Here is a 113,761-nt window from a genome sequence, read left to right as displayed (position 1 = left end):
CAACCGCGATGTGCTGATCAGCTACATCAAGAAGATCGGCAGCGTGCAGCGTGCAACCAATGGCTCGCAACGCAGCTGGCGCTTCACGAAACTAGCGACGTCGTCCGCAACGGTGGTGTTCTCGTCGGCAGCCGGCAAGCTGACGTCTGCCGCCGCCGCAAACATCAACGGCATCACGCTGTATCAGGCAGATGACGGCACCAACAAGGGTCTGTCGCTGTACCAGATCGATCTGACGCAATAAGCAGGAGCCAACCATGCCTTCTCTTCGTTCCGCATGGGCTGGTGCACCGGCCATCGAAACCCCGCGCCAGTCGGTGCCGATGCTCACGGTGGCCGCCGCGTTGGCGATCATCGTGGCCTTGGGCGGTTGGCTGTCGCACGCGCGACAGGCACCCACCGTTGACGCCACGCAACTGGAATCGTGGCGCGCGATGGTCGTGCAGGCGATGGAGCCCGAAGCACTGCGTCAGTTGCGGCAGTTGGCGCGCAGTGGTTCGGTGCCGGCGCAGTCGGCGCTGGGTGAAGCGTTGCTCAGCGCGCACGACGGCTCGTTGCGTAACGAAGGGATGCGCTGGCTAGAGACAGCGGCGCAACCGGCCAATGGTGTCCCCGGTGATGTGTATGCGCAGCTCTCGCTTGGCAAGGCGCTGCTGCTGGGCACGGGGGGCGTGGCGCGTGACTATCCACGCGCGCTCCGCCTTCTGCGCCAGGCTGCAGACAAGGGCGATGCTGCTGCCGCGTACTACCTCGGCGTGATGTATCGCAGTGGTTACGGCACGGGCATCGACACAGTGCAGGCGGCGCATTGGTTTGACCGCGCCGCGCAGCACGGCATTCCGGGCGCGATGTTCATGCTGGCCAATGCCTACCGGGACGGCGATGGCGTGCCGCACGATGAAGCCCGTGCCCTGGCGTTGTATCAGGACGCTGCCGAGCACGAATTGCCCGAAGCCGTGCAAGCCCTGGCGATGGCGTATCAGAACGGTGAGCTCGGCCTCAAGCGCGATGACGCCGCGTATCACCAGCAGTGGATCGAAACGGCGCACGCGCTCAAGCACCCGGCGTTGGCGCCGTAACAACGCCGTATCGTTGTCTCAGTAAAGCCCGCGGGTCTGGGCGTGCAAGCGCACCAGACCCAGCAGGGCATCGATCTGCGGTGTCGGCACACCCACATGCTGGCCGATCTCCCGCACCGATGCCACCAGTGCATCGATCTCCAGCGGGCCACGTCCAGCCTCCGCATCCTGCAGCATCGACGTCTTGAACGCACCTAGTTGGCGCGTCACTGCGCTGCGCTCTTCACCACTTTGTGCGATGGGACAGCCGATGCGCGCACCAATCGCCTTCGCTTCTTCCATCACGGCCAGACAGAACGCTGAGACCAGCGGATCGTCGAGCATGCGATCGCACGTGGCACCGGTCAGCACCGACACCGGGTTCATCGTCATGTTGCCCCACAGCTTGAACCAGATGTCGCGCTGGATGGCGTCGCTACGCTCGATCTGCAGGCCGGCGCGTTCGAACAGCGTGCCGATCGTTTCCAGCCGCAATGACGATCCACCCGCCGGCTCACCCAGAATCAATCGCTTGCCGAACCCATGACGTACATGGCCCGGTGCAGACGTTGAACACGTCAGATGCACGACGCAGCCGAGCACGTTCCTTGTCGGAATCGCTTCGGCAATCCGGCCGTGCGGATCAACCGACTGCAAGCGCAGCCCTTCCAGCGGACCGGGTCGATCGAAGAACCACCACGGCACGCCGTTCATGGCCACCACCACGCAGGTATCCGGGCCGATGAGGGGTCCGATGGTTTGCGCGACGCTTTCCATGGCAGGCGCCTTGACGGCAACGATCACGACGTCCTGCACACCGAGCGCCGTCGCCTCGTTGTTCGCCTGAACGGGGGCGGTGCGTGTGATGCCGTCCTCCGTCAATCGCAGGCCTTCGGTCTGCAACGCCTGCAGCGTCGCGCCGCGTGCCAGCACGCTGATGGATTCGCCCGCCAGCGCGAGCTTCGCGCCCAGATACCCGCCGACAGCGCCGGCGCCCACGATGCAGATGCGTGTCATGTGCTTGGAAGAGGGGAAAAGAATCAGGAACGGTAGGACGGGTCGATGCGATCAATGGTGCGGGTGAGTGCCGCAAACACGTCTTCGCCCGCGCCGAAGTTCGGGTTGAACTGCAAGGAGTCGCGCGTGCAATTGCGCGCAATCGCCTCGGGAATCTCCAGAACAGGGCCCATCGATGTGGAAGCCAGTTGGATCTCGCAAGCGCGGTTGAGCAGCCACAGCACGGCAAACGCCCGCGCAATCGAATCGCCCCACGCAAGCAGGCCGTGGTTGCGCAGGATCACCGCAGGCTTGTCGCCGATGTTCTGCACCAGGCGCGGGCCTTCATCGGCATGCACAGTGATGCCCTCGAAGTCGTGGTACGCCACCTTGCCGTGTAATTGCGCAGCGTAGAAGTTGCTGATCGACAGGCCGTCACGTGCGCAGGCCACGGCCATGCCAGCGGTGGTGTGCGTGTGCATGACGCAATGCGCGCCCGGAATACCGGCATGGATGGCCGCATGCACCGTAAAGCCAGCCGGATTGACCGGCCAGTCGGGCTGACCCGCTGCGCGCTGCGCGTTGCCTTGCAGATCGATCTTCACGAGATTCGATGCGCAAACCTCGGCATACGTCAGGCCGAACGGGTTGATGAGGAAATGCGGGCCGCCATCCTCGCTGGTGCCGTCTTCAAGCGGCAGGCGCAGGGTGATGTGGTTGTAGATCAGCTCGGTCCAGCCGAGGTGAGCAAAGATGCGGTAGCACGCTGCCAGCTTCACGCGTGCGACCCATTCACGCGGGCCGCACCAGGCGGGGCGATGGGCCTGGATGTCCGATCCGGCATCGGGATTCAGCGAAAGCACCGTCATGACCTGTCTCCTGGTCGTGGCGCTGGTCGGATTGCCGGCGCCTGGTTGCTTCACATGTTAATTAATTTGTGGCAAACGTCAAATCCCCTACCGCTCACTGCTAAGGCAGTTGATTGCGCAGGACCACCATCCACTGCATGACCGAGTTTGTGTAAGGGTCCACCTGATTGGCGTCGTTCAACTCGGTGATGCTCATGGAGGCGGATTGCTGCACATTGCCGCCAATCGACTTGACCTCGTGGCGAACCGGATCCAGCTCGACGACCAGATCGCAGTGCATGGGGGTCATACCCGAGCGAATCTCTGCCGGATCCGTCATGAAGCGGTCAGCGCCACGTGCGGTGCAGATCAGGTCGCCAGGGCGCGGTACGGCGGGTGTGCGTTCGAGTACGAAGGCGGGATGCCGGAGCAGGTGGTCGCGCGCGTCGGTCACGTATTCGGCGTGAGTAGCACCTGTGAGGAACTGGTTGTTCTGCAGACCCGCCTTGCGCATGATCCACGAGATGAACACCGCAGACCACGCCCACCCGCCGGTGGTCAGTTGCTGGCAGGTCGGTGTCTTGCCGACGATGGCCCAATAGCGCTTGGCCAGCACGCAGCCACGCGCAGTTGCCTCACCACCGGTGCCATCGGGATAGCGCAGGCACGGTATGGGTGACGGGGCGACAGCGGCGGTAGCTTGCGGCTTCGATAGCGGCGGCCTACCGGTGCCGGCCTCTTCATCGGACGGTACAGGCGTTGGATCGTCCTGCGTCAGCCAGTGACCTTGCGGTTGATCAGGAAAACCGCCTCCCGTCACGCAATACGTATCGTCACGCCCCACACGCACCACCTGACGGCCCCAGCGATCCCATTCGGTCAGCGCAATCTCAATCATCTTCTGGCGCGATGTGGCACCGGGCGTCGTCTGCACGACTTCGTTGTCGGGTAGCGGTTCGGCTTGCGGACGCGCAGGCGGTGTCGTACAGCCGGCAATCCAGACGACGGGGGCAGCGAGAAGAATCGGAAGCGCGATGCGCAGAACGCGCTGGAAGGGGCGGAGCATGTGTGGGAGGGGCAGATCAGGCCTGACGGGGAGACAGGCCCTCCGACGTGGTACGCCAGCGCTGCGGGCTGGTCACGCATGCATTGGCATGCCACGTCGTTGGCGGGAAACCAGACAGGCTGGTTCACACGCCAAGGTCGTCATCGCATTAGGCGCGATTACGCATTTACGGCGTCCTTGAACTTCTGGCCGGCCTTGAACTTGACGGTCTTGGCAGCTTCCACCTTGATTTCTTCGCCGGTGCGCGGGTTGCGAGCCATACGCTCGGCACGCTCGCCCTGGCTGAAGGTACCAAAGCCGATCAGGCTGACCGCATCGCCCTTGCCAACGGATTCCATGATGGCCGCGAGCGTCACGTTCAGTGCCTGCTCTGCCTTGGCCTTGGTCAGACCGTCTACGCCGCTGGCGATGGCGTCGATCAGTTCGGTTTTCGTCATTGCTTGACTCCCTTCAAGAGTAGATAAAACACACATCGGAGCCTCCGGGGGGCGGCTCCAAGGGCGACATGATACCGGCATGCGCTTGCCGCCGGCATGTGAGCTTTGTAACGGCACATGCCACGCAGGTTCCGTAAACCCGCATGGTGCCTGCCTTGCGAGGCGGGGCCATCACACTAGGATCGACACATTGCGTTTTGCTTTGGGACTGGTTTGCTCGTCGTTGATAGGAGCGACGTACGTCGATCGATGGGTTTACCTTTTTCTTTATGTATACAGATAGTAGTAGTAGATAACGGTGGATATCTCCTGTGGATAACTGGAAAAAGCGCTTTGTGCTCAATGACTTGCCGAAAGCAAAACCACTTGCACAGTGTGTGCCCTGAGGTGGATGACTTGCGGGTTTCGCCAGACCCCCTGTCGGCAACCCCGTCACTTGTGCCCACACCATCGACAGGGCAGCCACAGACAGCCCACATCCTTTGCCGGTAGTTATCCACAGCGGCAGGCCGGGTTATCCACACGCGTTGTCCACATCGGTTATCCACATGGGGGGTGCATGGGTTGCGGCACGTGTCGAGTTGCCATGCTTTTGGTGTAGGCTCACGGCTTCGCTGATCGACGTTTTCTGTTCTTGCCTCAACGCCTTATGACACGCACGTCCCCTGATGCCACGCCGGCCCTGGCTGAGTCCTCGCCCGCGCCGGAAGCCCCGGCCAAACTGCGCCGCCGTGATCGCATCGAGGTGCGTGAATCGAGCGTGCACGGGCGCGGTGTCTATGCCACCGCATCGATCGCCAAGAACAAGAAGATCATCGAATACAAGGGCGAGCACATTTCGTGGAAGGAGGCGCTGCGCCGCCATCCGCACGACCCGACCGACCCGAATCACACGTTCTACTTCAGCCTGGAAGACGGCAGCGTGATCGACGCCAAGTTTGGCGGCAACCGCGCGCGCTGGATCAACCATTCTTGCAAGCCGAACTGCGAGGCACGTGAGAAGGACGGCCGCGTCTTCATTCACGCGCTGCGCGATATCGAACCTGGCGAAGAGCTGTTCTACGACTACGGCCTTGTCATCGAAGGCCGCCAGACCAAGGCGCTGCGGGAACAATTTGCGTGCCGTTGCGGCGCCAAGAAGTGCCGCGGCACGATGCTGGCCCGGCCTGAGAAAACCAAGAAGAAGTAAGCCGAAGGTCCGTCGCTCAAACGGATTCGTCCGCTAACGGTAAGCGCAAGACGAAGCGCATCACGCGGCAGCCGTCGCGTGCGATGGCGTCATCAATGGCGACCGTGCCGCCGTGCAGGCGCACGATGTCGTGCACGATGGCCAGGCCCAGCCCGCTGCCTTGGGGCTGACCCGGCAGGTGGTCCGCATCGCCGCGGAAGAAGCGCTGGAACACCTCGCCACGGCGCTCGTGCGGAATGCCCGGGCCGTTGTCTTCCACGCTCACCACACCCCACCAGCGCGAAGCGGCGTCGGCTTCCATGCCAGCGCGCAAAGTGATGCGCCCCCCAGTCGGCACGTACTTGATGGCGTTGTCGAGCAGGTTGTTGATCGCTTCGCGCAGCAGCACAGCATTGGCCAATACCGGCGCCTGCAATGAACCCGGCGAAGCGGCTTCCTGTGGCCAGGCCTCGAAGCCAAGATCCAACCCGCGGGCCAGCGCACGCGGTACCCACTGCGCGCCGGTATCAAACGCGAGAGATACCAAGTCCACCCGCATTGGTGGCCCCAGTTGATCGAGCGTCCTGCCAGGCTCGGCGCGCGCCAGGGTCAACAACTGGTTGGATAGACGGACTGCACGGTTGGCCCCCGACTGCAGTTCGAGCAACGCGGGCCGAGCCTCTTCCAATGTCTTGGCATCGACGGCGCGATCGGCATGCAGCTTCAATGCCGTGAGCGGTGTACGCAACTGGTGCGCAGCATCGGCGATGAAGGTGCGCTGCGCTTCCAGGGCATCGCGCAGGCGAGCGAGCAGTGCGTTCATCGCGTTGATGAGCGGCTGCAATTCAGCCGGCACGCGTTGCGCGGAGTCCGGCGGCAGTGGCGTCACCGATTGCGCGCTCTGCTTGTTGAGCGTGTCGGCCAGCGTTTGCAGCGGCTGCAGCTCTTCCTTGAGCACCAGCGAGAGGATCAGGCCGCCAACCGCGAGCAGCACGATCAGCGGAATCGACACCGATAGCAGCACTTCCTTGGCCGCGGTGTCGCGGTGGTCGAGCAGTTCAGCGACTTCCACGACGATGCCGTCTTCGGGTTGTCCGGCATCGGGGGATGTGGCCGGGTTCAGCGCGGGGGCTGTCTGCGCCTGCGTGGGGGCGAGGGCGGGGCGCGTGACGTCGTCTTCCGGGTCTGGCGGCGCGGGTTGGCGCGGCGAGTGAGCCTTGGGGGTTTCAGCGCTGACACCTGGCACCAGCAGGTGGACGGCGCGCACCTGTTTGCCGTCGACCCAGCTATAGAATACCCGTGCATCGCCAATGCGGACCTGGCCTGAGCCATAGCCGAGTACCGTGTCGCGTCCGGCCAGCGTGCCGTTGGGTCCGGCGATACGCCAGAAGACACGGTCTTCGCCACCGTTCTGTACGAGCGTCTGGGCGGTCAACTCGATGTCGTACAGCTTGGCCGCCGGCACATGCGGACCGGCAATGCGGATCTGTTCCGCCAACGCATTGGCCTCGCTCACGAGCGCGCGGTCGAACACCTGCGTGGTGTAGTGCGCCGCCAGCCAATACGACAGTGCACCGGTGCCGACCACCAGACCGAACAGCGGGGTCGCCAGCGCGCGCAGCAGGTGCAGGCGCAGGCTGACGGCGATGTTGGCGGACGCCCCCGTTGCTGGAGCAGCCGAATCGCGAGCGGCAGCGGGACGGTGGCGCTTGAACATGAGAGGAGGACTAGGCCGCCGCGCCGCGTGCCTGCAGCAGATAACCGAAGCCGCGCACGGTGACGATCTCGGCGTCGGAATGTTCAATCTTGCGGCGCACGCGGTGCACGTAGACCTCGATGGCCGTATCGCCCACCACGTCGTGGCTGGCTTCACCAATGGCATGGCCGAAGCTGGCCAGGTGGTCCTGCAACTGCACCTTGCTGACCACGCGACCCTGCCGCAGCATCAGCAGCTCCAGCACGGCAAACTCGCGCGGCGACAGTTCCAGCGGTGCCGCTTCGACAAAGATGCGCCGCTCGACGCCACTCATGCGCAGCCGGCCGACCAGGATGTCCGGGCGTGCGATCGGTTCGGCTGGGTCCCCACGCCGGCGCAACAGGGCCTGCACGCGGGCCACCAGTTCGAGCATTTCGAAGGGCTTGAGCAGGTAATCGTCCGCACCGGCATTCAGACCGTTCACCTTGTCGAGCAGGCCGTCGCGCGCTGTGAGAATCAGCACCGGCGTGGCACGGTCACGTGTTCGAAATTGCGACAGCAGCGTCATGCCGTCGATGCCCGGCAAGCCAAGATCGAGAATCACCAGATCGTGCGTCTGTTTGGCGAGCTGCTCGGCGGCAAACACACCGTCATGCACCGTGTACACGCGATGTCCGGCCTGGGTGAGGCCGGCGTGGATAGCGCTGGCAATGGCGCGGTCGTCTTCAATCAGCAGGATGCGCATGGAATGGGCCTGGATGCGGCGGTCCCTAAATCGGAATGGAGTGGGGCGATGGAGCGCACAGAAAAGGGCAATCTGCACGGATGGCGCAGCGCTACAATGCGCGGATGACCGATGCCCTGCTCACCATCACCGACCTGGAGGCCGCCATCAACTTTTGGCGCGCCCGTTCGCCCGCCGAAGGCGAGGAATTGCGGCTGTGTGCCGAGGCGTCGGCACTGGCCAAGCCGTATGCGCTGATGATTGTACAAGGCGCCACCCGCATCGCCCCTGAGCAACTGGGCGACAAGGCGCGGGCGGCGTTTGAGGCGTGGCGCGCCGCAGTGGGCGCGTAGCTCGGGACTCGGCTGGCGTTATTTCGCGCCGGTGCTCTTCGCGGCCAGCTCGATGAAGCGCGCGAGATCGGCGTCACGGTGCGTGAGCCCGTTCGCATCATGCGTAGACAAGGTGATGTCCACGCGATTCCACACGTTGAACCACTCCGGGTGATGGTTCATCTGCTCGGCTTTGATCGCCACGCGCGTCATGAAGCCGAACGCGGCGTTGAAATCGGCAAAGGTGAAGGTCTTCTGGATCGCGTCGCGGTCGCTCTGCAGTGTCCAGCCGGGCACTTCGGCGAATAGCGCTTTGCGTTGGTCGTCGTTCAGGGTCGGCATCATGGTCTTCAGCGAAGTTCAGGTGTGAATGCGCGCAGTATAGTCAGCGCTCAAATATCCGCTGTGTCTGCCCAACCTTCGCGGTTGCCGACGTTCAGCACCAGATCCCCCTCCACGACATCGCCCGCACCGATGGTCGGCAGCGCGGCGAGTTCTTCATACAGCGGCGTGAAGTCCGGGCGCGTGGCGTCGAACAATTGCTCGAAGCTGTCGATGGTGAAGTAGGTCTTCTGGAACGTGTCGATGCGGTAGCGCGTGCGCATGATGCGGCGCACATCAAAGCCGATGCGGTTCGGGCTCGCCGAATCCAGCGCATATACCGATTCGCTCTTGCTCGACACAATGCCTGCGCCGTAGATGCGCAGGCCGGCCGGCGTGCGGATCAGGCCAAACTCCACCGTGTACCAGTACAGGCGCGCCAGCATGTCGAGCTGGCCCAGTCGGGCCGCCTTCAGACCGCCCTTGCCGTAGGCTTCCATGTAGTCGGCAAAGATCGGGTTAATCAGCAGCGGCACGTGGCCGAAGATGTCGTGAAAGCAGTCAGGCTCTTGCAGGTAATCGAGCTGATCCGGGCGGCGCATCCACCAGCTGGCGGGGAAGCGGCGATTGGCCAGGTGATCGAAGAACACTTCGTCCGGCACCAGACCCGGCACGGCAACGATCTGCCAGCCGGTGGCGCGCATCAGCGTTTCGTTGAGCTGGTCGAACGACGGCACGGCGTCGCGGCTCATGCCCAGCGTCGACAGGCCTTGCAGGAACTCATCGCACACGCGGCCAGGCAGCAGCGCTTCCTGACGGTCATACAGGGTGCGCCAAGTGGCATGATCGGCAGTGGTGTAGCGGTGCACCGGCTGCTGCATGGTGAAATCAGCACGCAGCGTCTGGCCGTCGAGGCCTTCAGCAAATTGTTCGCGCAGCTTGTCGGTCAGGGTGCCGTTGAAGCCGGCCGGGGCCGCGTTTTGGGCAGCGTCGGGGGCGGTGGTTGCGATGTCCATTTGTGATGTCGATCTTGTCCAATCAGAGTCCGGCCAGTGTATTGGGGAGGCCACGCGGATTGGCCGCAAAACCGGCTTCCGTTGCACGTGGTTTGCAGATTTCATGCAAAATATCGGGTATCAACGCAGGAGATTTGCATGATTTCCCTGGATAACTTCGATCTGGCCCTGCTGGCAGCCCTTCAGCGCGATGGCCGTGCGACCCACCAGCAGCTTTCGGAGCAGGTGCACTTGTCGGCCAGCCAAGTTGGGCGGCGCCTGGCGCGCCTCGAATCCGAAGGGGTGATCGAGGGCTATCGGGTGGTGCTGTCGCCGACCGGGCTGGGGCTGGGCGTGACGGTATTCGCCAGCGTCAAGCTCGCCCACCACGGCGATGCCATCGTCGAGCGCTTTCACGAAGAGATCAGCCTGCTCGATGCCGTGCAGGAGTGCTACTCGGTGGCTGGGGATGCCGATTACATGCTGCGCGTGGTGGTGCCGGATCTGCCTGCGCTGTCGGAGTTTGTGATGCGCAAGCTGATGCGCGTGCCGGGTGTGGATAACGTCCGTTCCAATATTGTGCTGACGGCGCTTAAGCGCGATGGTGCGCTGCCACTATCCCACCTTGGTGGGTAGATTCGCGCCTTGCGCCTGGGTGCGCGGCGTGTCACGCTGCAACCCGACAATCACTTTGCTGCAGTTGAATTGCCTGTCTTGGGCGGGAGACCACGATGGTTGAGGGAAACACCACGCATCCAGCGCACGCGCTGGCGCATCTTGCGGGCGGCTACGGCATGCCGGCACGGGTTCGTGCGTGGTGGGTGGCTGCAGCCATCGCGGGTGTTACCTACGGCGGCATGCTGACCATGGTGGCCGTGGACGTGCCGCCCGGCACGCCGCTGGCCGGTCGGATCGCCCTGCAGCCGCTGTGGAAGATGCTGATGGCGCTGCTGCTGGCGCGTGCCGCCGCGCTGCACGAGGTGCCGCGCGAGCGCCGCTGGTTGATCGGCGCCATGATGTTCTCTGCGCTGGGTGATCTGTGGCTGGCGTTGCCGGGCTTTGCGTTCTCGTTCATTGCGGGCTTGAGCAGCTTCCTGGTGGCGCACCTGTGCTACCTGCGTGTGCTGGTCGGGCTGCGCGGGGCATCGTCGCCGCTTCGCTTGCTCGGGGTCGGGGCCATGATTGGCGTGGCCATCGGCATGCTGGTCTGGTACTGGCCCGGCCTGGGCGAGATGAAGGGCCCGGTCATTGTCTATATGGTGGTGTTGTCGTCGATGGTGTGCGCGGCCTTGCTGGCGCGCCTGCCGGGGCCGCTCACGGCTTGGGGCGCACTCGCTTTTGCGGCCTCCGACGCGATGATCGGCATCAGCGTGTTCGTCTTTCCGTTCACCGACCACGAGCTGGCGATCTGGTGGAGCTACGCCGGCGCCCAGCTTCTCATCAGCGCTGGGCTGCTGACGCGCCGCACGCCACCGCCACCGCGCCAGGTTGTTCCAGCGTAAGTCGGGGCAATCAACGCAGTCTGCCCATCCCCGTTCCCATCCGCTGCAGGAGCCCCCGATGCTGCAGACTCTCGACGCCGCCACCACGGCGGTCCGCCTGCCTTACGCTGCGCTGGCCGATGCCATTGCCCAGGTGCTGCGCGATGCGCGTGCCGGCAAGGCCCAGGCACCTGCGCGGCTGGTGATGCCGGTGCCCGGCCCGGGCAGCCTGTTGCTGATGCCCGCGTCCAATGCCGACATCGCCATCACCAAGATGATCACCGTGCACCCGCACAACCCGGCGCGCAGCCTGCCGGCCATCCACGGCGAGGTGGTGGTGATGGATGCCCAGACCGGCGTGCGCCGCCTGCTGCTGGATGGCCCGACCGTGACGGCGCACCGCACGGCAGCTGTGTCATTGCTGGCTGCACGCCTGCTGGCGCCGGAGCCGGCGGGGGATCTGCTGTTGATTGGTGCTGGCGCCCAGGCGCGGGCGCACCTGGAGGCCTTCCGCTTCGGGCTGGGCACGCGGCGCGTGACCATCATGGCGCGCACGGCAGACAGTGCCGAGGCGCTCGCCGTTTATGCGCGCCAGCTCGGCATGGACGCGACGGCCGTGGCCGGTGGTGATGCGACGGGTGTGGCGCAAGCCGCCCGCGCGGTGCTGCCGCAAACGCCGCTGGTCATTACCGCGACGCCCTCGGCACAGCCGGTCTTGCCCGATCTGGCTGAGCCGGGCCACCTCGACGGCTATGCCTGGGGCCCGCATCACTTCATCGCGGCGGTTGGCGCGTTCCGGCCCGACATGGCGGAACTGCCGCCGCGCCTGTGTGTGCAGGCCGCGGCGTCCAATCGTCTCTATGCAGACACGCTGGTCGATCTGGAAGTTGAAGCCGGTGATCTGCTGCAGGCGGGGGTGCCGTGGTCGCGTGTGCGGCCGTTACAACAGTGCGTCGATGCGCCGCAAGACACGCTCACGCAGGCGGCGCCGGTGCTGCCCGTTGTCTTCAAGAGTGTCGGCAGCGCGCTGTGGGATCTGGCCGCGTGCGTGCTGGCGCTGTCCAAGTCCAAACCTGTTTAAAAAATGAGCATGTGCTGAAGACGCCCGCTGCAGGCCGGTTTGGTGTGGTGCTTATAACAGGAAACCTCTAGAAAAAGGGTTCTGGCCAGGGCAATCACACGGGATAATGGCCGTCCCTTCCGCCTGGGAGGAGACTTAGAACGCACCAGCAAACGTTCCAATCGCGTTTGCCCTGGATGCGTCTCAACAGGAGCACATACAGAGATGGCCTATAAAAAAGCACTGGCGGCCGCCGCCGGGATGATCCTCGCCACCGCCGCGCACGCACAAGCCGCCGGCAGCAACATCGTCAGCATGGGCTGGTTCCGCGTCATGCCGAACAGCTCGAGCGACCCGCTGTTCATCAAGAGCGTGGGCGGTGCGCCGTTCAACCAATCGGTGCCCAACACCGGCGCCAAGATTCAAGAAGCCGATACCGTCGGCCTCGCCTTCACGCACTTCTTCACCGACAACTTCGCGGTGGAACTTGTGGGTGGCATTCCCCCGCGCCACAAGATCGAAGGCACGGGCTCGTTCTCGGGCTACGGTGAAATCGGCTCGGCCAAGCAGTGGAGCCCGGCCGTGCTGGCCAAGTGGTACTTCTTCAACGCCGACACCAAGCTGCGCCCGTACGTTGGCGTGGGTCTGAACTACACGTGGTTCTCTGACGAGAAGATCACCAACAGCGCGTTCCAGAACCAAGTACTGGGCCGTGGTATTCCGGGCAGCACGAGCACGGTGTCGACCGACAGCTCGCTCAACCCGGTGCTGAACGTGGGCGCAACCTACGCGATCACCAAGGACTGGTTCGTTGGCCTGTCGGTGTCGTACTTGCCGCTCAAGACCACCGCCACGATCGACACCAAGCTCGGCCCTGCAGCTGGCGGTGCCCACGTTGTGAGCGAAGCGAAGATCAAGATCAACCCGGTCGTGACCTATTTGAACGTCGGCTATCGTTTCTAAGCCACGTTTGCGCTAACAAAAAGGCGTGCCACTGGGGCACGCCTTTTTGCTTTGGGCGTTCGGTGTCTTATGCCACGGCCTTGACCGGGTAGCCGGCCTGTTCGATGGCCGCCTTCACGGCATCGGTGGCGGCGCCGCTGGTGACGGCCACGGTCTGCTTGGACAGATCGACTTGCACGCTGGCGGCGGCATCCACCTGTTGCACCGCACGGGTGACGGCAGACACACAATGGCCGCAGCTCATACCTTCCACAGAAAACGTCGTCATGGTTCGGGCTCCTGAATCGAAAGAAAGGAGGGGAGAGGAAATCACGCTGCAGTATGAACCTTCCTACCATGGGAAGCGCAAGCGTAAGATGAGGGCTTGACCTTACCAAGATGGGAAGGTCTAGGCTGATGTTATCTCCCCTGAAACGGACGCTTCCATGACTGCCGCCAGCCCCGTCGCTGAACTTGACGACGCTTCAACTGACCTCGACATCAGCGGGATGACCTGTGCCGCCTGCGCGGGCCGGGTAGAACGTGCCCTGCGCGCCGTGCCTGGCGTGACCGAAGCCAGCGTGAACCTCGCGACCGAACGTGCCCGCGTGCACGGCGGGGCGACCCGTGATGCGCTGGTTGCTGCCGTGACCGCTGCCGGTTACGAGGCACGTGTTGCGGCGGACGAAACCGCCGCGCCCGTCGCCACCGAAACGGATTTCTGGGACGGTGCCGGCCCCGTGTGGATTGCCGCCGCGCTGTCCGTGCCGCTGGTGCTGCCGATGATCGCCGGCTGGTTTGGTGCCGAGTGGATGCTGCCCGCCTGGGTCCAGTGGCTGCTGGCGACGCCGGTGCAGTTCGTGATCGGCGCGCGTTTCTACAAGTCGGGCTGGAAGGCCGCGCGTGCGGGGGCCGGCAATATGGATTTGCTGGTCGCGCTCGGCACGTCGGCGGCGTACGGCCTGTCGTTGTGGTTGTGGTGGCGCGCCGGTGCGGATGCGATGCCGCATCTCTACTTCGAGAGCGCCGCAGTGGTCATCACGCTGGTGCGCCTGGGCAAGTGGCTGGAAGTGCGCGCCAAGCGCCAGACCGCACAAGCCATCCGCGCCCTGCAGGCGCTGCGCCCGGACACCGCCCGCGTGCGCGGCGTTGATGGCACGCTACGTGACACGCCCGTCGCGAAGGTGCGTGTGGGCGACGTGGTGTCGGTGCGCGCAGGGGAGCGCATCCCCGTGGATGCGGTGGTGCTCGAAGGTGCCAGCCATGTCGATGAATCCATGCTGACCGGCGAGAGCCTGCCCGTGCCCAAGCGCGAAGGCGACCGCGTGACGGCCGGCGCCATCGCCACCGACGGCGTGCTGCTGGTGCGCACCATCGCCATCGGCGCGGACACCATGCTCTCGCGCATCATCCGCCTCGTTGAAGACGCGCAGGCTGCCAAGCCGCCGATCCAGCAACTGGTGGATCGTGTGAGCGCGATCTTCGTACCGGCGGTGCTGGTGGCGGCAGTGCTTACGCTGGCCGGTTGGGCGATCACCGGGGCAGAGTGGGAGACGGCCATCGTCAATGCGGTGGCGGTGCTGGTGATCGCCTGCCCGTGTGCATTGGGCTTGGCGACGCCATCGGCCATCATGGCGGGCACCGGCGCGGGCGCACGGCGCGGCATCCTGATTGCCGATGCGCAGGCACTGGAGCGCGCGCAGCAAGTGGACTTCGTTGTGTTCGACAAGACCGGCACGCTTACCGTTGGCCAGCCGCGTGTGACGGCGGTGGAGGCCGCGCCTAGTGTGGATGCCGATGCGCTGCTCGATCAACTCGCCGCGCTGCAAGCCGAGAACACCCACCCACTTGCACATGCCACGCGTGCGTACGCGGTTGAGCAGGGGCGCTCGATCACGCCCGCACAATCGCCCGAAGTGCTGGCCGGACGCGGCACGCGCGGCATCGTGAATGGTGCGTCGCTGCAACTCGGTAACGCGCGCTGGATGGACGAACTGGGGCTCGACCGCAGCGCACTGCAGGCCCGTGCCGACGCCCTGGAGGCGCAAGGCAACACCGTCTCGTGGCTCGCACAGAGCGGCGAAGGTGGCGTGCAACTGCGTGGCCTGATTGCGTTTGGCGATGCGCTCAAGCCCGGTGCCAAGGCGGCGGTGGCTGCGCTGCAGGCCCGCGGTGTGCGCACCGCGCTGGTGACTGGAGACAACGCAGGCGCCGCACGCACGGTGGCGGCTGCACTCGGCATCGACGAAGTGGCCGCGCAAGTGCTGCCGCAAGACAAGGCGGCACGCGTGACGGCCTGGCAGCAGAGCGGCCACGTAGTCGCGATGGTGGGCGATGGCATCAACGATGCGCCCGCGCTGGCTGCGGCCGACGTCGGCATCGCCATGGCCACCGGCACGGACGTCGCCATGCAGGCCGCCGGCATCACCCTCATGCGGGGCGAGCCGCGCCTGGTGAGCGATGCGCTGGACCTCTCGCGCCGCACCGTCGCCAAGATCCGCCAGAACCTGTTCTGGGCCTTCATCTACAACGTGGTGGGCATTCCGCTGGCGGCATTCGGCTTGCTGAGCCCCACCTTTGCTGGTGCGGCGATGGCGTTCTCCAGCGTGAGCGTCGTGACCAACGCGCTGATGCTGCGCCGCTGGCAAGTCTCCGGAGACCGCGCATGACGCAAACCGATCTCAACGCAACCCAAGCCCCCATTCCCAGCGCAATGAGCATCGGCGAGGCCGCCAAGGCCAGCGGTGTGTCGGCCAAGATGATCCGCTACTACGAGAGCATCGGCCTGCTGCCGCCCAGCCCGCGCACCGAGGGCAACTACCGTATGTACGACGCGCGGGCGCTGCATGTACTGCGCTTTATCCACAGGTCGCGCTCGCTCGGGTTCGCGCTGGAGGAGATTCGCACGCTGCTGTCGCTCTGGCATGACCACGAGCGTGCCAGCGCCGATGTGAAGGCCCTCACGATGCGCCATGTGGCCGACCTGGACGCACGCATCCGGGAGTTGCAAGGCATGCGCGACACGCTCATGGCGCTGGCCAACGCCTGCCATGGTGACGACCGGCCCGACTGCCCGATCCTCGAGGGCGTGGCCGGCGACGAAGGGGCCTGCTGCCACTGAGGGATGCCTCCACGGCCCTCCCTTGTGGCGAGAGGCGTCTATGCCACAATCTGGCAACCCAATGAGGAGACGCCCATGACGCAAGCCCCTGCCGAGGTCAACGCGGTTGAAAGCCGCCAGCGCATGAAGGACCACACCGAACTGTTGGTCCGGACCTGGTTACCCGCGCCCGACAGCGGCGAACCTCGCGGTACCGTCATCCTCGTTCACGGCATGGCTGAGCACAGCGGGCGTTATCCACATGTGGCCAAGGTGCTCACCGATCTCGGCCTGCGCGTGCGGGCCTTTGACCTGCGCGGCCACGGCAAGAGCGGCGGCCCGCGCATGGCGCTGGATGCGCAGGACAACTACCTCACCGATCTCGCAGAGATCATCGACGCGGCCGTCGCCGAATGGCATGAGATGCCGTTTGTGCTCGGGCACAGCATGGGTGGGCTGATCGTCGCGCGTTTTACGACGGCGCGTATCCGGCCGGTGCGTGGCGTGCTGCTGTCATCGCCCGCGCTGCGCGTGAAGCTGCCGCCAGGGGCGGGCATTGTGCGCGGCATTCTCTCTGCACTGGCGCCGCGGTTGGCGGTGCCCAATCCGGTGGATCCGGCCAAGCTCTCGCATGATCCGAGCGTCGGTCCTGCCTACCGTGCCGACCCGCTGGTGCAGAGCACGATCAGCGCTTCGTTGCTTGAGTTCATGCTCAATGCGATTACGCAGGCGCAGCAGGATGCGCCTCGCTTGGAAGCGCCGATGCTGCTGATGGCGGGGGGGTCTGATTCGATTGTTGATCCGTCCGGCAGTCGGGATTTTTATGCGAATGCGCCGGAGGAGTTGCGCACGCTGGCGTGGTTTGATTCGGGGTACCACGAGATCTTCAACGAGGCTGAACCGTTGCGTGGTGAGGTGTTTGGGAAGATGACGGAGTGGTTGGCTGGGCGGATTTGATGTCGTTCAGGCGGGCGTGATTAGCCCGCGTCCTGAATGCACGCGTCATCTCCGGTATAAGAGTCGACGATCTGGCCTGCGAGGTTGTCTTGCGCTCGCGCATACGCCTTGTATCGCACACCAGTGTTGAGATGCATAGCGAGAATGTCTTTGGTCAGGTCCAACCATTCCTTTCCGAATTGCCGACGCGCACAGGCAAAGGATTGCCATAGCATTTGCGCAGCTGCCTTCGCCTTTTCTGGCGTGGTTGCGGTCAAGAGGTAATTCTGCTGGGCCCTCGCGTACTGCATCATCGCGGCGCGTTGCGCGGGGGCTGGATAGGTCTTCGCGATATAACGCTCGATGTCGTCACGCACACCGTTCTCATTGGCATCGATGCCGCTGACCGTGGATTCAAAGTCCGTCGATTTCACGCCGGGGCGGCCCGCCTGATTTTCTACGACGTCAATGTCTGTGCGGCTGGGGGAGGACATCCACCAGACGACGGCAACCAGGCCCGCTGCGGCGATGGCCAAGATCTTTGTCTTCACGTCTCCCCCTTTTGCGGAATGCGCAACGCATGACCCGCTGGACGTTTATCTAGCTGTATTTCCCAAGCTAGGAGGGTGAGCAGGTATGCGCAAGTCGAGTGCATGAACGCTTGCTTTCATTCGGCTGAATTCATGCACGGCGCTGGCGCTGTCCAGTATGCCAACCAGCAGTCCGTCACAAAATCTGCCAATCCCGTGCACAATGCCCCTTCACCAGAGGTGCGCAGGTGATTACAAACCGTCGGGACAGGCAGACCAACGGTGTGGCTGTTCCTGCCCTAGATGGCGCCTTGAATTTTTGTTGCAGGGAGGAAAAAGGAAGGGAAACTGTTTGAGCGAAGCGAGTTTTTCCCTTCCCCTCCCTGCGACAGAAATTCAAGGAATGTTTCGCTATCTCGGGCGCGCCTTTCTTTGCTTACTTTCTTTGGCAAGACAAAGAAAGTGAGTCAGCCCCGGCAGGGGATGAAACAAGGGATGCACCACAAGAACAAGAACAAGAAAACAAAACCCAGCAACACCAAGGAAAAGAAGCACGGAGACATGGAAACCTACGACTACATCATCATCGGCGCAGGCTCCGCGGGCTGCGTCCTCGCCAACCGTCTGACGCAGGACCCCGACGTCTCTGTGCTGCTGCTCGAAGCCGGCGGCAAGGACGATTACCACTGGATCCACATCCCCGTCGGCTATCTGTATTGCATTGGCAACCCGCGCACCGACTGGCTCTACCGCACACGTGAAGAACCCGGCCTGAATGGCCGCTCACTCGGCTACCCGCGCGGCCGCGTACTGGGCGGCTGCTCGTCGATCAACGGCATGATCTACATGCGCGGCCAGTGCGAGGACTACGACGGCTGGGCTGCCACCACCGGCGATGCGTCGTGGAAGTGGGATGCCGTGCTGCCGCTCTTCAAGACCAGCGAGAACTACCACGGCGGTGCCAACGAATGGCACGGCGCCAGCGGCGAATGGCGCGTCGAACCGCAGCGCCTGCAGTGGCAAGTGCTGGAGACCTTCATCGAAGCCGCCGTGCAGGCCGGCATCCCGCGCACGAGCGACTTCAACCGTGGGGACAACTTCGGTGTCGGCTACTTCGAGGTCAACCAGAAACACGGCATCCGTTGGAACACGGCCAAGGGTTTTCTGCGTCCGGCATCGCAACGGCCCAATCTGACCATCGTGACCGGTGCGCAGGTGCGCGCGCTCACGTTTGACGGCAAGCGCTGTACGGGCGTGACGTATCGCGGGGCAGGGCAGGACTACACGGTGGCCGCGCGTGAAGAGGTGATCCTCTCGGCTGGGGCGATCAACTCGCCGCAGCTGCTGGAGCTGGCGGGCATCGGTCAGCCGGAGCGACTGCAGGCGCTGGGCATCCACGTGCGTCAGGCGCTGCCCGGTGTGGGCGAGAACCTGCAGGACCATCTGCAACTGCGCAGCGTGGTGAAGGTACATGGCGTGCCGACGCTCAACACGCGCGCCGCCAACTGGTGGGGCAAGGCGCTGATCGGCATGGAGTACGCGTTCAACCGCAGCGGGCCGATGAGCATGGCGCCATCGCAGTTGGGGGTGTTCGCGCGTTCGAACCCGCGCGTGGCGCGGCCGGATGTGGAGTACCACGTGCAGCCGCTCTCGCTCGACAAGTTTGGTGATCCGCTGCATGCGTTCAACGCCTTCACCGCCAGCGTGTGCAACCTGCGGCCGACCTCGCGTGGCTCGGTGCATGTCACCTCGGCCGATCCGTTTGCTGCGCCGACGATCGCGCCGAACTACTTGTCCACAGAGGAAGACCGCAAGGTCGCGGCCGATTCACTGCGCCTGACGCGCCGCATCGTCGCGCAACCTGCGTTGGCCAAGTACAAGCCGGAGGAATATCTGCCTGGCGTGACCTTCCAGACCGACGAAGACCTTGCCCGTGCTGCAGGCGAAATCGGCACGACCATCTTCCACCCGGTCGGCACGTGCCGCATGGGGCGCGCGGATGATGCAAACGCGGTGGTCGACGCGCAGTTGCGTGTGCGCGGCATCGAGGGCCTGCGTGTGGTCGATGCGTCTGTCATGCCGACCATCACGTCGGGCAATACCAACTCGCCGACGATCATGATTGCGGAGAAGGCGAGCGAGATGATTCGTGCGGCGCGCAAGGCGCGTGCGCGCGGCGAGCCAGTGGCGGCCTGACGCCGGTTTGCGGGCCGATGACACGGGCGTGACACGCGCCGGTGTCATATCGATAGGCAATCGGTATTGCTCCGATACGTAACTCTACGTAACCCTCGCCGGTCAGCCGCAAAGCCAGTACCGGCGCGGGTTTCGGGGCGGTAAGCGACGCGTAATCGTCTTGGTACAAACCCCGATGTTTTGCGACGCAACAGCCGTTGACAATCGTCCGCACCAAAAAAGAGGCGGGAGACCAGAGGGAATCATGGCGCAGGACATCATTCTCGAAACGCGCGGACTGACCAAGGCCTTCAAGGGCTTTACCGCCGTGTCCGACGTCAACCTGCGCGTGCAGCGTGGGTCGATCCATGCGCTCATCGGCCCGAACGGTGCTGGCAAGACGACTTGCTTCAACCTGCTGACCAAATTCCTGGTGCCCACGCGCGGCACCATCCTGTTCAACGGCCTCGATATCACCGCGGAAAAGCCGGCGCAGATTGCGCGGCGCGGCGTGATTCGCTCGTTCCAGATCTCCGCCGTGTTTCCGCATCTGACGGTGATGGAAAACGTTCGCGTTGGGCTGCAGCGTCAACTCGGTACGGCATACGCGTTCTGGCAAAGCGAGCAATCGCTCAATGTCTTGAATGAGCGTGCGATGGAGTTGCTCGAACAGGTGGGGCTGACGCAGTTTGCGCACACCGTGACGGTGGAGCTGCCGTACGGCCGCAAGCGCGCGCTGGAGATTGCCACCACGCTGGCGATGGAGCCCGAGCTGATGCTGCTCGACGAGCCCACGCAAGGCATGGGCCACGAAGATGTGGACCGCGTGACTGAGCTGATCAAGCGCGTGTCCGAAGGCCGCACGATCCTGATGGTGGAGCACAACATGAACGTGGTGTCCTCCATCGCCGACAAGATCACGGTGCTGCAGCGTGGCCAGATTCTGGCGGAAGGCCCGTACGAAGACGTCTCGAAGAACCCGCAGGTGATGGAAGCCTATATGGGCACCGCCGATGCGGCGCTGGAGGGCCATTGAGGCCTCGATCGACGTTGATCGATCATGCGACGCGGCTGTAAGACGATCAGCCGTGTCACCAAACGCTAGACCCGAACACACGAGAACACTGCATGAGCACGCCCGCGCTCCAGATCAAGGACCTGCACGCCTGGTACGGCGAATCGCACATCCTGCATGGTGTCGACCTGACCGTGAACCGCGGCGAGGTCGTCACGTTGCTCGGCCGCAATGGTGCGGGCCGTACCACCACGCTGCGCGCCATCATGGGCCTGGTGGGCTCGCGCAAGGGCTCGATCGTCGTGCACGACGCCAGCGGCCAGGGCATCGAGACCATCGACCTGCCGACGCACAAGATTGCCCACTGCGGCATCGGCTATTGCCCGGAAGAGCGCGGCATTTTCTCCAGCCTGTCGTGCGAAGAGAACCTGATGCTGCCGCCGGTGCTGAAAGACCAAGTTGCCAAGAGCGGCAACCCCGGCATGAGCATCGACGAGATCTACGCGATGTTCCCCAACCTGAGGGAGCGTCGCCAGAGCCAGGGCACGCGCCTGTCGGGCGGTGAGCAGCAGATGCTGGCGGTTGGTCGCATCCTGCGCACGGGTGCGAACCTGCTGCTGCTCGATGAAATTTCCGAGGGGCTGGCCCCGGTGATCGTGCAGGCGCTGGCCCGCATGATCCTGATGCTCAAGAAGCGCGGCTACACGGTGGTGATGGTGGAGCAGAACTTCCGCTTTGCCGCGCCGCTGGCCGATCGCTTCTATGTGATGGAACACGGCCGCATCGTCGAGCGTTTCGAGGCGGCGCAGTTGCAGGACAAGATGCCGGTGCTGCACGAGCTGCTCGGCGTTTAACGCGTTGTCGATATCGATTTGCTTCACCACCGCGCGACGCGTCACAAGCGATGCGCGCACTACAGGAGACAAGACCATGACACTCAAGAAGCTGGCTGGTGCACTGATGGCGGTAGGACTGGGGGCGGCGGCTGGTTTGGCGTCGTCGGGCGCGCACGCCCAGGTGAGCGGCGACAAGGTGAAGATCGGCTACATCACCGATCTGTCGGGTCTGTATGCCGACATCGACGGGCAGGGCGGTGTCGAGGCCGTGAAGATGGCGATCGAAGACGCGGGCGGCAAGGTGCTCGGCAAGCCGATCGAACTGGTCACGGCCGACCACCAGAACAAGGCGGATATCGCGGCCTCCAAGGCGCGCGAGTGGATGGATCAGCAGGGCATCGACATGCTGCTGGGCGGCACCAACTCCGCCACGTCGCTGGCGATGAGCAAGGTGGCGGCCGAGAAGAAGAAGGTGTTCATCGGCATCGGCGCCGGCACAGCCCGCCTGACCAACGAGGAGTGCACGCCGTACACGATCCACTACGCGTATGACACGGTGGCGCTGGCCAAGGGCACCGGCAGCGCGGTGGTCAAGCAGGGCGGCAAGTCGTGGTTCTTCCTGACCGCCGACTACGCGTTTGGCCACTCGCTGGAGAACGACACCGCAGCCGTGGTCAAGGCCAACGGCGGTACGGTGGTGGGCTCGGTCAAGCACCCGCTGTCGGCGTCGGACTTCTCGTCGTACCTGCTGCAGGCGCAGTCGTCCAAGGCGCAGATCCTGGGCCTGGCCAACGCGGGCGGCGACACGATCAACTCGATCAAGGCGGCCAAGGAATTCGGCATCACCAAGTCGATGAAGATCGCGGGCCTGCTGATGTTCATCAACGACGTGCATAGCCTGGGCCTGCAAACAGCCGAAGGCCTGTTAATGACCGACAGCTGGTACTGGGACATGAACGACGCCACGCGCAAGTTCGCCAACCGCTACTTCATGAAGATGAAGAAGATGCCGAGCAGCTTGCAGGCCGCCGACTACTCGGCCGTGTCGAACTACATCAAGGCGGTGGCTGCCGCCGGCACGGATGATCCGGACAAGGTGATCGCGCAGCTCAAGAAGACGAAGATCGACGACTTCTACACCAAGGGCTACATCCGCCAGGACGGCCGTGGCATCCACGACATGTACCTGCTGCAGGTGAAGACGCCGGCCGAGTCGAAGAAGCCGTGGGATTACCTGAAGGTCGTGGCAACGATTCCGGGCGAGCAAGCCTTCGCCACGCAGGCGGAATCGAAGTGCGCGCTGTGGAAGAAGTAAGCGTGTAAGAACCGGCGCCGCTGTCCAATGGAGGGCGGCGCCGTCAATCGTGTTGGTGTGGTGTTCTCTTCTTGACCGCGATGGAAATCTTCGGCGTTCCGCTACCGGCCATGCTCAGCCAGCTGCTGCTGGGCCTGGTCAACGGTTCCTTTTATGCGATGTTGAGCCTGGGCCTTGCGGTCATCTTCGGGCTGCTCAACGTCATCAACTTTGCGCACGGTGCGCTGTTCATGCTGGGCGCGGTGCTCACGTGGATGGGCTTCTCGTACCTGGGCCTGCCGTACTGGCTGATGCTGGTGCTCTCGCCGCTGGCGATCGGCGTGCTGGGCGTGGTGATCGAGCGAACGCTGCTGCGCTTCATCTACAAGCTCGACCATCTGTATGGCCTGCTGCTCACGCTGGGCGTGACGTTGGTCATTGAGGGCGTCTTCCGCGCCATCTACGGCGTGTCGGGCCTGCCGTATGACACGCCCGAGCTGCTGCAGGGTGCCACGGACCTCGGCTTCATGATGCTGCCCAACTACCGCGCGTGGGTGGTGGTGGCTTCGCTGGCGGTGTGCTTCGCCACGTGGTTCATGATCGAGAAGACCAAGCTGGGCGCGTATCTGCGCGCCGGCACCGAGAACCCGAAGCTGGTCGAAGCCTTTGGTGTGAACGTGCCGTTGATGGTCACGCTCACCTACGGCTTTGGTGTGGCGCTGGCGGCGTTTGCCGGTGTGCTGGCGGCACCCGTCATCCAGATCTCGCCGCTGATGGGGCAGAGCATGATCATCACCGTGTTTGCGGTGGTGGTGATCGGCGGTATGGGGTCGATCCTCGGTTCGATCGTCACCGGGCTGGGCCTGGGTGTCATTGAAGGGCTGACCAAGGTGTTTTATCCACAGGCGTCATCCACAGTGGTGTTCGTGATCATGGTGCTGGTGCTGCTGGTGCGTCCGGCGGGCCTGTTCGGTAAAGAGAAATAAGCGAAGCGGCACTATGCAAAACACCTCTTCCTCTTCCCTCAAATACGCTCTGTACGGCCTATTGCTGGTGGCGCTCGTTGCTGCGCCGCTGGTGGGCGCGTATCCGGTGTTCGTCGCCAAGCTGCTGTGCTTTGCGCTGTTTGCTTCGGCCTTCAATCTGCTGCTGGGCTATACCGGGCTGCTGTCGTTCGGGCACGCGGCGTTCTTTGGCGGCGCGGGCTACGTGGCCGGTTACATGATGCGCGACCTGCACGTCACGCCGGAACTCGGCCTGCTGGCCGGCACGGCGGCAGGCGCCTTCATCGGCCTGGTCGTGGGCCTGCTGGCCATCCGCCGCCAGGGCATCTACTTCGCGATGATCACGCTGGCGCTGGCGCAGATGCTGTACTTCTTCTGCCTGCAGGTGCCGTTCACCGGCGGTGAAGATGGCCTGCAAGGCGTGCCGCGCGGCAAGCTGTTCGGCGTGCTCGATCTGTCGTCGGACATGACGCTGTACTACGTCGTGCTCGCCATCGTGGCGCTGGCCTTCCTGCTGATCGTGCGCACGATCCACTCGCCGTTCGGGCAGATCCTCAAGGCCATCAAGGAGAACGAGCCGCGCGCCATCTCCCTTGGCTACGACACCGACCGCTTCAAGCTGCTGGCCTTCGTGTTGTCGGCCGCGCTGACCGGCCTGGCCGGTTCGCTCAAGACGCTGGTGCTCGGCTTCGAGACGCTGACGGACGTGCATTGGTCGATGTCCGGCTCGGTGATCCTGATGACGCTGGTGGGCGGCCTGGGCATCCTGTCGGGCCCGATCCTCGGTGCGGCACTGGTGATTGCGCTGGAAAACAAGCTGGGCGACATCGGCACCTTCCTGGCGGGCGCCACCGGCATCGACGGGTTCAATGTGCTGGGCGAATCGGTGACGACGGTCACGGGCGCGATCTTCGTGATCTGCGTGCTGACCTTCCGCCGCGGCATCATGGGCGAAATTGCTGCACGGCTACCTTGGTTGCGGCGCTAGGGTCACAATGACCGCAAATGGCGTCGCATCCCCCCCGAAAGGATGATCTTGGCGCCGATTTGGTGCTTAGTGCACCGTAAGGGTTTGCTCTAGTTGTTGCGTTGCGGTGCATTCTTTACAGTCTCGTTACGGTTTTCGCACGAGATAAATGAGGCGGGAGCGAGGAGACGACAGCACACACCGCACGAAACGGTGGAGATGCTAAATAAAATAGAGGCCCTGCCAGGTGATCCCCGGCAGGGCCTTTTAGTTTGTGCCTTCAGTGCGCGGCGCTCGCCGCCAACAGGGCCCGGCCCCGGGCGCTGACCGTCACAAGATGCTGCTCTGGTGACGACCCGGGCGCACAGTCCACCAGCCCGTCGATGCACGCATCTTCCCAGATCGACAATCGCGGACACGACGTCCGCCAAGCCTCCAACACCTCGGTATAGGGCCTCGGCCGTTCGGCCAGCGATTGCAGCAATTGCAGCGTGAGCGCGCGGGTCGGGTCGGTCATGGCGGTCTCCTTGGGGTGTTCTCCCCATTCTGGTTGGCGCCGATTCACAAGAGAAATGCATTCGGAGTCGACGCCTATGCGGGCGCTGCATGACAATGGCGCCTTCGCTTCGAGCCGCCCATGACCCTGTCCACCCGTCTCGCCACGCCGGATGACCGGCCCCGCCTGTTGGCTGCCATCGCATCGGGCGCTTCGCCGCTGCAATTGGCGCATGCCGTCGATACGCTGCTGGCCCAGCCGAGCGCGCATCCGTGCTTTCTCGTAGAGGCGGACGGGGCATTGGTCGGTGTCGCGCCGATCACGCTCGTACCGCACCTGGCGCTGGGCGGGTTGGTGGCGTGGCTGCCAGTCGGCGTGATGGCGTTTTCCGATGACGTGGTCACGCGTGATGCTGCCTTGGCTGCCGTCAATGAGTACGCCCGCGCACATGGCATACTCCACGTTCTGCTGCCGCCTGCGGCGCTTGCAGCGTATGACGCCACCGCGCTTGGCTTTGCGCCGGATGCGTCCGGCTGCTGGCGGCGCAGTGCGCGTCCGTCGCCCAAATCGCTGGGCTAAGTCCTGATCACCCGCCTGTCTCTACTCCCCTGATGGAATTCGCTTTGCTCGCCTTGGCCGGCTTTCTGGCTGGCCTGATCGATGCCGTGGCCGGTGGTGGCGGCCTGGTGCAGATTCCCGCGCTGTTCTCGGCGTACCCGAACATTGCGCCGGCCACGCTGATTGGCACCAACAAGGTCGCGTCGATGTCGGGCACGGCTACGGCGGCAGTGCGCTATGGGCGGACGGTACGCATCTACTGGGGCGCGACGGCGCCGGCAGTGGTCACAGCGTTTGGGTTTTCGCTGCTGGGCGCATGGGCGCTCACGCACATTCCCGCCGAGCCGCTGCGCCGCGCGCTGCCGTTCGTGCTGGCGGCGCTACTGATCTACACGGTGGCCAAGAAGAACCTGGGCGCAGAACACGCCCCCAGCCTCGCAGGTTGGCGCGAGCGTGCTGCGGCACTGCTGGCCGGCGCCGTGATTGGTTTCTACGACGGTGTGTTTGGCCCGGGCACCGGCAGCTTCCTGATGATCGTGTTCGTGCGCGTGTTCGGCTACGACTTCCTGCACGCATCCGCATCCACCAAGATCGTCAATCTGGCGACCAACGTGGCGGCCTTGCTGCTGCTGGCATCCAAGGGCCACGTGTGGTGGCAGCTTGGCCTGGTGATGGCGGTGGCCAACGTGGCCGGCAATCAGGTCGGCAGCCACCTTGCGCTGCGGCACGGCAGCCGCTTCGTGCGCAAGGTGTTCATCGTGGTGGTGCTGGCGCTGATCCTGAAGACCGCTTACGACGCGTTTATCCGTTGAGCTGGGTGTCGAGCGCCACGGTGCGCTCGGTGATCACATCGCCCGTGTGCTGCGTGGTCACGGTTTCGATCAGCATGATCCCGCACTCCTCGTCGGCAACGGGGCAGTGGCGCACGCCGCGCGGCACTACGCAGAATTCGCCGGGGCCGAGGTGGACGTCGTCGCGGTCTTCGAAGGCGATCTTCAGGCGGCCGTAGACCACGAAGAACAGCTCATCCTCATTCGGGTGGTCGTGCCAGACGAATTCGCCCTTCAACTTGGCGACCTTGATGTACTGGTCATTGACCTGGCCGACGATGCGCGGCGACCAATAGTCCGTCACCTGTTCCAGCGCGTGGGTGACCTGCACCGTGTGTCCTGCGAGCATGATGGGCTCCGATGTGTGGGGCGTGGGGAGGCCCTGAAGATAAGGGCGCGACCTGCGCATTCCCAACCAATCTTTCTAATCGCACGGATCACGCGGGCTAATGCCGGGGTGCGCGGCGATGGCGCTGTCACCGGTTTGACGCACACGCGCACTAGGCTGCAAGGTTCCGCCTTCTTTTGCGCCGCAGCGCCATGGCCCTGAGCCTCGACGACATCCAAACGTTATTCGACCGCCACGGCGACATCGCCTACAGCGGCGAGCCCGTCACCCAGCTTGAACACGCGCTGCAGACCGCCGCGCTGGCGGAAGAGGCGGGTGCGTCGGATGCGCTCATCACTGCCGCACTGCTGCATGACCTCGGGCATCTGCTGAACCTGCAGGGTCTGAGTGTGGATACGCCCACCGCCCACGGCATCGACGATCAGCACCAGTACTTTGCGCTGCCGTTCCTGCGCGCGACGTTTCCTGATGCGGTGCTGGAGCCGATCCGCCTGCACGTGGATGCCAAGCGCTGCCTGTGCGCGATGGATGCGCATTACTACGCGCGCCTGTCGGCGGATTCCGTGCGCAGCCTGGCGCTGCAGGGTGGCGTGTTCTCCGCGGAAGAGGCCGAGGCCTTCATGCAGCGTCCTTACGCGGTAGACGCGCTGCAGCTGCGCCGCTGGGACGACCTCGCCAAGGTGGCGGGCCAGTCGACGCCCAATCTCGCGCACTTTCTGGCGACAGCGGCGCGCGTCTCAAACGCAGCGTAGGCTGCGCAGCGTCGTGCCCACGGCCTCATCCCACGGGGTGTGCGGCTCGGCGCCCAGCGCCTGCACGAGCTTGGCGTTGTCCATGCGCACGGGCTGCTGCCACAGATAACGCATCTCGCGCATCTCGCGCATCGTCTCTGAAAATGGCGACAGGATCGGCAGAATCCACCATGGGAAGAGGCGCGTCTTCACCGAGCGGCCAACGCTGTGGCCGATCGAGCGGGGCATCTGCGTGCCGTCGGCGTCCCAGTGACCACGCATGTGATAGACCGCGAAAGCGGGCAGGCGATCGCCTTGCTCGACCAGGCGCAGCATCGTTTCGGCCACATCCGGCAGATACGCCCACTGGTGCCCGACGCCGCGTGCGTTAGGAACGGTGACGGTGCCGACAGCCTTGCCCGGCCGCACCAGCGCGGCGGCAAACCAGTTGTTGCCGGTCTGCGGCCCGAAGAAATCCCCCGCGCGCACGATGAGACTGCGCACGCCATCGGCACTGGCGGCCTGCATGCGGCGCTCCAGTTCCACGCGGATCTTGCCCTTGCGCGTAAGCGGCTGTTGCGCGGTGTTCTCGCGCAGCACGGGAAAGGTGTCGGGCGCAAAGTTGTACACCGTGCCGGGCAGCACAATGCGTGCGCCAGATGCGCGGGCCGCGGCGATGGTGTTGTCGATCATCGGCAGCACCTGGCCAGCCCAGTTCTGGTAGCCCGGCGGGTTGACGGCGTGGACGATCAGCTCGGCGCCCTGTGCCGCACCCACCACGTCCTCGCGCACCATTGCATCACCGCGCACCCATTCGAAGGCGGTGTTGCGATCCGTCAGCGCATCCGGATTGCGCTGCAATGCACGCACGTGCCAGCCGCGTGCCACCAGACGCCGTGCGACTTCGCCGCCGATGCCACCGGTGGCGCCCAGTACCAATGCGATGCGCTTTGCTTGTGTTGCCTGTTCCATGAGCGTGCTCCCGAGTGAGCGTTGCGATGGAGGCATTCTGGTCGCGCTTGTGCTTCAATGGAATTGTTGATGATGAGCGTGCAGCTATACGAATTTGTATGACTGAATCAGGAGCATTCACTGAGCCGGGCTGGGAGCTGTATCGGACCTTCCTCGCCGTCGTGCGGGAGGGCTCGCTATCGGGTGCGGCACGCGCGCTGGGGCTGACGCAGCCCACCGCCGGGCGCCATGTTGATGCGCTGGAACAGGCGCTGGGCCTGTCGCTGTTCATCCGTACCCAGCAGGGGCTGAGCCCGACCGAGGCGGCGTTGTCGCTGCGGCCGTTTGCGGAATCACTGGAGTCGACCAGCGCCGCCTTGCTGCGCGCCGCATCGAGCCAGGGCGAGGGCGTGCGCGGCACCGTGCGCATCACCGCCAGCGAGGTGGTGGCGGTGGAGGTGCTGCCGCCGATCCTCGCGGATCTGCATGCTGCGTATCCGGAACTGACGATCGAGCTGGTGCCGTCCAACCGCCTGGAAGACCTGCTGCGCCGTGAAGCCGACATCGCCGTGCGCATGCAGCCACCGACGCAGGGCGTGCTGGTGGCGCGGCAACTCGGTGGCATTGAACTGGGGGCGTTTGCGCACCGGCGTTATCTGGAGCGGCGCGGTGTGCCCGCCACGCTGGGTGATCTCGCCGGTCACACGTTGATCGGCTACGACAAGGAGAACGCCTTCCTGCGCAGCGTGCGCGCGCAGTTGCCGTGGATTCAACGCCACCGCTTCGCGCTACGCACCGACAGCGATCTCGCAGCGATTGCCGCGTTGCGTGCGGGTTTTGGTATCGGCTTCTGCCAAGTGGGATTGGCGCAGCGCAATCCGGATCTCGTGCGCCTGTTTGTTGACGAGGTTTCGATCACGCTCGACACGTGGCTCGCCATGCATGAGGACCTGCGCGATAGCCCGCGTTGCCGCGCTGTATTTGATGCGTTGGCGGAGGGGCTGCGGCGCTACATCAACGGCAATTGAGCGGCCGTTATCTGCCTTGGCGCAACGGATCGAGCAGGCCTTTCAGGCCGTTGTGATCCAACTCCTGCATCAGTGCCAGCAACCGTCCGATCTGCCCCGGTGGAAAGCCCTCGCGCGCGAACCAGTTCAGGTAATGGCCCGGCAGATCGGCAATCAGCCGGCCCTTGTATTTGCCGAACGGCATTTGCGTGGTGACGAGGCGTTGGAGGTCTTCGGGGTTCATGGCAACGTCAGGGTATCGAGCTGCAGATGAAGGGATTCACCAACGCGAAGTTCACGGCAAGTCAGATCATTGCGCCCGTCGGCGCCTGAACTGCAGAGCGACAGTCGCGTGTGTTGGGGCTGCCAGTGATCCCACATCATGGAGCAGTGCAGCGAGTCCTCCTGCGGCGATGTGTATCCGGTGAAAGCGGTGCCGCCCGGTACGATGAGTGTGAATCCGTATCCGCTGCGCAGTTTCGGACGTGCTTTCAAGGCGGTAACCAGTTCGTCTCGCCGGAGAAGGCATTCTTCGCCGAACGCCGCCTTGTCTATGTTGGGGAACATCTCCTCAAATGTTTTGCCGCGATGGCTGGTTTCCCCTTTTTCCAGCATTGAAACCGTGACGACTTGACCAGGGCAGAGTTGGAGCGACGGAATCCACGTGTGATGAATGCTTTCCTTGTCATCGGGAAAGCGAGAGCCGCTGAAATTCAATATGGCAAATTCGTCGTGGATTCTGGAGCCATTGACGAGGATGTTGAGCATGTCGTAACCGTCGTCTGTGGAGGCGGTTGCAAGCATCTGTCCATCCACTGAGACCGAGATAGCTGGCATAGCGACGAGGCAAGAAGAGTCGAGCCGACAAGCTTAATCGACCCGCCCGCTAGTGAGCTACTTTGCAGAAGTCGTAATCAACACCGCCAACACCACACACAACGGCGAAAACACCCACGTATCCCGCCGCGCAAACACACTGCCGCGCACGCGCTTGAAGAAGCCGACATAGTGGAAGTCCCCCACCGCACGCAGCACAAAGATGGCAGCGAGCACGAAGGCGCCAACGCGCAGCACGCCGTGCGGAATCGGTGCGGCCAGGATGCCAGCCGCAGCAGCCACCCAGGCTGCCATGGCGAGCAAGATCACCGCGATCAATGCTGTGCCAATCGCGCTCGGCTTGAACACCGGTGCGCCACCCACCGACGGCAGTGCCGCTTGCTTGCCAGCGGAGCCTCCTGCTGCCCAGTACAGATGCGTCAAACCGAGGAAGGCGAGCACTGCGCAAGCGATACGACCAGCAACGAGGGCGAGGAACATGATGGTGGCTCAGAGGAGGATGGCCCGAGTGTAGTCAGCCATGTTGCTTGCTGCGACGGCTACGGTGTCGCACCCTGGGCCGGCACACGCGCTGCCACCTGCTCCAGCAGATGCGCCACAAAGCTGGAGAGCTTCGGCAGCGGCCGTCGATCCTGCCGGTACACGATGTGGATGGGCCGAGGCGCCGGCGCATAGGCCTGCAGCACACGCACCAGCCGGCCGTTCGCCAGGTCTTCGGCCACCAGCACTTCCGGTTGCAGCAGTAGGCCGGCACCCGCAATCGCCGCCATGCGCAGGCCGTGGCCGTCGTTGCACGTGAAAGCCGGATCGTCGCGCCAGGGCGTGTCGCCATCCTGCCCGCGCAACTGCCACGCATTCCGGTTGTTCCACACCATGTGCGCGAGGCAGCGATGCTGTGGCAGGTCCGCTGGCGTCTCAGGCTGCCCATGCCGCGCCAGGTAATCCGGCGATGCGCAGATGACCATCCGATACACGCACAGCGGTTTGGCCACCAGATCGGCATCGCCTAGCGCGCCGATACGGATGGCGAGGTCGAACCCTTCGTCGACGAGGTCGACCATGCTGTTGCTCAGGTTCAGTTCCACACGCACCTGCGGATGCGCCTGCTGGAACGTCGCAGCCAACGGAGCGATGACGCATGCGCCGAAGGTGGTCGGTGCGCTCACGCGCAGCGTGCCTGAGGGCGATGCGCGCAGCCGCTCGACGGAGGTCTCCGCCCAGCGCACCTGCTCCAGCACGCGCTTGGCATCTTCATAGAACACGCGGCCGGCATCGGTCAGGCTCTGGCGGCGCGTGCTGCGCTGAAGCAGGCGGGCGCCGAGTCGCGTCTCCAGCTCCTGCACGTACTTGCCGACCATCACCGCCGACATCTCCAACCGCGCCGCCGCCTCGGTGAAGTTGCCGCCTTCCACCACGGCGACGAAGGTTTCCATGCTGCGCAGCTTGTCCATATTCCGAACTGGTGATTAGGAATGGCCGAAGTTACCACGGCTTTATCACGTGCGGGGTTCGGCCAAGAATAGGCGTCATTCCAACCGAATCAGCAAAGGAGCACAGCATGAAGATCATCGTCATTGGCGCCAGCGGTACCTTGGGCCGCGCGGTAGTGGCCGAACTAGAGCAGGGTGGGTCGCACGAAATCATCCGCGTGGGCCGTACGCAGGGCGACCACCAGGTCGACATCACCAACGCCGACAGCGTGGCCGCGCTGTTCGACAAAGTCGGCCGTGTGGATGCCATCGTCTCCACCGCCGGCAATCTGTTCTTCGGGCCGCTGACTGAGATGTCGGCGGCGGATTTCAACATCGGCCTGCAGGACAAGCTGCTCGGCCAGGTGCGCCTGGCGCTGGTCGGTCAGCACTATCTGAACGATGGCGGTTCGATCACGCTCACCACCGGCATCGTCGGCCAGGAGCCGATTGCGCAGGGTGCCAATGCGACGGCGGTGAACTCGGCAGTGGAGGGTTTCGTGCGCGCTGCCGCCTGCGAGCTGCCGCGCGGCATCCGCATCAACGCAGTGAGCCCGACGGTGCTGACCGAATCGATGGGCGCCTACGGGCCGTTCTTCCCCGGTTTCGAACCGGTGCCGGCTGCGCGTGCAGCACTGGCATATCGGCGCAGCATTGAGGGCGTACAGAGCGGGCGGGTGTATCGGGTCGGCTGAGCCGGCGCAGGTCGTGAACACGTTAAGGACAAGGGAATCTCCCCCTTGCCCGCGCGGCGTGACTCCTTCTAGACTCCTTCATCCCCGACCCATCGGTCGGTGAATTCCCAGATTTCCAGATCAAGGGCGGGCACAGAACCCGCCCGCACACTTCAGGAGACGGCATGAAGGTTTCGCGCGCCACCCGCATTGCACTCGCTGCCACGGCACTGTTGGCGGGTACAGCATTCGCCCAGGTCAAGATCGGCATCACGGTGTCGGCCACGGGGCCGGCGGCTTCGCTGGGGATTCCCGAAAAGAACACCGTAGCGCTGCTGCCCAAGGAAATCGCGGGCAAGAAGATCGAGTACATCGTGCTCGACGATGCGTCCGACACGACCACCGCCGTCAAGAACACGCGCAAGCTCATCACCGAAGACAAGGTTGACTTGGTGATCGGCTCGACCGTCACGCCCAACTCGCTGGCGATGGTGGACGTGGTGGGCGAGAGCGAAACGCCGATGATCACGCTGGCCGCCTCCGCACGCATCATCGAGCCGATGGACGCCAAGCGCGCGTGGGTCTTCAAGACGCCGCAGAACGACTCGCACATGGCCACCGCCATTGCCGAGCACATGGCCAACCACGGCGTGAAGACGGTTGCGCTGATCGGCTTTGCCGATGCTTATGGCGATTCGTGGGCGCAGGAGTTCGACAAGGTGGCGGGGCTGCGCAAGCTGAAGGTCGTAGCCAATGAGCGGTTTGCACGTACCGATACGTCGGTGACGGGGCAGGTGCTGAAGATCATGGCGGCCAATCCGGATGCGGTGCTGATCGCAGGCTCGGGTACGCCGGCCGCGCTGCCGGAGCGCGCACTGAAGGAGCGCGGCTACAAGGGCAAGCTGTATCAGACGCACGGGGTGGCGAATGCTGACTTCTTGCGCGTCTGCGGCAAGGATTGCGAAGGGACGTTCCTGCCGGCGGGCCCGATCCTCGTGGCCGAGCAACTGCCGGATAGCAACCCGGTGAAGAAGCCGGCGCTGGCGTACAAGACGGCGTACGAGAAAGCGTACGGTGGCCAGGTCTCGACCTTCGGCGGCCATATGTGGGATGCGGGGCTGCTGCTGGCGAACGCGATGCCCGAGGCGCTGAAGAAGGGGCAGCCGGGTACGCCGGCGTTCCGCAAAGGGCTGCGCGATGCGATGGAAGCGACGACCAATCTGGCGATCTCACACGGCGTGATGAACATGAACGCCAAGGATCACCTGGGCCTGGACCAGCGCTCGCGGGTGATGGTCGAGATCAAGGACGGCAAGTGGAAGCTGCAGAACTGACGGCGTAGCCGCCTCATCGTCCCACGCAAAACGCACGGTTCGCGCCGTGCGTTTTGCTTTTTGGGCTCAGGCGTTGAGCAGGCTCTGCGGCACCGGTGATGCCGTGGTCTCCGGCAGCGCGGCCTGGATTTCGGCGAGATCCGCGTCAGTCAGCTTCAGGTCCGCCGCGCCGAGCAGGCCATCGAGCTGATCTGGCCGCCGCACGCCGACGATAGCGCCCGTCACCACCGGATTGCGCAGCGTCCACGCGATGGCGACTTCGGCAGGCGTTCTCCCATGCCGTGCGCCCACACCACGCAGCACCTCCACCAGCGCCAGGTTGTGCGTCAAGTTCGGCTCCTGAAACTCCGGGCTGCGCTGCGCACGCCAGTCGTTGGCCGGCAGGCTGGCAATACGCTCGCGCGTCATGCGCCCTGACAGCAGCCCCGATTGCAGCGGCGAATAGACGATGTTGCCGATGCCGTGCGCCGCTGTGTAGGGCAGGATGGATGCCTCGATGCCGCGCATCAGCAGCGAGTAGGGCGGCTGCAGCGCGGCAATCGGCGCGACAGACTGCGCACGCGCCATCTGCGCCGCATCGAAGTTCGACACCCCGATCTGGCGGATCTTGCCCGCGCGGCGCGCCTGTTCCAAGGCGGCGATGGCCGCTTCGATCGATTGCTCCGGCGCACCCGGCGGAAAGGCCGGCCAGTGGATCTGGTACAGGTCGATCGTTTCCACGTTCAACCGACGCAGGCTGTCATCGATCTCGCGCGCGAGCGACGCCGGATCAAGCGAATGCGAAATCCGCCCTTGCGCGTCCCAGAGCAGCGAACCCTTGGTGAACACATACGGCCGCTGGCTGGCCGGCAGTTCGCTGAGCGCTTGGCCGACCACGGTTTCGGCGTGACCGAGTCCGTAGGCGGCGGCCGTGTCGATCCAGTTGATGCCGGCGTCCACCGCAGCGGCGATGGCAGTGATGGAGTCGCGGTCGTCTTGCGTGCCCCAGCCGTATTCCCAATTGCTGCCGCCCGAGGCCCAAGTGCCGAAGCCGAGTGGGGAGATGTGCAGGTCGGATTGACCGAGTTGTCGTGTCTGCATGGCGATGTCCTTGTCAGGTCAGGGAGAGGAGTCGCCAGTCTAGGCAGCGTGATCGCGCCGATTAAGTGGATAGAATCGGATGCACTATGAAGACAGAATTCACAATCGATCCGGACCTGCTGCCTGCACTCGATGCATTGCGGCGTGTGGCCGAGGCAGGGAGTTTCACGCACGCAGCGGCGGCGTTGGAGGTCTCGACCTCTGCGCTGTCGCAGACGATCCGGCGGCTGGAGTCTGCACTTGGCGCGCAACTGCTGGCGCGTACGACGCGGCAGGTGAGCGCGACCGAAGCAGGGGAGGCCTTGCTCGCCGTCGCGCGGCCGAGTCTCGACGCACTGTACGGCGCGATGGCGGAAGCGGGCGAGCGGGCGACGGAGCCGCGCGGCACGTTGCGCGTGACGGCTTCGCGCGTGGCGTATCAGGCGGTGCTACAGCCGGTACTCAGCGATTTCCTCTCGCGTTATCCGCGCATTGAGCTGGAGGTGTCGGTGGACGATGGCCTATCCGCCATCGTCGCGGACCGCTTCGACGTCGGCATCCGCTTTGGTGAGCGGGTCGAGCGCGACATGGTGGGCGTGCCGATTGGGCCGGCGCGGCGCATCGCGGTGGTGGGCAGCCCGGCGTATCTGCAAGCGTATGGCACACCCGAAACACCGGACGCGCTGCGCGGGCATCGCTGCATCCGCTACCGTTTCCCAAGCAGCGGTGCTTTGTATGACTGGGAGTTTGTCGAGCCCGAGCAGGGTGGCGCCATTCAGTCGGTCGATGTGACGGGTGGCTTCATCGCGAACGATGTGTTGGCGATGGTCGAGGCAGCGAAGCAGGGCGTTGGACTGGCGCACGTGCTGGAAGATCTCGTCGCCGAGGATGTGGCGGCCGGGCGCTTGGTCCGGGTGCTTGAGGCGTGGTGCCCACCCATGTATCGCTTTCATCTCTACTTTCCGCGCACGCCACAGATGCCGGGCAAGCTGCGGGTCTTCATCGATTTCCTGCGCGCTCGGTCGGGCAGCGAGGGCGGTGAGTGAACCGAGTGATGTGTTTCACGTGAAACACAAACGGTGCGGAACAAGCGCCGCATGTTTCACGTGAAACACGAAACGCGAGTGAATTTCGCCCCGATTGCCGCATCGTCGAACTGCGGGGTAGCTGCGCGACTTATAATTCCGCTTCTCCAAATTTCCGATGCCTCCATGCGAGGAGGAAGCCATGCTGTATCCAATTGAATTCGATGTGATCGTGGTGGGCGGCGGACACGCCGGCACCGAGGCCGCTCTGGCGGCGGCGCGCATGGGTTGTCAGACCCTGCTGCTGACGCACAACATCGAGACGCTGGGGCAGATGAGCTGCAACCCGTCCATCGGGGGCATTGGCAAGGGCCATCTGGTCAAGGAAGTGGATGCGCTGGGCGGGGTCATGGCCATTGCCACGGACGAGGGCGGGATCCAGTTCCGCATCCTCAACTCCAGCAAGGGGCCGGCCGTCCGCGCCACCCGTGCCCAAGCGGACCGCGTGCTGTACAAGGCGGCGATCCGCCATCGCCTGGAAAACCAGCCGAACCTGATGCTGTTCCAGCAGGCCGTCGAAGACCTGTTGGTGGAGGGCGACCGCGTGGTCGGCGCGGTGACGCAGGTGGGCGTGCAGTTTCGCGCACGTGCAGTCGTGCTGACGGCGGGGACGTTCCTCGACGGCAAGATCCACGTGGGCCTGAACAACTACACCGGTGGCCGCGCGGGTGACCCGGCGGCGGTGTCGCTGTCGGCGCGCCTGAAGGAATTGAAGCTGCCACAAGGGCGCTTGAAGACCGGTACGCCGCCCCGGATTGATGGCCGATCGATCAATTTTTCGGTGCTGGAAGAGCAACCGGGCGACCTGGATCCGGTGCCGGTGTTCTCGTTCATGGGCCGTGCGGACATGCACCCGCGCCAGGTGCCGTGCTGGGTCACGCACACCAACGAGCGCACGCACGACATCATCCGCGCCGGGCTGGACCGATCGCCGATGTACACCGGCGTGATCGAAGGGGTAGGGCCGCGCTACTGCCCGAGCATCGAAGACAAGATCCACCGCTTTGCCAGCAAGGATAGCCACCAGATTTTCCTGGAGCCGGAAGGCTTGGCAACCAACGAGTTCTACCCGAATGGCGTGTCGACCAGCCTGCCGTTTGACGTGCAGTTGGACCTGATCCACTCGATGCGCGGCCTGGAAAACGCCCACATCCTGCGCCCCGGTTACGCCATCGAATATGACTACTTCGACCCGCGCGGGCTGAAGGCTTCGCTGGAATCGAAGGCGATTTCCGGGCTGTTCTTCGCTGGCCAGATCAACGGGACGACCGGCTACGAAGAAGCTGCCGCCCAAGGTCTGCTCGCCGGTATCAACGCCGGTCTGCAAGTGCAGGGCAAGGATGCCTGGACGCCGCGCCGCGACCAGGCTTACCTGGGCGTGCTCGTCGACGACCTCATCACCCGAGGCGTGACCGAGCCATACCGCATGTTCACCAGCCGCGCCGAATTCCGCCTGAGCCTGCGCGAAGACAACGCCGACATGCGCCTGACCGAAGTCGGCCGTACGCTGGGCGTGGTTGACGACGCGCGCTGGGATGCGTTCAACCGCAAGCGCGACGCTGTTTCACGTGAAACAGAGCGCCTGAAATCGACGTGGGTGAACCCGGCCACGCTTCCGTTGGAAGACGCCGAGCCGGTGCTGGGGAAGGGTATCGAGCGCGAGTATTCGCTGTCCGACCTGCTGCGTCGCCCGAACGTGACGTATGAATCGCTGATGGGCATGCAGGGCGGCAAGTACGCGCCAGAAGGCCCGTTTGCGGAGGACCCGCTGCTGGCCGAGCAAATCCGCGAGCAAGTTGAGATTGGCATCAAATACCACGGCTACATCGCCCGCCAGGCCGATGAAGTGGAGCGCCTGGGCGCCAACGAGAACACCCGCTTGCCCGCCGATTTCGACTACTCGCAGGTGCGCGGCTTGTCGATCGAAGTGCAGCAGAAGCTGGCCAAGCACAAGCCCGAGACCATCGGGCAGGCGTCGCGTATCTCCGGCATCACGCCGGCAGCGGTGTCGCTGCTGCTGGTGCATCTGAAGAAGGGCGTGCTGCGCGGCCAAGTTGGCCCCCGCGCCGGCGCAGAAGGCGAGGCCGCTTGATGGCAAATGCATTGACCGACGCTCGATCGGAATTGGAGGCGGGTGCCCGTGCGCTCGGCCTGTCGCTGGACGAAGCCCAAGTGGATCGCCTGCTGGCGTACCAGGGGCTGCTTGCCAAATGGAACCGCGTCTATAACCTGACCGCCATCCGCGATGCGGGCGACATGCTCACGCATCACCTGCTGGATTCGCTGTCGGCCGTGTCGCGCATTGCCGAGTTGGCGCGCCGCGCGCAGCCTGATGCGCCGCGCGTACTGGATGTCGGCTCAGGCGGCGGCTTGCCGGGTATCCCGCTCGCCATCGCTTTCCCAGATGTGAGCGTCACGATGGTCGACATCGTGCAGAAGAAGACCGCCTTCCTGACGCAGTGCCGTGCCGAGCTTGGCCTGACCAACGCCCAGTCGCACTGGGGCCACGTGGAAAAACTGGCCGATACCACCGGCTACGGCGTCATCACTTCGCGCGCGTTTGCTGAACTGGTCGATTTCGTGAATCTCGCCGGTCACTTGCTGGCCCCGGGTGGCCGCATGGTTGCCATGAAAGGCGTGCGCCCGGACACCGAAATCGAGCGTCTGCCCGCCGGCTGGACTGTCGAAGCCATCGAACGCCTGACCGTGCCGGGGCTGCCGGCCGAGCGTCACTTGGTCATCCTTGCGCCGTCGGCGTGAGTCATTCACCGCAGAGGAGTCATGTCGAATATTTTCGTGATCGCCAACCAGAAGGGTGGGGTCGGCAAGACCACCACCACGGTGAATCTCGCGGCGGGGCTGGCCGCGCAGGGGCAGCGCGTGCTGCTGGTCGATTTGGACCCGCAGGGCAACGCCTCGATGGGCTCGGGTATCGACAAGCACACGCTCGAATTCAGCGTGTACCAGGTGCTCGTGGGTCTGGCGACGATTCCGCAGGCGCGTCAGCGCTCGGAAGCCGGCCGCTATGACGTGCTGCCCGCCAACCGCGACCTGGCCGGCGCCGAAGTCGAACTGGTCGACCTGGAGCATCGCGAAAATCGCCTCAAGCTCGCATTGGCTGAGGTCGATGCCGACTACGACTTCGTCCTGATCGATTGCCCGCCGTCGCTGTCGCTGCTCACGCTCAACGGCCTGTGCGCAGCGCACGGCGTGGTCGTGCCGATGCAGTGCGAGTACTTCGCACTCGAAGGGTTGTCGGATCTGGTTAACACCATCAAGCAGGTGCACGCCAACCTGAACCGCGACCTTAAGGTGATCGGTCTGCTGCGCGTGATGTTCGACCCGCGTGTGACGCTGCAGCAGCAGGTATCGGCGCAACTCGAGTCGCACTTTGGCGACAAGGTCTTCAAGACGCTGATCCCGCGCAACGTGCGCCTGGCCGAGGCGCCGTCGTATGGCATGCCGGGCGTGGCGTTCGACCCTGCGTCGAAGGGCGCCAAGGCCTACCTGGATTTCGGCGCCGAGATGATCGCGCGCGTGCGGCAGATGGCCGACATGCCGGCCTGAGCGCAACGAGGAACACCATGAGCACGATGAAGAAAAAGGGACTGGGCCGCGGCCTCGAAGCGCTGCTGGGCAGTCCCGCCGAGATTGTCGAGACCGCCAAGCAGGAGGGCGCGCCGACAGTGCTGAAGCTCGAGCAGATGCAGCCCGGCAAGTACCAGCCACGCACGCGCATGGACGAAGGTGCGCTGCAGGAGCTGGCCGCGAGCATTCGCGCGCAAGGCCTGATGCAGCCGATCCTGGTGCGCAAGATCGCGTCCGACGGCCCGCAGCCCAAGTACGAAATCATCGCGGGTGAGCGCCGCTTCCGCGCTTCGCGCTTGGCCGGTCTGACCGAAGTGCCGGTGCTCGTGAAGGACGTGCCGGACGAATCGGCCGCCGCCATGGCGCTCATCGAGAACATCCAGCGTGAAGACCTCAACCCGCTGGAAGAAGCGCAGGGCATCGCGCGTCTGGTGCGTGAATTCCAGTTCACGCACGAGCAGGCGGCAGAATCGGTGGGCCGCTCGCGCAGCGCGGTGTCGAACCTATTGCGCCTGTTGAATCTCGCCCAGCCTGTGCAGACGATGTTGATGGCCGGCGACATCGACATGGGCCACGCCCGTGCGCTGCTGGCAGTCGACAGTGCGACACAAATCCTGTTGGCCAACCAGATCGTCAACAAGCGCCTGTCAGTGCGCGAGACGGAAAAGCTGGTGGCCTTGACGCTCAAGCCGTTCGAGTTGAAGTCGCTCAAGCAGAAGGGCGCACATCAAGGGGGGCGCGACGTCGCTCGCCTGGAAGAAGAACTGGCGGACCAGCTGGGCCTGGGTGTGCAGATCAAGCTGGCGGCCAAGGGCCGTGGCCAATTGACCGTCCAGTTCAGCAGCCTCGATGAGTTTGACGGTTTGCTGGCGCGCCTGCGTCCAGACGGTGACGAAGAGGCTGCCTGAGTTGTATGGCTGCGACAGTTTGACGCAGTTGGCGTAACCCACGCCGCTGCGTCATTTGCGGGCATTCGCCGGCACCGAATCAGTGCGATTACCTCGCACGTCATCGACGCTGTGCGCGGGCAATACCATCATGGAATCACCCAGGCACCGCTTCATTAGGCGGATTCGGTGCCCTGGCAGCAGCACTTCATTGCGTATGGAGCGTGGAACGCAGCCGCTCCGAGTGCTGTCGAAGGCGCCCGCACGACCGTTCGCTTGCGCGTTGACTGGTGAACGCCATGTCCCGTAGAATCGTGCGGTTTTAAATCCGCCTGACCCAAAGCGGTGCGGCATGATGAAAGACCATTCTTCCATGCAGCCAGCCACGCGGCAACGGCCCGATTCTTACGCTTCGTTCGAAGCCGCCCGACCCACGTCGGCGCAGGCTCCGGAGCACGACGATTGGGATGATGACGCAGGGAAGGCGGAACCGCCGGTGCATGTGCTCTCACATGACGAAGCGGTTGCCATGTTCGGCGAGCAGGCCCTGCGGGCTTCGCGTATCACGCCTTTCTCCATCGTGCTCGGCCAGGTGGCCATCACACTGTTGTGTGCGCTCGGATGGTATGTCGGCAGCTGGTTCGCGGGCACAGGCGCTGCGTCGGCAGGCCAAGCTGCGTTGTCGGCCCTCTTGGGGGGCGGTGTGTGCGTGGTGCCTTCGGCATGGTTCGCGATGCGACTGTCGACGGCCATGGGGTTCGAGTCCATCGCCCGTCTGGTGGTGGGCGAAGCGATCAAGGTGCTCGGCACGGTCGCACTGCTGGTGATTGTGGTGGTGATGTTCAAGGGGCTGCACTGGCCGCCTTTGCTGATCACCTTGATCCTGGCGCTCAAGATGTACTGGGTTGGTCTCGCGCTGCGTTGATGCGGTGATGGACGAACCCCAGCCTGCAGCGTTGCGGCAGGCACGGAAGGTGTCGGAAGACGGCAGGAACCTGAGGCAGGAGAGGCCCGGTTCATTGCACTGACACTCCGCAAGAATAAGGTGGCGCGTTCCGGCTGCGTGCAGTCCGCGATCTCCAGGGAAACCTGTTGAGCATCGGGCGCGAGCAAGAACGGGTCACGAAGAATGTTTCGCAATATTGGACTGAATCATCATGGCAACTGAAGTCGCAGAAGCCGCCGGCCACGCCGCCGAGCACGCTCTCACGCCTTCCGCGTATATCGCGGAGCATTTGCAGAATTTCAATAGCGTCGGCGGCAAGCAGATGTCGGTCGTCGACTTCTCCGTCATCAACTGGGACACGATGTTCTGGTCCGTGTTGATGGGCGCCATCGGCATCATCTTCCTCGGCATGGCTGCGCGCCGTGTCACCTCCGGCGTTCCTGGCCGTTTCCAAGCGTTTGTTGAACTGGTTGTCGAGATGGTCGACGACCAGGCCAAGGGCATCATCCACGGCGATCGCTCCTGGATCGCTCCGCTGGCCCTGATGGTCTTCGTGTGGGTCACGCTGATGAACGCGGTCGACTTGATCCCGGTGGATTGGGTGACCGGCGTCAACCATCTGCTGGGCTCCTTCGGTCTGCACGTGCCGCACCATCGCGCCGTGGCCACGGCTGACCTGAACGGCACCTTCGGCATGTCGTTCGCTGTGCTGATCCTGATGATCTACTACAGCTTCAAGATCAAGGGTGCGGGCGGCTTCGCACACGAGCTGCTCTCCGCCCCGTTCGGCGCCAAGTGGTACCTCGCGCCGTTCAACCTGATCCTCAACATCATTGAATTCCTCGCCAAGGCTGTGTCGCTGGGCATGCGGTTGTTCGGCAACATGTACGCGGGCGAACTGGTGTTCCTGCTGATCGCGCTGCTTGGCTCGATCTGGACGTTCGGTGCTGATTTCTCGGCGCTGGGTTTCGTAGGTCACGTGGTGGCCGGTGCAGTCTGGGCGATCTTCCACATCCTGATCGTTCTGCTGCAGGCGTTCATTTTCATGATGCTGACGCTGGTGTACATCGGCCAGGCACATGATCACCACTAAGTAGCGGTTCAGGTTCTCCGGTTCCGTTTGGTTTTTTCAAGTTCCTAAGTTCTTAGTCTTTCACGTAAAAGGGAGTCATCATGCAAGCATTTCTCGCCAACATCCAAGGTCTGACCGCCATCGGTATCGGCATCATCATCGGCCTGGGTGCTATCGGCGCCTGCCTCGGCATCGCACTGATGGGCGGCAAGTACATCGAAGCCTGCGCACGTCAGCCTGAGCTGATGAACCCGCTGCAAACCAAGATGTTCCTGCTGGCTGGCCTGATCGACGCGGCATTCCTGATCGGCGTTGGTGTGGCCATGCTGTTCGCGTTCGCCAACCCGCTGCTGTCGGTCATCAAGTAATTCTTTTCGGTCTGCATGATGCCGGAGGCGGCCTGGGTGAACGCAACGCGTGACCCTCGCCGCTTCGTGCATTGATCCGTAGTCTCAATACCGAAAGGAACACACCATGAACCTGAACGCCACACTCGTTGCGCAGATGGTCGTGTTCTTCATCCTGTGGTGGGTTGTTGCCAAGTTCATTTGGCCGCCCCTGGTGAAGGCGCTCGACGAACGCGCAAAGAAAATTGCCGATGGCCTGGCCGCTGCCGATAAGGGCAAGGCTGAGCTGGAGCTGGCCAACAAGCGGGTCGAGCAGGCACTGACCGAAGCGCGCAATGAAGGCGCGCAGCGCATCGCGGACGCTGAAAAGCGTGCCCAGATGAGCGCCGACGAGATCAAGCAAAACGCCCAAGCCGAAGCCGCGCGCATCATCGCGCAAGCCAAGGCAGAAGCCGAGCAGCAAACCGTGCGCGCGCGTGAGTCGCTGCGTGACCAGGTTGCCACGCTGGCCGTCAAGGGTGCCGAGCAGATCCTCAAGCGTGAAGTCAATGCGCAGGTCCACGCTGATCTGCTCAATCAACTCAAGGCTGAGCTGTAATCATGGCAGAACTCGCAACCGTTGCCCGTCCGTACGCAGAGGCGCTGTTTCGCGTAGCGAAGGCCGGCAATCTGGGTGCATGGTCTGAGCTCGTGTCGGAAATGGGGCAAGTCGCCGCCGTGCCCGACATGAAGGCAGTCGCCGATGATCCGAAGCTCTCCAAAGCCGATGTGGCGGGGATCTTCCTGTCGGCGTTGAAATCTCCGGTGTCGCATGAGGCAAAGGAACTGGTTGGCCTGCTGGTGGCCAACAAGCGCCTGTCGCTGCTGCCGGAAATTGCCGCGCAATTCCATGTGCTGCGGAATGCCAGCGAAGGCGCCGCCGACGTCGAGATCACCAGTGCGTTCCCGCTTGAGGGCGCGCCCCTGACCGAACTGGTCGCCACGCTCGAACGCAAGTTCGGCAAGAAGCTGCAGGCTCACGTGAGCGTCGATCCTTCGTTGATCGGCGGCGTGCGTGTGCAGATTGGCGACGAAGTGCTCGACACCTCGGTGCGCGCGCGCCTGACGCAGATGCAGTCTGCGCTGACCGCCGCTTAATGACAGCACCTCGGCTGCTCCGCGAGGCCAAGGTAAACCGCCCGCGGACAGATTGAAGAATTAGGAGCATTCGATGCAACTGAACCCCTCCGAGATCAGCGACCTGATCAAGACCCGTATCGAGGGCTTGAAGGCTGGCGCTGACGCAAAGAACACCGGCACGGTTATCTCCGTGACGGACGGCATCTGCCGCATTCATGGCCTGTCGGGCGTGATGCAAGGCGAAATGCTGGAATTCCCGGGCAACACGTTCGGCCTCGCGCTGAACCTCGAGCGCGACTCCGTCGGCGCCGTGATTCTGGGTGAGTACGAGCACATTTCCGAAGGCCAGGAAGTCAAGTGCACCGGCCGCATTCTGGAAGTGCCGGTTGGTCCGGAACTGCTGGGCCGCGTGGTGAACGCGCTGGGCCAGCCGATCGACGGCAAGGGCCCGATCAACGCCAAGAAGACGGACGTGATCGAGAAGGTCGCTCCGGGCGTGATCGCACGTCAGTCGGTGAGCCAGCCGGTGCAGACCGGCCTGAAGTCGATCGACGCCATGGTGCCGATCGGCCGTGGCCAGCGTGAGCTGATCATTGGCGACCGCCAGACCGGCAAGACCGCCGTGGCCGTCGACGCCATCATCAACCAGAAGGGCAAGGGCATCTTCTGCGTGTACGTGGCAATCGGCCAGAAGGCTTCGACGATCGCCAACGTGGTGCGCAAGCTGGAAGAGCACGGCGCGCTGGAATACACGATCGTGGTGGCTGCTGCCGCTTCGGATTCCGCTGCCATGCAGTACCTGTCGGCCTACGCCGGCTGCACGATGGGCGAATATTTCCGCGACCGCGGTGAAGACGCCCTGATCGTGTATGACGATCTGACCAAGCAAGCTTGGGCCTACCGTCAGGTTTCGCTGCTGCTGCGCCGCCCGCCGGGCCGTGAAGCCTACCCGGGCGACGTGTTCTACCTGCACTCGCGTCTGCTGGAGCGTGCTGCTCGTGTGAACGCTGACCACATCGAAAAGATCACCAACGGTGAAGTCAAGGGCAAGACCGGTTCGCTGACCGCACTGCCCGTGATCGAAACGCAGGCCGGCGACGTGTCCGCGTTCGTGCCGACCAACGTGATCTCGATTACCGACGGCCAGATCTTCCTGGAAACCGACCTGTTCAACGCAGGTGTGCGCCCCGCTATCAACGCCGGTATCTCGGTGTCGCGTGTGGGTGGTGCTGCGCAGACCAAGGTCATCAAGAAGCTGTCCGGCGGTATCCGTACCGACCTGGCCCAGTACCGTGAACTGGCTGCGTTCGCGCAGTTCGCGTCGGATCTGGACGAAGCGACCCGCAAGCAGCTCGAGCGCGGCCGCCGCGTGACCGAACTGCTCAAGCAGCCGCAATACCAGCCGCTGCAGGTGTGGCAGCTGGCCGCGTCGCTGTACGCAGCCAACAACGGCTTCCTCGACAACGTGGACGTGAAGGACATCCTGGCTTTCGAAAAGGGCCTGCACGACACGTTGAAGACGAAGTACGCCGATCTCATCAACCGCATCGAAGATACGAAGGATCTGTCGAAGGACGATGAGGCCGCTCTGCGTGCCGCGATCGAGGATTTCAAGAAGTCCGCCGCGTTCTAATCGTGTCATTTCTGGAACTGGCCACCGAGGTTGAGAAATTCGACCTGTGTGGTCAGGTCTGAACGGAGAGAAAGAAATGGCCGGAACAAAAGAAATCCGCACCAAGATCAAGAGCGTGCAAAACACGCGCAAGATCACCAAGGCGATGGAAATGGTCGCCGCATCCAAGATGCGCAAGGCGCAGGAGCGGATGCGTGCTGCCCGCCCGTATGCCGAGAAGATCCGCAACGTGGCTGCGCACATGGCGCAGGCCAATCCGGAGTACAAGCACCCGTTCATGGTGGCGCGCGACATCAAGCGTGCCGGCCTGATCGTGGTGACGACGGACAAGGGCCTGTGCGGTGGCTTGAACACCAACGTGCTGCGCGCCGTCACCAACCAGCTGCGCGAGCAGCAGGGCAAGGGCATCGAGACGCAGGCCACGGCCATCGGTACCAAGGGCATGCAGTTCCTGGGCCGTATCGGCGCGAAGGTCGTCTCGAACGTCGTGCACCTGGGCGACACGCCGCATCTGGAAAAGCTGATCGGCGCGATCAAGGTTCAGCTCGACGCGTTCAACGCTGGCGAGATCGATGCCGTGTACCTCGCGTACACCCGCTTCATCAACACGATGAAGCAGGAGCCGGTGGTTGAGCAGCTGCTGCCGCTCACGGCCGACAAGCTGACGCAGAGCGACGCCGAGAAGCAAGCCTACTCGTGGGACTACATCTACGAGCCGGACGCACAGACGGTGGTCGACGAGCTGCTGATCCGCTATGTCGAGGCGCTGGTGTACCAGGCGGTGGCCGAGAACATGGCTTCCGAGCAATCGGCCCGGATGGTGGCAATGAAGGCGGCTTCGGACAACGCGAAGAACGTGATCGGCGAACTGCAACTGGTCTACAACAAGACCCGTCAGGCAGCGATCACGAAGGAACTGTCCGAAATCGTCAGCGGCGCGGCAGCGGTCTGACGCCCACGGCAAAGCATTAAGTTATTGGAGATACACATGAGTATCGCAAACGGAAATATCGTGCAGTGCATCGGCGCCGTGGTGGACATTCAGTTCCCGCGCGACGCGATGCCGAAGGTTTACGACGCGCTGGTGCTGGATGACAGCAACGAAGCCTCGTTCGCCGAGAAGGGCCTGACCTTCGAAGTGCAACAACAGCTGGGCGACGGCGTGGTGCGTACCATTGCACTGGGTTCGTCCGACGGTCTGCGTCGCGGTATGCGCGTGGCCACCACCGGCGCGCCGATCTCGGTGCCGGTCGGTCACGGCACGCTGGGCCGCATCATGGACGTGCTGGGTCGTCCGATCGACGAAGCCGGCCCGATCGCCTGCGACGAAAAGCGCGCGATTCACCAAAAGGCCCCGAAGTTCGACGAACTGTCGCCGTCGGTGGACCTGCTGGAAACCGGCATCAAGGTGATCGACCTGGTCTGCCCGTTCGCCAAGGGCGGTAAGGTGGGTCTGTTCGGCGGCGCCGGCGTCGGCAAGACCGTGAACATGATGGAGCTGATCAACAACATCGCCAAGCAGCACTCGGGCTTGTCGGTGTTTGCTGGCGTGGGCGAGCGTACCCGTGAGGGCAACGACTTCTACCACGAAATGAAGGACTCCAACGTGCTCGACAAGGTGGCCATGGTGTTCGGCCAGATGAACGAGCCGCCGGGCAACCGTCTGCGCGTGGCGCTGACCGGCCTGACGATGGCCGAGCGCTTCCGCGACGAAGGCCGTGACATCCTGTTCTTCGTCGACAACATCTACCGCTACACGCTGGCCGGTACCGAAGTGTCGGCACTGCTGGGCCGTATGCCTTCCGCCGTGGGCTATCAGCCGACGCTGGCTGAAGAAATGGGCAAGCTGCAGGAACGTATTACGTCGACCAAGACCGGCTCGATCACGTCGATCCAGGCCGTGTACGTGCCTGCCGATGACTTGACCGACCCGTCGCCGGCAACGACCTTCCTGCACCTGGACTCGACCGTCGTGCTGTCGCGTGACATCGCTGCACTGGGTATCTACCCCGCAGTGGATCCGCTCGACTCGACCTCGCGTCAGCTCGACCCGCAAGTCGTGGGCCAAGAGCACTACGAAGTCGCCGACCGCGTGAAGAAGACGCTGCAGCGCTACAAGGAACTGCGCGACATCATCGCGATTCTGGGCATGGACGAACTGTCGCCGGAAGACAAGCTGGCTGTGGGCCGCGCCCGTAAGATCCAGCGTTTCCTGTCGCAGCCGTTCCACGTTGCAGAAGTGTTCACGGGTTCGCCGGGCAAGTACGTGCCGCTGAAGGAAACCATCCGCGGCTTCAAGATGCTGGTGGACGGCGAGTGCGATCACCTGCCGGAACAAGCGTTCTACATGGTCGGCTCGATCGACGAAGCCTTCGAGAAGGCCAAGAAGCTCCAGTAAGAGCGACGTCTGGCCTTGTGCGTAAGCCAAAGCCAGTACTGGCTTCCTGAAGTCCATTCAGGAAGCCGCTTTTCTGAGCAAAGGAATCGAGATGGCAACCATTCATGTAGACGTCGTCAGCGCTGAGCACGAGATCTTCTCCGGCAATGCCAAGTTCGTGGCACTGCCTGGCGAGGCTGGTGAGCTGGGCATTCTGCCCGGCCACACGCCGCTGATCACGCGCATCAAGCCGGGCGCCGTGCGCATCGAGAAGGAAGACGGCGGCGAAGAGTTCGTGTTCGTTGCCGGTGGCATTCTCGAAGTGCAGCCGAAGAAGGTGACCGTGCTGGCCGATACCGCGATCCGCGGTCACGACCTGGACGAAGCCAAGGCGAACGAAGCCAAGCGTGCGGCCGAAGAGGCGCTGCAGAACCAAAGCAGCGACATCGATCTGGCTCGTGCCCAAGGTGAACTGGCCGTGGCTGCTGCGCAGTTGGCAGCAATCGCTCGCCTGCGTCGCAAGCGCTAAGGCAGTGTGTACCGGTTGGTGTCATCGGCCGGTCCAGACGAAAAAGCAGCCCCGAAAGGGCTGCTTTTTTTTCGCCCGCTCACTGGGTACGGACGGATGGCGGGCGCGTGGGTCAGTGGTGCTCTTCGTGCTTCTCTTCACCCCGGTTGCCGCCTTGCGGATGCGGCTGACCCTCATGATGTTCCTGATGCGGTGGCTGCGCCTGGGGTTGCGGTTGGGGCGGCCGGGCTTCTGGCGGACGCTGTTGAGGCTGCGGTTGCGGCGGGTGGAATTCCGGTGCGCGCGGCTGGGGTTGGGGTTGCGGTGGGCGCATCTCCACAACGTGTGGCTGGGGCGCCGGACGCGGGGCTTCCATGTGTTGCACAGGCGGACGCTGCTCGGGCTCGGGGCGTGCGCGCATCTGCGGCGGCTCGTTATGCGGGCGCTCTTGCATCGCCGGCGCCGGATTGCCGGTGAAGCGATTCGGCTCCTGGCCACCGCGCTGCGGTTGAGGTTGCGGTGCCTGCGTGGCGGTCTGCGGCAGTTGCGGGCGCGGCTCGAAGGCGCGACGTTCGTCACGCGGTGTACCGGGTGCGCCGTCGTGCTGTGGTGGACGCGTCGTCATCCCGGCCGGGCCTTGCGGTGCCTGTCCGGCTTGCGGTTGCCCCGGGCGCTCCTGCGGTGCGGCTGCGCCGGGCAGCGGGCGTGGGCGATTGATCGTGCCGGGCGCCATCAGCGCTTGCGGACCAGCGCCAGGCTGAGCGCCGTGCGGTGCCTGTGCACCTTGCGGGTTCGGCGACCCCATCAGCCCCTGCGGACCATTCGGACTATTTACACCGCTCGGACCGTGCTGCTCCGGCGGACGACCTGGTTCGTTGCCTGCGCGTGTGGGCTCATTGGATGCGGCACGCGTCAAACGTAGACCCGCTGCCTGCGCAGCTGCTGGCGCGGGCAGCGTTGCTTCGTTGGGCTGCCCGCGCACCGGTGCAACGCGCGCACCTGCGTTACCGCCGGTCCACGCTGGGCCGGCACCCGGTAGCGCTCCGCCTTGCGAGTGGAAACGCTCGGCCAACGCGTCATGACCGCCAGCGGGCGCCTGCGGTGCGCGCACGGCAATGGCTTGACGCGAGAACACCTGTGCCGGCGGCAACGGATGCGCGCCATTGGCGGCGGCCGCGCCCACTAGGCTTGCCTTCACCGGTGCCAGCGCGGGCGTTGACACAATCCGCGCATGCGCCAGCTGTGCGCGCATCTGTTCCGGGCGCAGCGTCGTCATGGCAGGGCCGACTGGCTGGCCGCTCACGAACGTCTTGGCGGGTACGGCCGTCAGCGCGGCGGGGTTGTTGGCGTTGACGTACGTGACCCGGTTCACATTGGTGATGTTGGTCACGTTGTTGTTGATGATGGTCTTGTTGACCGTGACGTTGTTCACCACCACCGTCTTGTTGATGTTGGTGACGTAGGTGGGGCTGGCGGCATACACGGGGCGATACGCCTCGCCCGGAGCCAGTGGGAACCACGCGACGCCCGGTGAGCCAATCGAGATGTTGATCCCCCAGCTGACACCGCCGCCACCGCCTCCGCCCACAAAACCGACCAGCGCCGGCGCATACACCGGGCGCGGTACCACCGGCCCCGGCACCCAGCACCACGTCGCGCCCACATAGGCCCAGCGGCCATAGTGGAACGGCGCGAAGCCCCACGGCTGATCGTCAACCCAGGTCCAGCCCCAAGGTGCGACCCATGCCCAGTGGCCCGTGCGATAGGGCGCCCAGCCGGCTGGTATCGCGCTCGGCACCCATACGGCGCCGTAGCCGTCTTCTTCACGCCATGAGCCGTAGCCGTCCAGGGCTTCATAGCCGGTCATTTCGCGGCCGACGTAGCGGGCCGAGATGGACGCATCTTCGCGCGCGTCGCGCGATTCGGCCCAGCGATCGAAGCCGTCGCGGCCCGGGTTGTCCATGCCACCGGCCTCGGCCAGGTCGGTGCCGCCAAAGCGGATCTGCTGGCCAGCGCCCAGCGGTGTCGAGCGATCGTCGCCGTAGGCCGTGCCCTGACCGTGCCAGACAGTCACGGTGGTGCTGGAGCCATCGGGGGCCACGTCGAGGCGGTACTCACCCGGCGCCTGCGGTCTGAACGCGAGGTTGGGCGTATCGATTTCGATGGTCTGATCGGGCGGCAACGCCCGCACGCGTACCGACAAGGCGCCTTGTGTCAGCTTGACTTGCGTATTGCGGTCATCCAGGTCGACCAGCGTGGCGCCGGTGTTTTGCCCCAGGCGCAGCGCCGTGGAACCAACGTGCAGTTCGCTGCGGCTGCCCTGGTCGGACCACAGGCGGTCGCCGGTTGTGAACGGGCGGTTGAGCGTGGCCCCGGCCCAGTCGTCGGAGCCGGCAGGCGCAAAGCTCACCGCACCCGAAAAGTCAGACAGCCGCGCGACGCGCGAAGCCGGATCGGCGGCCAGCGCAGCGCGCGACCCACAGACCAGCAGCACGGCGGCAATCCCCACGGCGCGCAACACGTGCGGCAGCCGCACACCGGGGAGACGGAGAGAACGACGGGATGGAGTGGACATGATGAGCCCTCGTTTTTGTGGCGGCGCGCGCCGCGTGGATGTCTCCATTAAACGCAGCAGGCGGCGAAGGGTCGACCTGGCTTTGTAAGGGCGTGTATCGGGGTGACCATGCGGCGGCACGGACTGTGCTCACGCGTGAGGGGTGCTGCGCAAATTGCGCAGGCAAAAAAAAGCGCGCGGGCCGGGGAGCACCGCGCGGACGGGAAATCCCTTCGAGGGGTCAATTCGAAAGGGAGGGGTAACCTTGCAACGCAACCGTGTCTGGCGCGCGCCGCATTGCTGGGAAGAAAACCCGGCTGGCGCACAACAATTGGACACAAAGGCGTCGCGTGCCGAGGCATTGTGGGCGACGAGGGGACCCCAAGGCGTAACAAAGTGTGTCGGATTGCAATCGAATGCAAGTGCTGTAAGAACCCATCTGGCGTGATGCAAAAAGCGCTTGAAAACACGCTCTGGGGAACGTCTGCTGCACCTGCACAGTCCCACGACTTTGCCGCGCAGGGGCGCGGGGCTTGAGGATAGGCGGGCCTGCCACGCGCGGACCAGTCTGGGTGTTGGGTCATAGGAGGGAAGCATGCACAGGCAGACGGTGCCTTGTCTGGCGCATTCGGCGGCACGGAAATCGGCCGGAGGCGGCGTTTTTGTTACCTTGATGGCGGCAGTCTGCGCGGTCGGTTCGGCACATGCCGCGGGCGAAGCGGCCTCTGCGCCGTCTACCGCGCCCGCAAGTGCGCCTGCAGCCTCTGCACCTGTTGCTTCCACGCCAAGCCCCCCCCTTGCAAAACCGCAGGAGCCACGTGAGCGCCACGCTGGCGCCTTCTGGCAAGGCACTGTGGGCAAGGGTGCCGATAGCCCCGGCTGGAACATCTGGCTGAGCGTGTACGACCCGCCCCCCAAGGCACGTGACCAGGACAAGGACCCCGTCGCAGACACGCTCACCGGCGACGCCTACGATGACCGCCCCCAAGGCCGCGCCATGTGGACCATCGAAGGCCGCAACGCGCCCGAACGCCGCTTCGTGTGGCGTGAGCGTGCCGATGCACTCGACCCCAGCGGCCAGCCCATGGTGCGCGAGGGCGGCACGCTCTCCGGCGCGCTGTCGGCTGACGGCACCGCCGCCACCGGCACCTGGAGCGACGGCGGCCGCAGCCAGCCTTTCACGCTCAAGCGCGCGGCACGCTATCGCGAAGTGACCGGCGCCGCCGGCCAGGCCACCATCACCGAGCGCTACCCTGTGACCGGCGATGCGGCCGTCGATGCGCTGGTGCAATCGCTGCGCATCAACCGCTGCGACCAGTACGACACCGAATGCGTCATCCGCATCAGCGCCGTCGGCCTGGGCGACACGGTGAGCCTGCTGCGCATGGTCTGGGCGTACAGCGGTGGCGCGCACGGCAACTACGGCTTCACGGCGGGCAACTGGCGACGCGGCGGGCAGGGCTTCCAGCCGATCACCCTGGCCGATGTGCTCAACCCCACGCCCGCCTGCCTGCAGAGTTTCAACACGCAGATCGTCGACGCGCTCAAGCGCGAAGGCGCGCCCGAAGCCACGCGTGGCGTGCTCAAAGAGAAGGATCTGCGTAACCCGGCGTTTCCGTTTACGCTCCAAGGAGACCGCATCGTCGTGCACTACGGGCCGTATGAAGTGGGCCCGTATTCGTCGGGCGCTTTCCGTGCCGCCGTGCGGGTCGATGATCTGGGAGCCGCGTGCAGGCGGCCCACCACCTGAACACGCGCTTTCCATTTGCCATGTCCGCCAATCCTTCCTACGTCGACGAACAAGCCACCATGCGCCGGCTGCTGTCCGGCAAGACCATCGCCGTGGTGGGCCTCTCGCCGCGCCCCACGCGGCCGAGCTATGACGTGGCGCGCTATCTGCAGCAGGCCGGCTATCGCATCGTGCCGGTCAACCCGCAGCACGCCGGCGAAGATGTGCTCGGCGAACCGTGTTACGCCACGCTGGCCGAAGCGGCAACCACACTGGCGGCCGCTGGCCAGCGCATCGATCTGGTCGACATCTTCCGTCGCGCAGAGCAAGTGCTGCCTGTTGTGCAGGAAGCCATTGCCGTGGGCGTGGGCGGCATCTGGGTGCAGCTTGGCATCGTCAACGATGAGGCAATGGCCGTTGCGCGCGCGGCCGGCATTCCAGCTGTGCAGGACCGCTGTACCAAGATCGAGCACTGGCGACTCGGCATCGGCGAGCGCTCCTGAACGCGTCATGGTTTGTCACAGCAGGCCGAACGCGTTTGACTAGGCTTGGAGCTCCCACCTTTCAAGGAGCCCACCATGCGTTTTCGACACGGGATCATGGCCGCCGCGCTGGCCACCGCATCGTCTCTCGCGTCTTTGGCCAATGCTGCTGAAGGCCAACTGAGCGTGCACGTGCTTGACCAGCAAACCGGCATCCCCGCTGCGGCGGTGCGCGTCACGCTCGACGTGCGCGAGCAAGGCGCGTGGCACACCGTTGCGCACGGTACGACCGATGCCGATGGCCGCATCAAGGAACTGCTGCCGGCAGGACAACTGCTCGCCGTTGGCGACTACCGCGTGACCTTCCACACCGCAGACTACTTCAGCGCCCACCGCACGCCCACGTTCTTCCCTGAGGTGCCGGTCGTCTTCCAGGTCGAGGACGCGACGCAGCACTATCACATCCCGCTGCTGCTCAGCCCATTCGGGTTCTCGACGTATCGCGGAAGTTAAGGCGGCCGCTGAAGCCCACGCGCTACACTTCGACGGTCATCGAAACTTGCACGAAGCACCCGCACCATGGCCGTCGATCCGCAGATCCTGCAGTTCTATCAACGCATTGCCGAGCGCTTTGGCGCTCTGCCTGCGCCCGAAGATGCCCCCGCCCAACGCGAGCGTTTCGAGGCGATTGCCGCGCTCTCCAATCGACCCGATCCGGACAGCGTTGAAGCGTCCGACCTGAGCCTGCCGCTGCCGGGCCGCACGCTGGATGCGATCGTCTTTCGTCCGAAGCACGTGGCCAAGCCGCGCATGCTGGTGTGGTTTCACGGCGGCGGCTGGGTGGTGGGCGCGCCGCGCACGACGCATCGCCTGCTGGCAACGTTACTCGCGCAGGACACCGGCTGTGCGGTCGTCAGCGTCGACTATCGCCTCGCCCCTGAACATCCGTTTCCAGCGCCGGCCGATGACGCGCGGGATGCGCTTGCGTACCTGGCTGAGCAGCGTGCGAGCCTCGGGTTCGATACCGAATTCCTGGCTGTTGGCGGCGACAGCGCGGGCGGCCACCTCGCGGTGCAGGCCACACAGGCCGTGCACGCGACCGTGCGTCCGGGACTCGTCAACGCGCAGCTGCTGGTCTACCCGGTGAGCACACCCGCCTTCGGCAGCGAGAGCTACAACGCCTTCGCGCAAGGCCCCGGCCTCACGCGCGACGAGATGCGCTGGTACTGGGAGAAGTTCATCGGCGCCGAAGCGCTCGCCAAATCGTTGGCCGAGCAGGACGGGCGCATCTATTTGATGGCACAGCCGCCGAAGTACACGCCGCCCGACACGGTGGTCATCGTGGCTGCGCATGATGTGCTGCGCGACGACGGCCTGCACTACGCCGACTACCTCGTGCAGCACGGCGCGCAGGTCATCACCATTGAAGCGTCAGGCATGACGCATGGCTTTGCGCGCATCCAACCCGACGCCGAGCGTGCACGCGAATGGATGCGCCGTGCGGCGCACGCATTCGTCGGGATGATCAGCGAGGAATAAGCAGGGACTAGCGTTGCGGTGCGCGGCGCTGGCGGAACGCCGCCAGCACGCGCCGTGTGACGAACAACGAGAGGTAGTCATGCACGCTGGCATCCGCCGACAATGCGCGCATGGTTTCCTGGTACTGAGCGCGGACGAGATCAGCAGGTGCACCGGTGTCGTGTGCGATCTTGTCGATCTGTTCGTCCTGGTCTGCGATGGCGGTGCCCATTGCTGTTCCCCGTCGTTGCTGTGGCAGTGACATGCGCGGCTGGTTCGCGCGACGAGTGACCACTATAGGTAACGTGCAGGAACAATCCAGCCCTGTTGCAAAGCTTTCAGCGTGCTGTCTGCGCAGCATCAAAATGGTGCTACTGCGATGCCGTTGCCAGTGCAAAGACTGCACCGGCAAGACGCATTTACCGCTTATTTGCCCCAGTTTGCGGGCATGCTCTGCAGGCCGATGGCGGCACCCGACGCATCGGTAATGCGTGCCAACTCACGATACGCAATCGCCTGAACGCGCTCGGGCAGCGGCACGAATTTGGCCTTGGCGGCCAGCTCATCGCCGTGGAAGTAGCCCCATGTCAGAAACTTCAACGCCGCCAGCGTGCGGGGGCCGGACTGGCTCACGGCCGGCACCACGATGAAGGTGCCCATGGTGATCGGCCAGGTCTCTGCGCCCGGCAGGTTGACCAGCGGCGCGGTGAATTCACCCTTGCGGTTCCAGGCGCTCTGCACCACGGCCTCGCGGAAGCCGCTCACCTGCGGGCTGACAAAGTGGCCGGAGGCGTTGCGCAACTGCACGGCGTTCAGGTCGTTGTCGAGGATGTAGTTGTAGTCGACATAGCCGATGGCGCCGGGGGTGGCCTGCACGGCCTTGACCACATCACCGCTGCCCTTGGCGCCGATGGTGTCCGCTGGCCAGGCAATGGTCGACTTGGTGCCGTAGGTGCTCTTCCAGTCTGCGCTGACTGCGCTCAGGTAATCGGTGAAGTGGTATGTGGTGCCCGAACCATCGGCGCGCACCACGAGGCGAACCTTCAGCTTGGGCAGCGCCACACCCGGGTTCAGCGCACGCAACTCCGGCGCGTCCCAGCTATCGATCTTGCCCAGGAAGATGTGGGCCAGCGCTTCGCCCGTCAGCTTGAGCTGGCCGCGCGCCACGCCCGGCACGTTGATGAACGGCACCGCGCCCGTCACCACCGACGGCACGCACACCAGGCCCGCCTTGGCCGCGTCTGCTGAAGACAGTGGCACGTCCGACGCACCGAAATCCACCGAGCCCGCGCGGATGCGCTTGATGCCTTCACCCGAGCCCACAGCGTCGTAGTTGAGCGTGATGCCCGACGACGCGGCATACCCCGCCGACCAGACGCGATAGACCGGCGCAGCAGCGGTCGACCCCGCTCCACGAACCTCAGCGCGAGCGAGGGCGGGTAAGCCTGCGGCGACAACGGCCAGGGCCAGGGCCAGAACAGCGTGCTTGAACATGGGAAGACCTGCGGACAGCAAAGGGCGAAACCTGAAATTGTAGCGACGCGCGTGTGACAACGCGGCATGCTGCGTTGATAGAGCCCATCTACAACAAGGGGATGTGTTGTAAGGCGTTCCGCAAACGTTGGGCGGAGTAGGGGGTGGATTAGGCGGTTTTGATTAGGTCGACGTGCCCTCGCGAGCTCAGCAAATGAGGTCGCCCATTTCTACGAGATCCGTGGCTTTCAATGCGAATGAAACGTCCTGCTTGATGCAGAGTTCTTCGCCGCCACGAATTACATGGATATCGACGAGTTGGCTGACGCCACTGGCATTGTCGGTATGTAGGAAATACTTCTCGCCGAATTTTTCAATGGCGTCCTTTGCATCCACGTGCGGGACGATCGTCACGCCGAAGTGGGCCTCGTATTCGCGCAGCGCGGCGTTGAGCGTTTCAGCATCGGAATGAAAAGCCAGATCGCTATGCGGGCACGGACTCCCCGTATAGGTGTATCTGGAATTTTTGGGGCCAAAGACCAAGGGCATGGGGGGCGCGATAGAGGACCACGAAATAAGCAGATGGTGCCACCGCCATCGGACATCGCCTAGTTTTGTTCGATGGTTAGCGTGACCAAATAGCCGCCCTCTATAATCGCCGTGCTGCCGCACCAACGGCAGCCTGGTTTAGCGACCCGAAACACCAAGGCGGACGATTGCTACATGCAATCGCACTGCTGCTTCCGTTCGCGCCTACTTTGGCGGGCCGGGTGGTGAGACCTTCGGGTCTACCGGTTTCCTTGGGGGCCGGGTCGCTAACACCATCGTCGGGCCCGCCACCCTCGTTTAGCGCCGAGAAGGCGGGCCTCCTTCAACCCCAAGGAGGCATCATGCCAAATCAGCAAAGCGGGCCACAGCCCGCGTCTTACCCCTCCCCACCCACGCAATACCAAGCCGGTGCACTCGCGCTGCGACGCTTCCTCCAACGCACACAGAAAACCCTTTCGCAGCAACGCCAGTTCCATCCGGCATTGCTACGCGAGGCGCTCGACTACAACGTCGGCCAGTTGTCGTTGGACTATCGCGCGGGGTTTCTGGAAGCGCTCGGCGCGTACGTGCTGCTAACGCTTGAGGGATGCCAACTCGATCCGCAAGACTGGGATGTGTTGGCGGCGGTGAAACCGCAATAACGAGAAGACCATCCTGACGCTCTCCCCGAAGACGGGCGGGGAAGCCATGTACCAAAACAAAAAAGCGCCGGACCTCGCAGCCCAGCGCTTCGCATTCGCAGCAACGCAGTCGCGCGTTACTTCACCAGTCCTTCCACCTTCATCGCCTCCTGCACCGCGGCCCGTGCACCCACCCGTGCCATGTACGCCTGCACATTCGGATATGCACCCATCGGCAGCGCCAGGAAGTTGGCCCAGTTCAGCACCGTAAAGGCATAGGCGTCGGCCACGCTGTAGTCCTCCGCCAGATACGGCTGCTTGGCCAGGCGGGCATCCAGTTCAGCAAAGCGCTTGGCCAGTTTGTCTTTGGCGCCTTGGCGTGTGACGTCGGGCGTTTCCTTGTACCAGAGCGGGCCAAAGCCCTTGTGCAGTTCGGTGCTGACAAAGGTCAGCCATTCGATCACGGCCAGGCGGCGTGCGCTGCCGGCCTTGCCGATGAGTGCCTGGGTCGGGTCGAGGTCGGCCACGTATTGCAGCAGCGCAGCGGCTTCGGTGTGGCGTGAGCCGTCGGCCAGCTCCAGCAGTGGCACGTAGCCGCGCGGCGAGATCGTGTAGAAATCGGCGCCATCAGCGGTCAGGTGCTTGGTAAGGTCGACCGAGGTCACGTCAAACTTGGCGCCGACTTCACGCAGGGCGATGTGCACAGCCAGCGAGCAGGCACCGGCGGAGTAATAGAGCTTCATGATCGTTTTCTCGTTGAACAGGTTGAGATGCCACCGGGGGTCATCGCCAGCGGCAGCGGTGTCGACACTGTAGGATTGCATTCATGCCAATGAAATAGGCGACAGAGAAAACCATGCATGCAGAAACGCAATACCGGCTGAGCGCCGCTGACCTGGAAGTCGTGCTGGCGATGGTGCGTACTGGCACGCTGGCGGCAGCGGGCGATCGGCTGGGCGTGGATGCGTCCACCGTGTTCCGGTCTCTGCAGCGTATCGAACGGGGGCTTGGGCAATCGCTGTTTGCGCGCTCGCGTACGGGGTATCTGGCAAACGAGCTGGCGCAATCATTGGCAGAGCGAGCGGAGCAGGTGGAGGCCGCGCTGGAGGATGCGCGCTCTGCCGTGCATGCTGCACCGGATCAGGTGTCGGGCACGGTGCGCATTACCACCACCGACACCATCCTGGTCGGCCTGGTGGCCCCCGCGTTGAAGGCGTTGCGGGCCCAGCACCCAAACCTGACCTATGATCTGCGCGTGAGCAACGAGCTGGCGAGCCTGACTCGGCGCGATGCCGATATCGCCGTGCGCGCTACCCGCCGCCCGCCGCAGCACTTGGTCGGCAAACACCTGGGGTCGATTCGCGTGGGTCTCTATGCGGGGCGCGGTTGCGACACCACGTATGCCGACGTGGAAGCGGGCCGCGTGCCGTGGATTGCCATTGACGATGCGATTCCGGAGCACCCCTCCGTGGCCTGGCGCAAGCGGCACTTCCCCAAGGTGGTCCCCACGTATTTCGTCAACAGCCTGCAGATCGCGGCGGAGATGGTGGCGATGGGGTCGGGCATCGCCATTCTTCCTGTGGTGATGGCGCAGGCGCGCAGTGATCTGGTGTCGCTGCGGGATTTGCAGGATGCAAACCAGTCAGAACTGTGGCTGCTGACGCATCCGGAGTCGCGCCACCTGCGGCGGATCGCGACCGTGTATGGGCATCTGGCGCAGGTGTTGCGCATGCCTTGAGGCGTGGTCAGTTGGCGATGGCCGTGGTTGGCACAACGTCGCCCTCGTCGGCAACCAGCGCGGCACGCCGGCGCAAATCCTCTGTCGTCTCGCCGTTGCCGTCGGGCCGCCAGCCCGGCGGGCCGAACAGGTAGCCGAACACGTCGCGTGCGGAGCGGGCGGTCTTCAGGTCCCGCCACAACCCGCGCCACTGGCTGAACTCGATGGTCAGCAGGTTGTATGTGCGCAGCGGGTGCACCAGGCCGTAACGGCAGGGCACCTCTTTGCGCTCGGGGATGTAGGTGCCGAACAGGCGGTCGAAGATGATCAGCACGCCGCCGTAGTTGCCGTCGAGGTATTCCAGGTTGGCTGCGTGGTGCACGCGGTGTGCCGACGGCGTGTTCAGGAGCCACTCCAGCGGGCCGAGGCGCGGAATCCACGTAGCGTGAATCCAGAACTGGTACAGCAGGTTCAGCGACAGCAGCATCAGCACGATGCGCGGTGGCATGCCCAGCAGCGGCGCCAGCGAGAAGAAGAGCAGGGTGCCGGTCAACTTGCCCGTCCACCCGAAGCGGTAGGCAGCCGACAGGTTCAGGTCATTGGGCGAGTGGTGGACGGCGTGGGTGCACCAGAACCAGCGCACGCGGTGCGCGGCGCGGTGGTACCAGTAGTAGCAGAACTCCTGGCCGAGAAAGCAGGCGGCCCAGCCGATCCAGTTGTCCATTGGCAGGGTCCATAGGCGGTGCTGGTAGACCCAGTCCAGGCCGTGCACCCAGAACGCCATCGGTACCAGCCAGCGTAGTGGGTACTCGCGCACCAGGAAATCGACCACCGACACGCCAGCGGCTTTCCAGTCATAGTTGCCCCAGCCACGCAGGAACGACAGCGCAAGCGCCTCGGCCAGTGACGACACCAGCACGATCACGACAGCAATCTTGAGGATGGTGAACAGCACGGCCATGGCGCGGGGCTCCGGTGGGGTGCCAAGGACACTACCGCAACGCTCAGGTGCCCACAATCCGAGGGAACGCCAGAAAGCGGGGGCAGCCTATCGGCTTTCGCCGGACTGCCACGTCTATCAATGAAACACGATGGCACCGTTGTCGGCGCACATCTCAAAGGCCTTTTTCCAGTCGGCGTAGGACTCCTTGAAATACGGGTCCGGATGCTTTTCAGCCGCTTCGCTGTACTGGACGAAGTCCTGATAGACCTTCTTGCAGGCGATTGGGCCGATGACGCCTTCTGCGTCGGAGAAATTGATCAACTCCCAGAACGGCCCCTGCTGAAGCCTCCAAGCAGTGGCGTCGTATCGAAGCTCCGTCTTGCCGCGGAATTCGTATGGGCTCGCCTTGTAGCCGGCCAGCTTGGCGAGTTCATTTCGCCAGGCGTTGTGGCCCGAATACGATCCCGCGCGAAACGCAAACGACGACTTGAACGCGTAGACCGTGCCGCTTTGCAGGTCGTCGAAACGCTCGGGGAAGTCGACCGGGGACAGGATCACCTGGTTCGTTCCCTGTGGTTGGCCATCGGAATCGAGGGTGGGTGCGGTGACTTGGGTCAGGCCGCTGAGCGCGGTGATATCAAGTCCGGCGCGGGCAACTGAGGCGGACAGAAGCAGAGCGAGGGCCAAAAGAATTTTTTGCATGCGTGACGGTTGTCCGAGGAGGGGCGAGGGCCCGTGATGCCTGGGCACCTGACATTGTTGACTTCGGCGCACTCACACAACAACCCCACTGCGCGCACATACCCCTCATACGTTGGGGGTGCCGTTCCTCCTTTGTGCCTCAAGTTCGCTCCAACACTGCCGTAGCTTGCTCAGTGGCCCCCAACAGCCCGCGGTTCGCCGTTCTGGAGGGCGCAACGGCAGCACCGAGCGCTGTACGTCGTACGCAGTCTGATTCACGCAGGACATATTCCACCTAGAAGAATCATGATCTCCTCTCTTCGGACCCGCATTCTCCTCATCTCGTCGGCCACCGTGATCGGCGCCCTGGCGCTGTCCGGCGCCGCCACGTATTCCATCGTGCGCAGCAATACGATGGAATCCATCGACCAGAACCTCGCCGCCATCGCCAGCGGCAACACGCTCGCCATCGACAAGTGGGTGGCCGCCAAGGCGCAGGCCGTGAAGGCCACCGCGGAGGTGGTCGAGCACGGCGACCCGCAGGGCTTCGGCAAGCACATGGGCAATGCCAATGGCTTCCCCATCATCACCATCGGCTGGACGGACAAGACGTTCTTCTCCACCAGCTCCACCACGCCCAAGGACTACGACCCGACGGTGCGGCCCTGGTACAAGCAGGCCATTGAAGCCGGCAAGCTGCTCGTGACCAAGCCCTACGGCGATGTGTCGACCGGTGTGCAGTACGTGTCGTTTGCCACACCGCTCGTGCACAACGGTGAAACGACCGGCGCCATCTCGGGCGCCGTGCCGCTCGACGGCGTGCGTGAAGTGGTGGCGGCCGTGCACCCCACGCCGTCCAGCCTCGCCTTCGTGGTCGCCAAGGATGGCCAGGTGATCGCGCACCCCGACGCCAAGCTGATGCTCAAGCCGGCCACCGACGTGGCCGCATCGCTCAATGCCGATACGCTCGCCACGCTCGCCAAGGCCAGCACCCCGCTGGAAGTGGAACTGGCCGGCGCGCCCAAGCTGCTCAAGGCGCAGGCCGTGCAGGGCACCGACTGGTATCTGGTGATCGCCCTGGACAAGGCCGAAGCCACCGCCGGTTTGCGCAACGTCGTCAAGGCACTGGCCGTGGCCATGGTGCTGCTGACGCTGGCCGCCGTGGGGATCGCCGCGTTCTTCACGTCGCAGTCGTTCCGCCGCCTGTCGCAGGTGCGCGATGCGATGGAGACCATCGGCGCTGGCGGTGGTGACCTGACGCACCGCCTGCCTGTGGTCGGCAATGACGAAGTGGCGCAGATCAGCGCCGCGTTCAACACCTTCATCGACAAGATTGGCGAAGTGCTGCTGGAAGTGCGCGCCAGCGTTGACAGCATGAAGTCGGCCACCGGCGAGATCGAAATGGGCAACCGCGATCTCTCCAACCGCACCGAGGTCTCGGCCAGCAACCTGCAGGAAACCTCTGCCGCGCTGACCGAGCTGACCACCAGCGTGAAGAACTCCGCCGATGCGGCCGTGCAGGCCACGCGCCTGGCGAGCGACGCCAGCGATGCCGCCACGCGCGGCGGCGAGGTGGTCTCCAGCGCCGTGAGCACGATGGACGAGATTGCCAAGTCGTCCGCACGCATCACCGAAATCATCGGCGTGATCGACAGCATTGCCTTCCAGACCAACATCCTGGCGCTCAACGCGGCAGTGGAAGCCGCCCGTGCCGGCGAAAACGGCCGCGGCTTTGCCGTGGTGGCCGGCGAGGTGCGCACGCTGGCCCAACGCAGCGCCACCGCCGCCCGCGAGATCAAAGACCTGATCCAGGCCTCGGAAGCCAGCGTGAAGACCGGCGCGCAGCGCGTGCAAGCCGCCGGCGCAACGATGCAGGAGATCGTGTCCGGCATCGAGCGTGTCGCCCGCATCATCGGCGAGATCGACGGTGCGATGCACGAGCAGAGCAGCGGCATCAGCCAGATCGACCGCAGCGTCGCCGAGATGGACCAGGCCACGCAGCAGAACGCGGCGCTGGTGGAGCAATCGACCGCTGCCTCGGCGATGCTCAACGAGCAGGCACAGGGCCTGGCGCGCACGGTCGGGCTGTTCAAGCTGCGCGCGGGCTAAAGCGTACGCTTCATGTTCCGCCATGGGAGGCGGTGTGCTGGCAAACGCAGCGACCTCCCGGGCCATCGACGCAGGCAAAGCAACGCCAAGTTCACGCAGTTTGGCGAGGTAGGGTTCCAGGGAGTAGCTGGACAGCCTTGCGGCAGGACCGCATAGTGTCCAGATGACCGGGTGCAATCGATTCCTTTCTGGCGGAGGCTGTGCGGTGTCTATCTGGGGAGCATCAGGTGGCTGCAAGCCGCAGAGGTTGCTTGTTGCGGGCGTCGCGGCATGCCTGATCGCGATGGCGAGTCCTAGCGCATATGCCGACACGTGCGAGACCTTCCCAGGTTCTCAGCAGTACACCGACCAGGGCTGCGACAAGCCCTATGACAAGAGCAGCCAGAGCCAGCAGCGCGCTGCACCGCCTGCACGGCAGACGTCGTCGCCGTCAGACTTCCGCGAGCAGTTGCGGCGGTCGATCACAAACGGGGCGAGCGGCAGAACGTCGCCGACCGCTCTCACCAACGCAGTGGTGAACGCGCACGACGGCGTGCAGAGAGCCCTCGGCGAAGCGGCAACGGCGTCCGATGCTCAGCAGATGGCCAAAGCGCGCGGCGACTACACTGCCGCCCTAGCCCGACTCGACCGTGCCTACGATGCCGCGGCGAATGCGGCTTCTCCAGAAGGGGCTGCAGCGCTGCAAGAGATGAAGCGTGGCGACGACGCCCGCTTCGGATCAGCCGCCGATCGCGTCGGCTTGTTTGCCACAGCCCCGGCCCCATCCGCGCCGGCAGCCGCGGCGCCAGTGTTGCCACCCAATATCACGGCCGTGAACGGCGCTGTCTACGTCTGCGACAAGGCGATTGCCGACGGCAATAACGTCGCGTGCCGCGAGATCTCCGCAGACGGCAAACAGTGCACCAATGTCACCTTGGCCGATGGCGATATCGGCTGGCGCGATTCGATCGCCACACCGTGCCGCGGCGACGACCTTGCGCAACGCCGGGCATTCCTTGCCGCAAATCCCGAGATCGCGGCGACCGTGAATGGGTTGCCTGCGCCCTTCACCATGGACAGCCGCGGTACGGCAGACGCAATCGCCAAGCTCACAGGCCAGCCGGCCAACCCCGAGGCCGAGAAGGCCCTGGCCGCGATGACTCCCGAATGCCGTGCGACGTTGCAGCGCTATATCGCGGCGGCACAGACCAATGACGGGCCCGGTGCCACGGCGCAGTATGCGGCGCTGAAACAGGCAGGCGGCTGCGGTGTTCTCCCTAAGCCGGATCCGCGCTTTATCTCGTGCGGAAATACCCCGCTGCTCGACCAGACGTTCGGCGCCTGCGACCAGCAGCCGGAGCGGTGTGCCCAGATCGCCGATCAGTTGAAGGCCGGCATCTCACCGGAGGCGATCGCCGCCCTGTACCGCAACGCCATCGGGATTGGCCTGCAGCTCGGCTCAATGATGGGCGGAACCCTTTTGAACGCGCAGGCTGCGCGCATGCCCACCGGCGTGCAGGGGCGCGGACCGGGGCCGCAGTACCCGCGTGCTATCAACTGCACCTACCGGGGTTGCTCGACGGCGAGCAACTCAGCGCCAGCGTATAACCCGAGCCCACCGCGGCCTGGCCGGGGCAACAACTGCACCATGGACGCCAACAATTGGCTGACGTGCAACTAGGGGACAAGGATGAAGACATTCGTCACATCGTGCGCTGTCGTTCTGACGCTCGGAGGTTGCGCCAGCTCGGCCCCTCCGCCACCGCCACCTGTTGACGCGTTCTCGGGCATCCTGAACATGAGCTCGGCCGCCGTGCCGGCAGACGCGCCCGTGTCGCTTGGCCAGCCGGTGGGATTCATCATCAGTGAGAATGTCGAGCACCACATCGGCTTCATGAAGGACACCGTCGCGTATTGGGGCAAGGTCATTCCGTCGTCGCTGACCAACACCGCTGCGATTGCCGATAGCGATCCGAACTATTTCAGCGCACATATGCTGGCAATGCTGAAGCGGCATTTTCCGACGCTTCAGTACGTGCACGACTTTCCAGAAGCCGTTGCGACCGGCAAGAAGGGCGTCATCCTCATCGATATGCGGATGAAGTGGATGGAGCCCTATGGCGACCGTACCAACCGCATCCACGTCGACGCCTATTTCTTCGATCGGGGCATGAACCCGGTGTCAAAACTCAGCGGCGAGGCCGAATACAAGGTCCCATTCGCCTCCATGGAGGGCGGTGTCCAGAGAATCACCGACGCTGCCATCCAGCAGATCGACGCAAAAATTACGGCACTCGTGAGATAGCGCCGTCTCAAGGGCGCAGAAGCGCAACACCCCCTCTTCATCCCGCCCGAGCCGGGCGCGCCATTGCCTAGAATGGAGCCCCGGCAATCTCCGCCCACCGCCCGACGGACGTTGCCTGACCTGAACGCTCCGTTTCCATGCCGAATGTGCTGATCCTCGGTGGTCGCGCGCCCGCAGCGCTCGACCACGCCCGCCGGTTCGCCCACCAGGGGTGGACGGTCTGCATTGCCGACAGCATTCCTTGCCAGATCAGCGGGGCCTCCAAGGCCGTCAAGGCAACGCTGCGCATTGCACCGCCGCGTCATGCGCCGGCACAGTTCACGGCGGATCTCCAACGTATCGTGCGGGACCACGCCATCGATCTGGTAGTGCCGACGTGCGAAGAGGTGTTCTTCGTCTCGCGCTATCGGCATCACCTGCCGGCCCATGTGCGCGTACTAGCGGAGGACTTTGCCAAGCTGCGCGCGGTGCACAGCAAGTGGCAGTTCCTCACGCTCGCGCAGAACTGCGGGGCTGACGTGCCAGTCTCCGCGCGCGTGCAGACGCTGGACGAGGCACGCGCGTGGGCAGCGGGGCGGCCGATGGTGCTCAAGCCCGAGTTCTCGCGCTTTGGCGTGCATGTGCGGCTGTACCGCAACGGCATCCCTGACGATGCACCGCCGCTGGCGGACCTGGGCGCGTGGGTGGCGCAGACGCTGGTGCGCGGGCAGGAGTTCTGCTCGTACAGCGTGGTCGATCGCGGCCGGCTTCTGGCGCACGCGCTGTATCGCCCGGACTGGCGCATGTCGACCAGCGCGAGCTTCTACTTTGCCCCGGTGCGCATCGATGCCATCCGCACCTTCGTCGCCAACTTTGCACGCAAGCTCGACTTCACCGGGCAGCTCTCGTTCGACTGGATCCAGCAGGCCGACGGCCGTGTCAGCCCGCTCGAATGCAACCCGCGCGCAACCAGCGGCTGCCATCTGTTTGGCCCGGACGATGCGCTGCCTGCTGCACTGGCCGGCACGCTCGAAGGGTGCATCGAGCCGTCCCCCGGGCTGCCGCGCATGGTGGCGCCTGTCATGGCATCCGTGGGGCTGATGCATGCCCTGGCCACCGGCACGCTGCGCCAGTGGCGGCGCGACTGGCGCACTGCCGCCGATGTGCTGACCGTACCCGGCGATCGCGCGCCGCTGTGGGGCGCCGTGAGCGACATGGCCGCCTATGCGCGCCTGGCCCTCCAACAGCGCAGCAACATGCGCCAAGCCGCCACGCAAGACATCGAGTGGGACGGCGAGGCGCTGCCCGAGGTATGAACGCAGCCAACGCCGTGCCGCACGCGTGCTTTGCCGACAAGGCCGGCGCGTTCCTGCACGTGCATCGCGGGCGGGCGTCGTTGCCGTTTGTCGCCAACCTCGTCACGCAGATTGACGTGGTGGAGGCGGGCGGTTTGCCGCTGCCCGTCACCGTCAACAACAGCGACGACCGCGCCGACAACGCCTGGGTCTGCTCACCCATCACCACGTATGGGCGCTATGCGGCGGAAGAGTCCGAACGTTTGGCACCGCGTGTGCTGCGGCCCGTGTTGCGCGGCACGATTGGTTTGGCGGATGCATGGATGCGCCGTGCGGAGCTCGACCGCGCGGTCGCCGTCAACAACTGGCTGGTCAGCACGAACCTGTATCCGTCGGCGGCGACGTTTGACCTCGATGCGCTGGTGCGCACGTGCCGTGAGCGCTGGCCGGATCGGGCTATCTGGCTGCGTTCGCTCAACACGCTGCAGCATGCGGATTGGCTGCGCGCTGCTACGGCTGCCGGCTTTGCATTGATCCCCACGCGGCAGGTCTACGTGTTTCGTGATCTGCGCAATGCGCGACAGCATCAGAACCTGCGCCGCGATCTGCAGTGGCTGGCACGCACGCCGCTGGCCTTCGTACCGCATGACGCCTTCACCGACGCTGATTTCGCGCAGGCCGAGCGGCTGTATGCGCAGCTCTATCTCGACAAGTATTCCGCGCTTAACCCGCGCTACACGGCGGCGTTCATCCGTGCATGGCATGCGGCGGGGTTGCTTGAATGCGCAGGTTTCCGGGATGCGGATGGCGTGTTGCGCGCGGTGGTCGGCGTATTTGGCCAGGGGCCATTGTTGACTGCACCCCTCGTCGGCTATGACACCACGTGGCCGCAATCCGCCGGGCTGTATCGCCTGCTGATGGCGCATGTGCTGCGCACGACGATGGCGCGTGATGCGGAGCTGAACCTGAGCGCCGGCGCCGCGCACTTCAAGCGCTTGCGCGGTGGCGTGCCCGCCATTGAGATGAGCGCGGTGTACTGCCGCCACCTCCCCAAGACCACGCAGCGCGCCATTGCCGTGCTGCGTACCCTCACCACCCGGATCGGCGTGCCGATCATGCAACGCTTTCAGTTATGACTGCCTGGAACGCCACACTGCTGCGCGGTTGGTATCCCGTTGTCGAGGCGCAGCGTCTCACCACCCGGCCGATACGCGTGATGGTGTTCGGCCGCGCTGTGGTGCTCGCGCGTTTGCCGGACGGCAAGCTGCTGGCGCTGGATGACCGCTGCCCGCACCGGCATGTGCCGCTGTCGGACGGGCAGCTCGTGGGCGGCGCGCTGCAATGCAGGTACCACGGCTGGACCTTCGGTGCGGATGGGCGCTGCACCGCCATGCCCGGCCTGTGCCCGAGCGCCGCCGTACCGGCCGTGCAAGTGAATGCGTGGCACGCCTTCGAGCATGATGGGTTGATCTGGCTGAGCGCCCGCCCACCGGGAGAGACTGGCCCGACTGCGCTGCCGGCCTTCCTGAATCGCCTGCCGCCCGGCAGCCGCCGCTTTTTGTGGAGTGACCTTTGGCAAGCGCGCCCAGTGGATGCGCTGGAGAATTTTCTCGACCCACTGCACACCCATCTCGTGCATCCGGGCCTCGTGCGCAGCCATGCCGCGCGCCAGCCGGTGACGGTGGCGGTCACGCAATCCGCCGATGGCCTGCAGGTGGACTACACCGGCCAGGCGCAGCAAAGCGGCCTGCTGTATCGCCTGTTCGAATCGCCGCGCACGATGGAGCGCGCGCACTTCGGGGTGGCTGCTCCTGCCACGGCACAACTTGAATACCGCTACGCCAATGGCAGCGCGCTGTACTTCACGCTCCATTTCACGCCAGAGGACGAAATGCGCACCCGCGTGTTCGGCACGCTGCATGTGGAAAACCGCTGGGCGCCCGCATGGGCCGTGCGCTGGTTCGTCTGGCCGTTCCTGCGCCGCGTGGCTGAGCAGGACCGTCGCGTGGTCGAAGCACAGGCCGCTAACAGCACGCACTTTGGCCGGCAGGACGGCATTTCCACCGAGCTGGATCTCGTGCGACCGATGCTCGATGCGGTGTGGATGCCGAATGGCAAGCCGGCAGAGACCGGCGAGCAGGTGATGCAGATGTGGGTGTAGGGCCGGGTCGGGCTTGCCGGCTCCGGAATCGCCCTAGCTCTCTGCGCCCGCTTGCCGATGCGACAATCGCCACGGACCGCCGCACTCCGACGGCGGCCGCGCAAAGAGGATGCATCATGCACCGCACTCTGGTTGGCATTCGGGTGGCCGGCACCGTCGCTGTACTTGTCGGTTGCACCGGCGCGTTTGCCCAGGCATCGGCGCCGGCTGCGTCACCCGCTGCACCGGCCCCGCTCACACCGCAGCTCATCAACATGGGCAGCATGACGCCGGACGAAATCGGCCCCGTCATCGCCGAAATGGGCACGCTGCGCACCAGAACGCTGGTGAACGCCGCCAACGGCACCGTGGGCGTTCAGGTGGGTACGGTCGCCAAGCACACGCATACGTATTCGGACGAGATTCAATACGTAATGGCCGGCACGGCCACGTTCTGGCTCGATAACGCACCACGTGAGGTGCGGGCGGGGGATCTGATCGTCATCCCGCGCGGGGTGGTGCACGGCACGCTGACCACCAGCCCCGATTTCAAGGCCATGGCGATCAAGCTGCCGCCGCAGCGGGCAGGGGATACGCAAAAGGTGCCCTGAGCTGTACCGAGTATTGGCGTGGATCAGCCCGGGATAAAAACACCATCCCTTACAATGGCGCCCTCACAAGAGTCCAACGCCATGTCCGCACCGCTCGCCAACGACACCTTCCTGCGTGCCCTGCGCCGCCAGCCCACCGACTACACGCCGCTGTGGCTGATGCGCCAGGCCGGCCGCTACCTGCCCGAGTACAACGCCACGCGCGCCCGTGCCGGCAGCTTCCTGGGCCTGGCCAAGTCGCCGGCATATGCGACGGAAGTGACGCTGCAGCCGCTGGACCGCTTTCCGTTGGATGCAGCCATCCTGTTCTCCGACATCCTGACCGTGCCCGATGCCATGGGCCTGGGTCTGTCGTTCGCACAGGGCGAGGGCCCGCGTTTTGCCAAGCCGGTGCGCTCGGAAGCGGATGTGACCGCACTGTCGGTGCCGGACATGTCGTCGTTGCAGTACGTGTTTGACGCCGTGGCGGAAATCCGCCGCGCGCTCGTGCAGGACGGCCGCCAGCGCGTGCCGCTGATCGGCTTCTCGGGCAGCCCGTGGACGCTGGCCTGCTATATGGTCGAAGGCGGCGGTTCGGACGACTTCCGCACCGTCAAGTCGATGCTGTACGCGCGCCCGGACCTGATGCACCGCATCCTGGAGATCAACGCGCAGGCCGTGATCGACTACCTGAACGCCCAGATCGAGGCCGGCGCTCAGGCCGTGCAGGTGTTCGACACCTGGGGCGGCGCGCTGGCCGATGGCATCTATCACGAGTTCTCGCTGGCCTATATGCAGCGTGTGGTGGAAGGCATCCGCGCCGGGGCCGATGGCCAGCGCGTGCCGGTCATCCTGTTTACCAAGGGCGGCGGCCTGTGGCTTGAGGCGATGGCCGAGACCGGCGCCGACGCGGTGGGCGTGGACTGGACGGTCAACCTGCAACTCGCCCGCCAGCGCACCGGCGGCCGCGTCGCCCTGCAGGGCAATCTGGACCCGACCGTGCTGTTTGCGGAGCCCGAGGCCATTCGCGCGCAAGTCCGCCGCGTGCTGGAAGACTATGCCGCCAGCGGCGATAGTGACGGCCACATCTTCAACCTGGGCCACGGCATCTCGCAGTTCACGCCGCCCGAGGCGGTGACGGTGCTGGTGGACGAGGTGCACAGCTTCAGTCGTGCACTGCGCAAAAAAGTCGCGTAACAGAGTCATGGTGCAGTGCGATGGCGTTTGAATTGAGCCATCGCAGTGCGTGAAGCCGAGCGCATGGGTGGAACGCTCGCCGCTTTGGTGCAAAGAGGGTGAGCGTCTACTCGCATGCCTGGGCCCGCAGATTGGCCCCAAAGGGGTGTCAAGCGATTTATTTCGCGCACTTTGGTGCGTAACCTAACTGTCAAGACTTGACTTATGCACAAAGCTGTCGCGGCTGGTTTTTTTCGCGGCGCAACACAGTCGGGTTTGTGCGCTCATCGCATAAGTGTTTGATTTTTTTGAGGGAATGGCGCGCACGCTGAAATCGTGCAAGCCAGAAAAACGGCGGATTCATCGGCTTTCCCGGGCGCTGCGGGCGACTTTTCAACAAAGTTATCCACAGCCTGTGTGGATAGACCCAAAAATCGGCCACCGATCAGGGTGCCACCGCATAAACCTCAAGTGATACTTGAAGATTGAATCAGGCACGGCAATCACTGTGCTGGCAAGGTGAGACGGGCGCCGCGCTTTCCCCAGGTGCGTGATGCGCCGCTGCACCGCAACAATTCCTTTGCAATTCAACCGTTTGCCTCTCGGATGACCACCGCACAAGCCGACACCGTGTTTCCCGATGCCGTGGCGGGTACCGAGACCGCAGCCGCCATCGCACGGGTGGTGATCGACACGCCGCTCGATGCCGTGTTCGATTACCGGTGTGCGCAGCCGGTGTTGCCGGGGCAACTGGTGGTGGTGCCGTTCGGCAACCGCCGCGTGGTCGCATTGGTGGTGGAAACCGCCGCCACCACCGAGGTGCCGCAAGACAAGCTGCGTGATGTGGAACGCGTGCTCGACTGGGTGCCGCCGCTCAATGCCGAATGGCGCGCGCTGGCTGAATTCGCCGCCGGCTACTACCACCGCGCCCTGGGCGAAGTGACATTGCCAGCGCTGCCGCCGCTGTGGCGCACGCCCGGTAGCTGGGACAACCTCGCGCGCCAAGCTACCGAAACCGTCTATGTGATGCTGGAGCCCGCATCGACCGTCGGCGCCGCGTTGCTGGACAGCGTGCCCAAGCGCGCGACCGGCGCCATGCGGTTGGCCGAAGCGCTGACCGGCGACGGCGAGCTTTCCACCGGCGCCGCCGTCGCATTGCACGGGCAGGCGGTCGCCAAGCTGCGCGACTGGACCGCCGTCGGCTGGTTGCGCGCAGAACTGCGACCGAAGGCGCTGCTACCGCAACCGCTGGAATTGCCCGAACCGTCTGTCGCGCCCGCACTGAATGCCGAGCAGGTCGCCGCCGTGGCCGCCATCGCGCAGGGTGGCGCGAGCGGCACCTTCAGCCCGTTCCTGCTCTACGGCGTGACCGGCAGCGGCAAGACCGAGGTCTACCTGCACGCCATCGCCGATGCCCTGGCGCGCGATGCCAACGCGCAGGTGCTGATGCTGGTGCCGGAGATCAACCTGACACCGCAGTTGGAAGCGCGCATTGCCGTGCGTTTTCCCGGCGTGCCCATGGCGGCGCTGCACAGCGGACTGGCGGAGCAGCCGCGCGCACTGAACTGGCTCGCGGCCCATCGCGGCGAGGCGCGCATCGTGCTCGGCACGCGGCTGGCGATGCTGGCATCGCTGCCCAATCTGGCGCTCATTCTCGTCGACGAGGAGCACGACACGTCCTACAAGCAGCAGGAGGGCTTGCGCTACTCCGCGCGCGATCTGGCGTTGTGGCGGGCCAAGCAGCGCAACATCCCCGTCGTGCTGGGGTCGGCCACGCCGTCGCTGGAAACCTGGTGGCGCGCGGAGCAGAGCGCCACCACGCGCCTGACGCTGTCGCAGCGCGCACAAGCCGAGGCCGTGCTGCCGCGCGTGTCGCTCATCGACCTGAATCTGGAGCGGCGCGCCGGGCGCGAAATTCGCGATGGGCTGTCCAAACCGCTCGTCGACGCGATGGCCGATCGCCTCGCGCGTGGCGAGCAGAGCCTGCTGTTCCTGAACCGCCGGGGTTATGCGCCGGTGCTGTCCTGCGATGCGTGCGGCTGGCTGTCGGGTTGCCCGCGGTGCTCGGCGTACCTGGTGCTGCATAAACCGGAGCGGCGCCTGCGCTGCCACCACTGCGGTTACGAATCGCGCATTCCGCATCACTGCCCCGACTGCGGCAACGTCGATATCGCCCCGCTTGGGCGCGGCACGCAGCGCATCGAAGAGACCCTGGCTGAGCTGTTCCCGCAGGCCCGCGTCGCCCGTATCGACGCCGATTCCACCCGCCGCAAGGGCAGCGCCGAAGCGCTGTTCGATACCGTGCACGAAGGCAGCGTCGACATCCTGATCGGCACGCAGATGGTCGCCAAGGGGCATGACTTCCAGCGCGTGACGCTGGTGGGCGTAGTGGCGCCGGACCCTTCACTGTTCTCGCATGATTTTCGCGCTGGAGAGCACCTGTTTGCCTCGCTGATGCAGGTGGCCGGGCGCGCCGGACGTGCCGGGTTGGCGGGCGAGGTGCTGATTCAGACACGCTACCCGGATGCCCCCGCCTTGCAGGCGCTGGTGCGGCATGACTACGGTGGGTTCGCGCGCCAACTGCTGCATGAGCGCAAGCAGGCCGGGTTGCCGCCGTTTGCGTACCAGGCGCTGCTGACCACCGAGCACAAGGAAGTGGCGCGGGCGCTGGAGTTCTTGAAGGCTGCGCGGGAGTTGGGCGAAACGCTTATCGCGGAGCTGGGGGCGCCAGTGTTTATGCATGATCCGGTGCCGATGACGATGGTGCGGTTGGCCAACCGCGAGCGGGCGCAACTGCTCGTGGAGTCGGCCTCTCGCGCTGCGCTGCAGAAGCTGTTGTCGGCCTGGACTGACCGGTTTGGGGAGGTTGGGAAGACGGTGAAGGGCGTGCGGTGGCAGTTGGAGATTGATCCGCTGCGGATCTAGTTGCCGTTTGGCTTTGCTGGTTTTGGGCTTGGTGGTTTGCCTCCCTTTCGCCCCCCTGCCGGGGATGGACCACCCACGCCAAAACCCCAAAGTCCACCTACCCCCCCAAAAGCCACCCCAACACCACGTGCGGTTGCACCAAATCTACCCCCTTCGATGCAAGGGGTTTCACTAGGTTGCACCTTCAAATCCGTCGGGCGTATGATCCGCTTCGATTTGCCGGCCACAAGCTTTGGCAATGGCAGCTACGGATAGGAACCCACATGGCTACAACCACCCTCGGGGTCAAGCTGGACGATGCTTCGCGTGAACGCCTCAAGCGCGTCGCACAGTCCATTGACCGCACGCCGCATTGGCTGATCAAGCAGGCGATCTTCACGTATCTGGATCAAGTGGAGCGGGGGCAGCTGCCAACTGACGCAAACGGCACGGCGGCGGATGGCCTCCCGTCCGCCGCCGCAGCCGTCTCGGACGTGCACGAGGGCATGGGTGACGACACTGCGCCCGCGGTGCAACCGTTCCTCGAATTCGCACAGAGCGTGCAACCGCAATCGGTGCTGCGCGCTGCCATCACGGCCGCATACCGCCGGCCAGAAACCGAAGCCATTCCGATGTTGCTGGAGCAGGCCCGCTTGCCGGGTGCGCTCGCCTCGGAAGCCAAGCAGCTCGCCCGCAACCTCGCCGGCAAGCTGCGCGCACAAAAGGCCGGCACGGGCCGCGAGGGGCTGGTGCAAGGCCTGATTCAAGAATTCTCCCTGTCGAGCCAGGAAGGCGTGGCGCTGATGTGCCTGGCCGAAGCGCTGCTGCGCATTCCCGACAAGGCCACGCGCGATGCACTCATCCGCGACAAGATCAGCAACGGCAACTGGCACTCGCACCTGGGCCAGAGCCCGTCGCTCTTCGTGAACGCCGCCACGTGGGGCCTGCTGCTCACGGGCAAGCTGGTGGCCACGCACAACGAAGCCGGGCTGTCGAAGGCGCTTACGCGCATCATCGGCAAGAGTGGCGAGCCGCTGATCCGCAAGGGCGTGGACATGGCGATGCGCCTGATGGGCGAGCAGTTCGTCACCGGCGAGACCATTTCCGAAGCGCTGGCCAACGCGCGCAAGTTCGAGGCCGAAGGCTTCCGCTATTCCTACGACATGCTCGGCGAGGCCGCCATGACGGAGGAAGACGCCCAGCGCTATCTCGCGTCGTACGAACAGGCCATCCGCGCGATCGGGCAGGCCTCGGGCGGACGTGGCATCTACGAAGGGCCGGGCATCTCCATCAAGCTGTCGGCGCTGCATCCGCGCTATTCCCGCGCGCAGTACGACCGCACCATCAACGAGCTGTACCCGCGCGTGAAGGCGCTGGCGATGCTGGCGCGTGAATACGACATCGGCATCAACATCGATGCGGAAGAGGCCGACCGCCTGGAGCTGTCGCTCGATCTGCTGGAGCGCCTGTGCTTTGCGCCCGAACTGGCCGGCTGGAACGGCATCGGCTTCGTGGTGCAGGGCTATCAGAAGCGCTGCCCGTTCGTGCTCGACTTCATCATCGATCTGGCCCGCCGCAGCAAGCACCGCCTGATGATCCGCCTGGTGAAGGGCGCCTACTGGGACAGCGAGGTCAAGCGCGCCCAGGTGGAAGGCCTGGAGGGCTACCCGGTCTACACGCGCAAGGTCTACACGGATGTGTCGTACCTGGCGTGCGCGCGAAAGCTGCTGGCGGCGCCGGAAGCGATCTTCCCGCAGTTCGCCACGCACAACGCGCACACGCTGGCCGCGATCTACCAGATGGCCGGCCAGAACTATTACCCGGGCCAATACGAATTCCAGTGCCTGCACGGCATGGGCGAGCCGCTGTACGAGCAAGTCGTCGGCAACAAGCCCGGCAAGCTGAACCGCCCGTGCCGCATCTACGCCCCGGTCGGTACGCACGAAACACTCTTGGCTTACCTGGTGCGCCGTCTGCTGGAAAACGGCGCCAACACCTCGTTCGTGAACCGCATTGCGGACGAGTCGATTCCTCTGGACGACCTCGTCGCCGATCCGGTGGCGGTGGTGGAAAAGATGCACGCCGATGAAGGGACGCTCGGTATGCCGCATCCGAAAATTCCGCTGCCGCGCCACCTCTACGGTGACGTTCGCGCAAACTCGTCGGGCATTGACCTGGCGAACGAGCAGCGCCTGGCGTCGTTGTCGTCCGCCCTTCTTGCTGGCACCAGCACGGTCTGGACTGCCGAGCCGACGATCGGTGACGCATCGTACGTGGGCGGCACACCCCAACCGGTGCGCAACCCGTCGGACCTGCGCGATGTCGTTGGCCATGTGACCGAAGCCACCGAGGCCGACGTTGATGCCGCACTCGCTGCCGCAGCTGCTGCCGCGCCGATCTGGCAAGCCACGCCGCCTGAGGCGCGCGCCGCGCTGCTCGATCGCGCCGCCGACCTGATGGAAGGCGAGATGCAGCACCTGATGGGGCTGATCATCCGCGAGGCGGGCAAGACGCTGTCCAACGCCATCGCTGAAGTGCGTGAGGCGGTCGACTTCCTGCGCTACTACGCAGCCCAGGTGCGCGGTGGGTTCTCGAACGACACGCACCGCCCGCTAGGCCCGGTGGTCTGCATCAGCCCGTGGAACTTCCCGCTGGCGATCTTCACCGGCCAGGTGAGCGCGGCGCTCGCTGCCGGCAACCCGGTGCTGGCCAAGCCCGCCGAACAGACCCCGCTGATCGCCGCCCAGGCCGTGCGCATCCTGCGCGAAGCCGGCGTGCCGGCCGGTGCCGTGCAATTGCTGCCGGGCCGCGGTGAGACCGTCGGCGCCGCGCTGGTCAAGGACGTGCGCACCAAGGGCGTGATGTTCACCGGCTCGACCGAAGTCGCGCGCATTCTGCAGCGCACGCTGGCCGGCCGCCTGGATGCCAACGGCGCGCCGATCCCGCTGATTGCCGAGACCGGCGGCCAGAACGCGATGATTGTCGATTCGTCCGCGCTGGCCGAGCAGGTGGTGGCCGATGTGCTGTCGTCCGCGTTCGATTCCGCGGGCCAGCGTTGCTCGGCATTGCGCGTGCTGTGCGTGCAGGACGACGTGGCCGACCGCGTGCTCACAATGCTCAAGGGCGGCATGGCCGAACTGGCGATGGGCAATCCGGATCGCCTGTCGGTCGATGTCGGCCCCGTGATCGACGCCGAAGCGCGTGACAACATCGTCGGCCATATCGAAGCGATGCGCGCCAAGGGCCGTCGCGTGCATCAGACGCCCGTGCCAGAAGCCTGCGCGCACGGCACCTTCGTGCCGCCGACCGTGATCGAACTCGACAGCCTGTCGGACCTGACGCGCGAGATCTTCGGCCCCGTGCTGCACGTGGTGCGCTGGAAACGCTCGGCAGACAACGCCGGCCTGACCAAGCTGATCGAGCAGATCAACGGCACGGGCTACGGCCTGACGCTGGGCATCCACACGCGCATCGACGAGACCATCGCGCACGTGGTGGACCGCGCGCACGTCGGCAACCTGTATGTGAACCGCAATATCGTCGGCGCTGTGGTGGGCGTGCAGCCGTTCGGCGGCGAGGGCCTGTCGGGCACCGGCCCGAAGGCGGGTGGTCCGCTGTATCTGCTGCGTCTGTTGTCGACGTGCCCGCAGGACGGCATGCGCACCGCGCTGTCGCTCACGGCCGGCGCTGGCACCGAAGTCGACACCGATGCGCGCCGCGCGCTGCTGGCGCCGTTCGATGCACTGGCCGAATGGGCGGGCAAGCAATCGCCGGTGGCGCAGTCCGCCAACCTGGTGGCGCTGTGCGAACGCCTGGCCGCTGCCTCGGCCACCGGTGCCACGGCAACGCTGCCGGGCCCGACCGGCGAGCGCAACACCTACACGCTGCTGCCGCGCGAAGCGGTGCTGTGCGTGGCGGTGGATCCGGCCGACTGGCTGCGCCAACTGGCCGCCGTGCTGGCGGTCGGCAGCATGGCCGTGGTGCTGGAAAACCCTGCTGTGGAAGCCGTGTTGCGAGAGCTACCAGCGGCAGTACAATCGCGCGTCCGTGTGGTGCCGGCCTTGGATGGGGCCGAGTTCGACGCGGTGCTGCATCACGGCGATTCGGACCATCTGCGCGCCATCTGCGAAGGGCTGGCACGACGTGCCGGCCCGATCGTGGGGGTGCAAGGCCTGCCACACGGCGGGGAAGGGCTGGCGCTGGAGCGCCTGCTGATCGAGCGTTCGCTGTCGGTCAATACGGCCGCGGCGGGTGGCAACGCCAGTCTGATGACCATCGGCTGACGGGGAGCACGAGCAGGATTCGCAGCCCCATCCGCACGACACGTACGGATGGAGCGCGAAGCGGGAGGAGGGCGACGGCGATCCCGTCGCGCTATTGATCCAAATTGCGTTTGAACTAGGAGACGCACAAATGAAATTGAAGCAACTGTGCCTGGCAGCAGCCCTGTGCGCGCTGGGTAGCGCCGCATCGGCCCAAGAAGTCATCAAGCTGGGCTACGCTGGCCCGATGACCGGTCCTCAAGCCCAGTACGGCAAGGACATGCAGAACGGCCTGACGCTGGCCGTGGAAGAGTTCAACGCCACGCATCCGAAGATCGCTGGCAAGGAAGTGAAGTTCCAGCTGGTGTCGGAAGACGACCAGGCTGACCCGAAGACCGGTACCACCGTCGCGCAGAAGCTGGTGGACAACGGCATCAAGGGCATGCTGGGCCACTTCAACTCGGGCACCACCATCCCGGCCTCGCGCATCTACAACAACGCCGGCATCGCCCAGATCGCCATGGCAACGGCGCCGGAATACACGACGCAAGGCTACAAGACGACGTTCCGCATGATGACCTCCGACACCCAGCAGGGTTCGGTGGTTGGCGCGTTTGCCGTCAAGAAGCTGGGCTACAAGAACATCGCCATCGTCGATGACCGCACGGCCTACGGCCAAGGTCTGGCTGACCAGTTCGAGAAGGCTGCCAAGGCTGCCGGCGCCACGATCGTGCGTCGCGAGTACACCAACGACAAGGCTTCCGACTTCAAGGCCATCCTGACGCAGATCAAGGGCAAGAACCCGGACGCCGTGTTCTACGGCGGCGCGGAAGGCCAATCGGCACCGCTGATCAAGCAGATGCGCGAACTGGGCATGAAGGCCACGCTGATGTCGGGCGAAATGTCCAAGACCGACGACTTCATCAAGCTGGCCGGCCCGCAAGCGGCTGAAGGCATGGTGGCATCGCTGGCAGGCCTGCCGCTGGAGCAGATGCCGGGCGGCGCTGGCTACAAGGCGCGCTATGAGAAGCGCTTCGGCACGCCGGTGCAGACGTACTCGCCGTACGCCTACGATGGTGCCATGGCCCTGATGCAAGCCATGGTCAAGGCAGGCTCGTCCGATCCGCAGAAGTACCTGCCGATCCTGGCCGCGACCAACATGCAAGGCGTGACCGCCAAGCACTACGCCTACGACGACAAGGGCGACCTGAAGGACGGCGGCATCACCGTCTACAAGGTCACCGGTGGCAAGTGGGCACCGCTGGAAAGCGTGGGCGGCAAGTAAGCCCCCGTCGACCGGTTTCCGCTGTTTGCATGATGAAAACCGCCCTTCGGGGCGGTTTTTCTTTGTCCGGCCCTGACGGATGCAAACACGCTAATTCTGCGATCTTCATCAAACCTCTTTCATCTGATATCAAATATCGTGTAACGCGATCTCATCGCGTGTCAGTGCTTGGCTGACTTTCCCGCTCGGGTGCTTCGGGTACCATGTCGCCCATGACAGGACTTCACGATCTCTTCCCTTCGTGGCCCCCCGCACCGGGCGGCCTGTTCTGGATCGGGCTGGCGCTGGTGGGTGCAGCGCTGTGCGGCGAGTTTGCGCGCGTGGCGCTCAAGCTGCCGCGCATCGTCGGCTACGCGGTGGCGGGGCTGGCGGCCGGGGTGCTCGGCCGTCCGCTGATCGACGCCGAGATGCTCGACCAGACCCACATCCTGATCGAGATGGCGCTGGCGCTGGCGCTGTTCGAGCTGGGGCATCGGCTCTCGTTCGAGTGGCTGCGCGCCAACCGCTGGCTGCTGCTCACCAGTGGCTTCGAGAGCCTGCTGACCTGGGGCCTCGTCACCTGGGTGCTGCAACTGTTTGGCGTGGCAACACCGGTAGCGGTGGCAGCCGGTGCGATTGCGGTGGCGACCTCGCCCACGGTGCTGCTACAACTGAAGAACGAACTGCGCGCCGAAGGCCAGGTGACCGAACGGTTGCTTTCGCTGGGGGCGCTCAACAGCATCTACGCCAGCGTGCTGGTGCCGCTCACCGCCGGCTGGCTGCACAGCGAATACGGCCACTGGGCCGCCGCGTTGATCCACCCGCTCTATCTGCTGGCAGGCTCCGTGCTGCTCGCTTGGGTGGTCGGCAAGGCGGGCCATGCGCTGTATCACCGCATGGCGGGTGACGATCACTACGCGTTCCTGGTGCTGGTGGGCCTGGTGCTGTTTGCGCTGGCGATGGCCAAGCTGCTGAAGCTGTCGGTGCCGCTTACGCTGTTGCTGGCGGGCGTGGTGTTCAAGCACCAGGATGCGCACCCGCGCGTGTGGCCGTCGCACTTCGGCAGCGCGGGCAGCATCCTGATTGTGGTGATGATCGTGTCGCTTGGGCTGCCGATCACCGCATCGGACTGGGCCATCGGCGGGGTGGCGGCAGTGGCCCTCGTACTGGCGCGCTTTGTTGCCAAGTTGGCGGGGACGACGGCGCTGGGTTCGTTCTCGGGGCTGTCGATGCGCCAGAGCGTGGCCCTGGGCCTGGCGTTGGGGCCAATGTCGGGACTGTCATGGTTGCTGATGCACGATACGGCAGCGCTGTATCCGCAGACCGGCGCACCGCTGGCAGCCATCATCCTGTGCACACTGGCGATCCAGCAGATTGCTGCGCCCATCCTGACTGCGCGGTCGCTGCGCTGGGCCGGTGAGGTGCGTCAGGACAACGACAATCGCTAAGAGGTAGGCATGTCCCTCGAACCGTTCTCGAAATCCGAAGCCCTCACGTTTGGTGTTGAGCTGGAGCTGCAGCTCGTCAACCGTCACGACTACGACCTCGCCTCGGCATCGCCTGATCTCTTGCGCATGCTCAAGGGCAAGGAGTACCCCGGCGACATCAAGCCGGAGATCACCGACTCGATGATCGAGATCTCCACCGGCATCTGCCACAGCCACGACGAGGCACTGTGGCAGCTGCGCGAGATGCGCGACCGCATGGCCGAGGCCGCCACGGCGCTGAACATCGGCATCTGCGGGGGCGGCACACACCCGTTCCAGCAGTGGAGCCAGCGCCAGATTTCGCAGTCGCCGCGCTATCAGTACATCTCGGATCTGTACGGCTATCTGGCCAAGCAGTTCACCGTGTTCGGGCAGCACGTGCACATTGGCTGCCCGAACCCGGACGACGCGCTGTACCTGCTGCACGCCATGTCGCGCTACGTGCCGCACTTCATTGCGCTGGCCGCGTCGTCGCCGTTTGTGCAGGGCGTGGATACCGGGTTTGCTTCCGCGCGCATGAACTCGGTCAGCGCCTTCCCGATGTCGGGCCGCGCGCCGTTCGTGCTGACGTGGGATGCCTTCATCGCGTACTTCGACAAGATGCACGCCACCGGCGTGATCGAGAGCATGAAGGACTTCTACTGGGACATCCGTCCCAAGCCCGAATTCGGCACGATCGAAGTGCGCGTGATGGACACCCCGCTCACCGTTGAGCGCGCCGCCGCCATCGCCGCCTATATCCAGGCGCTGGGCCGCTGGCTGCTGCTGGATCGTCCGTTCACGCCGGTGGAAGACGACTACCTCGTCTACACCTTCAACCGCTTCCAGGCGTGCCGCTTCGGGCTTGCGGGCGAATACGTCGACCCGGCCACCGGCAACCGTGGCGCGTTGGCCGATCACATCCTGGAAACCAGCAAGGTGTTGTCGCATCACGCCGAGGCGCTATCGTCCGAAGGGGCGCTGGATATGGTGCGGGAGGTGGTGGAAGGGCGCGACACGGATGCCGAGTGGATCTGCCGTGCCCAAAACGAAACCCGCAACCTGCACGAGACCGTGCGACGTGGTTGCGGGCGGTGGACGCAGGCGGCAGCACAGCCTGCGTAGTCAGCGACGATCGATCAGTGGGCCGGGCGCACTGCCAACACGCGGCGCGCAAACGCCCAGCAGATCAGCGCGAACACAATCAGCCCCAGCCACTGCGCGGCGCCTTCAAACGAAGCGCCAACCATGGCCAGCGGGGCATCGCTACCCGTGGCGCCGATGATGGCCGCCATCAGCACGCCCACCAGGCTTTCGCCCACGATCAGGCCAGAGGCCAGCAGCACGCCGTGGCGGTTCGGGACTTCTGCATAGCGCTCGTACGGCACGCCGGCAGCTTGGGCACGCCTGGCGAGAATCTTCTCAATGACCCACGCCAGCACGGCACCGATCACCAGCGGCGCGCTCACCGTCGGCGGCAGGTAGATACCGATGCCCACGGCCAGCACCGGCAGCCGTGCCGCGCCACCGCGTCGCTTGAGCACCCAGTCGATGGCGATGAGGATGGCACCGACGATGGTGCCGGTAATCACCATGTTCCATTCCAGCTTGTGCGTGAAGATGCCGGTGGCGATGGCCGTCATCAGCGTGGCCTGCGGCGCGGACAGCGCCTGTGCGGCGTCCATGCCGGCACGCGGCAATGCACCCGGGAAGCCGTACGCGTTGTAGAGCAGTTCCAGCACCGGCGAGATGACCGCCGCACCCGCCACGCAGCCCACCAGCAACGCGACCTGCTGGCGCCACGGCGTTGCCCCGACCAGCCAGCCGGTCTTCAGATCCTGCAGGTTGTCGTTGGAGATGGTGGCCACCGCCACCACGGCCGACGTGGTGAAGATCGCCAGCGCAATGCCCAGCTTGCTGGCCTCGGGCGAACCCACGATGCCGTTGTCCGCGCCCACGGCCAACAGCAGCAGCGACACCAGCGTGATGGCGATCATGCCGATCCCCGAGATGGGGCTTGAGGACGAGCCGATCAGCCCGGCCATATAGCCGCACGCCGCCGCCACCAGAAAACCGAACACCACCGCAAACACCACCGCGCAGGTGATCAGCGTCCAGCGCGAGCCGGCCGACAGCATGGTCGGCGCCAGGAAGGCCGCGAAGGTGATGACCAGCACCACCACCATCGCCAGCGTGACCAGCAGGATCCAGCGCGGCGCCATGTCCTGCTCGGTACGCTGGCGGGCATCGCCTTGCGGGCGCAGGCTGCCGAACGAGCGCTTGACGCCTTGCACCACCGGGCCGATCAGCGTGCCGAGCGTCCACACGGCCGCCACCGCAATCACGCCCGCACCGATGAAGCGCACCTGTGTGCGCCAGACATCTGCACCGAAGGCGGCAAGCGCCTTGCCTTCCGGCATTGGCGTGATGGCGGTCAGATACGGCACGGCGATGCCCCAGGCGATCACTAAGCCCACCAGCATGGCCAACCCGCCCATCAGACCGATCAGGTAACCCGCACCCAGTAGCGCCGTGGAAAAGCCCAGCGGCAAGCGCACCACCGAGGCTCCTGCAGCGAACCACCAGCTCGCCCCTTCGCCCAGCACGCGCAGGCCGCTGGTCGCAAACGCAACGATGGCCGCAACAATGCCGCCCGCCGCCAGATCGCGCATGCCGGTGGCCGCCGGCACGGCATCGCCAGTGGCGGCCTGTGTGCCATCAGCGGAGTGACCGCTGCCCACGCGCAGGATTTCTGCTGCGGCCACGCCTTCGGGGTAGGGCAGATCGCTCTGCACCACCATGGCGTGGCGCAGCGGAATCGTGAACACCACGCCCAGCATGCCGCCGGCCATGCACACACCAAACGTTTGCCAGAACGGAAAGCCCTGCCAGTGGCCGATCATCACCAGGCCCGGCAAAACAAAGATGATGGAAGACAGCGTCCCGGCTGCAGACGCCTGCGTCTGCACCATGTTGTTCTCGAGGATGTTGGTGCCGCCGAGCATGCGCAGCACCGCCATCGAGATCACGGCGGCGGGAATCGCTGATGAGAACGTCAGGCCGACCTTCAGGCCCAGGTACACGTTCGAAGCGGTGAAGATCACGGTGATGACGGCGCCGAGGATCATGCCGCGCAGTGTCAACTCCGGCAGAGTGGCTGCCGGTGTGTGCTTGAGAGGATGAGGAGATTGCATCCTGCGGGTCTCCGATGAGGGTTTTTGTGGCCCGGATTATAGGAGGGGCGGGATGCGACGGGACGAATGATTTGTTTTGAGCTTCTTCTAAATTGCGTGCGGGAGCACGGCGGATCCGTGGGTGGTCGTCTTCGATGGGAAGCGGGCTTGTGCAGCGCACATCGACACGCGGCAACACCGGCTGTTCAACCGAAGCTCAAGGCCGCCAGAGTGTCGCGTGTTCCGGGCGCAGATCTCGATCCAGTACGGCCTTCAGGTCGCAGACCACAAACCGCGCGTGAGGCTTGGCCAGCGATGTAATCAAACGCCAGCCGCAGTCCCGATATTCGGCATGCGGCACCGCCAGTACGATGGCATCGGCAGGCTCGGCCTCGGCCAGCGGGGTCAGGTGGAGGCCATACGCCTCTGCCACCTGGTCGCTGTTGGCCAGCGGATCAACGATCTGCGTGCGGATACCCAGCCTGTTGAGCGCTTTGACGATGTCGATCACTTTCGAGTGGCGAACGTCGGGCACGTCTTCCTTGAGCGTAGCGCCAAGCACCGTCACGATGGCCTGCGGATGCAGCAGGTGGCGTTTCGTCATCCAGTGGAGCAACTGGTCAACAACGAACTGCGCCATGCCATCGTTGGTTTCGCGCGCAGACAAGATCAGGCTTGCATTGAACCCGGGGGGGATCGCCCCGTGCATCAGGTAATGCGGATCGACCGAAATGCCGTGACCGCCAACCAGGCCTGGCCGGAAATCCACGAAGTTCCACTTGCTGCGCGCCGCGTCCAGGACGTCATACGTATCCACACCGAGCGTGCTGAGTTGCTGTGACACCTCATTCATCAGTGCGATGTTCACGTCGCGCTGCGTGTCTTCCAACACCTTGGCAGCCTCAGCCACCTTGATGCTCTTGGCTGGATGCACGTGTGTGATCACGCTGTAGAGCTTTACCAGCGTGTCACGCGTCTGCGGCGTATCTCCCGAAACAATCTTGGTGACGGTGGTGAGCGTGTGCTCGCGATCACCCGGATTGATGCGCTCGGGCGAGTAGCCGACGTGGAAGTCATGCAAGTGCTTCAAACCGCTGTGCCGTTCGAGCAGGGGGATGCATACGTCTTCGGTCACGCCAGGGTAGACCGTGCTCTCGTACACGACGATCGCACCACGCCTCATGTGCCGGCCCACCTCGGCGGACGCTTGCTCCAAGGGGCGGAGGTCTGGTACCCGATCCTCGTCGACTGGGGTCGGCACGGCGACGATGATGATGTCGGCCTGCTTAAGTACCGATGCATCCGTGGTCAGTTGTATTGGCGCGCTCAGCAACGCATCGCGAGAGAGCTCGCTGGTGCGGTCGTAGCCTTCGCGCAACTCCGCCACCCGCGTGGCGTCGATATCCACGCCCCACACACGGAAATGCCCTGAGAGTGCATGTGCCAGTGACGCACCGACGTAGCCGAGGCCGACAACGGCGACGCAGTGCGGTGTCGGCGCAGTTTCAATTGGGGCTGCGCCGTGGATGGGAGATGCGGGGGCAACAAGGCGTGGCGCTAAGACCGAAGATTTTTCGCGAGAAGGCATTGAGTTTCGCTCATAACGGAGTGCGGCCGCATACGACGAGGGCGTCCCTTGAGGGGTTCTCTAGAGCAAGCGGACGACCCGATCGAGCAGGCTGATCCTGTCGCGACACATTGACTCGGGCGGCACGGGATTGAACGTGTCAGACGTTATGCCCAGGCAACATGTGCGTGTATGAGAATGCTCCGATGTTGGGGCGTGTTTGCGTGAAGTCTCGTGTCGTGAACGTTGAGCGACCACCTCAAACAAGCAAAACGGCCAAACCGCCAAGCCCCCGAGCAACAACACTCGCGAACCAACGGTTTGGCCGTTCCCGCCCTATGCGGCACCTTTCTTGACTGACTTTCTTTAGCAGCAAGACAAAGAAACCCCGGCAGGCGATGAAACAAGGGATGGACCACCAAGGCCCAAGCCCAAATCAGCACTCCACAATATTCACGGCCAACCCACCGCGCGCGGTTTCCTTGTACTTCGTCTTCATATCTGCGCCGGTCTCGCGCATGGTCTTGATGACGGAGTCGAGCGACACATAGTGCGTGCCGTCGCCGCGCAGTGCCATGCGCGCGGCATTCACGGCCTTCACGGAAGCCATCGCATTGCGCTCGATACACGGAATCTGCACCAGCCCGCCGACGGGGTCGCAGGTCAGGCCGAGGTTGTGCTCCATGCCGATTTCAGCTGCGTTCTCAACCTGCGCAGGCGTGCCGCCCAGCACGGCAGCCAGCGCCCCAGCAGCCATTGAACACGCCACGCCCACTTCACCCTGGCAACCCACTTCCGCACCGGAGATGGACGCATTCATCTTGTAGAGCATGCCGATCGCACCTGCTGTGAGCAGGAAATCCACGATGCCGTTGTCATTCGCGCCGGGCACGAAGCGATCGTAGTAATGCATCACCGCCGGGATGATGCCCGCCGCGCCGTTGGTGGGGGCCGTGACCACACGCCCGCCTGCCGCGTTCTCTTCATTGACGGCGATGGCGTACAGGTTCACCCAGTCGATCACCGACAGCGGATCGGACAGCGTGCGCTCGGCCTGCCCGGTCAGCCGTGAATACAACTCAGCCGCACGACGGCGCACATGGAACGGGCCAGGCAGCTCGCCTTCCGTGCGGCAGCCGCGCGCCACGCACGCCTGCATCACATGCCAGATATTGAGCAGGCCAGCGCGCACTTCAGCTTCGGTGCGCCAGGTCAGTTCGTTCTCGAGCATCAACCGGGCGATGGACTTGCCCGTTGCTTCGCACATCGTCAGCAGATCTTTGCCGCTGCGAAACGGATGCGGCAACTGGTCATGCGCAGAGAGCACCTGCGTATTCGGCGCGCCGGCCGTCACGACAAAGCCGCCGCCAACCGACAGATAGCGCGCCTCACGCAGGCGCTCACCAGCGGCATCGAAGGCATGGAATTTCATACCGTTCGGATGCTCGGCCATCGCCTCGCGGCGGTAGAAAGCGATGTGCTCCTTCTCCGTAAAGCGCACCGCGTGACGGCCCAGCAGCGACAGCGACTGCGATTTACGCAGTTCCGCCAGCTTGCTGTCGATGGTGTCGGGGTCGATGGTGTCCGGCGCCTCGCCCATCAGGCCGAGGATGACACCGCGATCGGTACCGTGGCCCTTGCCAGTGGCGCCGAGGGAGCCATACAGCTCCACGCGCACGCTGGTCACTTGCGGCATCAGCCCATCGGCTTCGAGAGCCGAGGCGAACATCAGCGCGGCGCGCATCGGGCCGACGGTGTGCGAGCTGGACGGGCCGATGCCAATCTTGAAGAGGTCGAAAACAGAAACAGCCATGGGGTAAGGCTCCGGGGGGCGTTAGGGTGCAAGTTGGCTTTTGGCCACTTGCACTGGGTTATGCGTACCCGCTGTTGAAATTGTGCGCCGATCAGCGGGCCGCGCACAGCGCCAGCCAATCGGGCGCAGTGGCAGCCAGCCGTTCGGCCAGCGGGCGGTAATTCGGGTCTAGCCGCGCAGCCTGCCAGTACAGCGTGCCGGCGCTCTTCGGCTCCCACAGTCCGGAGAAGCCGGGCAGGCCAGCATCAGCACGCTTCTTGTCAAAGGCGACGTGCGAGTGGACGTATTCCTCATGCGTGCGGCTGCCGTCGGCATACGGCGTGAGCCAATCGATGGCGGCAGCCAACGTGGCGCCGTTGCTCGCGCGCTCGCGCAGCCAGTGCTGGCCGAATGGCTGCACGGCAATCGCGGCCATCGTCAACGGCTCCAAGTCGTAGACGACGTAGTGCAGCGCATCGCGGTCTTCAAAGTCTTCTACCGAGCCGTCCGGGCGCACGTTGTTGGCAAGCTGCTGCAGGAACAGGCGATGTGTCTGCTCAATCAGCGCGCGGTCGCCCAGCGCGGCGGCCGACATCGCCATCAGCTTGATGCGGTGGCTCTGCCAGTTGTTGATCCACGTGTGGGAAAGCGGCTGGCGGGCGGCGTCCGTGCGCCCGATGTAGCCCTCGGCCAGCGTGCGCAGGAAGCGTTGCGTCTCTTCCCGCGTGCCCGGCGTCAGGCCGTCACGCGCGAGTGTGTAGGCCTGAATCAACGCATCGAACTTCGTTTCGTCGATCGGGTTGAAGCTCGGTACGTAGGTGCCGACCCACGCGTGCAGGAAGGTGTCGACCTGCTCGGCGAAGCGCTTGTCGCGGGTGAGTCGCCAGGCCAGCGCGGCGTCGCGCATGACGGGGAAGTCACGCGCGGCGACCACGGATTCATCGTAGATGCCCTGATGCGGCAGCGTGCCTTCGGTGTGCAGGCGCGGCAGCGGATGCGGGGTCTGCCCAAGGTGCTCCGTTGCGCGGGCAATCAGCTTGGCGGCAGCCGGGTCGCCGGACTGCGCGGGCGAAACGCGGCGCCAGTCGTGCGTCGAGCTGGCCAGATTGTGTGCACCGGCATACACAGATGCCGCTGCTCCCGCTTGTGTCGGCGAGCACGCACTGCACACCGCAACAGCGGCAGCACAGGCAAGCAGACGAAGGAGCGGGGCGCGGTGGAGCATCGGCATGGAAGGGTCCCGTCGATCAGGTGAACTGTCGTCACCTTAAACGGCGAAGCGCCCGAAAGCGCCGGTTGTCAAAACGGGTTACAGCGATTGCGCTCGGTTACATGTGACGCGGCGGCGAAGTCGAACACCTCGCCGCCGCGTCACCTCAGGCCGGTCTTCAGTCTTGCGCGTACTCGCTCATCGGCACGCAGGCGCAGAACAGGTTGCGGTCGCCGTAGACGTTGTCGGCGCGGCCAACCGGCGGCCAGTACTTCTGCTTGCGCAGCGAGGCCACCGGGTAGGCGGCTTGTTCGCGCGTGTACTTGTGCTGCCAGTCATCGGCCATCACCACGGCAGCGGTGTGCGGCGCGTGCTTGAGCGGGTTGTCTTCGCGGTCGAATTCGCCCGAGATCACCTTGTCGACTTCGCCACGGATGGCGATCATCGCGTCGATGAAGCGGTCGAGTTCCACCTTCGGCTCGCTCTCGGTCGGCTCGATCATCAGCGTGCCCGGCACCGGGAAGCTCATCGTCGGTGCGTGGAAACCGAAGTCCATCAGGCGCTTGGCGATGTCTTCGTTGCTGATGCCCGATTCCTTCTGCAGCGGACGGATATCGAGAATGCACTCGTGCGCGACCAGGTCGTGCGCGCCCGTGTACAGCACCGGGTAGTACGGCGCCAGACGCTTGGCCACGTAGTTGGCCGACAGGATGGCCGTCTCGGTGGCGGCGGTCAGGCCGGCGGCGCCCATCATGGCGATGTACATCCACGAGATCGGCAGGATCGACGCCGAACCAAACGCCGCAGCCGACACGTTGCCGATGTTCTGGCTGGCGTCTTCACCCGAAGCCGCGCGGCCCGGGAGGAACGGTGCGAGGTGCGCGCCCACGGCCACCGGACCGACGCCCGGGCCGCCACCGCCGTGCGGAATGCAGAACGTCTTGTGCAGGTTCAGGTGCGAGACATCGCCGCCGAAGTGGCCCGGCGCAGCCGTGCCGACCATCGCGTTCATGTTGGCGCCGTCCACGTAGACCTGGCCGCCGTGGCTGTGCACGATTTCGCAGACGCGCTTGACGCCTTCCTCGAACACGCCGTGCGTGGACGGGTAGGTGATCATGATCGCCGCGAGGTTCTTGCTGTGCTCGGCCGCCTTCTTTTCCAGATCGGCCAGATCGACGTTGCCGCGCTCATCGCAGGCGACCACGACGACCTGCATGCCGGCCATCTGCGCCGATGCCGGGTTCGTGCCGTGCGCCGACGATGGGATCAGGCACACGTTGCGGTGCCCCTCGCCGCGGCTGGCGTGGTAGGCGTGGATGATCAGCAGGCCGGCGTATTCGCCCTGCGAGCCAGCGTTCGGCTGCAGGCTCACGGCGGCGTAGCCGGTGGCGGCGCACAGCATCTGCTCGAGCTGGTCGATCATCTCGCGGTAGCCCACGGTCTGGTCGGCCGGCGCGAACGGGTGGATGTTCGAGAACTCGGGCCACGTCACCGGCAGCATCTCGGCGGTGGCGTTGAGCTTCATCGTGCACGAGCCCAGCGGGATCATGGTGCGGTCGAGCGCGAGGTCCTTGTCGGCGAGGCTGCGCAGGTAGCGCAGCATTTCGTGCTCGGAGTGGTGGGCGTTGAACACCGGGTGCGTCAGGTACGCGCTCTGGCGCACCAGCGAGGCCGGATACGCATCGGCGACGCTCGCTTCGGTCTTGTCGAAGTCCGGCGCGGTGGCGTGCGCGGCGTGCGCGAAGACGTCCCACAGGGCGACCACATCGGCGCGCGTGACGGTCTCGTCCAGCGAGATGCCCAGGCGTGCGTCGTCGATCTGGCGCAGGTTGATGCCGTGCGCCTGTGCGGCGATGTGCAGGTTGGCGGTGCGCGGGCCGGTGGCGACCGTCAGCGTATCGAAGAAGGCATCGGCTTCCAGCGTGTAGCCGATCGCGCGCAGGCCGGCGGCCAGCGTGGCGGTCAGGCGGTGCACGCGCTGGGCGATGCGCTTCAGGCCTTGCGGGCCGTGGTAGACGGCGTACATCGACGCCATCACGCCCAGCAGTACCTGCGCGGTACAGATGTTCGAGGTGGCCTTCTCGCGGCGGATGTGCTGCTCGCGCGTCTGCAGCGCGAGGCGGTAAGCGGAGTTGCCTTGCGCATCGATCGTCACGCCCACCAGGCGGCCGGGCATCGAGCGCTTGAACGCATCACGCACGGCCATGTAGCCAGCGTGCGGGCCGCCGAAACCGAACGGCACACCAAAGCGCTGCGTGTTGCCGATCACCACGTCGGCACCCCATTCGCCCGGCGCAGCCAGCAGCGTCAGCGCGAGCAGGTCAGCCGCGGCGACGACCAGACCGCCCGCAGCGTGCACGGCGTCGGTCAGTGCCTTGTAGGTCGCCAGATCGCCCAGCAGCGCACCGTTGGCGCCCGGGTATTGCAGCAGCACGCCAAAGGCGTCGTGCTTGGCAGCATCGGCGGCCGGGCCCGTCACCACTTGCACGCCGATCGGCTCGGCGCGCGTGCGCACGACTTCCAGCGTTTGCGGCAGCACGTCGTCGGCCACGAAGAACACGGTCGACTTCGACTTGCCGATGCGCTGCAGCAGCGTCATCGCTTCGGCCGCAGCGGTGGCTTCGTCCAGCATCGACGCGTTGGCGATGTCCATGGCCGTCAGGTCGATCACCATCTGCTGGAAGTTCAGCATCGCTTCCAGGCGGCCCTGCGAGATTTCCGGTTGGTACGGCGTGTAGGCCGTGTACCAGGCCGGGTTCTCGAGGATGTTACGCAGGATCACGCCCGGCGTGTGCGTGCCGTAGTAGCCCTGGCCAATCAGGCTCTTGACCACGCGGTTCTGCCCGGCGATGCCGCGCAGCTTGGCCAGCGCGGCTTCTTCCGTCAGCGGCTGCGTGAATTCGCCCAGCGGCATCACGTCTTGGCGGCGGATGGCGGCGGGGATCACGGCGTCGATCAGCGCGGCGCGGCTGGCGTAGCCGAGCGTGCCGAGCATCTGGGCCTGCTCGTCGGCAGACGGGCCGATGTGGCGGTGCGAGAAGGCGTCGCGCGCCTCCAGGTCAGCCAAAGAGGGACGTTCGGCGGACAGCGCCGAGGAAGCGGGGTGCGGAGCGTTCATGGCAAGGGCTCGAAATTCAGGCAATGCAGCAAAAAGCCGATGCGCGGGTCAGGCACATCGGCTTGAAGGACCGGCTTAGCCGATCTTGGCGGTGTACTGCTCGGCCGACAGCAGGGCGTTCACGTCGTCGGCGTTGGTCGGCTTGATCTTGAAGAGCCACGCGGCGTAGGCATCGGCGTTGACCGACTCGGGCGCGCCCGAAGCGTCAGCGTTGTTGGCGATGATCTCGCCCGACACCGGGGCGTAGATGTCGGACGCAGCCTTGACTGATTCCACCACGGCAATCGCTTCGTCCTTGGCGACGGTGCGGCCAGCGTCCGGCAGCTCGAGGAACACGATGTCGCCCAGCGCGTCTTGCGCGAAGTCGGTGATGCCGATGGTCAGCGTGCCGTCGGCTTCAACGCGGATCCACTCGTCGTGTTCGGTGTACTTCAGATCGGCGGGGATGTTGCTCATGAAAGGTTCTCCGGAAGATTTGGAATGAGTGGAATTCGGGTTCAGCTAACCAGCGCCTTGCCATTGCGCACGAACGGCAGTTTAACCACAGTCGCGGTCAGCTTGCGGTCGCGGATCTCGACCTGCACGTCGGTGCCGATGGCCACGTCCTTGGGCAGGCGCGCCAGCGCGATGGACAGCGACAGGCTCGGGCTGAACGTGCCGCTGGTGATCTCGCCGTCGCCGGCGGGGGTGATGACCTTCTGGTGGGCGCGCAGCACGCCGCCCTTGTCACGCAGGATCAGGCCGACGAACTGCTCGTGCTGGCCGCCGGCTTGCAGCGCAGCCTTGCCGGTGAAGTCGCGTTCGCTTTGCAGGTCGACCGTCCAGGCCAGACCCGCGTCGAGCGGCGAGACGTGCTCGTCCATGTCCTGGCCGTAGAGGTTCATGCCGGCCTCCAGGCGCAGCGTGTCGCGTGCACCCAGACCGGCCGGGCGGACGCCGGCTTGCAGCAGGCGCTCCCACACGCCGGCGATCTGCGCGGCGGGCACGACCAGTTCGAAACCGTCTTCACCGGTGTAGCCGGTGCGCGCGACCATGATCTCGCCCACGCCATCCACAGTGACGAAGCCGGCGTTGAACGGCTTGAGCGCTTCGCCCACGGCCTGCGTGCCGGGCAGCGCGGCGTAGGTCTTGGCGCGGGCGTTCGGGCCCTGCACAGCCAAGATGCCCAGCGGCTCCGCTCCAGCGTTGTTGTCGGAGCGGCGCGGCGTGATGGTCACGTCGGTGCCGGCAGCGGCGTTCTGCGCGACGATCCATTCGAGGTCGGTCGGCGCGGTACCGGCGTTGACCACCAGGCGGAACCAGTCTTCGCGGAAGAAATAGACGATCAGGTCGTCGATCACGCCGCCCTTGGGGTTGAGCATGCAGCTGTAGAGCGCCTTGCCCGGGGTTTGCAGCTTGTCGACGTTGTTGGCGAGCAGCCCACGCAGGAAATCGCGCACGCGCGCGCCGGTGAGGTCGACCACGCACATGTGCGAGACGTCGAAGATGCCGGCGTCTTGGCGCACGGCGTGGTGTTCTTCGATCTGGGAGCCGTAGTTGACGGGCATGTCCCAGCCGCCAAAGTCGACCATGCGGGCGCCCAGCGAGCGGTGGATGGCGTTGAGCGGCGTGTGTTGGAGCGTCATGGAATCTCTCGGCTTGGGCGCCGCCGGTGGCCTCGGCAGGGCGCGTTATTCGGGACCAGAAAAGCAAAAAGGCCACCCGCGCAGCCTGATGCCTCATGGTGACGCCATGAAGATGCAAGCTGCGCGGATGGCCCCTCTGTCCTTGGTACCTGAGAGATTGCGAAGCGGGGCGCATAGCGGTGCGCGCCGTTCGTGAGCCCCTTCGGTGGGCGCCTGCAGTGGTCGTGCAGCGCCAGCTCTCCAGAGTGCGGTCAGACGCATGTCTGGCCGATCCGCCCGGTCCTTGGTGCCTGAGAGTTTTCGGGTGCTACCCCTTCGGCGGTGCCTGGCCGTGTGCGGCGGGCACGCTCTCCCGGATGGATGGGCGGAATTTACGGAAGGGGGATGGGATTGTCAATTAGGAGGATTGGCTGGGGCAGTGTTCCTGGGTTTGGTTTTCTTGTTGGTGGTCCATCCCCTGTTTCATCCCCTGCCGGGGCTGACTCACTTTCTTTGTCTTGCCAAAGAAAGTAAGCAAAGAAAGGCGCGCCCAAGATGGCGACCCATCCCTTGAATTTGTGTAACCGGGCGGAGACGGGGAAAACTCGCTGCGCTCAGACAGTTCCCCGTCTTTTTTCCGCCCGCTTACACAAATTCAAGGCGCCATCTAGGGCAGGGACGTCAAAAGCGAAACGCCAAAGACAACGGCCACACCCTCGGGGCATTGGCGGTTTCGCCTTGCCCCGGGGTGTGGCCGGTGTGCGGGTCGGTGGTCAGCCGGTGATCAGTTGCCGATCTGGCGGCTCACCTTGTTTTCCTGCTGGTTCAGCGTGCGTTGTTCCTGCTTGGTGATGTGGCCACCATTTTGAGCGGCCATGTCGCGCTCTTCCTGGCGAATCTGGCGGTCTTCCTTGTGCAGCGCCTTGGCCTGGCCCTTGGTGATTTCGCCTTCCTTCACCTCGTTGTGGATGCGCTTGTTCTGGTTGGCGAGGCGGTGATTCACTTCCGCGCGACGCGGGTGGTCTTTCTGCCATTGCGTTTGGGCGAAAGCCCCCGTGGTAGCAGACAGAGCAACGGCGGTCACAGCCAGGACTTTGACGATGCGGTTCATGGTTTTCTTCCTCCGGTGAGCGACCGACCGATTCAGCCGCTGTCCTGCCTATAACGGACGGTTTTGGCCGAAAGCTGACGGCCACCGTGTAACCGCGCGTAAGCCGTGTAACCCCACAGGGAAAAGCGAGGGGAGCAAACGAGTGCGGCGCCGACGGGTGCGCCCCCATAAGGAAAAAACGGACGCGCCCGTGAGGTGCGCGTCCGTCAACTTCAAGCCATCAACGTGGTCGGCTTACCAACCGTAGCCTGCGCCCACGCCAACGTTGTACTCGCTGCCGCCGGCAGTGGAGCCGCCGATCGTGACCGTCGCACGGTTACCGATCTTGCGCTGATAGCCGATCGCCAGCGCCGTCTGGCCTCGGTAGACACCCGTGCCGATCGCCATGCGGTTGTCGGTCTGTAGACCGGCCGCGCTGGCAATCATGGTCGACATGGCCGCGTTCATTGCGCCGACGCGGTTGACCTTGGTGTCGACTTGGTTGATTTGACTTTGCAGGTTGTTCACGCTGCTTTGCATGTCAGCCTGCGCACGGAACAGCTGGCCACCGTTGACGGCTTCCTTGCTGCTCTCGGTGATGGCGCCGTCGGCAACATTGGTGATCGCCCGTTCGTTACCCACAGAACCAACCGATACGGTATTGGCACCACTCGTGACCGAACCCGCCCCAAGCGCGACGCTATTGTCGTGCGACGCAACCGCGTTGGCACCAGCGGCTGTGGAGTTGTTACCGCTTGCCACGGCCGCTTCCTTGCTGGCTCCAGTTGCGCCCTTGCTAGCGAACATGGGGTTGGCCTGGCCGCCTGCCCCGCCTTCTCCACCACCACCGGCCGGGCCGCCGCTACCGCCTTCCAGCGCGCCAACACGGGTGTCCAGTGCGCCGAGCGCAGCGCCCACGTTGTTGTACTCCTTGCCATCCGAGAACTTGTAGGTCGGCCCAGTCCATACGCCACCAGTGTACGAAGCGTTGCCGCCCAGCGCCTTGGCCATGTCCTGGTACGTTCCATACAGCTGGCTGCCATTGACGGCCTGCATGCTGTTTTCAAGCACTGCGCCGGCCCTCACATTGTCGAGCGTGGTGCCATCGGCGCCTGCTAGGCGAGCGGCGGACTGGTCTGCCGCTGTATACAGCACCGCATTGCTGGTGACCGAGCCGTCCTCACCTTGGCCCACCAGACCGGCATCCTTGAGCTGCTTCAGGTTGACGGCGTCAGTATCGTCGGTACCTGCGGCGACGTTCTTGAGTTGCACAGGCGACGAACCCTTGAACGTCACGCTCGTACCACCGGCGTCGTATTGCACGGCGCTATTGGCCAGCGCCTGGATGGGCTTGAGTTGCCCCATGTTGACGGCGTCGTTGTTGTTCACGCCATCCGCGACGTTCGACAGCTTGACCGGGGCCATGGCAGGCGTGCCATCGGCTTTCAAGCCGCCCAGGGTGATGCTGTCTTTCTTGTCGCTGTCGTAAGTCACGGCGTTGGCCAGCTTGCCGTCGTCACCCACCAGACCCGCGTCCTTGAGCTGTCGTACGTTCACGGCGTCGGTGTCATCCGTCCCAGCCGCCACGTGGGTCAGCTTGCGGTCAATGGCGTTGCCGTCCGCATCCTTGCCGGCAAAGTTGACTTCGGTGCCGTCAGTATCTTTGCCCACCGTGATCGTGCGGCTAGTTTTGTCTTGCTGAACCAGGCCGATCGAGCCTTCGCCGATCTTCGTACCCAGGTCGTCGATGGCCTCGGCATTGCTGACGATGTTGTTGTTCAGACTGCTCAGCGCATCGCCCACGTTGTCAAACGTGTCTTTGCCAGAGATCGGATCGGGGCTTAGAACGTAGGTCGGCTTGGTGACCTTGCCGTCTGCGTCGACCGCCGCCTTGCCGCCCAGTGCGTCGGCCACCGACTGTGCCGTGCCGTGCAGTTGGCTACCGTTGATGGCCTCGGTGCTCGTCGCCGCGACGTTGCCGTTGGCGACATTCGAGAGCTTGACCGGCGTACCGGCATTGCCGAGCGCGATGCTGTCCTTCGCGGTGCTGTCGTACTTGACGGCCAACTGGTCAAGATTGCCTACCGATCCTTCGAGTTCACCGATCTTGGTGGTGTTGTCAGCCGTGCGTTTGTCCAGGTTGCCGAGCGCATCGCCCACCGTCTTGTGCTCGCTGCCGTCATTGAAGTTGTACGTCGGGCCTGTGATCGTGCCATCTTCGGCAACGCCAGCGCCACCGCCCAGTTGTTTGGCGAGCTCGTTTGCCGTGGCGTTGCCCGCAACGATGGCGGCATCGCGTGCGGCACTCGCCGTGGCATTCATCTGACGTACGTTGACGGCATCGGTCGCTGCCGTGCCGTCGTTCACATTGGTGATCTGACGCTCACTGCCCGCTGCGCCCACCGATACCGTGGAGGCACGCTCCGCTGTCGAGTTGGTACCCAAAGCGACCGAATTTTCTGCCGTATCGGAAACCGCGCTGTTTGCACCGATGGCGATCGCGTTGTTAGCGGTGGTCTTGCTGCCGGTCCCAATGGCAACGGACCCATTGCCAATGGCGCTTGTGTTATTGCCTACGGCAACGCCGCCTGCGCCAACTGCGCCCGCCCCCGCGCCGATCGCTGTGGATGCCGTGCCGCCTGCGATGCTGGCGCCACCGACTGCCAGCGCATCCCTGCCCGTTGCAGAAGCGTTGTCGCCCTGGTCACCCGCGTTGTATGCAACATACTTGCTGGCACCCGTGGCCTTTTCCAACTGGCCCAGGTTGACAGCGTCCGTGGCATTCGTGCCATCGGCCACGCCCGTCAGCCTGCGGTTGAGCACACTCCCGCCGGTGCCCCGGCCGGCAAAGTTGACGGTTGTGCCGGCGTTGTCCTTGGCCACCGTGATGTCCGCCGAGCTGTTGGCCTGCTGCACCAAGCCGATCGTGCCCGCGTTGATCTGGGCCGTCAGGTTCGTGATGGCAGTCGCGTTGGTCGTCGAACGGCCGTCCAGTGCCTCGATCGCACCGCCAACGTTGTCAAAGTCGGCGCCGTTGACGGCATACTTGGGTGCGCTGATCGAGCCGTCGGCGTTCACACCGGCTCCACCACCGAGCGCGGTCGCAACCGAGTTGCTGACGTCGTAGAGCTGCGTGCCGTTGATGGCGTCCGAGCTGGTGTCGGATACTGCGCCCGCCGTGACGCCGGTCAACCGGCGCGTGATACGCGCGGTGCCGCCGACAGCCGTGCCCATGATGTTGACCGTGTCGCCCGCGCTGGTGGCGCCCACCGAGATGGTGGCCGTGTTGTTGGCCTGGCGCACCAGACCGGCCGTGCCATTGGTCAGCGCGGTAATGTTGGTGGTGTTGGTGTTCGTGCGGCCGTCCAGGTTGGTCAGCGCACCATTGACGCTGGGGTAGGCCGTTCCGCCCACCGTAAACGAGGGGGTGGCGATTGTGCCGTCGGTGCCGACGGTTGTTCCCAGTGCAGAAGCGATGGCCGCGGCGTTGGCGTCCACCACCGTCTTGACTGCGTTCACCTGCGACACGTTAACCGCGTCGGTCCCCGCCGTGCCGTTGGCCAGGCCCGTGATCTTGTTGTTATTGAGGTTGGCGCTCGCGTTGAACGTGATCGGCCCGCCGAGCAGCGTGATGCCGCCCTGGCCGACGAGTTCCAGGTGGCCGTCTTGGTAGCCGCTGATACGTGCAGTCGAGTTTTGAACGCCATTGGTTCCTGCATTCGTGCCACTGTTATGCAAGGAAAATGCGTAATTCCCATTGGTATTGCAGTTCATGTTGTTTGCCGAGGAACTGTAACCGTAGGCTGAGCCGATGTTGGTGCCTGCAGCGCTCCCCGGGCACAACTGCAAACTGCCACTGCCGTTGGCCTGCGAAAACGCGACGCCGCTGGGTGCCGCCAGCCCCAGGGCAACGGCAGCCAGGCTCGCCAGGCTGACGGATTTTTTCTTGCGCCCCTTGGCCAATTCAGATGCCACGACCCATTTGCCCGTACAGGCATTCAAAACAACGCGATACGTCTTATTCATGTGACTCACCCTGATTTCGATTCAATGTGGAATTCCTTGCCGGGCCACACGGTTTGCCGGCGGCCCGGAGTGTGGTGAATCCACGAAGTGAGTTCTGTTCTATTTGGTCGCCTTGATCAAAAATTGATATCGAATCGAAAATCAGAATTCCCTGAGAAACTCGATCGATCGTAGAGATTGGTGAATGCCCGATGGGAGCCGCCCGCAACTAAGCGGGTATCTGATTTGGCTCAATGTGCAAATTATCCAAGCTGATAGGCGTCCAGGAGAGGCGTCGGTATGTTCTTCGGGCGGAAAAAATCTCAAAAAATCCGCCAAAAATGACATTTGAATCTCTGAGAGATTGACATTGCGTCATTTCCTACTGGTCTGATATCGATGCGACATTTCGGCTGGAACTGAGACTGAGTTCGCCTCCGTGACACCTTTGTCGGCCAAGTGCGCGCAAGCGGGCAGTCAGCGTCGGAGGGCCGCATCCTCGCGTGCTACCATCGCCTTCCGCTGTACGTTCCCGCCTGATTTCCTCCCGGCTGTTCCCATGTCTTCCAGTCTCGCCCACGGGCTCAACGCTGCCCAATCCGAAGGTGTGCACTACCTCGACGGCCCGTGTCTGGTGCTGGCCGGGGCGGGCTCCGGCAAGACGCGCGTGATCACGCAGAAGATCGCGCACCTGATCCTCGACAAGGGCTTCGAGCCGCGTCACATCGCTGCCGTCACGTTCACCAACAAGGCGGCCAAGGAAATGCAGGAGCGCGTGGCCAAGTTGATGGATGGCAAGACGCGCGAAGACGGCAAGCGCATTCCCATCAAGCAGTTGACGGTGTGCACGTTCCACTCGCTGGGCGTGCAGATCTTGCGGGCGGAGGCTGAACACGTGGGCCTCAAGCCACGCTTCTCGATCATGGATTCGGACGATTGCTTCGGCATGATCCAGGAGCAGCTGGCGACGACCGACAAGCAACTGATCCGTCGCGTGCAGAGCACGATCTCGCTGTGGAAGAACGGTCTCGTCGATCCGGAAACCGCGATTGCCGAGGCCCTCGCCAACAACAACGTCGACGATCACCAGGCCGCGCTGGTCTACCGCAACTACGTCGCCACACTGCATGCGTATCAGGCGGTGGACTTTGACGACCTGATCCGCATTCCCGCCGAGCTGTTCGCGCGCAATGAAGAGGTGCGCCTGAAGTGGCAGAACCGTCTGCGCTATTTCCTCGTCGATGAATATCAAGACACCAACGCCTGCCAGTACCAGCTTCTGAAGCTGCTGGCGGGTGGCTCGCACCTGCGCGCGCCGGCCTTCACGGCGGTGGGCGACGACGACCAGGCCATCTACGGCTGGCGCGGTGCGACGCTCGACAACCTCAAGCTGCTGCAGACGGATTTTCCGAACCTGAAGGTGATCAAGCTGGAGCAGAACTACCGCTCCACGGTGCGCATCCTGAACGCCGCCAACGCGGTGATCGCGCAGAACCCGAAGCTGTTCGAGAAGACGCTGTGGAGCGAGCACGGCATGGGCGACCCCATCAACGTCACCAGCGCCAATGATGAGGAGCACGAAGCCGAGAGCGTGGTCTTCAAGCTCTCCGCGCACAAGTTCGAGCGCCGCGCGCAGTTTCGGGATTACGCGATCCTGTATCGCGGCAACTTCCAGGCGCGGCTGTTCGAGCAGATCCTGCGGCGCGAGCGCATTCCGTATGTGCTCTCGGGCGGCCAAAGCTTCTTCGACAAGGCCGAGATCAAGGACTTGTGCGCGTATCTGCGACTGATTGCGAATGCGGATGACGACCCCGCGTTCATCCGTGCCATCACCACACCCAAGCGCGGTGTGGGCAATGCGACGTTGGAAGTGCTGGGCGCATTCGCGGGGCAGGCGAAGGTGTCGCTGTTCGAGGCGGCGATGATGGGTGGCATCGAAGGGCAGCTCGCGCCGCGTCAGTTAGAGCCGCTGCGGGTGTTCTGCGAGTTCATCGTGCGCCTGTCAGACCGCGCCGCGAAGGAACCCGCCGGCACGCTGCTCGACGAGATGATGGAAGGCATCCACTACGAGGCCTACCTGTACGACACCTACGACGAGCGCCAGGCCCAGAACAAGTGGACCAACGTGCTGGAGTTTGTGGACTGGCTCAAGCGCAAGGGCACCAAGCCCGAGAAAGAGGGTGACGAAGAGGCCACCGGTTTCGACAATGCCGATGGTTTGATGGACGAAGGCAAGAACTTGCTCGAACTCACGCAGACCATCGCGCTGATCAGCATGCTTGAAGGCCGGGAAGAGGACCCGGATGCGGTGCGCCTCTCCACGCTGCACGCGAGCAAGGGGCTGGAGTATCCGCACGTGTTTCTGGTGGGCGTTGAGGAGGGCATCCTCCCACACTGCCGTGAAGACGACGACCTGACCGACGAGAAAATCGAGGAAGAGCGGCGGCTGATGTATGTGGGCATCACACGCGCGCAACGCAGCCTGCATATCAGCTGGTGCAAGAAGCGCAAGCGCGCACGGGAGACGGTGGTGTGTGAGCCGTCGCGCTACATCGCCGAGATGAAGCTTGGGGATGATGCTGGGCCGACGCCTGAGGATTCGATGCCGGCGATGTCGCCTAAGGATCGGTTGGGGGCACTGAAGGGGTTGTTGTCGGCCAAGAAGCCGGTGGTTTCCTGATTTTTTGTTTTTGGTCCATCCCTTGTTTCATCCCCTGCCGGGGCTGACTCACTTTTCTTTGTCTTGCCAAAGAAAAGTAAGCAAAAGAAAGGCGCGCCCGAGATGGCGACCCATTCCTTGAATCTTCATAACCGGGCGGAGATGGGGAAAACTCGCTGCGCTCAAACAGTTCCCCATCTTTTTTCCGCCCGCTTACGAAAATTCAAGGCGCCATCAAGGGCCTAACGTCAAAAGAAAAAGGCCAACCCGTCGCGAGGTTGGCCTTGTCGTTTGGGCTGGCGCCTAGATGGTTTGGCTTCTGCCTTTGACTTTCCCTGCCCTATGCGGCGCCTTGAATTTCTGTTGCAAGGAGGAAAAAGAGAGGAGGCTTGTCTGAGCGCAGCGAGTTTGCCTCCTCTCCCTCCTTGCGACATAAATTCAAGGAGTCTTTCGCCGCATCGGGCGCGCCTTTCTTTGCTTACTTTCTTTGGCAAGACAAAGAAAGTGAGTCGGCCCCGGCAGGGGGCGAAAGGGGGGCAGACCACCAACGCCTAATTCCCCGTCCCTTGGATGTAGTTCAAATCCACAAACTCACTCCCCCGATTCCCCCGAGTGAAGTCCAAGGTAAATCCCCCCACATCCGCACGCGTTTGCAGCGCGCGCCGCAACTCAGCCCCGGCCGCTTTGCCACCCACTGCATTCATCGCCTGAATCAGATACGTGGCCGCGATATAACCCGACAACGTGGCCCCCGACGGTGGCTCATCCAGAAACTGCTTCATGCGTGCGATATGTTCGCGCGTGATCTTGGTATTGCCGACAGCGGGGTTGGGCACGGTCTGCGCGAGCAGCATGCCGCCGCTGTAACCGGTGCCGAGAATTTCACGCGCCACCTGCGGGTTGACCGACGAGAGCCCGACCAGGAAGCCATACCACCCGTGCTGCGCCAGCGCACGGCCGACGCTGGCGTAGGCAAGGGTATCGCCCGCGACAATGATGGCGGTCGGCTTGGTGGGGGCGACGCGCGCAGCCAGTTCGCCCGGATCGCCCGTCAGGGTGTAGAGATCAAGTGCCTCGGCAGCATCCCCCTTGGCGGGCGGTGTGGCTGCCAGCGTGTTGCGCAGGCGCGTACCGAGTTGGGGATCGAACCCCGCAGTGGTGACCAGCGCAATCCGCCGCATGCCGAACTGGCGCAGGCGGTTGTGCGCGGCGATGATTTCGTGGTCGTAGTCCGGGCGGATGAACCAGACGTTGTCGGACGTGGACGTGGCGCCCGAGAGTGGCGCCAACAGCGGCACATTGCGCCGCGCGATCTCCGGAGAAGCGGTCAGCGTGGGCAACAGGCGTTCACTCACGCCAAAAAGCACTTCCACACGATCGCGCTCAATCATGTCGATGGCTTGCGGCACCGCTTCGGACTGTTCGACTTCGCGACGGATCAGGCTGATGCGCCGGCCCTTGATGCCACCGCTCAGGTTGGCCGCATCAAACGCGACCTTGGCGCCGGCCATGAAGTCGCGTGCGTAGTCGGCCTGGGCGCCACCGCGTTCCACCAGTTGCCCGACGACGAAGGTGGTATTGCCTTGCGCATGCGCCGTCAGCGTCACAACGGCGGTTGCGCAGGCGAATGCGCACGCGCAGCGGCGTGCCAGTGTCTGCCACATCATGCTTCCCCCAAAGACGAATCGACGGCGCGTTGTTCTTGTTGTGACCGGCCTGGCTGGCGGGTGCACGCCAATCGTCGATGGTAGGCGGCCGAATGTGACAGATCAGTGAAGTTAAGCCCCTCCTGATGGAGGGATCGGCACGTTTGAACCCGCATTGACCGACGTTGACACATATCAACGCGCCGCTGGGAGCGCAGGAATAGCATCAACCATCGCCCTCGCACCCCACGCCCCATGTTCCCCTTTGCCCAACCGGCTGCCCAGGATGCTGCCGCCAATGACGTCGCCTTCCGCTGGTCTGCACCGCAGGTGCGCGCGCTGGCACAGCGCTTTGACACGCACGGCCCGCGCTACACGTCGTACCCGACGGCGGACCGCTTCCACGCCGGCTTCAACAAGGCTGACTATCTCGACGCACTGCACCGACGCGCCGCGATTGCGCCAGCGCTGCATGCGCCGTTGTCGCTGTACATGCATCTGCCGTTCTGCGCGAACCTCTGCTACTACTGCGGCTGCAACAAGATCATCACCAAGGACCACTCGCGCAGTGCGCGCTACATCCGCGCCCTGGCGCAGGAGATGGCGCTCGTGGCCGGCCACATCGGCCCGCTGCGCCGCGTGACGCAACTGCACTGGGGCGGTGGCACGCCCACCTTCCTCACGCACGATGAGATGCGCGCAGTGATGGCCGCCACGCGTGCGCATTTCGATCTGATGCCCGACGCGGAAATCTCCGTCGAACTCGACCCACGCCATGCCGACGACGCCACGCTGTCCGTGCTGGCCGACCTCGGCTTCAACCGCGCCAGCCTTGGCATTCAAGACTTTGATCCGGACGTGCAGCGCGCCGTCCACCGCATCCAGAGCGTGGAAGACACGCGCCGCGTGGTCGATAGCGCGCGCCGCCTCGGTTTCGAATCGATCAGCTTTGACCTGATCTACGGCCTGCCGCATCAACGGACCGACACCTTCAACGCGACATTGGACCGCGTGCTGGAGATGGCGCCGGATCGGCTCTCCGTCTACAGCTACGCGCACCTGCCGCACCTGTTCAAGCCACAACGCCGCATCGACTTGCTCGCGCTGCCCACCGCCGACGAGAAGCTCGACCTGTTGGCGATGACGGTGGAGCGTCTGGTGGACGCGGGCTATGTCTATATCGGGATGGATCACTTCGCGCGGCCGGATGACGCACTGGCGATTGCGCAGCGCGAAGGGCGCCTGCAGCGCAATTTCCAAGGCTATTCCACGCATGCCGATTGCGACCTGCTGGCCTTTGGCGTGTCCGCCATCAGCCGCGTGGGCGATGTGTACGCGCAAAACGAAAAGGATCTCGACGCGTACTACGCGCGCATCGACGCCAATGAGCTGCCGGTGCTGCGCGGCCTGTCGCTCACGCCGGACGACCACGTGCGGCGTGCGCTGATTGGCGAACTGATGTGCGGGTTCGAGCTGGACATGCGCGCGTTTGGCGCGACGCATGGGTTGGACTTCAAGCGCACCTTTGCCGATGAACTGGAGGCGCTGGCGCCGCTGGAAGAAGCGGACCTGGTGAAGGTGGGCGACGAGCGCATCCTCATCACGCCGCAAGGGCGGCTGCTGGTGCGGCGTATCGCGATGGTGTTCGACGCGCATCTGCGCGCCGTTGGCACCGAGCGCGCGGTCGAGGCGCAGGGCAAGCCCGTCGCCTTCGTTCCGCGCTATTCCAAGGTGGTCTGACCGGCCTTAAGCCGTTGCCGGTTCCTGCGCAGTCGTTTCCGTTTGCGCGGTGGCGACCGTCTGCGGCCAGACTTCGGCCAGACGCAGCAGGTTGGTCGACCCTGCCTGACCAAACGGCATGCCCGCCGTGATGGCGATCTGGTCGCCCGACACGGCAAAGCCTTCACGCGCAGCGGCACGGCAAGCCGCATCCACCATTTCATCCACGCTATGCACATCGGCGCTCACGGTGCTGTGCACGCCCCAGGTGATCGCCAAACGGCGTGCCGTATCCAGGCGCGGCGTGATGCTCACGATGGGCGCCAGGGGCCGCTCGCGTGCAGCGCGCAGGCTGGTCTTGCCGCTGGACGTGTAGGTGACGGTGGCCACTGCGCCCAGGATATGCGTTACGTCGCGCAGGGCCGCGCAGATGGCGTCCTGGCGCGTCGGCAGCGGGGCCTGGTGTTGTGCGTCGATCAGGTTGCGGTACAGCGGGTCACGCTCGGTCTCGGCAATGATGCGGTTCATGATGCTGACCGCGGCCACCGGGTGCTTGCCGCTGGCCGATTCGGCCGAGAGCATCACCGCGTCGGTGCCGTCGTACACAGCCGTTGCCACGTCAGACGCTTCTGCACGCGTCGGCACCGGCGCTTCGATCATCGATTCGAGCATCTGCGTGGCCACGACCACCGGCTTGCCGTGCTGACGTGCGATTCGCAGGATGCGCTTCTGCACGCCGGGCACGCGCTCGGGCGGCAGCTCCACGCCCAGGTCGCCGCGCGCCACCATTAGCGCGTCGGAGGCCTGCACGATGTCTTCCAGGTGCAACAGCGCGGCGGGTTTCTCGATCTTGGAGAGCAGGCCGGCGCGGTCGCCGATGATCTCGCGTGCGGCGATCACGTCTTCGGCGCGTTGCACGAACGACAGGGCAATCCAATCCACACCCAGCGACAGGGCGAACTCGAGGTCGCGCAGGTCTTTCTCGGTGAGGGCGGGGATGGGGATCACGGCATCGGGCACGTTCACGCCCTTGCGGTCCGACAGCGGGCCGCCGTCGACCACGCGGGTGACGATGGCGGTCGGGTCGGCGGCTTCCACAGCCAGACGGATCTTGCCGTCATCGAGCAGCAGCGATTGGCCCGGCGCAGTGGCCGCGTACAGCTCGGGGTGCGGCAGGTGCACGCGGGTGACATCGCCCGGCGTCGGGTCGCGGTCGAGTACGAAGCGATCGCCGTTCTTGAGCACGACGCGGCCTTCGGCGAAGGTGCCGATGCGCAGCTTGGGGCCTTGCATGTCGGCCAGGATGCCGATGGGGCGGCCGGTCTCGGCTTCGACTGCGCGCACGATGTCGTAGCGCTTGCGGTGGTCTTCGTGCGAGCCGTGGCTGAAGTTCAGGCGAAAGACGTCCGCGCCGGCGTCGAAGAGGGCGCGGATGGTGTCTTTGTCGCTGCTGGCGGGGCCGAGGGTGGCGAGGATTTTGGTGTTGCGGAAGCGGCGCACTTTGGATTGCTCCGGTGGGTTGTTGTTTGGACCTGGGTGGTCCATCCCTCATTTCATCCCCTGCCGGGGCTGACTCACTTTCTTTGTCTTGCCAAAGAAAGTAAGCAAAGAAAGGCGCGCCCGAGATGGCGACACCCTCCTTGAATTTTCGTAACCGGGCGGAGACGGGAAAAACTCGCTGCGCTCAGACAGTTTCCCGTCTTTTTTCCGCCCGCTTACAAAAATTCAAGGCGCCATCTAGGGCAGGGGAAAAGCAAACCGTTGGTCTGCATGCCCTAGTGGCTCTTGTTGTTTGCTGCGATTTGCTGCTGCTTGCTGCGTGTGCTTACTACTACTGCGGTTGTGCCTCGACGGTTTGGCCTTTGACGTTCCTGCCCTTGATGGCGCCTTGAATTTCTGTTGCAAGGAGGAAAAAGGAAGGGAAACTGTTTGAGCGCAGCGAGTTTTTCCCTTCCCCTCCTTGCGACATAAATTCAAGGAGTCTTTCGCCATCTCGGGCGCGCCTTTCTTTGCTTACTTTCTTTGGCAAGACAAAGAAAGTGAGTCAGCCCCGGCAGGGGATGAAACAAGGGATGAACCAACAACACAGAAACCAAAGTCCATCCCCGCAACCAAGCAATATCAGGCGATGTCGTGGTTCGACATGATCTCAATCGCCCGGCACAGCGCCGAGTGATCCTGCTTACCCAGACCGTTGGCAGCACAGGTGTTGAACAGCTCCTGCGCCGTAGCCGTGTTCGGCAGCGCCACGCCCAGTGCCTTCGCACCCTGCAGCGCCAGATTCAGATCCTTCTGGTGCAGTTCGATCCGGAAGCCCGGATCAAACGTACGCTTGACCATGCGTTCGCCATGCACTTCCAGAATGCGCGAGTTGGCGAAACCACCCATCAGCGCTTGACGCACCTTCGCCGGGTCGGCACCCGCCTTCGATGCAAACAGCAGCGCCTCCGACACAGCCTGAATGTTCAGCGCCACGATGATCTGGTTGGCCACCTTGGTGGTCTGGCCATCGCCGTTGCCGCCCACCAGCGTAATGTTCTTGCCCATCAGTTGGAACAGCGGAACCACGCGGTCGAACGCAGCTTGTTCACCGCCGACCATGATCGTCAGCGAGGCCGCCTTGGCGCCCACTTCGCCACCCGACACCGGCGCGTCCAGGTATTGCGCGCCAGTCTTGTTGATGCGTGCAGCAAAGTCCTTCGTCGCGATCGGCGAGATCGAGCTCATGTCGACGACGATCTTGCCGGCAGCCGCATCCTTGCCTGCATCCTTCAGCGCCTTGGCGACGCCCTTTTCGCTGAACAGCACAGCTTCAACATGCGGGGTGTCCGGCACCATGACGAAGATGATGTCGGCACGCTTGGCGACTTCCTCGGCGCTCGTGCAGACCGTCACGCCAGCTTCCACCAGCGCGGCCGGTGCGGGGTTCACGTCGTGCACGAACAGCGTGTGGCCGGCGGCGCGCAGGTGGCCTGCCATGGGGGCGCCCATGATGCCGAGACCGATGAAACCGAGGTTGAGTGCGTTTGCCATGGTGAGGGATCTCCTTGGTTTAAATGTTGGTGGTTTGACAGGCGGGCCGGTGGCCCACCTTCTTTAGCCCCCGGGGAGCGATGAACTCACCCGCCGGGTCAAGGCGAACAGACAATCAGGCGACGTGATGCGCAGCGCGCCAGCCCAGACCTTCCACGGTCCCGGCCTTGGGCTTGTACTCGCAACCCACCCAGCCCCTGTAGCCAATCTCATCCAGCCAGCGGAACAGGAACTGGTAATTGATCTCCCCGGTCCCCGGCTCATTACGCCCCGGGTTGTCCGCCAACTGCACATGCTTGATCTTGTCCAGATGGCGCTTGAGCGTGTTCGCCACTTCGCCTTCCATCCGTTGCATGTGATAGATGTCGTACTGCACATACAGGTTGGACGCATCCACGTCGTTGATCAGGTCCAGCGCCTGCTGCGTACGACTCAGGTAGAAGCCCGGAATATCGAACGTGTTGATCGGCTCAATCAGCAGATCAATCTTCTCGGCCTTCAGCGCCTTCGCCGCAAACTTCAGGTTCTCCACCAGCGTCTTGCGTGCAGCGTCTTCGCTCACGCTTTCCGGGCGGCTACCCACCAGGCAGTTGAGCTGCTTCACGCCGAGCACCTTGGCGTACTTGATCGCCTCGCCCACGCCTTCCTGAAACTCACCCACGCGATCCGGCAGCACGGCGATGCCGCGCTCGCCGCCGTCCCAGTTGCCGGCCGGCAGGTTGTGCAGCACCAGGTCGAGCTGGAAGCGGTTCAGACGATCCGCAATCTGGTCTGCGTGGAACGCATAGGGGAACAGGAACTCCACACCGCGGAAGCCCGCACGCGCGGCGGCTTCGAAGCGGTCGAGGAAGGCCTGCTCGTTGAAGAGCATGGTCAGGTTGGCTGCCAGCTTTGTCATGGTTTCTCCTGTTATCGGACGGTGAGGGAACAGCGCGCCGTCTTTATGCGGTGGCGCCTTCGGCTTCCGTGAGGGTGTCTTCCAGGTCGAGCACGTCTTCAAACTCGACCACGTTGTCGATCTCGGTGCCCATGGCGATGTTCGTCACACGCTCGAGAATCACTTCCACCATCACCGGCACCGAGAACTCGGCCATCAGCTTGCGAGCCTGTGCGAAGGCCGGCTCGATGTCTTCCGGCTTGAACACGCGGATCGCCTTGCAACCCAGGCCTTCCACGACCTTCACGTGGTCGACGCCGTAGCCGTTCAGCTCGGGTGCGTTGACGTTGTCGAAGGCGAGCTGGACGCAGTAGTCCATGTCGAAGTTGCGCTGTGCCTGGCGGATCAGGCCCAGGTACGAGTTGTTCACCACCACGTGGATGTACGGCACCTTGAACTGCGCGGCCACCGCCATTTCTTCGATCATGAACTGGAAGTCGTAGTCACCCGAGATGGCGACGACGTCGCTGTTGGGCGATGCCACCTTCACGCCGATCGCGGCGGGAATCGTCCAGCCCAGCGGGCCGGCCTGACCACAGTTGATCCAGTGGCGCGGCTGGTTGACCGACAGGAACTGCGCAGCAGCAATCTGCGACAGACCGATCGTCGACACGTAGCGAACGTCGCGCGGGAAGTACTGGTTCATCTCGCGGTACACGCGCTGCGGCTTGACGGGCACGTTGTCGAAGTCCGAGCGGCGCAGCATCGTGCGCTTGCGCTTCTGCACGTCGGCATTCCACGACTTGCGGCACGGCAGCTTGCCGGCAGCCTTCAGCTCGCGGGCGACTTCGATGAACTTCTCCAGCGCGGCGCCAGCGTCCGACACGATGCCCAGGTCCGGACCGAACACGCGGCCAATCTGGGTCGGTTCGATATCGACGTGGATGAACTTGCGGCCCTTGGTGTAGACGTCGACGCTGCCCGTGTGGCGGTTGGCCCAGCGGTTGCCGATGCCGAACACGAAGTCCGATGCCAGCAGCGTGGCGTTGCCGTAGCGGTGCGACGTTTGCAGACCGACCATGCCGGCGTTGAGCGGGTGATCATCGGCCAGCACGCCCCAGCCCATCAGGGTCGGGACCACGGGCACGTTCACCAGCTCGGCAAACTCGACCATCAGCTTGGCCGCATCGGCGTTGATCACGCCGCCACCGCACACCAGCAGCGGGCGCTCGGCTGCGCACAGCATCTCGATGGCGCGCTCAGCCTGGGCACGCGTGGCCGCGGGCTTGTAGACCGGCATCGGGCTGTAGGTGTCGATGTCGAATTCGATCTCAGCGACTTGCACGTCGAACGGCAGGTCGATCAACACCGGACCCGGACGGCCCGAGCGCATCAGGTGGAACGCCTGCTGGAACACGCGCGGCACCAGCGCCGGCTCACGCACGGTGACGGCCCACTTGGTAACCGGCTTGGCGATCGACTCGATGTCGACGGCCTGGAAGTCTTCCTTGTACAGGCGGGCGCGCGGTGCTTGGCCGGTGATACAGAGGATTGGAATCGAATCCGCCCAGGCCGAGTACAGACCGGTGATCATGTCCGTGCCTGCGGGGCCCGAGGTGCCGATACACACGCCGATGTTGCCGGGTTCGGCTCGGGTGTAGCCCTCGGCCATGTGCGAGGCGCCTTCAACGTGGCGGGCCAGCACGTGATCAATGTTGCCGGCCTTGCGCAGGGCGGAATACAACGGGTTGATGGCGGCACCAGGCACGCCGAAGGCAGTGGTGATGCCTTCTTTTTCCATCACCGCAACGGCGGCATCAATCGCTCTCATCTTCGGCATGGTGTGTCTCCAGGAAGGGGAAGGTGGGAATTGGGTTGAGCTGATCCTATTCCCGCATGCCGATATGGATAAACGCAGCTTTCGTCAGTTGATTGCGAACTCCGTGTATCGAATATTTTCTTGTGCCGCAGCAATCACGAGTCAATAAAACTGCCAAAGAAGCCCGGAAGTACGCCGTTTCATGGTGATTTTGTGCAACGCAAAAATCCGAGAGCTCACGCAAGCATTGATCACATCACTCCCCGTCATTTCAGTCATTCGTCACAGGTGATATGCGCTGGATAGCACCAATCCGCGTACGGAATCCTCCATAAAATGGTCGGACATTGCGAACTGGAATGATGGAATGGACAAGCTCAAGCAGATCGAAGCGTTCATCGCCGTGGTGGAACACGGCAGCATGGCCGCCGCCGCGCTCACGCAAGACGTGACGCCGGTGATGATTGGCCGGCGCATCAACGCGCTGGAGGCACGGCTGGGGGTGAAGCTGCTGCACCGATCGACACGCCGCATTGCGGTGACGGAGCAGGGCGCCGTCTTCATGGAGCAGTGCAAGAAGGCGCTGGGCGAACTGGACCGCGCCGAACTGCTCGTCGCAGAGGGACGCCACAAGGCAACGGGTCACCTGATCGTCTCAGCACCGGCCGCGTTCGGCCGCAAGCACGTCGCGCCGCACGCGCCGGACTTCCTGCGCGCCAACCCCGACGTGCGCTGCTCGTTCAACCTGACCGACCGCGTGGTCGACCTCGTGCGCGAGGGTTACGACGTGGGCATCCGCATCGGTGGGGCGATCGATCCGAACTTCGTGGCGATCCGTCTGGCGTCGAACAAGCGCGTGGTGTGCGGTACGCCCGCGTACTTCGCCAAGCACGGCGTGCCGCGCACGCTGGATGACCTGGAAAAGCACAACTGCCTCGCCTTCAACCTGCAGGGCGGCCAGCAGCGCGGCTGGTATTTCCAGCAGAACGGCAAGGCCGTCACCGTGAAAGTGAGCGGCAACCTCGACTGCAACGACGGCGAGCTGCTGCACCGCTGGATGGGCGAGGGCCTGGGCCTGGGTTGGCGTTCAACGTGGGAGATCCAGCCCGAGCTGGAGTCTGGCGCGCTGATGACGGTGCTGGATGATTACGCGCTGCCCGACTACGACATCCTCGCCGTGTACCCGCAGCAGCGGCCGGTGCCGGCGAAGATTCGGTTCTTTATCGAGCACCTGAAGACGGTGTTTGCGCAGCCGGGGTATTGGTCACGCAGCAGTTAAGTTGAGGCGCAGTCTGATCGACGCCACGCGGGTGGCTGGGAATCATGGCGGGCTAGCACGCCATGTGAGCCCCGCCGATGAAAGCGTATAAGGAATGCTATAAACTTATAAATCGGTCACTGATCGCATCATGAATGCGATCCAATGGACAACACGGGCTGCCAAGCAACTTCGGAAGCTGGATCGGCCACAACAGCAAGTGGTCGTGCGAGCGGTGGGCGGGCTTGCCGCCATGCCGGAGTGCCAGAACGTCAAGGCATTGGTTGAGCACCAATACGGTTACCGGCTGCGCGTGGGCAACTATCGCGTACTGTTCGACTGGGATGGAGACATCCGCGTAGTCGAAATTCAGGAAGTGAGGAAACGCGATGAACGCACCTACTAACATCCAGATCATCAACGGTCCGGACGGCTCGCCGGCGTTCGTCGTCATTCCCTATGCCGACTACCTCGCGGAGCGTGCCGAAACCCGAGACTTGATTCCCCACGGGGTCATCGAGCGCACAGTCGAAGGCGCGTCGCCGGCCCGCGCTTGGCGTGAGCACCTGGGCCTGACGCAGGCCGAGATCGCAAAACGTCTGGGTATTTCGCAGCCTGCCTATGCGCAACAGGAGAGCAGCGACAAGCTGCGCAAATCATCCCGCGAGAAAATTGCGGCGGCGCTGGGCATTCTCCCTGCCCAGTTGGACTTTTAGTCCGTGATTACCACTCGGCCCTGCGTGAGGTCCCGCAGGGTTTCTCTCGCCCCAGCTTCATCCGTCACAGGCAACCGCACAGTCAGCGTGACGCCCGCATCGTAAGCGGCATCCAGCAGGGCATACCCGCCATCATCAATCCACCGCCGGATACGCGCCTCATCGGCGTAATCGGTAACCAGGGTGAGAGTGGTGCGGGCAATGCGCTCCACGCGTTCAGCCTGCATGAGCGCGGAGGCAATGGCATCGGTGTACGCACGCACGAGGCCGCCCGCACCCAGCTTCACGCCGCCGAAGTAACGCACCACGGCGCCCAGCGTGCTGTCCAGATCGTGATGGCGCAGGACTTCGAGGATGGGGCGACCGGCAGTGCCGGACGGCTCACCGTCGTCGGACATGCCAGACTGTCCGCCGGCCAATAACGCCCAACAGACATGCGTGGCGGCGGGATGCTCCGCGCGCAGGCGCGCAATGACCTCCATGGCGGCAGCCCGATCTTCGACCGGCACGGCCCATCCAATGAAACGGCTCTTCTTGATTTCCAGCTCAACGGAGACTGGCGCGCGCAGCGTGTAAGTCGGCACCGCGAGATTCAGGCGAGGAGTGCGGCAACGAGGTCCGTTGCCCGGCCGCCCGGCGATTCGAACTTGAGCGAGGCCTCGGTGTGCGCCATGTGTTCTTCCATCAGAGCGATGGCGCCTTCCACGTCGCCGCGCTTGGCGGCCTCCAGGAAGGCGGTGTGCTCGTCGGACGAGCGCACCGCGTCGTAGGTGGACTGATACAGCATCGTGATGACCGAGCTGCGGGCGGAGAGCTCGCGCAGCATTTCCTTGAGCACGCTGTTGCCCACCACATCGGCCAGCAGCAGATGGAAGTCGGCCATCAGACGGTTGCGGCGCGGCACGTCGGCGAGTTGCGCACTCGCTGCCACTTTGTGCTCTTCGGCCAGGTGTTTCTCCAGCCGCTTGTAATCAGCCGGCGTGGCCTTGGCGATGAACTCGCGCGCCAGCGCCACCTCCAGCACGCGGCGCACGGCAAACACCTCGCGCGCCTCGGTCTCGTCGGGCTTGGCGACGAAGGCGCCGCGGTCCGGCTCCATGCGGATCAGCTTGTCCTTGGCCAGCATCAGCAGCGCCGCGCGAATCTTGGTGCGGCTGACGCCGTAGACCTTCGCCAGCGCCTCTTCGCGCAGCTTGGTGCCGGGCGGCAGCCGGTGCGCGACGATCGCCTGGGCGATGTCGTCGGCAATGCCTTCGGAGGAGATGTCGGCGGCGGTCGTTTCAGTCATGGTGCCGATTTTACCGCCGTCCGACGGGACGCCGACATCAGGCATGCGGCACGGAGTGCGCTGCGGCCGCAGGTGCAGCATGGCCGTGCGCAATCGCCTCGCCTTCTTCGGTGATGTCGATCTTGCCGTCCAGCACGGCGTTAGCACGCACGCGGTCGATGTCCTTCTCCCACGCGGCAATCACCACCGTGGCGACGCAGTTGCCGATCAGGTTGCCCAGCGCGCGGGCAATGCCGATGAACCAATCGACGGAAAGCACCAGCACCAGGCCCACGGCCGGAATGGCCGGGATGACCGACAGGGTAGCCGCCAGAATCACGATGGCCGAACCCGGAATGCCGTGCGCGCCCTTGGAGGTGATCAGCGCCACGCCCAGGATCAGCAACAGATCCTGGAAGGCCAGTGGCGTGTTGGTCGCTTGGGCGATGAACACGGCCGCCAGCGTCAGGTAGATCGAGAACGCATCGAGGTTGAACGAGTAGCCGGTCGGGATCACCAGGCCCACCACCGAGCGCTTGATGCCCATCTTCTCCAGCTTGTTCATGATGGACGGCAGCACCGCATCGGACGAGGCCGTACCCAGCACCACCAGCAGTTCAGCGCGCAGGAAGCGG

Annotated in this window: 103 protein-coding genes and 2 riboswitches (2 of these 105 running past the window's edge); of the genes, 61 read left to right on the top strand and 42 right to left on the bottom strand. The window is 64.3% G+C overall.

The window, feature by feature from the left end:
* Both V6657_RS16920 and V6657_RS16915 read left to right on the top strand, forming a co-directional pair.
* On the top strand, window positions 1-244 hold the 3' portion of the coding sequence (locus tag V6657_RS16920) for a bifunctional 2',3'-cyclic-nucleotide 2'-phosphodiesterase/3'-nucleotidase (RefSeq protein ID WP_048935708.1). The gene continues 1,835 nt to the left of window position 1, outside the view; 244 of the gene's 2,079 nt are visible here — the last part of the coding sequence; its start codon lies beyond the left edge, outside the window; the stop codon is at window positions 242-244.
* Window positions 245-257: 13 nt separating this feature from the next.
* Window positions 258-1,079 (top strand): tetratricopeptide repeat protein, encoded by an 822-nt coding sequence (locus tag V6657_RS16915; RefSeq protein WP_048935707.1) that lies wholly within the window; start codon window positions 258-260, stop codon window positions 1,077-1,079.
* Window positions 1,080-1,097: 18 nt separating this feature from the next.
* Here V6657_RS16915 and V6657_RS16910 read toward each other — a convergent pair whose 3' ends face one another.
* The 4 genes from V6657_RS16910 to V6657_RS16895 form a co-directional block, all read right to left on the bottom strand.
* Complete coding sequence (locus V6657_RS16910; protein WP_048935706.1) at window positions 1,098-2,075, bottom strand: 2-dehydropantoate 2-reductase; 978 nt, start codon at window positions 2,073-2,075, stop codon at window positions 1,098-1,100.
* Between the two features lie 23 nt (window positions 2,076-2,098).
* Window positions 2,099-2,923, bottom strand: a complete 825-nt coding sequence (locus tag V6657_RS16905; protein WP_048935705.1) for a class II aldolase/adducin family protein — start codon at window positions 2,921-2,923, stop codon at window positions 2,099-2,101.
* A gap of 100 nt (window positions 2,924-3,023) precedes the next feature.
* On the bottom strand, window positions 3,024-3,968 hold the full coding sequence (locus V6657_RS16900) for a DUF2272 domain-containing protein (RefSeq protein ID WP_048935704.1): 945 nt from the start codon (window positions 3,966-3,968) through the stop codon (window positions 3,024-3,026).
* 158 nt (window positions 3,969-4,126) lie between these two features.
* A complete protein-coding gene (locus V6657_RS16895) occupies window positions 4,127-4,405 on the bottom strand; it encodes an HU family DNA-binding protein (protein WP_021197116.1) in 279 nt (92 codons plus the stop codon).
* A gap of 649 nt (window positions 4,406-5,054) precedes the next feature.
* Between V6657_RS16895 and V6657_RS16890 the strand changes: the two genes are divergently transcribed.
* The gene (locus V6657_RS16890) at window positions 5,055-5,594 is read left to right on the top strand and encodes an SET domain-containing protein-lysine N-methyltransferase (protein WP_048935703.1); all 540 of its coding nucleotides are present in this window, start codon (window positions 5,055-5,057) and stop codon (window positions 5,592-5,594) included.
* A 16-nt stretch (window positions 5,595-5,610) separates the two neighbouring features.
* Here V6657_RS16890 and V6657_RS16885 read toward each other — a convergent pair whose 3' ends face one another.
* Window positions 5,611-7,290, bottom strand: a complete 1,680-nt coding sequence (locus V6657_RS16885) for a sensor histidine kinase (RefSeq protein ID WP_048935702.1) — start codon at window positions 7,288-7,290, stop codon at window positions 5,611-5,613.
* A 10-nt stretch (window positions 7,291-7,300) separates the two neighbouring features.
* Window positions 7,301-8,014 carry a response regulator transcription factor gene (locus V6657_RS16880; RefSeq protein WP_048935701.1) on the bottom strand — a complete coding sequence of 238 codons (714 nt, stop codon included), beginning with the start codon at window positions 8,012-8,014 and terminating at the stop codon, window positions 7,301-7,303.
* A 104-nt stretch (window positions 8,015-8,118) separates the two neighbouring features.
* Between V6657_RS16880 and V6657_RS16875 the strand changes: the two genes are divergently transcribed.
* On the top strand, window positions 8,119-8,346 hold the full coding sequence (locus tag V6657_RS16875) for a DUF3717 domain-containing protein (RefSeq protein WP_031330061.1): 228 nt from the start codon (window positions 8,119-8,121) through the stop codon (window positions 8,344-8,346).
* An 18-nt stretch (window positions 8,347-8,364) separates the two neighbouring features.
* On the opposite strand, the gene V6657_RS16870 is transcribed toward V6657_RS16875, so the two are convergent.
* Together V6657_RS16870 and phhA are read right to left on the bottom strand one after the other, a co-directional pair.
* Window positions 8,365-8,670, bottom strand: a complete 306-nt coding sequence (locus V6657_RS16870) for a 4a-hydroxytetrahydrobiopterin dehydratase (protein ID WP_048935700.1) — start codon at window positions 8,668-8,670, stop codon at window positions 8,365-8,367.
* Window positions 8,671-8,717: 47 nt separating this feature from the next.
* Entirely contained in the window at window positions 8,718-9,662 is a 945-nt protein-coding gene (gene phhA, locus V6657_RS16865) for a phenylalanine 4-monooxygenase (RefSeq protein ID WP_048935699.1), read from the bottom strand.
* A 138-nt stretch (window positions 9,663-9,800) separates the two neighbouring features.
* On the opposite strand from phhA, the gene V6657_RS16860 reads away from it, so the two are divergent.
* From V6657_RS16860 to V6657_RS16845, 4 genes are all read left to right on the top strand, one after another.
* Window positions 9,801-10,277, top strand: a complete 477-nt coding sequence (locus tag V6657_RS16860) for an Lrp/AsnC family transcriptional regulator (protein WP_048935698.1) — start codon at window positions 9,801-9,803, stop codon at window positions 10,275-10,277.
* A gap of 95 nt (window positions 10,278-10,372) precedes the next feature.
* The gene (locus V6657_RS16855; RefSeq protein ID WP_048935697.1) at window positions 10,373-11,143 is read left to right on the top strand and encodes a lysoplasmalogenase; all 771 of its coding nucleotides are present in this window, start codon (window positions 10,373-10,375) and stop codon (window positions 11,141-11,143) included.
* Window positions 11,144-11,201: 58 nt separating this feature from the next.
* Window positions 11,202-12,203: a delta(1)-pyrroline-2-carboxylate reductase family protein gene (locus V6657_RS16850; protein WP_048935696.1), complete on the top strand. Its 1,002-nt coding sequence runs from the start codon at window positions 11,202-11,204 to the stop codon at window positions 12,201-12,203.
* 204 nt (window positions 12,204-12,407) lie between these two features.
* Window positions 12,408-13,145: an OmpW family outer membrane protein gene (locus V6657_RS16845; protein ID WP_048935695.1), complete on the top strand. Its 738-nt coding sequence runs from the start codon at window positions 12,408-12,410 to the stop codon at window positions 13,143-13,145.
* 67 nt (window positions 13,146-13,212) lie between these two features.
* On the opposite strand, the gene V6657_RS16840 is transcribed toward V6657_RS16845, so the two are convergent.
* Complete coding sequence (locus V6657_RS16840) at window positions 13,213-13,413, bottom strand: cation transporter (RefSeq protein WP_048935694.1); 201 nt, start codon at window positions 13,411-13,413, stop codon at window positions 13,213-13,215.
* A 157-nt stretch (window positions 13,414-13,570) separates the two neighbouring features.
* Between V6657_RS16840 and V6657_RS16835 the strand changes: the two genes are divergently transcribed.
* The 3 genes from V6657_RS16835 to V6657_RS16825 all read left to right on the top strand — a co-directional run bounded on the left by V6657_RS16835 (window position 13,571) and on the right by V6657_RS16825 (window position 17,181).
* On the top strand, window positions 13,571-15,793 hold the full coding sequence (locus tag V6657_RS16835) for a heavy metal translocating P-type ATPase (protein WP_048935693.1): 2,223 nt from the start codon (window positions 13,571-13,573) through the stop codon (window positions 15,791-15,793).
* Window positions 15,790-16,245, top strand: coding sequence for a Cu(I)-responsive transcriptional regulator (gene cueR / locus V6657_RS16830; RefSeq protein ID WP_048935692.1), 456 nt, complete (start codon window positions 15,790-15,792; stop codon window positions 16,243-16,245). Before V6657_RS16835 ends, cueR begins: the two co-directional genes overlap by 4 nt.
* 75 nt (window positions 16,246-16,320) lie before the next feature.
* Window positions 16,321-17,181 (top strand): alpha/beta hydrolase, encoded by an 861-nt coding sequence (locus V6657_RS16825; protein ID WP_048935691.1) that lies wholly within the window; start codon window positions 16,321-16,323, stop codon window positions 17,179-17,181.
* Window positions 17,182-17,201: 20 nt separating this feature from the next.
* Here the strand turns inward: V6657_RS16825 and V6657_RS16820 are convergent, their stop codons facing one another.
* Entirely contained in the window at window positions 17,202-17,711 is a 510-nt protein-coding gene (locus tag V6657_RS16820) for a hypothetical protein (RefSeq protein ID WP_048935690.1), read from the bottom strand.
* Between the two features lie 540 nt (window positions 17,712-18,251).
* Between V6657_RS16820 and V6657_RS16815 the strand changes: the two genes are divergently transcribed.
* The 6 genes from V6657_RS16815 to V6657_RS16790 all read left to right on the top strand — a co-directional run bounded on the left by V6657_RS16815 (window position 18,252) and on the right by V6657_RS16790 (window position 25,002).
* Window positions 18,252-19,886 carry a choline dehydrogenase gene (locus tag V6657_RS16815; RefSeq protein WP_048935752.1) on the top strand — a complete coding sequence of 545 codons (1,635 nt, stop codon included), beginning with the start codon at window positions 18,252-18,254 and terminating at the stop codon, window positions 19,884-19,886.
* Between the two features lie 244 nt (window positions 19,887-20,130).
* Window positions 20,131-20,901: an ABC transporter ATP-binding protein gene (locus V6657_RS16810; protein WP_048935689.1), complete on the top strand. Its 771-nt coding sequence runs from the start codon at window positions 20,131-20,133 to the stop codon at window positions 20,899-20,901.
* Window positions 20,902-20,993: 92 nt separating this feature from the next.
* Window positions 20,994-21,734 (top strand): ABC transporter ATP-binding protein, encoded by a 741-nt coding sequence (locus tag V6657_RS16805; RefSeq protein ID WP_048935688.1) that lies wholly within the window; start codon window positions 20,994-20,996, stop codon window positions 21,732-21,734.
* 76 nt (window positions 21,735-21,810) lie between these two features.
* Window positions 21,811-23,031: an ABC transporter substrate-binding protein gene (locus V6657_RS16800; RefSeq protein WP_048935687.1), complete on the top strand. Its 1,221-nt coding sequence runs from the start codon at window positions 21,811-21,813 to the stop codon at window positions 23,029-23,031.
* Between the two features lie 80 nt (window positions 23,032-23,111).
* Window positions 23,112-23,996 carry a branched-chain amino acid ABC transporter permease gene (locus V6657_RS16795; RefSeq protein ID WP_048935751.1) on the top strand — a complete coding sequence of 295 codons (885 nt, stop codon included), beginning with the start codon at window positions 23,112-23,114 and terminating at the stop codon, window positions 23,994-23,996.
* Between the two features lie 13 nt (window positions 23,997-24,009).
* Window positions 24,010-25,002: a branched-chain amino acid ABC transporter permease gene (locus V6657_RS16790; protein WP_048935686.1), complete on the top strand. Its 993-nt coding sequence runs from the start codon at window positions 24,010-24,012 to the stop codon at window positions 25,000-25,002.
* A 259-nt stretch (window positions 25,003-25,261) separates the two neighbouring features.
* Here the strand turns inward: V6657_RS16790 and V6657_RS16785 are convergent, their stop codons facing one another.
* Window positions 25,262-25,498, bottom strand: coding sequence for a hypothetical protein (locus V6657_RS16785; protein WP_048935685.1), 237 nt, complete (start codon window positions 25,496-25,498; stop codon window positions 25,262-25,264).
* Between the two features lie 120 nt (window positions 25,499-25,618).
* Here V6657_RS16785 and V6657_RS16780 point away from each other — a divergent pair, with 120 nt between their 5' ends.
* Together V6657_RS16780 and V6657_RS16775 are read left to right on the top strand one after the other, a co-directional pair.
* Window positions 25,619-26,056: a hypothetical protein gene (locus V6657_RS16780; protein ID WP_048935684.1), complete on the top strand. Its 438-nt coding sequence runs from the start codon at window positions 25,619-25,621 to the stop codon at window positions 26,054-26,056.
* Between the two features lie 32 nt (window positions 26,057-26,088).
* Window positions 26,089-26,847: a TSUP family transporter gene (locus V6657_RS16775; RefSeq protein ID WP_048935683.1), complete on the top strand. Its 759-nt coding sequence runs from the start codon at window positions 26,089-26,091 to the stop codon at window positions 26,845-26,847.
* Here V6657_RS16775 and V6657_RS16770 read toward each other — a convergent pair.
* Window positions 26,837-27,214, bottom strand: coding sequence for a cupin domain-containing protein (locus V6657_RS16770; RefSeq protein WP_048935682.1), 378 nt, complete (start codon window positions 27,212-27,214; stop codon window positions 26,837-26,839). The two genes, V6657_RS16775 and V6657_RS16770, sit on opposite strands and share 11 nt — an antisense overlap.
* A gap of 191 nt (window positions 27,215-27,405) precedes the next feature.
* Here V6657_RS16770 and V6657_RS16765 point away from each other — a divergent pair, with 191 nt between their 5' ends.
* Complete coding sequence (locus V6657_RS16765) at window positions 27,406-27,966, top strand: phosphonate degradation HD-domain oxygenase (RefSeq protein ID WP_048935681.1); 561 nt, start codon at window positions 27,406-27,408, stop codon at window positions 27,964-27,966.
* Here the strand turns inward: V6657_RS16765 and V6657_RS16760 are convergent.
* A complete protein-coding gene (locus tag V6657_RS16760; RefSeq protein ID WP_048935680.1) occupies window positions 27,952-28,917 on the bottom strand; it encodes an SDR family oxidoreductase in 966 nt (321 codons plus the stop codon). The genes V6657_RS16765 and V6657_RS16760 overlap by 15 nt on opposite strands.
* 98 nt (window positions 28,918-29,015) lie before the next feature.
* Between V6657_RS16760 and V6657_RS16755 the strand changes: the two genes are divergently transcribed.
* Window positions 29,016-29,924: a LysR family transcriptional regulator gene (locus V6657_RS16755; RefSeq protein ID WP_048935679.1), complete on the top strand. Its 909-nt coding sequence runs from the start codon at window positions 29,016-29,018 to the stop codon at window positions 29,922-29,924.
* 7 nt (window positions 29,925-29,931) lie between these two features.
* Here the strand turns inward: V6657_RS16755 and V6657_RS16750 are convergent, their stop codons facing one another.
* The 4 genes from V6657_RS16750 to crgA form a co-directional block, all read right to left on the bottom strand.
* On the bottom strand, window positions 29,932-30,147 hold the full coding sequence (locus V6657_RS16750) for a DUF3820 family protein (protein ID WP_027678837.1): 216 nt from the start codon (window positions 30,145-30,147) through the stop codon (window positions 29,932-29,934).
* Window positions 30,144-30,707, bottom strand: coding sequence for a hypothetical protein (locus V6657_RS16745; protein ID WP_048935678.1), 564 nt, complete (start codon window positions 30,705-30,707; stop codon window positions 30,144-30,146). The genes V6657_RS16750 and V6657_RS16745 overlap by 4 nt, the downstream gene beginning before the upstream one ends.
* A gap of 90 nt (window positions 30,708-30,797) precedes the next feature.
* Window positions 30,798-31,220 (bottom strand): DUF3995 domain-containing protein, encoded by a 423-nt coding sequence (locus V6657_RS16740; protein WP_048935677.1) that lies wholly within the window; start codon window positions 31,218-31,220, stop codon window positions 30,798-30,800.
* A gap of 59 nt (window positions 31,221-31,279) precedes the next feature.
* Entirely contained in the window at window positions 31,280-32,191 is a 912-nt protein-coding gene (gene crgA / locus V6657_RS16735) for a LysR family transcriptional regulator CrgA (RefSeq protein WP_048935676.1), read from the bottom strand.
* Between the two features lie 107 nt (window positions 32,192-32,298).
* On the opposite strand from crgA, the gene V6657_RS16730 reads away from it, so the two are divergent.
* The gene (locus V6657_RS16730) at window positions 32,299-32,904 is read left to right on the top strand and encodes a short chain dehydrogenase (protein WP_048935675.1); all 606 of its coding nucleotides are present in this window, start codon (window positions 32,299-32,301) and stop codon (window positions 32,902-32,904) included.
* 164 nt (window positions 32,905-33,068) lie between these two features.
* Window positions 33,069-34,217: an ABC transporter substrate-binding protein gene (locus V6657_RS16725; protein WP_048935674.1), complete on the top strand. Its 1,149-nt coding sequence runs from the start codon at window positions 33,069-33,071 to the stop codon at window positions 34,215-34,217.
* Between the two features lie 66 nt (window positions 34,218-34,283).
* Here the strand turns inward: V6657_RS16725 and V6657_RS16720 are convergent, their stop codons facing one another.
* The gene (locus V6657_RS16720; RefSeq protein WP_048935673.1) at window positions 34,284-35,297 is read right to left on the bottom strand and encodes an aldo/keto reductase; all 1,014 of its coding nucleotides are present in this window, start codon (window positions 35,295-35,297) and stop codon (window positions 34,284-34,286) included.
* 86 nt (window positions 35,298-35,383) lie between these two features.
* Between V6657_RS16720 and V6657_RS16715 the strand changes: the two genes are divergently transcribed.
* The 14 genes from V6657_RS16715 (at window position 35,384) to V6657_RS16650 (ending at window position 48,859) form a co-directional block, all read left to right on the top strand.
* Window positions 35,384-36,322 (top strand): LysR family transcriptional regulator, encoded by a 939-nt coding sequence (locus tag V6657_RS16715; RefSeq protein ID WP_048935672.1) that lies wholly within the window; start codon window positions 35,384-35,386, stop codon window positions 36,320-36,322.
* 181 nt (window positions 36,323-36,503) lie between these two features.
* Window positions 36,504-38,453 (top strand): tRNA uridine-5-carboxymethylaminomethyl(34) synthesis enzyme MnmG, encoded by a 1,950-nt coding sequence (gene mnmG / locus V6657_RS16710; RefSeq protein ID WP_048935671.1) that lies wholly within the window; start codon window positions 36,504-36,506, stop codon window positions 38,451-38,453.
* Entirely contained in the window at window positions 38,453-39,121 is a 669-nt protein-coding gene (gene rsmG, locus V6657_RS16705) for a 16S rRNA (guanine(527)-N(7))-methyltransferase RsmG (RefSeq protein WP_048935670.1), read from the top strand. The genes mnmG and rsmG overlap by 1 nt, the downstream gene beginning before the upstream one ends.
* Before the next feature lie 21 nt (window positions 39,122-39,142).
* On the top strand, window positions 39,143-39,928 hold the full coding sequence (locus V6657_RS16700; protein ID WP_048935669.1) for a ParA family protein: 786 nt from the start codon (window positions 39,143-39,145) through the stop codon (window positions 39,926-39,928).
* Between the two features lie 17 nt (window positions 39,929-39,945).
* Entirely contained in the window at window positions 39,946-40,857 is a 912-nt protein-coding gene (locus V6657_RS16695) for a ParB/RepB/Spo0J family partition protein (protein ID WP_048935668.1), read from the top strand.
* 352 nt (window positions 40,858-41,209) lie between these two features.
* A complete protein-coding gene (locus tag V6657_RS16690) occupies window positions 41,210-41,761 on the top strand; it encodes an ATP synthase subunit I (RefSeq protein ID WP_082170302.1) in 552 nt (183 codons plus the stop codon).
* 232 nt (window positions 41,762-41,993) lie between these two features.
* Window positions 41,994-42,875 (top strand): F0F1 ATP synthase subunit A, encoded by an 882-nt coding sequence (gene atpB / locus V6657_RS16685; protein ID WP_048935666.1) that lies wholly within the window; start codon window positions 41,994-41,996, stop codon window positions 42,873-42,875.
* Between the two features lie 80 nt (window positions 42,876-42,955).
* Window positions 42,956-43,222, top strand: coding sequence for a F0F1 ATP synthase subunit C (gene atpE / locus V6657_RS16680; RefSeq protein WP_003262709.1), 267 nt, complete (start codon window positions 42,956-42,958; stop codon window positions 43,220-43,222).
* 106 nt (window positions 43,223-43,328) lie between these two features.
* Window positions 43,329-43,799, top strand: coding sequence for a F0F1 ATP synthase subunit B (locus V6657_RS16675; protein ID WP_048935665.1), 471 nt, complete (start codon window positions 43,329-43,331; stop codon window positions 43,797-43,799).
* A gap of 2 nt (window positions 43,800-43,801) precedes the next feature.
* Window positions 43,802-44,338, top strand: a complete 537-nt coding sequence (locus V6657_RS16670) for a F0F1 ATP synthase subunit delta (RefSeq protein WP_048935664.1) — start codon at window positions 43,802-43,804, stop codon at window positions 44,336-44,338.
* 73 nt (window positions 44,339-44,411) lie between these two features.
* A complete protein-coding gene (atpA, locus tag V6657_RS16665) occupies window positions 44,412-45,953 on the top strand; it encodes a F0F1 ATP synthase subunit alpha (RefSeq protein ID WP_021197162.1) in 1,542 nt (513 codons plus the stop codon).
* A 76-nt stretch (window positions 45,954-46,029) separates the two neighbouring features.
* Window positions 46,030-46,905: a F0F1 ATP synthase subunit gamma gene (gene atpG, locus V6657_RS16660; RefSeq protein WP_048935663.1), complete on the top strand. Its 876-nt coding sequence runs from the start codon at window positions 46,030-46,032 to the stop codon at window positions 46,903-46,905.
* 36 nt (window positions 46,906-46,941) lie between these two features.
* Complete coding sequence (gene atpD, locus V6657_RS16655) at window positions 46,942-48,351, top strand: F0F1 ATP synthase subunit beta (RefSeq protein WP_021197164.1); 1,410 nt, start codon at window positions 46,942-46,944, stop codon at window positions 48,349-48,351.
* Window positions 48,352-48,442: 91 nt separating this feature from the next.
* Window positions 48,443-48,859 carry a F0F1 ATP synthase subunit epsilon gene (locus tag V6657_RS16650; protein WP_021197165.1) on the top strand — a complete coding sequence of 139 codons (417 nt, stop codon included), beginning with the start codon at window positions 48,443-48,445 and terminating at the stop codon, window positions 48,857-48,859.
* A gap of 112 nt (window positions 48,860-48,971) precedes the next feature.
* Here V6657_RS16650 and V6657_RS16645 read toward each other — a convergent pair whose 3' ends face one another.
* Entirely contained in the window at window positions 48,972-51,413 is a 2,442-nt protein-coding gene (locus tag V6657_RS16645) for a DUF6600 domain-containing protein (RefSeq protein WP_048935662.1), read from the bottom strand.
* Between the two features lie 574 nt (window positions 51,414-51,987).
* On the opposite strand from V6657_RS16645, the gene V6657_RS16640 reads away from it, so the two are divergent.
* From V6657_RS16640 to V6657_RS16625, 4 genes are all read left to right on the top strand, one after another.
* A complete protein-coding gene (locus tag V6657_RS16640; RefSeq protein WP_048935661.1) occupies window positions 51,988-53,142 on the top strand; it encodes an RsiV family protein in 1,155 nt (384 codons plus the stop codon).
* Window positions 53,143-53,162: 20 nt separating this feature from the next.
* A complete protein-coding gene (locus V6657_RS16635; RefSeq protein WP_048935750.1) occupies window positions 53,163-53,624 on the top strand; it encodes a CoA-binding protein in 462 nt (153 codons plus the stop codon).
* Window positions 53,625-53,699: 75 nt separating this feature from the next.
* Window positions 53,700-54,116, top strand: a complete 417-nt coding sequence (gene uraH / locus V6657_RS16630; RefSeq protein ID WP_048935660.1) for a hydroxyisourate hydrolase — start codon at window positions 53,700-53,702, stop codon at window positions 54,114-54,116.
* Window positions 54,117-54,182: 66 nt separating this feature from the next.
* Entirely contained in the window at window positions 54,183-55,142 is a 960-nt protein-coding gene (locus V6657_RS16625; protein WP_048935659.1) for an alpha/beta hydrolase, read from the top strand.
* Window positions 55,143-55,149: 7 nt separating this feature from the next.
* Here the strand turns inward: V6657_RS16625 and V6657_RS16620 are convergent, their stop codons facing one another.
* The 3 genes from V6657_RS16620 to V6657_RS16610 form a co-directional block, all read right to left on the bottom strand.
* The gene (locus tag V6657_RS16620) at window positions 55,150-55,353 is read right to left on the bottom strand and encodes a DUF3562 domain-containing protein (RefSeq protein WP_048935658.1); all 204 of its coding nucleotides are present in this window, start codon (window positions 55,351-55,353) and stop codon (window positions 55,150-55,152) included.
* Window positions 55,354-55,547: 194 nt separating this feature from the next.
* A complete protein-coding gene (gene pstS, locus V6657_RS16615) occupies window positions 55,548-56,615 on the bottom strand; it encodes a phosphate ABC transporter substrate-binding protein PstS (protein ID WP_048935657.1) in 1,068 nt (355 codons plus the stop codon).
* A 186-nt stretch (window positions 56,616-56,801) separates the two neighbouring features.
* Window positions 56,802-57,143, bottom strand: coding sequence for a hypothetical protein (locus V6657_RS16610; RefSeq protein WP_048935656.1), 342 nt, complete (start codon window positions 57,141-57,143; stop codon window positions 56,802-56,804).
* Between the two features lie 341 nt (window positions 57,144-57,484).
* On the opposite strand from V6657_RS16610, the gene V6657_RS16605 reads away from it, so the two are divergent.
* The gene (locus V6657_RS16605; RefSeq protein ID WP_048935655.1) at window positions 57,485-57,784 is read left to right on the top strand and encodes a hypothetical protein; all 300 of its coding nucleotides are present in this window, start codon (window positions 57,485-57,487) and stop codon (window positions 57,782-57,784) included.
* A 116-nt stretch (window positions 57,785-57,900) separates the two neighbouring features.
* Here the strand turns inward: V6657_RS16605 and gstA are convergent, their stop codons facing one another.
* Complete coding sequence (gstA, locus tag V6657_RS16600) at window positions 57,901-58,506, bottom strand: glutathione transferase GstA (RefSeq protein ID WP_048935749.1); 606 nt, start codon at window positions 58,504-58,506, stop codon at window positions 57,901-57,903.
* 113 nt (window positions 58,507-58,619) lie between these two features.
* Between gstA and V6657_RS16595 the strand changes: the two genes are divergently transcribed.
* Window positions 58,620-59,501, top strand: a complete 882-nt coding sequence (locus V6657_RS16595; RefSeq protein WP_048935654.1) for a LysR family transcriptional regulator — start codon at window positions 58,620-58,622, stop codon at window positions 59,499-59,501.
* Window positions 59,502-59,508: 7 nt separating this feature from the next.
* On the opposite strand, the gene V6657_RS16590 is transcribed toward V6657_RS16595, so the two are convergent.
* A complete protein-coding gene (locus tag V6657_RS16590) occupies window positions 59,509-60,441 on the bottom strand; it encodes a sterol desaturase family protein (RefSeq protein ID WP_048935653.1) in 933 nt (310 codons plus the stop codon).
* A gap of 117 nt (window positions 60,442-60,558) precedes the next feature.
* Window positions 60,559-61,125, bottom strand: coding sequence for a hypothetical protein (locus tag V6657_RS16585; protein WP_137884773.1), 567 nt, complete (start codon window positions 61,123-61,125; stop codon window positions 60,559-60,561).
* Between the two features lie 285 nt (window positions 61,126-61,410).
* Between V6657_RS16585 and V6657_RS16580 the strand changes: the two genes are divergently transcribed.
* From V6657_RS16580 to V6657_RS16520, 13 genes are all read left to right on the top strand, one after another.
* Window positions 61,411-63,213 carry a methyl-accepting chemotaxis protein gene (locus tag V6657_RS16580; RefSeq protein ID WP_048935652.1) on the top strand — a complete coding sequence of 601 codons (1,803 nt, stop codon included), beginning with the start codon at window positions 61,411-61,413 and terminating at the stop codon, window positions 63,211-63,213.
* A gap of 247 nt (window positions 63,214-63,460) precedes the next feature.
* Entirely contained in the window at window positions 63,461-64,873 is a 1,413-nt protein-coding gene (locus tag V6657_RS16575; RefSeq protein ID WP_048935651.1) for a hypothetical protein, read from the top strand.
* Window positions 64,874-64,882: 9 nt separating this feature from the next.
* The gene (locus tag V6657_RS16570) at window positions 64,883-65,497 is read left to right on the top strand and encodes a hypothetical protein (protein ID WP_137884775.1); all 615 of its coding nucleotides are present in this window, start codon (window positions 64,883-64,885) and stop codon (window positions 65,495-65,497) included.
* Between the two features lie 137 nt (window positions 65,498-65,634).
* A complete protein-coding gene (locus V6657_RS16565) occupies window positions 65,635-66,792 on the top strand; it encodes a hypothetical protein (protein WP_048935649.1) in 1,158 nt (385 codons plus the stop codon).
* Window positions 66,789-67,907 carry a hypothetical protein gene (locus V6657_RS16560; protein ID WP_048935648.1) on the top strand — a complete coding sequence of 373 codons (1,119 nt, stop codon included), beginning with the start codon at window positions 66,789-66,791 and terminating at the stop codon, window positions 67,905-67,907. Before V6657_RS16565 ends, V6657_RS16560 begins: the two co-directional genes overlap by 4 nt.
* Window positions 67,904-68,932, top strand: a complete 1,029-nt coding sequence (locus V6657_RS16555; protein ID WP_048935647.1) for a Rieske 2Fe-2S domain-containing protein — start codon at window positions 67,904-67,906, stop codon at window positions 68,930-68,932. Before V6657_RS16560 ends, V6657_RS16555 begins: the two co-directional genes overlap by 4 nt.
* Window positions 68,933-69,048: 116 nt before the next feature.
* Window positions 69,049-69,522 (top strand): cupin domain-containing protein, encoded by a 474-nt coding sequence (locus tag V6657_RS16550; protein ID WP_048935646.1) that lies wholly within the window; start codon window positions 69,049-69,051, stop codon window positions 69,520-69,522.
* Between the two features lie 81 nt (window positions 69,523-69,603).
* Complete coding sequence (gene hemE, locus V6657_RS16545) at window positions 69,604-70,698, top strand: uroporphyrinogen decarboxylase (protein ID WP_048935747.1); 1,095 nt, start codon at window positions 69,604-69,606, stop codon at window positions 70,696-70,698.
* Between the two features lie 585 nt (window positions 70,699-71,283).
* Window positions 71,284-73,602 carry a primosomal protein N' gene (locus tag V6657_RS16540; RefSeq protein ID WP_048935746.1) on the top strand — a complete coding sequence of 773 codons (2,319 nt, stop codon included), beginning with the start codon at window positions 71,284-71,286 and terminating at the stop codon, window positions 73,600-73,602.
* Window positions 73,603-73,865: 263 nt separating this feature from the next.
* On the top strand, window positions 73,866-77,864 hold the full coding sequence (gene putA / locus V6657_RS16535; RefSeq protein ID WP_048935645.1) for a trifunctional transcriptional regulator/proline dehydrogenase/L-glutamate gamma-semialdehyde dehydrogenase: 3,999 nt from the start codon (window positions 73,866-73,868) through the stop codon (window positions 77,862-77,864).
* A 130-nt stretch (window positions 77,865-77,994) separates the two neighbouring features.
* Window positions 77,995-79,128, top strand: coding sequence for a branched-chain amino acid ABC transporter substrate-binding protein (locus V6657_RS16530; RefSeq protein ID WP_048935644.1), 1,134 nt, complete (start codon window positions 77,995-77,997; stop codon window positions 79,126-79,128).
* Window positions 79,129-79,331: 203 nt separating this feature from the next.
* Window positions 79,332-80,555, top strand: coding sequence for a cation:proton antiporter (locus V6657_RS16525; protein WP_048935643.1), 1,224 nt, complete (start codon window positions 79,332-79,334; stop codon window positions 80,553-80,555).
* Between the two features lie 9 nt (window positions 80,556-80,564).
* On the top strand, window positions 80,565-81,698 hold the full coding sequence (locus V6657_RS16520) for a YbdK family carboxylate-amine ligase (RefSeq protein ID WP_048935642.1): 1,134 nt from the start codon (window positions 80,565-80,567) through the stop codon (window positions 81,696-81,698).
* A 14-nt stretch (window positions 81,699-81,712) separates the two neighbouring features.
* Here V6657_RS16520 and V6657_RS16515 read toward each other — a convergent pair whose 3' ends face one another.
* The 9 genes from V6657_RS16515 to V6657_RS16475 all read right to left on the bottom strand — a co-directional run bounded on the left by V6657_RS16515 (window position 81,713) and on the right by V6657_RS16475 (window position 98,153).
* The gene (locus V6657_RS16515) at window positions 81,713-83,767 is read right to left on the bottom strand and encodes an oligopeptide transporter, OPT family (RefSeq protein WP_048935641.1); all 2,055 of its coding nucleotides are present in this window, start codon (window positions 83,765-83,767) and stop codon (window positions 81,713-81,715) included.
* A gap of 196 nt (window positions 83,768-83,963) precedes the next feature.
* Window positions 83,964-85,334, bottom strand: a complete 1,371-nt coding sequence (locus V6657_RS16510) for a nucleotide sugar dehydrogenase (protein ID WP_082170301.1) — start codon at window positions 85,332-85,334, stop codon at window positions 83,964-83,966.
* Between the two features lie 415 nt (window positions 85,335-85,749).
* Entirely contained in the window at window positions 85,750-87,126 is a 1,377-nt protein-coding gene (locus V6657_RS16505) for an L-serine ammonia-lyase (protein WP_048935640.1), read from the bottom strand.
* A 91-nt stretch (window positions 87,127-87,217) separates the two neighbouring features.
* The gene (locus V6657_RS16500) at window positions 87,218-88,336 is read right to left on the bottom strand and encodes an alginate lyase family protein (protein ID WP_053166420.1); all 1,119 of its coding nucleotides are present in this window, start codon (window positions 88,334-88,336) and stop codon (window positions 87,218-87,220) included.
* 157 nt (window positions 88,337-88,493) lie between these two features.
* Window positions 88,494-91,433, bottom strand: a complete 2,940-nt coding sequence (gcvP, locus tag V6657_RS16495) for an aminomethyl-transferring glycine dehydrogenase (RefSeq protein ID WP_048935639.1) — start codon at window positions 91,431-91,433, stop codon at window positions 88,494-88,496.
* 75 nt (window positions 91,434-91,508) lie between these two features.
* Window positions 91,509-91,889, bottom strand: coding sequence for a glycine cleavage system protein GcvH (gcvH, locus tag V6657_RS16490; RefSeq protein ID WP_048935638.1), 381 nt, complete (start codon window positions 91,887-91,889; stop codon window positions 91,509-91,511).
* A 41-nt stretch (window positions 91,890-91,930) separates the two neighbouring features.
* Window positions 91,931-93,058, bottom strand: coding sequence for a glycine cleavage system aminomethyltransferase GcvT (gcvT, locus tag V6657_RS16485; protein ID WP_048935637.1), 1,128 nt, complete (start codon window positions 93,056-93,058; stop codon window positions 91,931-91,933).
* Window positions 93,059-93,184: 126 nt separating this feature from the next.
* Window positions 93,185-93,312: riboswitch (glycine riboswitch) on the bottom strand.
* 13 nt (window positions 93,313-93,325) lie between these two features.
* A riboswitch (glycine riboswitch) is annotated at window positions 93,326-93,423 on the bottom strand.
* A gap of 398 nt (window positions 93,424-93,821) precedes the next feature.
* Window positions 93,822-94,148 carry a hypothetical protein gene (locus V6657_RS16480; RefSeq protein WP_048935636.1) on the bottom strand — a complete coding sequence of 109 codons (327 nt, stop codon included), beginning with the start codon at window positions 94,146-94,148 and terminating at the stop codon, window positions 93,822-93,824.
* Between the two features lie 234 nt (window positions 94,149-94,382).
* Window positions 94,383-98,153, bottom strand: coding sequence for an ESPR-type extended signal peptide-containing protein (locus tag V6657_RS16475; RefSeq protein WP_048935635.1), 3,771 nt, complete (start codon window positions 98,151-98,153; stop codon window positions 94,383-94,385).
* A gap of 538 nt (window positions 98,154-98,691) precedes the next feature.
* On the opposite strand from V6657_RS16475, the gene V6657_RS16470 reads away from it, so the two are divergent.
* Complete coding sequence (locus tag V6657_RS16470) at window positions 98,692-100,812, top strand: UvrD-helicase domain-containing protein (RefSeq protein WP_048935634.1); 2,121 nt, start codon at window positions 98,692-98,694, stop codon at window positions 100,810-100,812.
* Window positions 100,813-101,342: 530 nt separating this feature from the next.
* Here V6657_RS16470 and V6657_RS16465 read toward each other — a convergent pair.
* Window positions 101,343-102,455 carry an ABC transporter substrate-binding protein gene (locus V6657_RS16465; RefSeq protein ID WP_048935633.1) on the bottom strand — a complete coding sequence of 371 codons (1,113 nt, stop codon included), beginning with the start codon at window positions 102,453-102,455 and terminating at the stop codon, window positions 101,343-101,345.
* A gap of 237 nt (window positions 102,456-102,692) precedes the next feature.
* Between V6657_RS16465 and hemN the strand changes: the two genes are divergently transcribed.
* A complete protein-coding gene (gene hemN, locus V6657_RS16460; protein WP_048935632.1) occupies window positions 102,693-104,177 on the top strand; it encodes an oxygen-independent coproporphyrinogen III oxidase in 1,485 nt (494 codons plus the stop codon).
* A 6-nt stretch (window positions 104,178-104,183) separates the two neighbouring features.
* On the opposite strand, the gene pyk is transcribed toward hemN, so the two are convergent.
* From pyk to gcl, 4 genes are all read right to left on the bottom strand, one after another.
* Complete coding sequence (pyk, locus tag V6657_RS16455) at window positions 104,184-105,656, bottom strand: pyruvate kinase (protein ID WP_048935743.1); 1,473 nt, start codon at window positions 105,654-105,656, stop codon at window positions 104,184-104,186.
* A gap of 621 nt (window positions 105,657-106,277) precedes the next feature.
* Window positions 106,278-107,189: a 2-hydroxy-3-oxopropionate reductase gene (gene glxR / locus V6657_RS16450; protein ID WP_048935631.1), complete on the bottom strand. Its 912-nt coding sequence runs from the start codon at window positions 107,187-107,189 to the stop codon at window positions 106,278-106,280.
* 115 nt (window positions 107,190-107,304) lie between these two features.
* Window positions 107,305-108,087, bottom strand: coding sequence for a hydroxypyruvate isomerase (hyi, locus tag V6657_RS16445; RefSeq protein WP_048935630.1), 783 nt, complete (start codon window positions 108,085-108,087; stop codon window positions 107,305-107,307).
* Between the two features lie 43 nt (window positions 108,088-108,130).
* On the bottom strand, window positions 108,131-109,906 hold the full coding sequence (gene gcl / locus V6657_RS16440; protein ID WP_048935629.1) for a glyoxylate carboligase: 1,776 nt from the start codon (window positions 109,904-109,906) through the stop codon (window positions 108,131-108,133).
* Between the two features lie 346 nt (window positions 109,907-110,252).
* Here gcl and V6657_RS16435 point away from each other — a divergent pair, with 346 nt between their 5' ends.
* From V6657_RS16435 to V6657_RS16425, 3 genes are all read left to right on the top strand, one after another.
* Window positions 110,253-111,164 (top strand): LysR family transcriptional regulator, encoded by a 912-nt coding sequence (locus V6657_RS16435; protein WP_048935628.1) that lies wholly within the window; start codon window positions 110,253-110,255, stop codon window positions 111,162-111,164.
* A 130-nt stretch (window positions 111,165-111,294) separates the two neighbouring features.
* Window positions 111,295-111,549 carry a type II toxin-antitoxin system RelE/ParE family toxin gene (locus V6657_RS16430; protein ID WP_048935627.1) on the top strand — a complete coding sequence of 85 codons (255 nt, stop codon included), beginning with the start codon at window positions 111,295-111,297 and terminating at the stop codon, window positions 111,547-111,549.
* A complete protein-coding gene (locus V6657_RS16425) occupies window positions 111,533-111,859 on the top strand; it encodes a helix-turn-helix transcriptional regulator (protein ID WP_048935626.1) in 327 nt (108 codons plus the stop codon). The genes V6657_RS16430 and V6657_RS16425 overlap by 17 nt, the downstream gene beginning before the upstream one ends.
* Here the strand turns inward: V6657_RS16425 and V6657_RS16420 are convergent.
* The 3 genes in view from V6657_RS16420 to V6657_RS16410 are tightly spaced (at most 37 nt apart) and all read right to left on the bottom strand, a layout consistent with a single transcriptional unit that may run on beyond the window.
* On the bottom strand, window positions 111,856-112,443 hold the full coding sequence (locus V6657_RS16420) for a YigZ family protein (RefSeq protein ID WP_048935625.1): 588 nt from the start codon (window positions 112,441-112,443) through the stop codon (window positions 111,856-111,858). The genes V6657_RS16425 and V6657_RS16420 overlap by 4 nt on opposite strands.
* A gap of 8 nt (window positions 112,444-112,451) precedes the next feature.
* A complete protein-coding gene (locus tag V6657_RS16415; RefSeq protein ID WP_048935742.1) occupies window positions 112,452-113,147 on the bottom strand; it encodes a GntR family transcriptional regulator in 696 nt (231 codons plus the stop codon).
* A 37-nt stretch (window positions 113,148-113,184) separates the two neighbouring features.
* On the bottom strand, window positions 113,185-113,761 hold the final stretch of the coding sequence (locus V6657_RS16410) for a C4-dicarboxylate transporter DctA (protein WP_048935624.1). 764 nt of this gene lie beyond the right edge of the window; only the last 577 of its 1,341 coding nucleotides appear in the window; the start codon falls outside the window, past its right edge — the gene reads right to left on this strand; its stop codon occupies window positions 113,185-113,187.

Origin of the sequence: Ralstonia sp. RRA (genome assembly GCF_037023145.1) — a bacterium.
GTDB lineage: Bacteria > Pseudomonadota > Gammaproteobacteria > Burkholderiales > Burkholderiaceae > Ralstonia.
This window is presented reverse-complemented; position numbering and strand designations above follow the sequence as displayed.

Bases quoted from the DNA above. Each gene is read 5' to 3' on its own strand.
- V6657_RS16800 (WP_048935687.1), top strand. From the start codon at position 21,811: ATGACACTCAAGAAGCTGGCTGGTGCACTGATGGCGGTAGGACTGGGG.
- V6657_RS16505 (WP_048935640.1), bottom strand. From the start codon at position 87,126: ATGGCTGTTTCTGTTTTCGACCTCTTCAAGATTGGCATCGGCCCGTCC.
- V6657_RS16795 (WP_048935751.1), top strand. From the start codon at position 23,112: ATGGAAATCTTCGGCGTTCCGCTACCGGCCATGCTCAGCCAGCTGCTG.
- V6657_RS16890 (WP_048935703.1), top strand. From the start codon at position 5,055: ATGACACGCACGTCCCCTGATGCCACGCCGGCCCTGGCTGAGTCCTCG.
- V6657_RS16610 (WP_048935656.1), bottom strand. From the start codon at position 57,143: ATGCCCTTGGTCTTTGGCCCCAAAAATTCCAGATACACCTATACGGGG.
- V6657_RS16530 (WP_048935644.1), top strand. From the start codon at position 77,995: ATGAAATTGAAGCAACTGTGCCTGGCAGCAGCCCTGTGCGCGCTGGGT.
- V6657_RS16835 (WP_048935693.1), top strand. From the start codon at position 13,571: ATGACTGCCGCCAGCCCCGTCGCTGAACTTGACGACGCTTCAACTGAC.
- putA (WP_048935645.1), top strand. From the start codon at position 73,866: ATGGCTACAACCACCCTCGGGGTCAAGCTGGACGATGCTTCGCGTGAA.
- uraH (WP_048935660.1), top strand. From the start codon at position 53,700: ATGCGTTTTCGACACGGGATCATGGCCGCCGCGCTGGCCACCGCATCG.
- V6657_RS16775 (WP_048935683.1), top strand. From the start codon at position 26,089: ATGGAATTCGCTTTGCTCGCCTTGGCCGGCTTTCTGGCTGGCCTGATC.
- mnmG (WP_048935671.1), top strand. From the start codon at position 36,504: ATGCTGTATCCAATTGAATTCGATGTGATCGTGGTGGGCGGCGGACAC.
- V6657_RS16555 (WP_048935647.1), top strand. From the start codon at position 67,904: ATGACTGCCTGGAACGCCACACTGCTGCGCGGTTGGTATCCCGTTGTC.
- V6657_RS16585 (WP_137884773.1), bottom strand. From the start codon at position 61,125: ATGCAAAAAATTCTTTTGGCCCTCGCTCTGCTTCTGTCCGCCTCAGTT.
- V6657_RS16625 (WP_048935659.1), top strand. From the start codon at position 54,183: ATGGCCGTCGATCCGCAGATCCTGCAGTTCTATCAACGCATTGCCGAG.
- V6657_RS16700 (WP_048935669.1), top strand. From the start codon at position 39,143: ATGTCGAATATTTTCGTGATCGCCAACCAGAAGGGTGGGGTCGGCAAG.
- V6657_RS16910 (WP_048935706.1), bottom strand. From the start codon at position 2,075: ATGACACGCATCTGCATCGTGGGCGCCGGCGCTGTCGGCGGGTATCTG.
- V6657_RS16415 (WP_048935742.1), bottom strand. From the start codon at position 113,147: ATGACTGAAACGACCGCCGCCGACATCTCCTCCGAAGGCATTGCCGAC.
- V6657_RS16645 (WP_048935662.1), bottom strand. From the start codon at position 51,413: ATGTCCACTCCATCCCGTCGTTCTCTCCGTCTCCCCGGTGTGCGGCTG.
- gcl (WP_048935629.1), bottom strand. From the start codon at position 109,906: ATGCCGAAGATGAGAGCGATTGATGCCGCCGTTGCGGTGATGGAAAAA.
- V6657_RS16785 (WP_048935685.1), bottom strand. From the start codon at position 25,498: ATGACCGACCCGACCCGCGCGCTCACGCTGCAATTGCTGCAATCGCTG.
- V6657_RS16560 (WP_048935648.1), top strand. From the start codon at position 66,789: ATGAACGCAGCCAACGCCGTGCCGCACGCGTGCTTTGCCGACAAGGCC.
- rsmG (WP_048935670.1), top strand. From the start codon at position 38,453: ATGGCAAATGCATTGACCGACGCTCGATCGGAATTGGAGGCGGGTGCC.
- gcvH (WP_048935638.1), bottom strand. From the start codon at position 91,889: ATGAGCAACATCCCCGCCGATCTGAAGTACACCGAACACGACGAGTGG.
- V6657_RS16815 (WP_048935752.1), top strand. From the start codon at position 18,252: ATGGAAACCTACGACTACATCATCATCGGCGCAGGCTCCGCGGGCTGC.
- pstS (WP_048935657.1), bottom strand. From the start codon at position 56,615: ATGTTCAAGCACGCTGTTCTGGCCCTGGCCCTGGCCGTTGTCGCCGCA.
- V6657_RS16895 (WP_021197116.1), bottom strand. From the start codon at position 4,405: ATGACGAAAACCGAACTGATCGACGCCATCGCCAGCGGCGTAGACGGT.
- V6657_RS16885 (WP_048935702.1), bottom strand. From the start codon at position 7,290: ATGTTCAAGCGCCACCGTCCCGCTGCCGCTCGCGATTCGGCTGCTCCA.
- V6657_RS16725 (WP_048935674.1), top strand. From the start codon at position 33,069: ATGAAGGTTTCGCGCGCCACCCGCATTGCACTCGCTGCCACGGCACTG.
- gcvP (WP_048935639.1), bottom strand. From the start codon at position 91,433: ATGAACGCTCCGCACCCCGCTTCCTCGGCGCTGTCCGCCGAACGTCCC.
- V6657_RS16770 (WP_048935682.1), bottom strand. From the start codon at position 27,214: ATGCTCGCAGGACACACGGTGCAGGTCACCCACGCGCTGGAACAGGTG.
- V6657_RS16870 (WP_048935700.1), bottom strand. From the start codon at position 8,670: ATGATGCCGACCCTGAACGACGACCAACGCAAAGCGCTATTCGCCGAA.
- V6657_RS16880 (WP_048935701.1), bottom strand. From the start codon at position 8,014: ATGCGCATCCTGCTGATTGAAGACGACCGCGCCATTGCCAGCGCTATC.
- V6657_RS16430 (WP_048935627.1), top strand. From the start codon at position 111,295: ATGAATGCGATCCAATGGACAACACGGGCTGCCAAGCAACTTCGGAAG.
- atpA (WP_021197162.1), top strand. From the start codon at position 44,412: ATGCAACTGAACCCCTCCGAGATCAGCGACCTGATCAAGACCCGTATC.
- V6657_RS16675 (WP_048935665.1), top strand. From the start codon at position 43,329: ATGAACCTGAACGCCACACTCGTTGCGCAGATGGTCGTGTTCTTCATC.
- V6657_RS16650 (WP_021197165.1), top strand. From the start codon at position 48,443: ATGGCAACCATTCATGTAGACGTCGTCAGCGCTGAGCACGAGATCTTC.
- V6657_RS16755 (WP_048935679.1), top strand. From the start codon at position 29,016: ATGACTGAATCAGGAGCATTCACTGAGCCGGGCTGGGAGCTGTATCGG.
- V6657_RS16590 (WP_048935653.1), bottom strand. From the start codon at position 60,441: ATGGCCGTGCTGTTCACCATCCTCAAGATTGCTGTCGTGATCGTGCTG.
- V6657_RS16860 (WP_048935698.1), top strand. From the start codon at position 9,801: ATGATTTCCCTGGATAACTTCGATCTGGCCCTGCTGGCAGCCCTTCAG.
- crgA (WP_048935676.1), bottom strand. From the start codon at position 32,191: ATGGACAAGCTGCGCAGCATGGAAACCTTCGTCGCCGTGGTGGAAGGC.
- V6657_RS16690 (WP_082170302.1), top strand. From the start codon at position 41,210: ATGCAGCCAGCCACGCGGCAACGGCCCGATTCTTACGCTTCGTTCGAA.
- V6657_RS16740 (WP_048935677.1), bottom strand. From the start codon at position 31,220: ATGTTCCTCGCCCTCGTTGCTGGTCGTATCGCTTGCGCAGTGCTCGCC.
- V6657_RS16640 (WP_048935661.1), top strand. From the start codon at position 51,988: ATGCACAGGCAGACGGTGCCTTGTCTGGCGCATTCGGCGGCACGGAAA.
- V6657_RS16810 (WP_048935689.1), top strand. From the start codon at position 20,131: ATGGCGCAGGACATCATTCTCGAAACGCGCGGACTGACCAAGGCCTTC.
- V6657_RS16695 (WP_048935668.1), top strand. From the start codon at position 39,946: ATGAGCACGATGAAGAAAAAGGGACTGGGCCGCGGCCTCGAAGCGCTG.
- atpB (WP_048935666.1), top strand. From the start codon at position 41,994: ATGGCAACTGAAGTCGCAGAAGCCGCCGGCCACGCCGCCGAGCACGCT.
- V6657_RS16510 (WP_082170301.1), bottom strand. From the start codon at position 85,334: ATGCCTTCTCGCGAAAAATCTTCGGTCTTAGCGCCACGCCTTGTTGCC.
- V6657_RS16475 (WP_048935635.1), bottom strand. From the start codon at position 98,153: ATGAATAAGACGTATCGCGTTGTTTTGAATGCCTGTACGGGCAAATGG.
- V6657_RS16520 (WP_048935642.1), top strand. From the start codon at position 80,565: ATGTCCCTCGAACCGTTCTCGAAATCCGAAGCCCTCACGTTTGGTGTT.
- V6657_RS16435 (WP_048935628.1), top strand. From the start codon at position 110,253: ATGGACAAGCTCAAGCAGATCGAAGCGTTCATCGCCGTGGTGGAACAC.
- V6657_RS16875 (WP_031330061.1), top strand. From the start codon at position 8,119: ATGACCGATGCCCTGCTCACCATCACCGACCTGGAGGCCGCCATCAAC.
- V6657_RS16635 (WP_048935750.1), top strand. From the start codon at position 53,163: ATGTCCGCCAATCCTTCCTACGTCGACGAACAAGCCACCATGCGCCGG.
- hemN (WP_048935632.1), top strand. From the start codon at position 102,693: ATGTTCCCCTTTGCCCAACCGGCTGCCCAGGATGCTGCCGCCAATGAC.
- V6657_RS16720 (WP_048935673.1), bottom strand. From the start codon at position 35,297: ATGCAGACACGACAACTCGGTCAATCCGACCTGCACATCTCCCCACTC.
- V6657_RS16730 (WP_048935675.1), top strand. From the start codon at position 32,299: ATGAAGATCATCGTCATTGGCGCCAGCGGTACCTTGGGCCGCGCGGTA.
- V6657_RS16825 (WP_048935691.1), top strand. From the start codon at position 16,321: ATGACGCAAGCCCCTGCCGAGGTCAACGCGGTTGAAAGCCGCCAGCGC.
- V6657_RS16470 (WP_048935634.1), top strand. From the start codon at position 98,692: ATGTCTTCCAGTCTCGCCCACGGGCTCAACGCTGCCCAATCCGAAGGT.
- V6657_RS16525 (WP_048935643.1), top strand. From the start codon at position 79,332: ATGTCGCCCATGACAGGACTTCACGATCTCTTCCCTTCGTGGCCCCCC.
- atpE (WP_003262709.1), top strand. From the start codon at position 42,956: ATGCAAGCATTTCTCGCCAACATCCAAGGTCTGACCGCCATCGGTATC.
- V6657_RS16550 (WP_048935646.1), top strand. From the start codon at position 69,049: ATGCACCGCACTCTGGTTGGCATTCGGGTGGCCGGCACCGTCGCTGTA.
- V6657_RS16905 (WP_048935705.1), bottom strand. From the start codon at position 2,923: ATGACGGTGCTTTCGCTGAATCCCGATGCCGGATCGGACATCCAGGCC.
- V6657_RS16465 (WP_048935633.1), bottom strand. From the start codon at position 102,455: ATGTGGCAGACACTGGCACGCCGCTGCGCGTGCGCATTCGCCTGCGCA.
- V6657_RS16500 (WP_053166420.1), bottom strand. From the start codon at position 88,336: ATGCCGATGCTCCACCGCGCCCCGCTCCTTCGTCTGCTTGCCTGTGCT.
- V6657_RS16565 (WP_048935649.1), top strand. From the start codon at position 65,635: ATGCCGAATGTGCTGATCCTCGGTGGTCGCGCGCCCGCAGCGCTCGAC.
- V6657_RS16900 (WP_048935704.1), bottom strand. From the start codon at position 3,968: ATGCTCCGCCCCTTCCAGCGCGTTCTGCGCATCGCGCTTCCGATTCTT.
- V6657_RS16605 (WP_048935655.1), top strand. From the start codon at position 57,485: ATGCCAAATCAGCAAAGCGGGCCACAGCCCGCGTCTTACCCCTCCCCA.
- V6657_RS16715 (WP_048935672.1), top strand. From the start codon at position 35,384: ATGAAGACAGAATTCACAATCGATCCGGACCTGCTGCCTGCACTCGAT.
- V6657_RS16850 (WP_048935696.1), top strand. From the start codon at position 11,202: ATGCTGCAGACTCTCGACGCCGCCACCACGGCGGTCCGCCTGCCTTAC.
- V6657_RS16425 (WP_048935626.1), top strand. From the start codon at position 111,533: ATGAACGCACCTACTAACATCCAGATCATCAACGGTCCGGACGGCTCG.
- V6657_RS16515 (WP_048935641.1), bottom strand. From the start codon at position 83,767: ATGCAATCTCCTCATCCTCTCAAGCACACACCGGCAGCCACTCTGCCG.
- V6657_RS16780 (WP_048935684.1), top strand. From the start codon at position 25,619: ATGACCCTGTCCACCCGTCTCGCCACGCCGGATGACCGGCCCCGCCTG.
- V6657_RS16790 (WP_048935686.1), top strand. From the start codon at position 24,010: ATGCAAAACACCTCTTCCTCTTCCCTCAAATACGCTCTGTACGGCCTA.
- V6657_RS16915 (WP_048935707.1), top strand. From the start codon at position 258: ATGCCTTCTCTTCGTTCCGCATGGGCTGGTGCACCGGCCATCGAAACC.
- V6657_RS16595 (WP_048935654.1), top strand. From the start codon at position 58,620: ATGCATGCAGAAACGCAATACCGGCTGAGCGCCGCTGACCTGGAAGTC.
- V6657_RS16845 (WP_048935695.1), top strand. From the start codon at position 12,408: ATGGCCTATAAAAAAGCACTGGCGGCCGCCGCCGGGATGATCCTCGCC.
- V6657_RS16540 (WP_048935746.1), top strand. From the start codon at position 71,284: ATGACCACCGCACAAGCCGACACCGTGTTTCCCGATGCCGTGGCGGGT.
- atpG (WP_048935663.1), top strand. From the start codon at position 46,030: ATGGCCGGAACAAAAGAAATCCGCACCAAGATCAAGAGCGTGCAAAAC.
- V6657_RS16620 (WP_048935658.1), bottom strand. From the start codon at position 55,353: ATGGGCACCGCCATCGCAGACCAGGACGAACAGATCGACAAGATCGCA.
- V6657_RS16760 (WP_048935680.1), bottom strand. From the start codon at position 28,917: ATGGAACAGGCAACACAAGCAAAGCGCATCGCATTGGTACTGGGCGCC.
- V6657_RS16570 (WP_137884775.1), top strand. From the start codon at position 64,883: ATGAAGACATTCGTCACATCGTGCGCTGTCGTTCTGACGCTCGGAGGT.
- glxR (WP_048935631.1), bottom strand. From the start codon at position 107,189: ATGGCAAACGCACTCAACCTCGGTTTCATCGGTCTCGGCATCATGGGC.
- V6657_RS16855 (WP_048935697.1), top strand. From the start codon at position 10,373: ATGGTTGAGGGAAACACCACGCATCCAGCGCACGCGCTGGCGCATCTT.
- V6657_RS16750 (WP_027678837.1), bottom strand. From the start codon at position 30,147: ATGAACCCCGAAGACCTCCAACGCCTCGTCACCACGCAAATGCCGTTC.
- V6657_RS16670 (WP_048935664.1), top strand. From the start codon at position 43,802: ATGGCAGAACTCGCAACCGTTGCCCGTCCGTACGCAGAGGCGCTGTTT.
- phhA (WP_048935699.1), bottom strand. From the start codon at position 9,662: ATGGACATCGCAACCACCGCCCCCGACGCTGCCCAAAACGCGGCCCCG.
- V6657_RS16745 (WP_048935678.1), bottom strand. From the start codon at position 30,707: ATGCTTGCAACCGCCTCCACAGACGACGGTTACGACATGCTCAACATC.
- hemE (WP_048935747.1), top strand. From the start codon at position 69,604: ATGTCCGCACCGCTCGCCAACGACACCTTCCTGCGTGCCCTGCGCCGC.
- hyi (WP_048935630.1), bottom strand. From the start codon at position 108,087: ATGACAAAGCTGGCAGCCAACCTGACCATGCTCTTCAACGAGCAGGCC.
- gcvT (WP_048935637.1), bottom strand. From the start codon at position 93,058: ATGACGCTCCAACACACGCCGCTCAACGCCATCCACCGCTCGCTGGGC.
- gstA (WP_048935749.1), bottom strand. From the start codon at position 58,506: ATGAAGCTCTATTACTCCGCCGGTGCCTGCTCGCTGGCTGTGCACATC.
- V6657_RS16840 (WP_048935694.1), bottom strand. From the start codon at position 13,413: ATGACGACGTTTTCTGTGGAAGGTATGAGCTGCGGCCATTGTGTGTCT.
- V6657_RS16480 (WP_048935636.1), bottom strand. From the start codon at position 94,148: ATGAACCGCATCGTCAAAGTCCTGGCTGTGACCGCCGTTGCTCTGTCT.
- atpD (WP_021197164.1), top strand. From the start codon at position 46,942: ATGAGTATCGCAAACGGAAATATCGTGCAGTGCATCGGCGCCGTGGTG.
- V6657_RS16765 (WP_048935681.1), top strand. From the start codon at position 27,406: ATGGCCCTGAGCCTCGACGACATCCAAACGTTATTCGACCGCCACGGC.
- V6657_RS16580 (WP_048935652.1), top strand. From the start codon at position 61,411: ATGATCTCCTCTCTTCGGACCCGCATTCTCCTCATCTCGTCGGCCACC.
- V6657_RS16805 (WP_048935688.1), top strand. From the start codon at position 20,994: ATGAGCACGCCCGCGCTCCAGATCAAGGACCTGCACGCCTGGTACGGC.
- cueR (WP_048935692.1), top strand. From the start codon at position 15,790: ATGACGCAAACCGATCTCAACGCAACCCAAGCCCCCATTCCCAGCGCA.